The sequence below is a fragment of the Pseudomonas sp. P20 genome (genome assembly GCF_016463925.1).
GTDB classification, from domain to species: Bacteria; Pseudomonadota; Gammaproteobacteria; order Pseudomonadales; family Pseudomonadaceae; genus Pseudomonas; species Pseudomonas aeruginosa.
Map to the genome: position 1 here is coordinate 447915 of NZ_JAEMVM010000007.1, position 111652 is coordinate 559566.

Here is a 111652-nt window from a genome sequence, read left to right on the forward strand (position 1 = left end):
CGCAGAGGCTGCCGGGGCTCGGTCGTCCCTGAAAAACGGAGCACAATAACAATGAAAATCCGTCGTAAAACCGCAGTCCCGCGCAATGCAGGGGCGGTCCTGCCGATGCTCGCCTGTCTTGCCGCGCAAGCTGCCGAGGGCGGCTTCCTGGAGGATGCGAAGACCGACCTGGTCCTGCGCAACTATTACTTCAACCGCGATTTCCGCGACCACGATGCCGGCAAGAGCCTGGTGGACGAGTGGGCGCAGGGCTTCATCCTCAAGTTCAGTTCCGGCTATACCCCGGGCACGGTCGGCGTCGGCCTCGACGCCATCGGCCTGTTCGGCGTGAAGCTGAACAGCGGACGTGGGACCAGCAATTCCGAGCTTCTTCCGTTGCACGATGACGGTCGCGCGGCGGACGACTATGGGCGTGTCGGCGTGGCCGCCAAGCTGCGCGTTTCGGCCAGCGAATTGAAGATCGGCGAGATGCTCCCGGACATTCCGCTGTTGCGCTACGACGACGGACGCCTGCTGCCGCAGACGTTCCGCGGCTTCGCCGTGGTTTCCCGCGAGCTGCCGGGCCTGGCCCTGCAGGCCGGACGCTTCGACGCGGTGAGCCTGCGCAATTCGGCGGACATGCAGGACCTGTCGGCCTGGAGCGCGCCGACGCAGAAATCGGACGGTTTCAACTACGCCGGCGCCGAGTACCGCTTCAACCGCGAGCGCACCCAACTGGGCCTGTGGCACGGGCAACTGGAGGACGTCTACCGGCAGAACTACGCCAACCTGCTGCACAAGCAGCGTGTCGGCGACTGGACCCTGGGCGCCAACCTCGGCCTGTTCGTCGACCGCGACGACGGCGCCGCGCGCGCCGGCGAGATCGACAGCCACACAGTCTACGGCCTGTTTTCCGCCGGCATCGGCCTGCACACCTTCTACCTTGGCCTGCAGAAGGTCGGCGGCGACAGCGGCTGGCAGTCGGTCTACGGCAGCAGTGGGCGGAGCATGGGCAACGACATGTTCAACGGCAACTTCACCAACGCCGACGAACGCTCCTGGCAGGTTCGCTACGACTACGATTTCGTCGGCCTCGGCTGGCCCGGCCTGATCGGCATGGTCCGCTACGGCCATGGCTCGAACGCCACCACCAAGGTCGGTAGCGGCGGCAAGGAATGGGAGCGCGATGTCGAACTCGGCTACACCGTGCAGAGCGGTCCGCTGGCGCGGCTCAACGTGCGCCTCAACCACGCCAGCAACCGACGCAGCTTCAACAGCGACTTCGACCAGACGCGGCTGGTGGTGAGTTATCCGTTGTCGTGGTGACGGACGCTGTCTCGCCGCTCCTCCGGACAGTTCCGGAGGGACGGGGAGCGGGAGGCCCGGTGCTTCGGCGGATAACCGCTGGGCGGTTATCCGCCCTACCGGAGCGGCGCTCCGCCGACAACGCCTGGAGGGGGAGAGGGCGGCTCAGAACTTCGCCTGCATCCCCACCCGCAGGGTACGCCCGGGCGCGGGCATGAAACTCTGTGCCAGCGGGTCGAGGTAATAGCGGTCGGTGAGGTTCTGCAGCGAGGCATTCAGTTCGGTGTGCTCGAACAGCTTGTACTTGAGGAACAGGTCGAACAACTGCACCGAGCGGTACTCGATCTGCGGTGTGGTGGCACCGACCTGCCAGGGCTTGTCCGCCGTGGCGGTGGGGCCGGAGGTATAGGTCATGCGTCCGCCCAGGGTCAGGGCCTGGTCGAAGAAGCGCAGGCCGGCGGTCAGGTTGGTCGCCAGCCGCGGCGGGTTCTGCGTGTTGGTATAGGAGCCCATGAAGCTGCCCGGCGTGCAGTTCGGCGTGTTCTCGGTGCGCTGGTAGCGGTTGGCGCCGGCGCGCAGCCTGGCGGCGAAGGCGGCGTCGCAGGTCTCGGTCTTCAGGTAGTAGGTCGCCGACAGGTCGGCGAACACCCGCCCTGCGTCGTAGTGCGATTGCAATTCGAGACCGCTGGTGCGGTAGCTGTCGGTGTTGCTGAAGGTCATCAGGCCCATCTGGCCCGGATCGTAATAGCGGGTGATGTAGTTCTTGATGGTGTTGTTGAAGTAGGCCAGCTTGATCGCCGCCGAGTCGCCGTCGGCCAACAGGCTGTCGCGCAGCGCGCTGGCACCGATCTCCCAGCTGCGCGAACGCTCGGGCTTGAGGTCCTTGCCCGGCTCGACCTGGAGGGTGCCCTGGCTGGTCTCGAACAGCGACGGCAGGCGCAGGCCTTCGGTGTAGGAGGCGTAGACGAAGGTATCCGGGGCCAGCTCGAAATTGATCCCGAATGCCGGCGAGAAACCGCCGCCGCGGCTGCTGCCCTTCTTGCTGTAGTTGTAGCCGGTGACCACGTTGGTGACCCGCGAGGGATGGACCGTCACGTTGGCCGGGCCGAACTCGTCGAAGGGAATGCCTTCGAACGGATTGTTGGTGTTGTTGGTAACGATGCCGTTGTTGAGGCGCGGATCGGTGGCGTCGGTGTACTGGCCGTTCTGGTCGGGGAACCACATCATCGAGCCGTAGTAGCCGGGCCTGCTCACCGTGATGAAGCGCATGTCGCGATCCTCGCGCCGCGGCGAGGCGGAGATGCCGTTGTCCTTGCTGTTGAAGTGGCTGTAGCGGCCGCCGCCCCATAGCGTCAGGCGCTCGACCGGCTTGAACTCGAGCTTGCCGTTGAGGCCGTATTCCTGGCGGGTGGCGTCCCTCAGGGTACGGTTGGCGTTGATGTCGTGGAGGGTGGTGACCACGCTTTTCTGCGGCTGGATGTCTTCGACCTGGAACGAGCCGCCGAGGTCGAGCTTGAAATCGCCGAAGTCGGTTTCGAAGCGCGCCACGTTGTTCAGGTCGCCGCCGATGCGCCGGTTGTCCTGGCGCGTCCAGTTGCGGTCGGAGCGATAGGCCTGGGAGCGCGGTGCCAGCACCGAGGTCAGCATGTCGCTCTTCGCCTCGGTCATCCACAGGCCGGTGCTGAGGTCCACCAGCGGATTGTTCTCGGGCAGGTAACGGTAGCGTGCGGTGTAGGTGTCGATCTTCACTTCGCTCAATGGGTACTGGTAGATGCCGGCGGTGCCGAAACGGAAGATGTCCGACGGCATGATCTCCCCGGTGCGCCCGTCGTAGCGACGATAGCCGAGGTCCAGGGTGTGCTCGTCGGCGATGCGCCAGGTCGCCTTGAGCAGGTAGGACTCGGTCTCCGACGACGAGTTGAGCACTTCCTCTCCTGCGTTGTAGACCTTGGCTACGCTGCTTTCCTCGCGACCGTAGCGGTTGTAGACGCGATAGCGGTCCTGGCCTTTCTTGCCGGAAAAGTAGTTGCCCTGGTTGCGCTGCGCATAGGCGGCGACCAGGTCCAGATGCTCGTTGCGGTAGGCGAAGGCGGCGCTGCCGGACTTGGCCTGGGAGCCGAACAGGCTGCCGCGGTCATCGTGCGGCACGCTGCTGAGATTCTCGGTCTTCGAACTGGCGCTGCGGTGCTGCGGGGCGACGCCGTTGTTCCAGACGTTGCCGGTGAAGCGCACGCCGAGGTCCTTACCGTCCACCAGGATGTCCTTGACGCCGATGGTGCGCATTTCCACGCTGCCGCCGATCGCGCCCGAGCGGGTCGAGGGACCCTTGTCGACGGTCACGCTGCTGACCAGGTCGGGATCGATGTAGCTGCGCTGCTGGGTGCCGGCGTAGCCGCGGTAGACGTCCAGCGCCTGCTCCGCGCCGTCGACCCGCACCGCCACCCGGCTCTGCCCCTGGATGCCGCGGATGTTGACGTCCAGCGCGCCACCGTTGCGGCTGTCGCCGACCTGTACGCCCGGGATGCCCTGGAGCAGGTCACCCACGGAAACCCGGCCGAAGCGGTCGATCTCTTCGCTGGAGAGGTACACCGACGAGCGCGGCGCGGTATAGGTTTCCTTCTGCGGATCGGCCAGCTCGGCGGCCGAGACCACCACCGGCGACAGGTCGGCCGGGGCTTCGCCGGACATGCGCGGCTCGACCTGCAGGTAGGCGCCGGAGGTTCCCGCCGCGACCTGCAGGCCGGTGTTCGACAGCACTCGCTGCAAGCCTTCCAGTACGCTGTAGCGACCCTTGAGCGCCGGCGCGGTGCGACCGCGGGTCAGCTCGGGGTCGAAGGACAGCAGCAGGCCCGACTGGCTGGCGAAGGCGCCCAGGGAGGCGCCCAGCGACCCCGCCGGGATGTCGTAGCTGCGTGGCGTGGCGTCGTCCAGGCGGGTAGCCGCGCTGTGCTGGCCGACGCTCTGCGCGTGGGCCAGGCCGCCGCCGAGCAGGCCGGCGCCGACCGCCGACAGGCCGAGCAGGGCGCAGCGCAGGGCAAGGGTGAGCGGGGAGAGGCGCGACAAGGGACGCGCCAGGCTGGGGATAGGGCGTTGTAGGGACATGACTTCTTCGCTCGCAGGGTTGGCGCCCGTCATTGCGGGCTCTCATTCCCTCTGTCGCACGAGATCGGAAAAGGGATATTTCGGGTTCGGCGGGCCGGACGGAAAGGGTCGCCGGCATTGTGGTCAACGCAAAATTAGTGATAATAGTTTTCATTTGCGATTGAATCCAGCTGACTATTCCGATGAATGCGCCTCCGATGAATGCGCCGAGTTCCTGCCTGTCCGCGGACCGCGACGGCGTCGCCACGCTCTACCGTGAAAACCATGCCTGGCTGCGCAACTGGCTGGCCTACCGACTCCGCTCCTGGGGACGCGGCGTGGCCGACGACCTGGCCCATGACACCTTCCTGCGCATTCTCGCCAGCCGCGATGGCGGCCAGCGTGACGCGATCCGTCATCCGCGCGCCTACCTCACCCGCATCGCCAACTGCGTGCTGGTCAGCTGGCGCCGTCGCCAATCGCTGGAACTCGCCTGGCTGGAGGCCCTGGCCACGTTGCCCGAGCCGTTGCAGCCGTCGCCGGAACAACAGAGCGTGATCGTCGAGACCCTGCACGAGATCGACGCGCTGCTCGACACCCTGCGCCCGCGGGTGAAACAGGCATTCCTGATGGCGACGCTGGACGGCATGAAGCAGAAGGACATCGCCCAGGCGCTGGGCGTCGCGCTGCCGACGGTGAAGAAGTTCATCCACCAGGCCTACGTGACCTGCCTGAGCCTGATGCCCGATGAATGACCGCGCTTCCAGCCGGGCGCCGCAGGCGGGCGATTCGGAGCTTTCCGGGCCGCCGGCCGCCGAGGCGATCGCCCCGCAGGTGCTCAGGGAGACCGCCTCCTGGCTGCTGCTGATGCAGGAGGGGCCGCTGGCTCCGGCGCAGCAGGCCGAGCTGGAGTCCTGGCGCTCGCGCAGCCCCGAGCACCAGCGCGCCTGGCGGCGAGCCGAGCGTCTGCTGGCGAATATCGGTTCGCTGCCGCCGGCGCTGGCCCGGCGTGCGCTCGAGCGTCCGTCCGGCAGCGGCCGGCGCGCGGTCCTGCGCGGCCTCGCCCTGCTGCTCGGCGGCGCGCCGCTGGTCTGGTGGGGATGGCGCGCCCAGGTCTGGCGCGACGGCTTCGGCGCCGACTACCTCACTGCCGTCGGCGAGCGGCGCGACCTGGTGCTGGAGGACGGCAGCCAGGTCGAGATGAACACCGACAGCGCGCTGGACGTGCGCTACGACGCCGGCCAGCGCCTGCTGCGCCTGTATCGCGGAGAGATCTACCTCCGCACCGCGGCGGATCGGCGCGAGCCGCCGCGACCGTTCCTGGTGCGCACCGAACAGGGCCTGATGCGCGCGCTGGGTACCGCTTTCAGCGTCCGACGCGAGGGCGCAGAGACAGTGCTGGCGGTGTACGAAGGCGCGGTCCAGGTGCGTCCGGAGGGCGCCGCGAGCGCGGCGGATGGCCGGGTGATCGAGGCTGGCCAGCGGGTGCGCTTCGATCGCCAGCGGATCGGCCCCGTCGAGTCCGCCAGCGAGGCCGCGCTGGCCTGGCGCCAGGGCCTGCTGGTGGCCGACGACATGCCGCTGCGGCAGTGGGCGGGAGAACTGATGCGCTACGGCGGCGAGAGCATCGAGTGCGAGCCGTCGCTGGACCCGCTTCGGGTCTCCGGCACCTTTCCCGTCGACGACCTGCCGCTGGCCCTGGCGATGCTGGCGCAGACCCATGGCCTGCGCCTCGTGCACCAAGGCCGACGGGTGCTGATCAGGCGCTGAGGGGAGGCGCGGCGGCTCAGCCGGCCAGCAACCAGACCCCGGCGCCCGCCGAGGCCAGCCCGGCGAGACGTACCAGGGGCGCGGCCGCCTGCGGCAGGAAGCGCACCAGCGCGTAGCCGGCGGCGTGCAGCGCGGCGGTGGCGGCGACGAAACCGAGCGCGTACAGCCAGGGGCTGGAGAGGTCCGGCAGCTCCAGGCCGTGGGCGACCCCGTGGGCCAGGGCGAATAGTGCGGTGGCGGCCATCGCCAGCGCCAGCGGCGGGCGCACGGCGAGGGCCACGCAGAGGCCGAGGGCGAGCACCGAGGCGGCGATGCCGGTCTCCATGAACGGCAGTTGCAGGCCCTCGAAGCCGAGCAGCCCGCCGACCAGCATGGTGCCGACGAAGGTGCAGGGCAGGGCGAGGCGCGCGGCTCCCTGTTGCTGGGCGGCCCAGAGGCCGACGGCGAACATCGCCAGCAGGTGGTCGAGGCCGGTGAGCGGATGGGCGAGGCCGGCGACCAGGCCGTGTTCGCCGTGGCCGGGGTGGGCGAAGGCCAGCGCCGGCGCGGCGAGCAGGGCGAGGGCGGCGAGCAGCTTGGGCAGTTTCATTGGCGGTTCCTTGTCGTTGCGAGGTGGCGTCAGGCGGCGGTCAGCAGGCCCTGGCGCTCGATGAAGGCGATGATTTCGTCCAGCCCCTGGCCGGTCTTCTGGTTGCTGAACACGAACGGCTTGTCGCCGCGCATGCGCCGGGCGTCCCGGTCCATCACGTCGAGGGAGGCGCCGACCAGCGGCGCCAGGTCGATCTTGTTGATCACCAGCAGGTCCGACTTGCAGATGCCGGGGCCGCCCTTGCGCGGGATCTTGTCGCCGGCGGAAACGTCGATCACGTAGAGGGTCAGGTCGGACAGCTCGGGGCTGAAGGTGGCCGACAGGTTGTCGCCGCCGGATTCCACCAGGATCAGTTCGAGGCCGGGGAAGCGCCGGTTGAGCTGGTCCACCGCCTCCAGGTTGATCGAGGCGTCCTCGCGGATCGCCGTGTGCGGGCAGCCACCGGTTTCCACGCCGATGATCCGCTCGGGGGCGAGGGCCTCGTTGCGCACCAGGAACTCTGCGTCTTCCTGGGTATAGATGTCGTTGGTGACCACCGCGAGGTTGTAGCGCTCGCGCAGTTCGCGACACAGGGCCAGGGTCAGGGCGGTCTTGCCGGAGCCCACCGGACCGCCGATGCCGACACGCAGGGGTTGGGATGTCATGGGGTTTCTCCTAGGAACGGAACAGACGGCTGTACTGGGTTTCGTGGGTCATGCTGGCCAGCGCCAGGCCGAACGCGGCGCTGCCCTCGACGGCGGGCCGCCGCAGCGCCTCGGCGCAGGCGCGGTCGAGTTCCGGCAGTAGGCTGGAAGCAAGTTTCTGCGCGGCCAGTTGGCCGAGCGGCAGGGTTTTCATCAGCACCGCCAACTGGTTTTCCAGCCAGCTCCAGAACCAGGCACTCAGCGCCTCCTCGGCGTCCAGGCGCCAGGCGCGCGCGGCCATCGCCCAGGCGGCGGCGAGATTGGGCGGGTCCTGGCGCGCCAGCCAGGCGCGGCCGGGAGCGTCGAGTTCGGGCAGGGCTTCCAGCAATTGGTGCAGGGAAAAGCCCATCTGCCGGCTCTCCTGGGCCAGCTCGCGGGTCTCGCGGCTGGCCCTATGGCGTTCGCTGGCCGCATCGCAGGCGGCCCAGTCGCCGATCAACGCGGCGCGCAGCAGGCCGGCCAGCAGCGGCGCCTCGAAGCGCGCCAGGTTCAGTTGCAACTGGTCGACCAGCCAGGTCCGCGCACTCTCGGCGTCGCGCACCCAGCCATTGTCGAGGGCCGCCTCCAGGCCTTGGGAATAGCTGTATCCGCCGATCGGCAACTGCGAGCTGGCCAGGCGCAGGCGCGCCCAGATGCTGTTCACCGGCGCACGCCGAACTGGTGCAGGCGCGGCGCGTAGTTGAACTCCGCCTCGCCATGGTGCGAGTGGTGGTGGCCTCCGCCGTAGGCACCGTGCTCCGGCTGGAACGGCGCCTCGATGGCCTCCACCGTGGCGCCGAGCTGTTCGAGCATGGCTTTCAGCACGTAGTCGTCGAGCAGGCGCAGCCAGCCGTCGCCGACCTGCAGGGCGACGTGACGGTTGCCCAGGTGGTAGGCGGCTCGGGTCAGTTCCAGCGGGCTGGCGCAGGTGACGTGGAGCAGACGTTCGGAGCGGGCGACGACCCGCACCAGGCGACCGTCGCGGGCCTCCAGGCAGTCGCCGTCGGCCAGCGGCGGCTGGCCGCGCTCGAGGAACAGGCCGACCTCCTCGCCGCTCGCCGCGAAGCAGCGCAGGCGGCTCTTGCTGCGCGCCTCGTAGGTCAGGTGGAGTTCTTCGTCCCAGCGGGGCGAGCGGGCGGGCAGGCGTTGGTGGATGACCAGCATGGGCAGTTTCCGCAATGCGACAGGAAAGGGATCACAACAAGCACCAGCAAGGGCCTTGCCAGGTCGATGCGGGACGCCTGTACCGGGAAAACGGGGTCATAGGGATGTAACAAAATATTGCAGCGCGCCAGGTTGGTGCGCAACGACTTTTTTGCCGCACCGGAAAGGTGCGCGCGCGTCTAGTCCGCGGACGAACGCCGAGCCGGAGGTCCGCTGGGGAGGTGCGGGGTCAGCCGGGCAGGCCGTGCCAGTGCTTGCCGCCGATCATGATGAAACGCAGCTGGTGGGTGATCTTCGCGGCCGGCATCAGGTGCGGCGGCAGATCGGCGGCGGGTGGGTCGATCAGCTCCGGAAGGGTGGCGAAGACAGTCTTCACCACCAGGTCGGCGAACACGTCGAGGGCCGCGCCGTCGAGGTGCGGCATCTTGTTCAGCAGCGCCAGGTCGGCGGCCAGATCGTCGGTGATGCGCTGGCGCAGGCTGGCGATGGCCTGGCGGATCGGCAACGAGCCGCCGTATTGCTCGCGGGCGAGGAAGAGGAACTGCGAGCGGTTGGCGCCGACCGCGTCGAGGAAGATGCGCACCGAGGCGTCGATCAGCCCGCCCAGTTCGAACTCGTTGCGGCGCACCGCGCGCAGGGTGGCGCGGAAGGTCTCGTCGACTTCGGCGACCAGCGCCAGGCCGAGCTGGTCCATGTCGCTGAAGTGCCGGTAGAAGCCGGCCGGGACGATGCCGGCGGCGCGCGTCACTTCGCGCAGGCTGAGGCTGCCGAAGCCGCGCCCGCTTTCCATCAGGTGGCGCGCGGCGCTCATCAGCGCGTGGCGGGTCTGCTGTTTCTGTTCGGCGCGGGGTGAGGACATACGGCTTCCTTTGGCGGACCGGCGACTGTAGCAAAAGCCCTGCGACCCGGTCGAACCGGGGACGGCAGCGGTCGAAGGATACATCAGTGAACGCTTGTTGACTCGATTGCGCGGAACGGGCAAAGTTTTGTGAACGATCGTTCACTGAAATATTTTCCATGGCCTTGCTTCCCCTCGCGCTCCTGACCCCTTTGCTCGCACCCCTGCGCCGTCTCGCCGCCCGTGGCTGGCTGCGTGAGGCCGATGTCGACGGCCTGCTGCGCCACGCCCATCCGCTGGCGTCGTTGAACCGCCACTATGGGCGGGTCGAGGCACGCTACTGGGTGGCCGACGATATGCTCGCCCTGGCCCTGCGTACCGCCCCCGGCTGGCCGCCGGCGCGGCCGGGCCAGCACATCCAGCTGCTGGCGGAGCGCGACGGGGTGCGGGTCGGGCGCAGCTACAGCCTGACCCGGGTGGTCGGCGAGCGCCTGGAAATCGCCGTCAAGCGTCACCCGGACGGGCTGCTCTCGCCCTGGTTGTGCGAACACCTGGCGGTCGGCCAGCGTGTCGAGTTGCAACCCGCGCAAGGCGATCTGCGCTGGCCGATGCAGGCCGAGGCGGTCTGCCTGCTGGCCGCCGGCAGCGGCCTGACGCCCTTGCTCGGCCTGCTCCGCGAGGCGCTGGAGAACGGCTATCGCGGTCCCGTGCTGTGGCTGCACTACGTCCGTCATCCCGGCCAGCGCGCCTGGCTCGGCGAGCTGGAGGCGCTGGCGGCGCGCCACCCGAACCTGGAGTTGCGCTGGAGCCTGACCCGCGGGGCGCGGGCCGATGGCTGCCTGGAGGGGCATTTCCAGCCGCGCCACCTGGACGGCTGGGCAGCCGACCTGGCGCGCAGCCAGGCCCTGGCCTGCGGGCCGGCGGCTTTCGTCGAGGCGGTGGGCGAGCAACTGGGGGCACGCTTCGCCGGCTTGCAGACGGAATCCTTCAGCGTCCCGCGCTGGCGCAGCGGGGAGGCGCCGCGCGAAGTGCGCCTGCGCTTCGCCCGGTCGCAGCGGGAAGTCTCCGGCGACAGCGCCGCCAGCCTGCTGGAACAGGCCGAGGCCCACGGCTTGCGCCCGGCCCACGGTTGCCGCCAGGGCATCTGTGCCAGTTGCACCTGCGTCCTGCTCAGCGGCTGCGTGCGCGACCTGCGCAGCGGCGCGCTGTGCAGCGAGCCCGGCCAGCCTATCCGCCTCTGCGTCAGTGCCGCCCACGGCGACCTGGCGCTGGACCTGTGAACCGACCTGCGAGCCCTGCGATGCGCGACGACCGCGAACTGACCCCGGAACAACTGGCGGCCTTCGGCGCCGAACTCGACGCCCTGCGCCAGCGTACCCTGGCCGATCTCGGCGCGGACGACGCGCGCTACATCCGCCGGGTCCGCGCGGCGGTGCGCGTCTGCTGCTGGAGCGGCAGGGCGCTGCTGATGTTCGGCTGGCTGCCGCCGACCTGGCTGCTCGGCAGCCTGCTTCTCGGCCTGGGCAAGATCCTCGAGAACATGGAGCTGGGCCACAACGTCATGCACGGCCAGTACGACTGGATGAACGATCCGGAGTTCGCCGGCCGCGCCTACGAGTGGGACATCGCCGGGCCGTCCGACTTCTGGCGGCACACCCACAACCATATCCACCACACCTACACCAACGTGCTGGGCAAGGACGACGACGTCGGCTACGGGGTCGTGCGTCTGTTCCCGGAGCAGCGCTGGAAGCCGTTCTACCGCTGGCAACCGCTGTGGGTGACGCTGCAGGCGCTGCTGTTCCAGTACGCGGTGGCGATCCAGCATCTGCGCCTGGACAAGTACGCCAAGGGGCGCCTGGACAAGGCCGAACTCATGCCGCTGCTACGCCGCTTGCGTGCCAAGCTGGGTCGCCAGTGGACCAAGGACTACCTGCTGTTCCCGCTTCTCGGCCTGTTCGCCGGCGGCTTCGGCGCGGTGTTCGTCGGCAACCTGCTGGCCAACGTGCTGCGCAACCTGTGGACCTTCACGGTGATCTTCTGCGGCCACTTCACCGAGAAGGCGGTGGTCTTCCCGCCCTCGGTGCTGGAGGGGGAGACCCGTGGTCACTGGTACCTGCGCCAGTTGCGCGGCTCCAGCAACCTGGAGGGCGGGCCGCTGTTCCACATCCTGACCGGCAACCTCAGCCACCAGATCGAGCATCACCTCTACCCGGACCTGCCGGCGCGTCGCTACGCCGCGCTGTCCCGCGAGGTCCGCGAAATCGCCCGGCGCTACGGGCAGACTTACAACAGCGGACGCCTGGGACGGCAATTCCTCACTGTCTTGCGGCGCATCTGGGTATATCGGCTGCCGCCGCGCGAGCCGCTCCCGGCGGGGCGCGGCTGAGCCGACGGAACGCTCGCGGCGCCCGTGGCGGGGCCGCTCCGGAGCGGGGATAATGCCGCCCTGTGCGCCGCGACGTGGCTTCCGGCCGCCGCGCGGCGTCGGAGTCTCGCCGAACGCAGGACGGCCTGCGCCCGCGATCGGCCAGCAGCGTCGATCCTTCCCGAATCTAACAATGCTCGGCGGATGCCGGCCGTGGGGCCCGTCCGTCCAGGAACCGTCATGTTCAGCCCGCTCGTCACCTTTCCCGCGCTCTACACCGCCACCCTGCTCATGCTGGCCGGCTCCGGCCTGTTCACCACCTACATCGGCCTGCGCCTGACCCAGGAAGGCGCAGGCGACCTGTGGGTCGGCGGGCTGATGGCGTCCTACTATTTCGGCCTGGTCTGCGGTGGAAAATTCGGACACAAGCTGATCGCCAGCTTCGGCCATATCCGTTCCTACGTGGCTTGCGCCGGGATTGCCACCGTGACCGTGCTGCTGCATGCCCTGGTCGATCAGCTGGAAGTCTGGCTGCTGCTGCGCTTCATCACCGGCGCGGTGATGATGAACCAGTACATGGTGATCGAGAGCTGGCTCAACGAGCAGGCCGAGAGCCACCAGCGCGGCAAGGTGTTCGCCGGCTACATGGTCGCCGTCGACCTTGGCCTGGTGCTCGGCCAGGGCCTGCTGGCGCTGAGCCCGACCCTCGACTACAAGCCGCTGCTGCTGGTCGCCATCTGCTTCGCCTCGTGCCTGATCCCGCTGGCCATGACCCGCCGCGTGCACCCGGCCAAGCTGGTCGCCGCGCCGCTGGAAGTGCGTTTCTTCTGGCAGCGCGTGCCGCAGGCGCTGGGCACCATCTTCATCGCCGGCCTGATGGTCGGCGCCTTCTACGGCCTGGCGCCGGTCTACGCCAACCGCAACGGCCTGGATGCCTCGCAATCGAGTTTCTTCGTCGGCATGTGCATCGTCGCCGGCTTCTGTGCGCAGTGGCCGCTGGGCTGGCTGTCCGACCGCCTCGACCGCAGTTGGCTGATCCGCGGCAATGCGGTGCTGCTGTGCCTGGCCTCGATCCCGATGTGGGGGCTGGTGACGCTGCCGTACTGGTTGCTGCTGGCCAACGGGTTCGTTACCGGCATGCTGCTGTTCACCCTCTATCCGCTGGCGGTGGCGCTGGCCAACGACCACGTCGAGCAGCCGCGCCGGGTCGCGTTGTCGGCGATGCTCCTGACCACCTACGGGGTCGGCGCCTGTATCGGTCCGCTGGTGGCCGGCGCGCTGATGCGCCACTTCGGTCCGGGACTGTTCTACATGTTGGTGTCCGGCTACGCGGTGCTGCTGGTGTTCTGGGTGCAGCCCAAGCGCGTCACCGGCGAACACCGGGTCGACGAGGCGCCGCTGCAACACGTGGCGATGCCGGACACGGTCAGCCCGATGGCCGCCACCCTCGACCCGCGCGTCGAGGAAGTGCCGGAGGAGTTGGTGGTGGAGGCGCCGGCGAATATTGGCCGCTCCGACGGCGAGCCGGACGCCGGCGAGAAGCCCGCTCAGTCCTGAGCCGGGAACGCCAGCTCGAAGCGGATGCGTCCCGGAGCCGGGGCGCTCGCTTCGGCGCGGCCGCCGTGCAGGCGCATGATCGCCTGGACGATGGCCAGGCCGAGACCGCTGGACTGGGCGTCGCTGCGCGCGGCGTCGCCACGGTAGAAGCGGTCGAACAGGCGCGACAGCGGCTCGGCCGGCAGCCTGTCGCAGGCGTTCTCCACGCTCAGCAGGAATTCCCCCGATCGGCGCAGGCCGCGCACTTCGATCAGGCTGTCGGCGCTGGTGTAGCGGATGGCGTTGGCCAGCAGGTTGCTCAGCGCCCGGCGGAACAGTTGCGGATCGGCGCGTAGCTGGCCGCTGACCTGGACGTCGAGGCTCAGCCCACGTTCCTCGGCCAGCCCTTCGAAATACTCCGCCTGTCGCCGCAGCTCTTCGCCCAGGTCCAGGCGGCTGCGCTCCACCGCTGCCCGCACGTCGTCGGCGCGAGCGAGGAACAGGATGCTCTCGACCATCCGCGCGATGCGCTCCAACTCTTCCTGGTTGGAGGCGATCAGCGCCTGGTACTCCTCGTTGCTGCGCGGCTGGCGCAGGGCCACCTGGCCGTGGCCCATCAGCGAACCGATGGGCGTGCGGATCTCATGGGCGAGGTCGGCGGAGAACTGCTGCAGGCGCTGGTAGCCGTCGTCGAGGCGTTCGAGCATGGCGTTGAACGACTGTGCCACCTGCTGCAACTCGGCAGGCGCGGCGGCGACGTCGAGGCGGGTATCCAGGCTGGTCGGATGGATCTCCGCCGCCTTCGCCGCCAGCGTGCGCAGCGGGCGCAGGCCGTGGCGCAGGACCAGCCAGCCGAGCAGGGCGGTGCCGAGGAACGCCAGCAGCACGGCGGCGATGACCCGGTCGCGGTACTGGGCGAGCATCCGCGTCTCGCCCAGCAGCAGGTGCGCGGCGGTGATCTGCAACGGCTCGCGGCCGCCGACCAGGACCTCGGCGGCGAGCACGCGCATCGGGACGCCGTCGTGGGTCAGCGCGGCGTGCACGACGGACGGATTCAACGCCTGGCCGGCGGCGACCACCCGTAGCGACGGCAGGCGTTCGTGGCGCGGGTTGACCGCGACGATCGGCGCCTCGCCGGGCTGGCCGAGGAGCAGGATGTCCTGCTCGTTGCCGAGCATGTTCTCGAACAGACGCGGGCGCGCCTTCAGCTCGGCCAGGGTGAGGTTGTCGCGCAACAGGTTGCGGAAGTGCTCGACCCGGCCGGCGACCATCACGTCGCTGCGCCGCAGCATCGCCTCTTCCACCGAGCGGTACAGGTAGAAACCGACCGCGCTGACCACCAGCGCCGCCACCGCGGCGAACAGCAGCGCCGCGTAGAGGGTCAGGGAGCGGCGGGCGGGCACGGGCGCTCCTCGCAGACGTAACCGATGCCGCGCACGGTATGGATCAGCTTGTTCGGGAAGGGATTGTCGACCTTGGCGCGCAGGCGCTTGATCGCCACGTCGACGACGTTGGTGTCGCTGTCGAAGTTCATGTCCCAGACCTCCGAGGCGATCAGGGTGCGCGACAGTACCTCGCCCTCGCGGCGCATCAGCAGGTGCAGGAGGGCGAACTCCTTGTTGGTCAGGGCGATCACCTGCCCCTGGCGGCTGACCTTGCGCCGCAGCACGTCCAGCTGCAGATCGGCCAGTTGCACCTGCTCTGCCTCGCGGACCACGCCGCGGCGCAGCAGGGTACGGATACGCAGCAGCAACTCGGTGAAGGAGAAGGGTTTCACCAGGTAGTCGTCGGCACCCAGTTCGAGGCCGCGGATACGGTCTTGCAACTGGTCGCGGGCGGTGAGGAAGAGCACCGGCACATCGTGCTTCTTGCGCAGCACTTCCATGATCTGCCAACCGTCCAGGCCGGGCAGCATCACGTCGAGGACCACCAGGTCGTAGCGGTTCTCCAGCGCCAGGTAGAGACCGTCGGCGCCGTGCTGCGACCAGTCGACCGCATAGCCCGACTCGCCGAGGCCCTTCTTCAGGTACTCGCCGGTCTTCGTATCGTCTTCGATCACCAGGATGCGCATGTCTCGTTCCCCCTCGTTCGCCGCCATTCTAGCCAGCGCGCGGCGCGGATTCGGTGACATTTTTGTCATGCGAAAGTCATCTCCGGGTACCGCCGGCGGGGCGACCATCGAGGCTCAACCCCACCGAGGATCGACCGATGCTTCGACTCAAGGCTTCCCCCGCGCTGTTCTTCGGCCTGCTCCTGGCCAGTGCCGCCAGCTTCGCCGCGCAACCGCCTGCGGGCATGCTGCAGCCGCTGCGCGGCACCATCCAGCAGGCCGCCGACGACCACCTGCAACTGAAGGCCCGCAACGGCCAGCAACTGACGGTCAGGCTCACCGACAAGACCGCGATCCGCGCCGTGTCGCTGGCGAAGCCGGAGGACATCCAGCCCGACAGCTTCATCGGCACCGCCGCCGTGCCGCAGCCCGACGGCACCCTGAAGGCCCTCGAGGTGCATGTCTTCGCCCCCAGCCTGCGCGGCAGCGGCGAAGGCCACCGGCCCTGGGAGAACGCCGATGGCAGCGCCTCGACCATGACCAACGGTACGGTCGGCAACCTGGTGGTCAGCCAGGGCCGGCGCATGACCGTGAAATACGGCGATGGCGAGAAGACCGTGGTGGTGCCGGACGACGTGCCCATCGTCAGCCTGGAGCCGGGCGAGCGCAGCCTGCTCAAGCCTGGCGCCAAGGTCGTGCTGTTCCCGCAGAAGGGCACCGACGGCAGCCTCACCGCCCTGGCCATCTCGGTCGGCAAGGACGGCGTGACCCCGCCGATGTGAGGTTTCGCCGGGACGGCGCGTCCGTCCCGGCCGGGTTTCCTGGGAGAAAAGCCATGAACCGTGCGTTGCACGCCTGGCCGGTGAGACTCTGCCACTGGCTCAATGCCTATGCCATGGCCTGCCTGATCGGCAGCGGCTGGGGCATCTACAACGCTTCGCCGCTGCTGGATTTCCGTTTTCCCGCCTGGGCGACCCTCGGCGGCTGGCTCGGCGGTTCCATCGCCTGGCATCTCGCCGCCATGTGGCTGCTGCTCGGCAACGGCCTGTGCTACCTCGCCTACGGACTGTCCAGCGGGCATTTTCGTCGCGACTTCCTGCCTTTGAGCGCGGCCGGCGTCTGGCGCGACCTGCGCCTCGCCCTCGGCCTGCGCCTGGTCCATGAGCCGGGCCGCTACAACGCGGTGCAGCGCCTGCTGTACTGGCTGGTCCTGGCGCTCGGTGCGCTGCTGGTGCTGTCCGGGCTGGCGATCTGGAAACCGGTGCAACTGCACGGGCTGACCGCGCTGTTCGGTGGCTTCCAGGGGGCGCGCTGGGTGCATTTCCTGGCCATGGCCGGGGTCGTCGGGTTCGTCGTCGTGCACCTGCTGCTGGTGCTGTTGGTGCCGCGCACCCTGCTGCCGATGATCATCGGACGCGAGTGGCGGCGCGGACGGAGGAGCGAAGGATGAAGGGGCCGGAGAAGAAGCGCGCGAAGATCGCGGTCGACCCGTCCAGCGAGCGGCAGATGGTCGATTTGCAACGCCGCCTGCTGTTGCGCGGCGGCCTGTCCCTGGGCGCCCTGGCGATGCTCTCGGGGTGCCGGCTACAGGATGGCGATTCGGTCGACAAGGTACTCTGGGCCATGTCGCGCTGGAACGACCGGGTCCAGGCCTGGCTGTTCAGCCGTACGCGGCTGGCGCCGACCTTCGATCCGTCGCAGGTGGCCTCGCCGTTCCCCTTCAACGCGTTCTACCCGGCCTACAACGTGCCGGAGATCGACCTGCCGGAATACCGCCTGCAGGTTTCCGGGCGGGTCCGCGACAAGCGCCCCTGGAGCCTGGAGCAACTGCGCCGGCTGCCGCAGGCCAGCCAGGTCACGCAACTGATCTGCATCGAGGGCTGGAGCGCGATCGGCCAGTGGAGCGGAGTGCCGCTGCGCACCTTCCTGGAGCTGGTCGGCGCCGACACCTCGGCGAAGTACGTTGGCTTCAAGTGCGCCGACCGCTACTACTCCAGCCTCGACATGCCCAGCGCGCTGCATCCGCAGACCCTGCTGGCGCTGGAGATGTCCGGGCAGGCGCTGCCGGAGGAGAACGGCTATCCGCTGCGCCTGCGGATTCCCACCAAGCTCGGCTTCAAGAACGCCAAGCACGTGGTGGAGATCTTCGTCAGCAACAGCAATCCCGGAGGTTACTGGGAGGACCAGGGCTACAACTGGTTCAGCGGAGTCTGAGGCGGGAGAGTGCGGCTTGCCTCGGGCCATGCGCCCAGCGCGACAGGGATGGGAAAATAGGAAAGCCCGGCATCGAGCCGGGCTTTTCTCGCGCCTTGCGGCGTAGCGAGCGGTCAGGCGGTGCGCAGGTCGAAACGGCTCATGCTGCGATGCAGGCGGTCCACGGTCTGTTCGCTGCCGTTGTCGGCCAGGCGGGCTTCGGCCTTGGTCATGTCCTTGTGCAGGCGGTCGATGGTCTGCTCGCTGCCGTTGTCGGCGATGCGCAGTTCGACGCTGGACATGTCCTGGTGCAGCCGGTCGATGGTGCGGCTGGAGCCGTCGGCGGCGAAGGCGGCGTTGGCGGTCAGGGTGGCGAGGGCGAGGCCGAGGATCAGGGAAGCTTTCATGACGGTGACTCCGAGTGGGTTGTCGATTGCGTTGGAGTCATTTTTAGTTCGAATAAGTCGATTTAAAAACGAAGTGCGATGATAGTGTCTATCGATATGGGTGATTATGCGTTTTCTTATTATTTATCAGTAAGTTAGTTGATTATTTTTGTGATGTCGAAGATTTCGTAAAGGATAGTTAGCTTTTCTCTATTTAATCGATAAATTGGATAAATAAGGCGAAAAGAAAAGCCGGCGCTGCGGGCGCCGGCTCTCGGACGGGTCTTGCTCTGGAGTCAGGCGAGGTCGTCGAGGATGTCGGCCATGTCGTCCGCGTGTTCTTCTTCCTGGGCCAGGATTTCCTCGAAAATGCGTCGGGTGGTGGGGTCGTCGTTACCGAGGTAGGTGATGATCTCGCGATAGCTGTCGATGGCGATGCGCTCGGCGATCAGGTTCTCGGTGACCATGTCCTTCAGGGTCTTGCCTTCGACGTATTCGGCATGGGAGCGCTCCTCCAGGCCGCGCGGATTGAAGTCCGGCTCGCCGCCCAGTTGCATGATGCGCTCGGCCAACTGGTCGGCATGCTGCATTTCCTGGTTGGCGTGCTCGAGGAACTCGGCGGCGGCGATGCTCGCCTTAAGGCCGGTGGCCATGAAGTAGTGGCGCTTGTAGCGCAGGAAGCAGACCAACTCGGTGGCGAGCGCTTCGTTGAGCAGGCGCAGGACGGTCTGGCGATCGGCCGAATAGCCTTCGGTGACCGCGCCTTCCTGGATGTTCTTGCGGGCACGGTCGCGAAGGGTCTGGACGTCCGTCAGTTGAACGGTGGTCATCGGTTTTCTCCTTGAGGCTGATCCGGTGAAAAGGGCCGGCTCTGCGGCCGGCTTTTTCTGCTTACCTAAGGTGTGAGTCCCACGCGGTCGAAAAAGTTTTATCGACCCGCCGCCGAACTGGCCTTTTGCCTGAAATGCGTGGGACGGGGAGCAACGCCGGCGTTTCGCCGGTCCTAACGGAACGGGCCGGCGTATTCGCGCTGGCGAGTCCATGGGCCAGCCTGCACACTGACGGGCTGAGCGAGGCGCGCTGCCGCGCCTGCCCGACAACCGACGCGGCGAAAAGGAGTTGTGCATGACGCGCGGCCGAAAGATCCTGACCTGGAGCCTCGCCAGCCTGGTCCTGCTGCTGGCGGCGTTGGTGGTGTTCATCGCCACCTTCGACTGGAACCTGATCAAGCCCACCCTCAACGAAAAGGTCTCGGCGGCGCTGAACCGCCCGTTCGCCATCAACGGCAACCTCGCCGTGGCCTGGCGCCGCGAGGAGGGCGAGGAAGGCTGGCGCGCCTGGATCCCCTGGCCGCGCTTCAGCGCCGAGGACATCACCCTCGGCAACCCGGAGTGGGCGGCGGGCAAGACCAAGGCGAGCGAGTTCGCCAGCCTGGAACGCATCGAATTCCGCCTCGCGCCGTTGCCGTTGCTCTGGCAGACCATCCGCATTCCACAGATCAAGCTGACCCAGCCGCGCGCCGAGCTCCTGCGCCTGGCCGACGGCCGCGCCAATTGGGATTTCGACCTGCCTGCCAGCGACAGCGACGAGCCGTCCGCCTGGCAACTGGACATCCGCGAGATCGGTTTCGACAAGGGTAGCGTCAGCCTCGACGACCAGCGTTTGAAGACCCGTCTGGAAGTGCTGGTCGACCCGCTCGGCAAGCCGGTGCCGTTCGGTCAGTTGGCCGGCAAGGCGCTGGCCACGGGCGATGCGGCGAACGCCCAGGACTATGTGTTCGGCTGGAAGGTCAAGGGCACCTACAAGGGCCAGGCTCTGGCCGGCTCGGGCAAGGTCGGCGGGATGCTGGCGTTGCAGGATGCGAGCAAGCCCTTCCCGCTACAGGCCGAGGTCAGTGCCGGCAGCACCCGTGCCGCGGTGGTCGGCACCCTGACCGACCCGCTCAACCTCGGCGCCCTCGACCTGCGCCTGAAGCTGTCCGGGACCAGCATGGCCAATCTCTATCCGCTGACCGGCATCACCCTGCCGGACACTCCGGCCTACTCCACCGACGGACACCTGCTGGCGCGGCTCAAGGAGGAGGGCGGCGCACTGTTCCGCTACGAGAACTTCAACGGCAAGGTCGGCGCCAGCGACCTGCACGGCAGCCTGACCTTCGTCGCTCGCCAGCCTAGGCCGAAGCTGTCCGGCAAGCTGACCTCCGAGCAACTGCGCTTCGCCGACCTCGGCCCGCTGATCGGCGCCGACAGCAATGCCGAAAAACAGAAGCGCGGGCAGACCAGCCGCCAGCCGGGCGACAAGGTGCTGCCGGTGGAGGAATTCCGTACCGAGCGCTGGCGCGACATGGACGCCGACGTGGAATTCACCGGCAAGCGTATCGTGCACAGCGACCAGTTGCCGATCAGCGACCTCTATACCCATCTGGTGCTCAACGACGGCCTGCTGCGCCTGGAGCCCCTGCGCTTCGGCGTGGCCGGCGGCAAGCTGGAGTCGGACATCCGCCTGGACGGCGGCAAGCAGCCGATGCAGAGCCGAGTGAAGATGAGCGCGCGGGGCTTCAAGCTGAAGCAGTTGTTCCCCGGCTTCGCGCCGATGCAGACCAGCTTCGGCGAGCTGAACGGCGACGCCAGTCTCAGCGGCAGTGGCAATTCGGTGGCGAAGATCCTCGGCGGCGCCGATGGCGAATTGAAGATGCTGATCAACGACGGCGCGATCAGCAAGGGCCTGACCGAAATCGCCGGCCTCAATGTCGGAAACTACCTGGTGACCAAGCTGTTCGGCGACGACGAGGTGAAGATCAACTGCGCGGCCGCCGACTTCGGCCTGCAGAAGGGCCTGATGACCAGCCGGCTGTTCGTCTTCGACACCGAGAACGCGCTGGTCAACGTCGACGGCACGGTGAACTTCGCCAACGAGAAGCTCGATCTCGATGTCACCCCGCACAGCAAGGGCTTGCGGATCTTCTCGCTGCGCTCGCCGCTGTACGTGCGCGGCACCTTCGCCAAGCCCGACGCCGGGGTCCATGCCGGGCCGCTGGTGGCGCGCGGCGCGGGAATGATAGCCCTCGGCGTGACGGTGGGCCCGGCGGCCAGCCTGCTGGCGCTGGTGGCGCCGAGCAAAAGCGACGACAACCAGTGCACCGCGCTGCTGCAGCGCATGCGCTTGCCAGCCAAGGTGCCGGCCGGCAAGCGCTGATTCAGTAGATGGGGATATACAGGTCGACTTGCGAGTTCGGATCCAGCGGTCCGCGGAAACGCTGGTCGTAGTATTCGAAGTCGACCCCCGCCTTGGGCTCCAGGCCGCGTTCGGCGAGCAGGTGGCTGTAGATCGCCTGGAAGCTCTCGGCGATCTGCGGCGCCGTGCCCTTGTGGGTGAACACCGCGTACTTCTGCGCCGGCACCTGGAAGCGCACCATGCCCTCCGGCACCGGCCAGCCCTCCTGCACCTCGAAGCCGGCGACGTAGTGGAATTCGCCGTTGGGCTGCTGCGCGCAGATGCCATAGGAGACCTCGGGATCGTGCTTGCCGGCGATCTCGTGCTCGCGCGGGATGAAGCGTTCCCAGAGCTGGCCGATGGTGTCGCCGGGGGCGCTGCCGAAGTATTCCATGCCCACCACGCTGAAGGCGGGACGTTCGACGATTCGTGCATGCATGTTGCGGATCCTCCAGTGGGCGAGCGTCGCCAGGGTTCGGTCGAGTTCCGCCAGCAGGCGCTGGCGGGCGCTGATCTCTTCGCGCAGGGTGTGCTGGTGTCGTTGCAGGAAATGCCGCAGGCGTTGCGGGTCGTCCAGCGCGCCATCGCGTTTCAGGCGGTCGATGGCTTCCAGCGGAACGTCCAGCCGGCGCAGCGCGAGTATGCGCGAGAGCTGCTCGATCTGTTCCGGCTGGTAGTAGCGGTAGCCGTTGTCGCTACCGGTGCGCGCGGGGACGAACAGGCCGATGGCATCGTAGTGGCGAAGCGTCTTGGTGGAGATCTCGAAGATTCGCGCCAGTTGGCCGATGGTGAGCATTTCCGGTTCCTGCTGCGGGATACCGGCAGACTACGGATTGCCCCTGGGGCAAGGTCAAGGGGTTTGTGCCGGTGCGCACTTTCTCTGAACGTCCGTCGTCGCCTCCCGGTCCCAACAGTGAACCCATCGCAAAGGGAGATATCCCCATGCCCCGTGGCGACAAGAGCAAGTACAGCGACAAGCAGCAGCGCAAGGCCGAGCACATCGAGGAGAGCTACAAGGCCAAGGGTGTGAGCGAATCGGAAGCCGAGGCGCGCGCCTGGGCGACGGTGAACAAGCAGTCCGGCGGCGGCGAGCGCAAGGGCGGTTCCGGCCGCGCCAAGAGCGAGACGGCCAAGCGCGCCGACCGCAAGGACTCGGTCCATCGCGCCGCCCAGGCCCGCTCAGGGAGACCGGCCAACCGCGGCTCGGCGAGCCGTGGCAAACGTCAAGGCAGCACCTCGGTGAGCGAGATGACCCGCGAGGAATTGATGCAGCTGGCGCGCAAGCGCGACATCCGCGGTCGTTCGACGATGCGCAAGGCCGAACTGATCGAGGCCCTGTCCCGGGCCTGAACGCAGACGCCCCGCCTCCGTAAGGAAGCGGGGCGTCGAGCCGTCAGGGGCGGGCGTCGCGCTCGTGGCGGTCCAGCTCGGAGCAGCTCAGGAAGCCCGAGCCGTCGACCTTGCCGCTGCCGTCGAAACTGACGTAGAACGGCTGCTGCTGGCCGTCCTTGTTGAGGATGTAGCTGTTGCAGCTCCCCGGTTTCATCAGGCGCTTCTGGGTGCCGGAAGGCGTGCCGCCGATGCGCAGGACTTCCTGCTGGCTCATGCCTTTCTCGACATCCTTGACCAGCGGTTCGTTGCGGAAGGTGATGTAGTTGACCGGGTTCTGCACCTTGGTCGACGCGCAGCCGGCCAGGGTTGCCATCACGAACAGTGCCGCCAGTGACTGCTTGTACATGCTGTGACTCCTTGTGGTTGAGCGGTGCTTGCCAACATTGGAACGCAGGCCCTCGCGCAGAGTTCGCCCGGAATCGCGGCGGATTGCCTCAGACCTTCTCCAGGGCCCGGTGCGGCAAGGGGGGCAGCTGGATATCGATGGCGTCGCCGGGGCGAACCTCGCCGTCTTCCAGGACGATCGCCATCACCCCGGCCTTGCGAATCAGGTTGCCCTGTTCGTCGCGGCCGAGCACGGCGGCGGTCAGTCCGGGCTGGTAGTTGTCCAGCTGCGAGCAGGGATTGCGCAGGCCGGTCAGCTCGACCAGGGCGCTTTCCCCCAGGCGCAGGCGGGTGCCGGTGGGCAGGCCGAGCAGGTCGACGCCACGGGTGGTGATGTTCTCGCCCATGGTCCCCGGGCCGATGGCGAAGCCGCTGGCGCGTAGCTCGTCGTGCAGTTCCTCGTGGATCAGGTGGACCTGGCGCAGGTTCGGCTGGGTCGGGTCCTGCCGCACCCGCGAGCGGTGCTTCACGGTGACGCCGTGGTGGGCGTCGCCCTCGACGCCGAGGCCTTTCAGGAGGCGGATGGCGGGACGCACCTGCTTGCTGAACGCGTGGGTGGCGCAGAGGCTCACCGCGATGACCTGTTGCATGGAACTCCTCCTCGTGCGAGGCGTCAGTCTAGCCGCGAAACATGACGCTTGTCGCAAGCGCACAGGACGCGTTCCCAGCCCCTGCAAAGCCCGCCGCAGTCGCTAGACTTCAGCGCACCTGCATGCGAACGTGCAGCCCTTCAAGGAGAGTTCGATGAATATCCTGCGTATCCCGATGTTCGTATTGGCCATGGCCGTCTCGGCTCATGGTTTCGCTGCCACCGCGCAGCAGGAGAAGATGACCGCCTGCAACGCCGAGGCCACCACCAAGGCGCTCAAGGGCGACGAACGCAAGGCGTTCATGAGCGGCTGCCTGAAGGCCGGCGCGCCTGCCGGCGGCAAGGCCACCGCCCAGCAGGAGAAGATGAAGAGCTGCAACGCCGACGCCAGTGCCAAGTCGCTCAAGGGCGACGAACGCAAGGCGTTCATGAGCAGTTGCCTGAAGGCCGGCGGCAGCGCCAAGGCGGCGACCCAGCAGGAGAAGATGAAGACCTGCAACGCCGACGCCAGCGCCAAGGCGCTCAAGGGCGACGAACGCAAGGCGTTCATGAGCACCTGCCTGAAGAAGTGAGTCCCGCCCTAGTCGGGCTCGGTGTGGCGGCGGATAGCGCCTGTGGCGTTATCCGCCCTGCGGACGGGTGTGGCGTGGTCTTGGCGTAGGGCGAATAACCGCTCGCGGTTATCCGCCATGGCGGGCCCGGTGTGACCTTATCCCCCTATAGGGCAGGGGCGCGGCCAGGGCGGCTCAGCCGTAGCGCTTCTTCGCCTCGATGGCCAGGCCGCTGCCGATGCTGCCGAACAGGTTGCCCTCGACATGACGGGCGTTGGGCAGCATCGCCGAGACGCTCCGGCGCAGCGCCGGAATGCCGCTCGAACCGCCGGTGAAGAACACCGTGTCGACCCGGTCCGGGTCGACCCCGGCCGAGGCCAGCAGTTGCGCGACGCTGTTGCGCACGCGCTCCAGCAGTCCGTCGACGGCGTTCTCGAACAGCCCACGGGTCAGCTCCACGCCGAGCCCGGCCTCGATGCGCTCCAGCGAGAGGTGCAGGCGCTCGGTTTCGGTCAGGCGGATCTTGCTGTCTTCCACCTGCATCGCCAGCCAGTGCCCGGCGCGTTCCTCGATGAGCCTGAAGAGGCGGTCGATGCCGGTGCTGTCGACGATGTCGTAGCGCATGTTCTTCAGCGCCAATTGCGACTTCTGCGCGTACACCGCGTTGATGGTGTGCCAGGTGGCCAGGTTCAGGTGGTAGCTGGTGGGCATGAAGGCGTCGCTCTTCATCCGGCTGCCGTAGCCGAACAGCGGCATCACGCCTTCCAGGCTGAGCTGCTTGTCGAAGTCGGTACCGCCGATGTGCACGCCGCCGGTGGCCAGGATGTCGTCCTGGCGCTCGGCCAGGTTGCGCCGCTCCGGCGCCAGGCGCACCAGGGAGAAGTCCGAGGTGCCGCCGCCGATGTCGACGATCAGGACCAGTTCCTCGCGCTGGATGCAGCGCTCGTAGTCGAAGGCCGCGGCGATCGGTTCGTACTGGAAGGAAACCTCCTTGAAGCCGAGCTTGTTGGCCACCTGCACCAGGGTGTCCTGGGCCTCGCGGTCGGCCTCCGGGTCGTCGTCGACGAAGAACACCGGGCGACCCAGCACCACCGCGTCGAAGGCTTGCCCGGCGGCGGCCTCGCCGCGCGCCTTGAGCTGGCCGATGAACAGGCCGAGCAGGTCCTTGAACGGCAGGGCGCTGCCGAGCACGGTGGTCTCGCTCTTCAGCAGCTTGGAGCCCAGCAGGCTCTTCAGCGAGCGCATCAGCCGGCCCTCGTAGCCCTCCAGGTACTCGCCGAGCGCCTGGCGGCCGTAGACCGGGCGGCGCTCCTCGACGTTGAAGAACACCACCGAGGGCAGGGTGATCTTGCCGTCCTCCAGCTCGATCAGCGGTTCGACCTCCGGCCGCCACCAGCCGACGGTGGAGTTGGAGGTGCCAAAATCGATGCCCAGGGCGCGGGCGGCGGTGCTCGGGTTCATGGCGCGAAACGGTCCGGGAAAAAAACGGCCGCGCAGTGTATGCGAGAGCGTCGTAGATTTCACCGCCGGCGATCGGCAGGAAGCGTCCTGGGACGTCCGTGCGGGCCGCCCCGACCTTTGTATACGGATTTGCCAAGGGGCCTGCGCATGGTGCTATGTTGGCGCTGCTTTCCCACTCCGTCTTGCCGTGTTGTCCTGGATTTCGCCATGCATAGAGCCTCACACCATGAGTTGCGTGCGATGTTTCGCGCGCTGTTGGACTCCTCCCGTTGCTACCACACCGCTTCCGTGTTCGATCCCATGTCGGCGCGTATCGCCGCCGACCTCGGCTTCGAGTGCGGCATCCTCGGCGGTTCGGTGGCTTCCCTGCAGGTCCTGGCGGCGCCGGACTTCGCCCTGATCACCCTCAGCGAATTCGTCGAGCAGGCCGCCCGCATCGGCCGGGTGGCGCGCCTGCCGGTGATCGCCGACGCCGACCACGGCTACGGCAACGCGCTGAACGTGATGCGTACGGTGGTCGAACTGGAGCGCGCCGGAATCGCCGCGCTGACCATCGAGGACACCCTGCTGCCGGCGCAGTTCGGGCGCAAGTCCACCGACCTGATCTGCGTCGAGGAAGGCGTCGGCAAGATCCGCGCGGCCCTGGAGGCGAGGGTCGACCCGGCGTTGACCATCATTGCCCGGACCAACGCCGAACTGATCGACGTCGATGCGGTGATCCAGCGCACCCTGGCCTACCAGGAAGCCGGCGCCGATGGTATCTGCCTGGTCGGCGTGCGCGACTTCGCCCACCTCGAGGCGATCGCCGAGCACCTGCACATCCCGCTGATGCTGGTCACCTACGGTAATCCGCAACTGCGCGACGACGCCCGCCTGGCGCGGCTCGGCGTGCGTGTCGTGGTCAACGGCCACGCCGCCTATTTCGCCGCGATCAAGGCGACCTACGACTGCCTGCGCGAGGAGCGCGGTGCGGTGGCCTCGGACCTGACCGCCTCGGAGCTGTCGAAGAAGTACACCTTCCCCGAGGAATACCAGGCCTGGGCCCGCGACTACATGGAAGTCAAAGAGTAGGCGACCTCAGGCCAGGCCCATGTTGCGCTGCCGCGCCTGCAGGTCGGCGGCGCCCGCCAATGCGCAGAAGGTCGCAGGGCGACAGTCTGGTTCAGGATCGCCCGGAGCGCTCGCGTCGCTTGCGTTCGCGGTAGGCGGCCTGGTTGGCCAGGCGCCGCTGCGCCGAACCGGGGCGGTTGGCCGACTGGGCGCGGTACAGGCGCTGGGCGTAGACCAGTTCCATGTAGCGTTGCATCGCCCGGCTGTTGAACAGCAGCCAGGCACAGGCGCCGCCGCCGAGGGCCACCAGGCCCGACGTCTCGCCGCTGGCCAGGCGCAGCAGGAGCCCGGTGGCGACCAGCAGCAGGCTGGCGTCGCGGGCCAGGCGCGGGCCGAGGCTGGCGCCACGGGAGAGCAGGGCGATCAGCCACAGCCAGGCCGCCAGCAGCGGCAGGGCGGAGAGCCAGCCCAGCGGCCGCAAAGGAGCCTCCGGCAATGCCAGGCGCAGCGCGGCAAGACCCAGCGGCGCGGCACCGAGCAGCAGCGCCAGGCTGCCGAGCAGCGGTGCGTAGAGACCGGGATGACGGCGCGGATACAGGCCGTGCAGTTGCCGGACGCTATAGCGGTCCTCCGGCGCCGGCAGGGCGAACGGATCGCCGGCGAGCGCGGCGTCGAGCTGGCGGCCCTGGTCGATCAGGTGGGCGAGGCGGCGGAACGGTCCCATCATGCGGTGTACCTCCAGGCTTGGCTGGCGATTGTGCCACGCCAGGCCGATGGTCGCGCCGCCCTTGCAAAGCCGCGGGCGAACGCCCATATCTGGAGGTTCCAGGGTTTCAGCCAGAGGAGTCAGTCATGGCCAGCGGGTGGGCGAACGACGGTGCGGTGCAGGAACAGATCGACAGCACGATCGAGGATGCCATCGCTCGTGCGCGCAGCCAGTTGCCTCGTGGCGAGAGCCTGACCCATTGCGAAGAGTGCGACGCGACTATCCCCGAGGCGCGGCGCCGAGCGATTCCCGGCGTGCGCCTGTGCGTCAACTGCCAGGCCGAGCACGACAGGGAACAGGCGAAGTTCAGCGGCTACAACCGCCGCGGCAGCAAGGACAGCCAGTTGCGCTGAAGGCCTGCCTCAGTTTTCCCGATAGCGTTCCTTCACCCATTGCTCCACCGGCGACAGGGTGCGCATTCCCACGCCCAGCGGATCGTCCATGTCATGCTGGCTGGAGGCGGTCCAGCGCGGGTCGATGAAGGACCAGGCCAGGCCCGCCGGGCCCTGGTCGCGGTAGGTGCCGAAAACGTCGTTGAGGCCCAGCGGCTCCGCGTTGCGCAGCCATTGCCCGTTGAAGCTGTCGCCGTTGATGGTGCGGTCCGAGATCCAGCGACCGTCGTCGTAATGGAAAGCCATCACTCGCCAGCGATGCTCGCACCAGTGGCAGGCGTCGTCGTCGACGTAGAAGGCTTCGACGAAGATTTTCTTCCCGCCGATGTCGAGGAAGGTCGAGTAATCGTCGGTATGGCGCGGGGCCAGGGTCAGTCGGCTGCCGTCGCCGAGGTCGATGAAGCGATCGGGGGCGTAGGGCGAGCGCGGCGAAAGGCTCATCAGGACCCTGGCGTAGTCGTCCCGCTGCGGCGGGTCGGCGACCAGTGCCTGGCGCTCCGCGGCGGTCAGCGCGAAGCGCTCGCTGCCTCGGCCGACCACGTCTTCCAGCTGACGCTGGTCGCGTGGCAGGGTGCCGTCGAGGCCGGCGTACAGGTTGACCGCCTGGATGAACCGGGCGACGTCGATGTCGAGCATTTCCGGATAGCCGGAATGGGCGGTCAGCGCGCCGTCCTTCAGGTCGTAGATCACCGACCAGCGCGTCCCTCCCGAACCGCCGGCGTAGGACAGGTAGCCCAGGCGCAGTTCGTCGCGGCCGTCGCCGTCGTAGTCGGCGACTTCCAGTTGGCTGAGGCTGAACAGCTGGGGGAAGGCATAATCGGTTTCGAACTGCTCGCGCGGTTTCCGCTTCGCGTCCGGATCGAAGGGGACCAACTGGATCTTCCGGTATTCCCGGAGGCTCAGCTCGACCATGTTCTTCTGGATATCCAGGAACGGGGAGAGGTTGAGCAGCGAGGAGAGGAGGCCGGGTTCGGCGATGTAGAACACCTTCACCAGCGGCAGGTTGGTCCGTCCCTGGTTCCGCTCCAGGCGCTCGATGACCTGGTCGTCCATGGCGAAGGCCTTGCCGACGAAGCGCCGATTGCCGTAGGCGACCAGGAATTTCTCGCCGAAGCCGAGCAGGTCGGCGCCCTTGATTTCCACCTCGTAGTCCGCCGGAAAGCGCGCGAGGATGGCTTGGCGCAGCATCACGTCCTTCTTGCTGATGGGAATCTCGCCGTACTGGTAGAGCTGGTAGGTCCAGTAGAGGAAGTAGCTCACCACGACGATGGCCGTCGCCTGGAAGGCCTTGGCCAGATACGGGGTGGAAGCGTTGCGGGACGATTGGCGGGAGGACATGGACGGACTGCCGGCGGCTGCGGAGAGGCACCATTGTCGCCGCTAGCGCCGACAAGCCAAGCTGTCCGAACGGAGCGGTCGACGTCCCGGCGTGGCGCCGGGACCCGTCGCGTGGGAATCAGAACAGGAAATAGCGCTGCGCCATCGGCAGCACGTCCGCCGGTTCGCACCAGAGCAACTGGCCGTCGGCGCGTACCTGGTAGTTCTGTGCGTCGACCTCGATGGTCGGCAGGTAGCCGTTGTGGATCAGGTCGGTCTTCTGCACACCGCGACAGCCGCTGACCACGCCGATGGCCTTGCGCAGGCCGAGCTGCTGCGGTACGCCGGCGGCGAAGGCGGCCTGGCTGACGAAGGTCAGGCTGGTCGCGTGACGGCTGCCGGCGTAGCTGGCGAACATCGGTCGGTAGTGCACCGGCTGCGGCGTGGGGATCGAGCCGTTGATGTCGCCCATCAGGCTGGCGGCGATGGCCCCGCCCTTGAGGATCAGGCTCGGCTTGACGCCGAAGAAGGCCGGGCGCCAGAGCACCAGGTCGGCCCACTTGCCGGCTTCGACGGAGCCCACTTCATGGCTGATGCCGTGGGTGATCGCCGGGTTGATGGTGTACTTGGCGATGTAGCGCCTGGCGCGGAAGTTGTCGTTGCGCGCACCGTCGCCGTCGAGGCGGCCGCGCTGGCGCTTCATCTTGTCGGCGGTCTGCCAGGTGCGCGTGATCACTTCGCCGACCCGGCCCATGGCCTGGCTGTCGGAGCTGATCATGCTGAACGCGCCGAGGTCGTGGAGGATGTCCTCGGCGGCGATGGTCTCGCGGCGGATGCGCGACTCGGCGAAGGCCACGTCCTCGGCGATGGCCGGGTCGAGGTGGTGGCAGACCATCAGCATGTCCAGGTGCTCGTCGATGGTATTGCGGGTGAACGGCCGTGTCGGGTTGGTCGAGCTGGGCAGCACGTTGGCGAAGCCGCAGGCCTTGATGATGTCCGGTGCGTGGCCGCCGCCGGCGCCCTCGGTGTGGTAGGTGTGGATGGTGCGGCCCTTGAAGGCGCCGAGGGTGGTCTCGACGAAGCCGGATTCGTTGAGGGTGTCGGTGTGGATCGCCACCTGGATGTCGTGGCGCTCGGCCACCTCCAGGCAGTTGTCGATCGCCGCCGGGGTGCTGCCCCAGTCCTCGTGCAGCTTCAGGCCGATGGCGCCGGCGAGTACCTGCTCCTCCAGCGGCAGCGGCAGGCTGGCGTTGCCCTTGCCGGTGAAGCCGATGTTCATCGGGAAGGCGTCGGCGGCCTGGAGCATCCGCGCCATGTGCCAGGGACCGGAGGTGCAGGTGGTGGCGTTGGTCCCGGCGGCGGGGCCGGTGCCGCCGCCGATCATGGTGGTGACCCCGCTCATCAGCGCCTCTTCGATCTGCTGCGGGCAGATGAAGTGGATGTGCGTGTCGATGCCGCCGGCGGTGAGGATCATGCCCTCGCCGGCGATCACCTCGGTGCCGGCGCCGATGGCGATGTTCACCCCGGGCTGGATGTCCGGGTTGCCGGCCTTGCCGATGGCCTGGATGCGCCCGTCCTTGAGACCGACGTCGGCCTTGACCACGCCCCAGTGGTCGAGGATCAGCGCATTGGTGATCACCGTGTCGACCACCTGCGCCGCGCCCAGCTGGCTCTGGCCCATGCCGTCGCGGATGACCTTGCCGCCGCCGAACTTCACTTCCTCGCCATAGACGGTGAAGTCCCGTTCCACCTCGATCCACAGGTCGGTGTCGGCCAGGCGCACGCGGTCGCCGACGGTGGGGCCGAACATGTCGGCGTAGGCTTGTCTGCTGATTTTCATCGAACGCTCCTTTGGCGATCGTCGGTGTTCGCTGTCTTTGGTCGAACCTGGCCAGTGGGGCCCTAGAGGTCCCCCATCACCCGCCCGGCAAAGCCGTATACCCGCCGTCCGCCGCCGATTTCCACCAGCTCCACCTCGCGGCTCTGCCCCGGTTCGAAGCGCACCGCGGTGCCGGCGGCGATGTTCAGGCGCATGCCACGGGTGGCCGGACGGTCGAAGGCGAGGGCGTCGTTGACCTCGAAGAAGTGGTAGTGCGAGCCGACCTGGATCGGCCGGTCGCCGGTGTTCGCCACGCTCAGGGCGAGGGTGCGGCGGCCGGCGTTGAGTTCGATATCGCCGGGCTGGATGTCGTATTCACCGGGGATCATGGGGGCTCCTTGGGGCTCAGGGCGCGCTGCGCGTCGGGTCGAGGTTCAGTTGCATGAAGGTCAGGTCGAGCCAGCGGCCGAACTTCTGGCCCACCTGCGGCATCTGCCCGCTGATCTCGAAGCCGAGGCGCCGGTGCAGGCCGATCGAGGCGGCATTGCCGCTTTCGATGGCGGCCACCATGACGTGCAGGCCCTGGGCCCGCGCACGTTCGATCAGCGCCTGCAGCAGTTGCACGCCGAGGCCTTTGCCGCGCTGGTCGTCGCGCACGTAGACGGAGTGCTCGACGGTGCCGCGGAAGCCCTCGAAGGGTCGCCAGTCGCCGTAGGAGGCGTAGCCGAGCACTTCGCCGGCGGCGTCGCTCGCCACCAGGATCGGGTAGCCCTGGCGGGCGCGGGTGTCGAACCAGGCCTGGCGGTTGGCCAGGTCCACCGGGGTTTCGTTCCAGATCGCCGTGGTATTGCCCACGGCGTCGTTGTAGATGGCGAGGATGCCGGGCAGGTCGGCGACGCCGGCGTCGCGGATCGAAGCGCTCATGGCCGGCCTCAGGCGATGGGCTGGTGGACGGTCACCAGCTTGGTGCCGTCGGGGAAGGTGGCCTCCACCTGGATGTCCGGGATCATCTCCGGCACGCCCTCCATCACCTGCTCGCGGTTCAGCAGGGTGGTGCCGTAGTGCATCAGCTCGGCGACGCTGCGGCCGTCGCGCGCGCCCTCCAGCAGGGCGGCGGAGATCAGCGCCACCGCCTCCGGGTAGTTCAGCTTGAGACCGCGTGCCAGCCGGCGCTCGGCGAGCAGGCCGGCGGTGAAGATCAGCAGCTTGTCTTTCTCGCGGGGGGACAAGTCCATCTCAGGTACTCCAGATGCGTGGGGGAACGGCCTCGCGGCCGAGCAGCGCCGGCCGCAGCAGGCGCCAGAGTTCGATCAGCCAGGCTCGCGCGTGCAGCGCCTCGTCGGCCAGGCAGCGCGCCACCAGCAGGCCGCCGGGCAACTGGCTGAGGTTGCCGCGGCCGGCGCAGGGGAGCGCGCGGCAGCGTTGCAGCAGGTCGGTGTCGATCTCGCCGCTGGCGACCAGGGTCGCCAGCACCGGATGCCCGGCGAGGCCGATCGGCGAGTCGAGCAGGCGGTCGCCGCCGTCGATGCGCTGGCGCTCGTGCCAGAGCAGGCGGTCGTCGCGACGGATGTCCAGGGCCGCGACGAAGTGGCCGCTGGCGAAGCGCTCGCCGCTGGCCGGGCGGCCGAGCGCGACCATGTCCCAGTAGAACAGGCGGGCGTCGCCGCGCAGCTGGATACGGGTTTCCAGTTCGGCCTGGGCGCCGGCGAAGACGATGCTTTCCTGCGGCAGCCATTCCAGGGTGGCGCCGGGCTCCAGGTGGATCTCCAGGGTCTGCCGCGACGGGCAGGCGGCGCGGTACCACTTGGCTGCGCCGGGGCTGGTGAGCTGGGCCCAGGCGCGTTCGCCGAGGCGCACGTCGAAGGCCAGGCTGTCGCCGCCGGCGATGCCGCCGGGCGGATGCACGAGGATGTGCTGGCAGACTTCCGGGCCTTCGGCGTAGAGGTGCTTCTGCACCCGCAGCGGTCCGGAGTGGCGCCGCGTCACCGGGCGGGTGGCGTCGCCGGCGCGGGCGTAGGCCAGCTCCAGTTGGGCGTGCCAGGCGGGGTGGAAGCTCAGGTCGGGGAGGGCGGCGGTCATCGGTCGGGTCAGGCCAGGGCCTTGCGCATGAACACGCGGCGGAATCCCTCTTCCTGGCGGCGTTCGTATTCGAGGTAGCCGACCCTGGCGTAGAGCGCGATGTTTTCCGTCATCCGCTCATTGGTGTAGAGGTACAGCGAGCGGTAGCCGAGGCTCGTTGCGTCGCGCTCGGCACGCTCCAGCAGTTGTCGGCCGATGCCCTGGCCCTTGCATTCGGGAAGCACGGCGAGGTTGTCGACGAGGAAGCCGTCGGCGGTTTCCCGGGTCACCAGCAGGCCGACCGGCTGGCCGTCGTGCTCGGCGATGAGGACCCGGTCGCTGGCGATCACCTCGTGGTAGTCCTGGGTCATCGGCCAGGGCTTGCGGCCGATCACCGCGATCCACGGGGCATAGGCGGCGGCGACGCAGAGCGCGGCGAAGCCCGCGTCGGCCTGGACGGCCGGGCGCAGAGTGACGGTCATTTCGACCTCCTGCGGAAAGACGAGGGCATAGAGATTGCCAGCGCAGGCCCCGGTTGCGCCAGCGGCAGTGTGTCCCAGTCCGTTCAAATCGCCACCAGTCCGCGCACGCCCTCGCTCTCCATGTCGCGGCCGCGGCCCTGCTGGACGATCTCGCCGCGCGCCATCACCAGGTATTGGTCGGCCAGTTCGGCGGCGAAGTCGTAGAACTGCTCGACCAGCAGGATCGCCATGTCGCCGCGCGCCGCCAGGCTGCGGACGACCGTGCCGATCTCCTTGATCACCGAAGGCTGGATGCCTTCCGTGGGTTCGTCGAGGATCAGCAGTCGCGGCTGGCTGGCCAGGGCGCGGCCGATCGCCAGTTGCTGCTGCTGGCCGCCGGAGAGGTCGCCGCCGCGGCGCTGTTTCATTTCGTGCAGGACCGGGAACAGCTCGTAGATGAAGTCCGGCACCGCCCGGGCGTCCCTGGCGCTGAAACGGGACAGTCCCATCAGCAGGTTCTCTTCCACCGTCAGCCGGGGGAAGATTTCCCGTCCCTGCGGCACGTAGGCGATCCCGGCGCGGACCCGCTGGTGCGGCCTGAGTCCGGTGAGCGAACGGCCTTCCCAGGCGACCTGGCCCTCGCGGGCCGGGACCAGGCCCATCAGGCAGCGCAGCAGGGTGGTCTTGCCCACCCCGTTGCGACCGAGCAGGCAGGTCACCTCGCCCACCTTCGCCTCGAAGCTCAGGCCACGGAGGATATGGCTACCGCCGTAGTACTGGTGGAGCTTGTCGACTTGCAGCATGGTTCTCTTCCATTTGTCCCGTGATGGTTCTTCACTGCGATTCCCAACCTGGCTCGGCGGATAACCGCGAGCGGTCATTCGCCCTGCGCGACGGGCGCCACTTGGCAGGCGCTACCCGCCGAGCGGATGGCTGGCGTCAGCGACCGAGGTAGACCTCGATCACCTGTTCGTCGGCCTGTACCTCCGCCAGCGAGCCTTCGGCCAGCACGTGGCCCTGGTGCAGCACGGTGACATGGTCGGCGATGCTGCCGACGAAACCCATGTCGTGCTCCACCACCATCAGCGAGTGCTTGCGCGCCAGGGACTTGAACAGCTCGGCGGTGAATTCGGTCTCGGCATCGGTCATGCCCGCCACCGGCTCGTCGAGCAGCAGCAACTGCGGTTCCTGCACCAGCAGCATGCCGATCTCGAGGAACTGCTTCTGGCCGTGGGACAGCAAACCCGCCGGACGCTGCCGCGACTCCAGCAGGCGGATGGTGGCGAGCACCTCCTCGATGCGTTCCCTCTGCGTGCCGTCGAGCCGCGCGCGCAGGCTGGCCCACACCGACTTGTCGGCCCTCTGCGCCAGTTCGAGGTTCTCGAACACGCTCAGGGCCTCGAACACCGTGGGCTTCTGGAACTTGCGGCCGATCCCGGCCTGGGCGATCTGCACCTCGCTCATGCGGGTCAGGTCGAGGGTGTCGCCGAAATACGCGGTACCGCTCTGCGGGCGGGTCTTGCCGGTGATCACGTCCATCAGGGTGGTCTTGCCGGCGCCGTTGGGGCCGATGATGCAGCGCAATTCGCCGACGCCGATGTACAGGGTCAGGTCGCGCAGGGCCTTGAAGCCGTCGAAGCTGACGTTGATGTCTTCCAGGCTGAGGATGGTGCCGTGGCGCGCGTCCAGCCGGCCGCTGGTGGCGGCGCCCAGGCCGATGGCGTCGCGGCCGCTGCCGGCGGTATCGAGGCCGGGGTGGAAGGCCGGTTCGAGCATCAGGTGCGGGGTGGTCCTCATTGCTCCTTCTCCTTGCGCAGCAGGCCGAGCAGGCCGCGCGGCAGGTACAGGGTGACGACGATGAACAGCGCGCCGAGGAAGAACAGCCAGTATTCCGGGAAGGCCACGGTGAACCAGCTCTTCGCGCCGTTCACCACGCCGGCGCCGAGCAGCGGGCCGAGCAGGGTGCCGCGTCCGCCGAGGGCGACCCAGACGGCGGCCTCGATGGAGTTGGTCGGCGACATCTCGCTGGGGTTGATGATCCCCACCTGCGGCACGAACAGCGCGCCGGCGAGGCCGCAGAGCACCGCGCTCAGGGTCCAGACGAAGAGTTTGTAGCCGCGCGGGTCGTAGCCGCAGAACATCAGGCGGTTCTCGGCGTCGCGCAGCGCGGTGAGGACCCGGCCGAACTTGCTTCGCGCCAGGCGCCAGCCGAGCAGCAGGCTGGCCGCGAGCAGCGCGACGGTGGCGAGGAACAGGGCGGCGCGGGTGCCCGGCGCGGTGATCGGGAAGCCGAGGATGCTGCGGAAGTCGGTGAAGCCGTTGTTGCCGCCGAAACCGGTCTCGTTGCGGAAGAACAGCAGCATGCCGGCGAAGGTCAGGGCCTGGGTCATGATCGAGAAGTACACGCCGCGGATCCGCGAGCGGAAGGCGAAGTAGCCGAAGGCGAAGGCCAGCGCGCCGGGCAGCACCACCACCAGGCACAGCGCCCAGAGGAAGTGCTGGGTGCCGGCCCAGTACCAGGGCAGTTCGTTCCAGGAAAGGAAGGTCATGAACGCCGGCAGGCTGTCGCCGGAGGCCTGGCGCATCAGGTACATGCCCATGGCGTAGCCGCCGAGGGCGAAGAACAGCCCGTGGCCGAGGGACAGCAGGCCGGCGTAGCCCCAGACCAGGTCGAGGGCGAGGGCGACGATGGCGTAGCAGAGGATCTTGCCGGTCAGGGTCAGGCTGTAGGCCGAGAGGTGCAGCGCGCTGTCCGCCGGCAGCAGGTGCAGCAGCGGCATGACCAGCAGCGTGGCGAAGGCTGCGCCGAGCGCGATAGCGGTGACGCGGCCGCCGGCCCGGCGGGCGAGGGTGACGGTGAGTGGCTGGTTCAATCGATGACCCTCCCTTTCAGGGCGAACAGTCCCTGCGGGCGTTTCTGGATGAACAGGACGATCAGCGCGAGGATCAGGATCTTGCCCAGCACCGCGCCGATCTGCGGTTCGAGGATCTTGTTCGCCACGCCGAGGCCGAAGGCGGCGAGGACGCTGCCGGCGAGCTGGCCGACGCCGCCGAGCACCACCACCAGGAAGGAGTCGATGATGTAGCCCTGGCCGAGGTCCGGGCCGACGTTGCCGACCTGCGACAGGGCTACCCCGCCGAGCCCGGCGATGCCCGAGCCGAGACCGAAGGCGAGCATGTCCACGCGCCCTGTGGGCACCCCGCAGCAGGCCGCCATGTTGCGGTTCTGGGTCACCGCGCGGACGTTCAGGCCGAGCCGCGTGCGGTTCAGCAGCAGCCAGGTGAGGAGCAGCACGAACAGGGCGAAGCCGATGATGACGATGCGGTTCCACGGCAGCACCAGGTTCGGCAGCACCTGGATGCCGCCGGACAGCCAGGCCGGGTTGGCTACCTCGACGTTCTGCGCGCCGAACAGCATCCGCACCAGTTGGATCAGCACCAGGCTGATGCCCCAGGTGGCGAGCAGGGTTTCCAGCGGCCGGCCGTAGAGATGGCGGATCACCGTGCGCTCCAGGGCCATGCCGATGGCGGCGCTGACGCAGAACGCCACCGGTAGCGCCAGCAACGGGTAGAGCGCCAGCCATTCCGGCGCCAGGCGCTGGAACAGCAGTTGCACCACGTAGGTGGAGTAGGCGCCGAGCATGAGCATTTCGCCGTGGGCCATGTTGATCACCCCGAGCAGGCCGTAGGTGATCGCCAGGCCGAGCGCCGCGAGCAGCAGGATCGAGCCCAGCGACAGGCCACTGAAGGCCTGGCCGAGCAGGTCGCCGACCAGCAGCCGGCGCTTGACCTGGGCCAGGCTGGTGGCGGCGGCGATGCGCACGCCTTCCTCCGGTTCCACCGCCGGGTCGAGCAGGTTCTCCAGGCGGGTTCGCGCCAGCGGATCGCCGGACTCGCCGAGCAGGCGCACGGCGGAAAGGCGTAGCGCCGGGTCGGGATCGCCGAGTTGCAGGTTGGCCAGGGCCAGGCCGAGGGCTTCCTTCACGCCAGCGTCGCTCTCGATCCGCAGGCGCGCTTCGAGCAGCGGCCGTTGCGCGGCCTTGGCGGTTTTCTGCAACTGCTGCGCGGCGGCCTGCCGCAGCGGCACTTCGTTGGCCACCAACTGGTGGCTGGCCAGGGCGGTGTTGAGCAGGCCGCGCAGGCGATTGTTCAGGCGCAGCGGCTTCGGCTCGCCGTCCGGCAGGGCGTCGCCTTCGGCGGCCTGGAAACGCTGGTCGGCGCCGAGGATGAATGGCTGCTGGCGGCTGTCCAGCGCAATGCGGTTGTGGCGCAGCGCTTCGAGAAAGGCCAGGCGATCGGCGTCGGGCGTCGCCGCCCAGTGTTCGAGCAGGTGGGCGCGACCGCCGTTGTCGGCAGCGGCGAAGTCCTGCGCCGGTCCGGCGTAGGCCGTCACCGCGAGAAGGGCGGCCAGGACCAGGACACAGGCATGGAGCGGGCGGGTGAGGAGGGCAAGGGGCATGCTGGGGTTCCTGGGCGACGTGCGGTATGGCCGGTCCCCCGCCCTCTCCCTGAAGGACGAGGGGGCCGTTAGGCGCGCGACCGGGGCGTTCCCGTTCCGTTCAGGGGAACGCCTGGTCAGGGGGGCAGGGTTCTTCACGGCAGAACTCAGTTGCTCTTCAGCGCATGCTCCGGCTTCTTCTCGTTGCCCGGGATGAACGGGCTCCAGGGTTGCGCGCGAAGCGGCTCGGGGGTCTTCCAGACCACTTCGAACTGGCCGTCGTCCTGGATCTCGCCGATCATCACCGGCTTGTGCAGGTGGTGGTTGCTCTTGTCCATGACCAGCGTGTAGCCGGATGGCGCCTTGAAGCTTTGCCCGGCCATCGCCTCGCGAACCTTGTCGACCTCGGTGCTGCCGGCCTTTTCCACGGCCTGCGCCCACATGTGGATGCCGACGTAGGTGGCTTCCATGGGGTCGTTGGTCACCGCGGTGCCGTAGTTCGGCAGGTTCTTTGCCTTGGCGTAGGCTTTCCAGTCGGCGACGAACTTCTCGTTGACCGGATTGCTCACCGACTCGAAGTAGTTCCATGCCGCGAGGTTGCCGACCAGCGGCTTGGTGTCGATGCCGCGCAGTTCTTCCTCGCCTACGGAGAAGGCCACCACCGGCACCTCGGTGGCTTCCAGGCCCTGGTTGGCCAGTTCCTTGTAGAAGGGCACGTTGGAGTCGCCATTGACGGTGGAGACCACCGCGGTCTTGCCGCCTGCGGCGAACTTCTTGATGTCGGCGACGATGGTCTGGTAGTCGCTGTGGCCGAACGGCGTGTAGACCTCCTGGATGTCCTTGTCGTCCACGCCCTTGCTGTGCAGGAAGGCGCGCAGGATCTTGTTGGTGGTGCGCGGGTAGACATAGTCGGTGCCGAGCAGGAAGAAGCGCCTGGCGCCGCCGCCGTCCTCGCTCATCAGGTACTCCACCGCCGGGATCGCCTGCTGGTTCGGCGCCGCGCCGGTATAGAAGACGTTCGGCGAGAGTTCCTCGCCCTCGTACTGGACCGGGTAGAACAGCAATCCGTTGAGTTCCTCGAACACCGGCAACACCGATTTGCGCGACACCGAGGTCCAGCAACCGAAGACCACCGCGACCTTGTCCTGGGTCAGCAACTGGCGGGCCTTTTCCGCGAACAGCGGCCAGTTCGACGCGGGATCGACCACCACCGCCTCCAGCTTCCTGCCGTTGACCCCGCCCTTGGCGTTAATCTCGTCGATGGTCATCAGGGCCATGTCCTTCAGCGAGGTCTCGGAGATCGCCATGGTCCCGGACAGCGAGTGGAGGATGCCGACCTTGATGGTTTCGGCGGCCTGGATGGACCAGGACAGGCCCATGGAAGCGATGGACGCGGACAGCGTGAAGGCCTTGAGCAGACTGCGACGTTTCATTGGTGTTGTTCTCCATTCACCAGCGGTCGGGGCGGCAGTTTTCAGGAGGCGTCGTGCTTGTCGTCGGGCATCCGTCCGGTGGACGGCGGGGTGCGCACTGCGGCCTGGATCTCTTCGTCGAGGCTCCAGAGCAAAGGCTGTGCCTCTTCTTGGCGCTGGCCGGTATCGGTCGGCGAAAAGGCGCCGCGAGTCGCCGGGGAAGCATGCCGAGCAGGTCTGGCTATGCCGGGGAAGGCTGCGTTTTCAACGGGTTTTCGCCGGATATCGACGGAGAAGGCGCCGTGGGCTCCGGAAGGGGAGGCGTCGCGCTGACCTCCCTCCTTGCCGCCGGCGGCGCGTCCATGGGTACGCCGTCGCTCCGTCCTGGCACCACCGCGGTGCGTCAGGGCGCGGCATCCAGGGCGTCCGCCTCAGGCTGGTGCGCTCAGCCTGGGAACAGCGAACCCTTCAGGCCGGTGACGATGATCTGCGCCGCCAGTGCGCAGACGAACAGGCCCATCAGGCGACTGACGATCTGTAGCCCCTGGTCGCCAAGCAGGCGTTCGATGCGGTCGGAAAGATAGAGCGTGGTGCCGAGGGTCAGGCAGGCGAGGAAGATCGCCACCAGGGAGATCAGCTTGGCCTCCCAGCCCTGGCCGACGCCCATCACCAGCAGCGCGCCGATGGTGCCGGGGCCGACGGTGAGAGGAATGGTCAGCGGGACGATGGTCACGTCCTGCTGCACGTTGTCGCTCTGCACCGCCGCGCGGCCCTGGGCCATGCCCAGCGCGGAGATGAACAGCACGCTGCCGGCGCCGATGCGGAAGGCGTCGGCGGTGATACCGAAGAGGATGAAGATGTAGCGGCCGAACAGGTACAGCGCGACGCTGGCGATCAGCGCCGCCAGGGCCACCCGCCAGGCCATGCGCTTGCGGTCGCGCGGGCCGAAGCCGCGGCTGAGGCTGATGAAGCAGGACAGCACGAAGAAGGGGCTATAGAGCACCAGCATCTTCAGGTAGACGCTGAACAGCAAATGCATGGAGGCGCTTCCGGTCCGGGTGTGGGCATGAGCATAGCGTGCGACGGGCCGGTGCGATGTCCGGCGGGTTGGCAATATGCCGGTTCGCGTGGCATGTGACAACGAGGCCGGATGTCGGCGGATAACGCCGTTGGCGTCATGCGCCCTACGGGAGCCGGGACCACCGGGGCGTAGGGCGAATAGCCGCTTGCGGTTATCCGCCGTGGCGGAGGCCGGGTGCAGCCCCGGAGCACGTCGCTGCCCTCAGGAGGGCAGGGCGTCGCCCTGGCGGCGGCGATCGCGTTCGCCGACCCAGTAGGCGATCAGCTCACGCAATTGCGACAGCTCCACCGGCTTGGCCATGTGCCCGTCCATGCCGACCAGCCGCGCGCGTTCCTTGTGTTCGCTGAGGATGTGCGCGGTGAGCGCCACCACCGGGGTATGCGGGCGCTGTTCGTGGGCTTCCCAGGCGCGGAGCTGCTCGGTGGCGGAGAAGCCGTCCAGAACCGGCATCTCGCAGTCCATCAGCACCAGGTCGTACTGGGTCGCCTTCATCGCGCTGAGCGCCTCCTGGCCGTTGCTGGCGGTGTCCGGCTGGAGGTTGAGCTTGTTCAACATGCCGCGGATGACCTTGGTGGAGATGCTGTTGTCCTCGGCGACGAGGATCCGGAAATCGCTCGGCAGGCTCGGCGCCTGCGCTTCCTTGGCCGGTTGCAGGTAGTTGGTGACGCCGCTGACGCCGCGCTGGGCGAGTTCGTCGGCGAGGGTCGCCTTCAGCGTGTAGCCGGCCACCGGCTTGGCCAGGATGCGCTTGATCCCGGCGTTGCGGGCGATGATCTTGCTCGGCGCGTTGCTGATCCCGGTGAGCATGATCAGCAGGATGTCGTGGTTGAGGTTGGGGTCTTCCTTGATCTTCGCCGCCAGTTGCATGCCGGTCATGCCGGGCATGTCCTGGTCGAGCAGGACCACGTCGAAGTACTCGCGCAGGTGCGCCTTGGTGCGCAACTGGGCCAGCGCCTCCTTGCCGGACGACACCGCGCTGACGTTCAGGCCCCAGCCGCTGCACTGCTGCACCAGCACCTTGCGGCAGGTTTCGTTGTCGTCCACCACCAGCAGCCGGGCGCCCTGCAGCGGGCCGTCGAGGTCGGCGGTGGGGTTCTCCAGCTGCTGCGGGTCGAGCGGCAGGGTCAGCGACAGGGTGGTGCCCTGGCTGCTGCCGGACTGGATGCCGAACTCCCCGCCCATCAGCCGCACCAGTTGGCGGGCGATGATCAGGCCGAGGTGGCTGCCGAGCTTGCTGGCGGAAAGGAAGTCGCCGCTGTGCAGCTCGGCGGTGAGCAGCGCCTCGCGCTCCTTGGCGTCGAACGGGTGGCCGCTGTCCTGCACGGCGATGCGCAGGCGTGGCGTCTCGCCCTGGTCGTCGAGGGCCACCACCAGCAGGATCTCGCCTTCCTCGGTCTGCTTGAACGCGTTGTCCAGCAGGCTCAGGACCACCTGGCGCAGGCGCGTCGGATCGCCGCCGATGACCCGCGGCACCTGCGGCTGGGTGAAGCTGATCAGCTCGATGCGCTGCTGCTCGGCCTTGACCCGGAAGATATCCAGGCAGTCCTCGATCAACGCGTTGAGGTCGAACTGCACTTCGTCCAGCTCGATCTGCCCGGACTCCAGCTTGGAGATGTCGAGTATCTCGTTGATCAGCGTGAGCAGCTCGTTGCCGGCGCTGTGGATGGTCTGCACGTAGTCGCGCTGCTTCGCCGACAACGGGGTGCCGAGGAGCAGTTCGGTCATGCCCAGCACGCCGTTCATGGGCGTGCGGATCTCGTGGCTGATCTTGGCCAGGAACTCGGCCTTGGTCTGCAATTCCGCGGTGTGCGCCGCCTCGCTGGTGCGCTGTTGCAGGTTGAGCTGCTGGATCAGCCGCTGGCGTTCGGTGAGCGAGACGCTCAGGACCAGCCCGGCGAGGGTGGCGAAGCTGAACACGCCGAGCACCAGCCAGCCCGGATCGAGTTGCTTGGTGCCGAACAGTACCGGCAGGAACACCATGAAGCCGGCGTTGAACACGATCATCCCGGCAACGATCAGGCGCGCCGGCTGGTAGCCGCGATACCAGTGCCAGGCCGCGATCAGCGGGACGCTGAGCGAACTGAGGATCACCAGCAGGTAGATCAGCCAGCTGAACCAGAGTTGCTGGGTGAAGGCGATGATCGCGCCGACCGCCAGGATCAACAGCGCCTCGCCTTGCAGGAGGCGGTTCAGGCGGCTTTCCGCAGTGCCGCGGAAGAAGCTGCAGGCGAACCACAGCAGGCTCACCGCGGCGCCGAGGGCGCCGAGGTCGGCGGTCAGCGACTGGTTGAACTTGAGTCCCGGCAGCCAGAACGCCACCAGCCCCAGGTTCGCCGCGGCGCAGACCGCCAGCGCCGCGTGCACCGCCGCCAGCCACAGGCTGCTGGCGCTGCGCGAGTAGGCGAAGCGGATCAGGTTGTACATCAGCAGCAGGAGCATGCCGCCGAGCAGCATGCCGAAGGCGTAGGCGGGCTTCTCCAGGCCGACCAGGCCGGCTTCGTCGATCTGGTCGAACCAGGCCATCAGCGGATGGTTGGAGGTCATCCGCACGTACAGGGTCATCGGCTTGCCGTCGACCGGCAGCGAGAACAGGTAGGAGCGCGAGGGCAGCGGGCGCTCCTGGAACGGTCGCGACTCGCCGGTGTGCTGGTCCCGCACCAGTTGGCCGTCCTGCACCAGGTAGTAGTCCAGGTACTGCACCCGCGGGGCGAAGATCCACAGCCAGCTCGGCACCTTCTGCGCGGGAAGCTGGACCTGCAGCCAGACCGCCTGGGGGCTAGCGGGGAAGATGAAGGAGCGCTTGGCCAGCGGGCGGAACTGCTCCTTGCGCTGGAGGACGTCGGCGATCCGCAGTTGCGCGCTCTCGTCGCGCAGCAGGCGCCAGTTCTGGTTGACGCTGGGGGTGGTGGCGGTGGTTTGCAGGGGAACGCTGGAAACGCCGGCGTCGTCCGCGACCGCCGGCGACATCGGACCGAGCAGAAGCAGCAGGAAGCTGACGAGTAGTCCTATGGCGATCCGAAGCCGTACCACGGCGAAGTCCCTTCGAAGGTGAATGGCCGGATTATAGCCAAGTGGCCGTGGCAACGGCATAGGCCGCGGAAGCGCCGTGCGGCGCCCGCGGCTTCGGGCCCGGTCAGGACTCGCCGCGCTCGCGGGCGATGGCACGGTAGCCGATGTCCTTGCGGTAGAAGCAGCCGTTCCAGCGGATCTTCTCGGCCAGGCGATAGGCCTGTTGCTGGGCGGCGGACACGCTCTCGCCGATGGCGGTGGCACAGAGCACGCGGCCGCCGGAGGTGACCACCTGGCCATCCTTCAGCGCGGTGCCGGCGTGGAACACCTTGCCGTCCAGCGCGGCGGCCTCGGCCAGGCCTTCGATGACCTCGCCCTTGGCGTAGTCGCCCGGATAGCCGCCGGCGGCCAGTACCACGCCCACGGTCGGACGCGGGTCCCAGGTCGCCTCGACCTTGTCCAGCGCCTTGGCCAGGGCGGCCTCGACCAGCAGGACCAGGGAGGACTCCAGGCGGACCATGATCGGCTGGGTTTCCGGATCGCCGAAGCGGCAGTTGAATTCGATGACCTTGGGCGCGCCGCTCTTGTCGATCATCAGGCCGGCATAGAGGAAGCCGGTATAGACGTTGCCTTCCTCGGCCATGCCGCGCACGGTCGGGTAGATCACTTCGTCCAGCACCCGCTGGTGGACCTCGGCGGTGACCACCGGGGCCGGCGAGTAGGCGCCCATGCCGCCGGTGTTCGGCCCGCTGTCGCCATCGCCGACGCGCTTGTGGTCCTGGCTGGTGGCCATCGGCAGCACGTTCTGGCCGTCGACCATGACGATGAAGCTGGCCTCCTCGCCATCGAGGAACTCCTCGATCACCACGCGCGAGCCGGCGTCGCCGAAGGCATTGCCGGCGAGCATGTCGCGCACGGCGGCTTCGGCTTCGTCCAGGTTCATGGCGACGATCACGCCCTTGCCCGCGGCCAGGCCATCGGCCTTGATGACGATGGGCGCGCCCTGCTCGTGCAGGTAGGCCAGGGCCGGCTCGACCTCGGTGAAGTTGCGATAGGCGGCGGTGGGGATCCGGTGGCGGGCGAGGAAGTCCTTGGTGAAGGCCTTCGAGCCTTCCAGCTGGGCGGCGCCGGCGGTCGGGCCGAAGATATCCAGGCCGCGCTCGCGGAACAGGTCGACCACGCCTGCCACCAGCGGCGCCTCGGGACCGACGATGGTCAACTGGACGTTCTTCGCGGCGAAGTCGGCCAGTTGCTCCAGGGCCAGCACGTCGATGGCGACGTTCTCGCACTTGGCTTCGGTGGCGGTGCCGGCGTTGCCCGGGGCGACGAAGACCTTCGCCACGCGCGGGTCCTGGGCGACTTTCCAGGCCAGGGCATGTTCACGACCGCCGCTGCCGATGATGAGTACGTTCATGGGGTTCTCCTGGCGCAACGGCGGGTAACGCGCCGCGTTATCCGCCCTGCGTGAAATTCGTGGGTAGGGCGGCTGACCGCATCGCGCTCAGCCGCCGTGATACTCAATGGCGGAAATGGCGCATGCCAGTGAACACCATCGCGATATCCGCCTCGTCGGCCGCCGCGATCACTTCGTTGTCGCGCATCGAGCCGCCCGGCTGGATCACCGCGGTGATGCCGGCCTTGGCCGCGTTGTCGATGCCGTCGCGGAACGGGAAGAAGGCGTCGGAAGCCATCACCGCGCCTTTCACTTCCAGGCCGGCGTGCTCGGCCTTGATCGCGGCGATCCGTGCGGAGTTGACCCGGCTCATCTGGCCGGCGCCGACGCCGACGGTCTGGCGGTTCCTGGCGTAGACGATGGCGTTGGACTTGACGAACTTGGCCACCTTCCAGGCGAAGATCAGGTCGTGGATCTCCTGCTCGGTGGGCGCGCGGCGAGTGACGATCTTCAGGTCCTCGGCCTTGATCATGCCGATGTCGCGGCTCTGTACCAGCAGGCCGCCGTTGACCCGCTTGAAGTCCCAGCCCGGGGCGCGCTCGGCTGGCCATTCGCCGCATTCGAGCAGGCGTACGTTGGCCTTGGCGGCGACCACCTCGCGGGCGGCGGCGGAAATCTTCGGCGCGATGATCACCTCGACGAACTGGCGCTCGACGATGGCCTTGGCGGTTTCGCCGTCCAGCTCGCGGTTGAAGGCGATGATGCCGCCGAACGCCGATTCGCTATCGGTGGCGTAGGCCAGGTCGTAGGCCTTGCGGATGCCGCCTTCGTCTTCCGGCACCACGGCGACGCCGCAGGGGTTGGCATGCTTGACGATCACGCAGGCCGGCTTGAGGAAGCTCTTCACGCATTCCAGGGCGGCGTCGGTGTCGGCGACGTTGTTGAACGACAGTTCCTTGCCCTGCAACTGGATGGCGGTGGAGACGCTGGCCTCGCCCTTCTTCGCCTCGACGTAGAACGCCGCGCTCTGGTGCGGGTTCTCGCCGTAGCGCATTTCCTGGGCCTTGACGAACTGACTGTTGAAGGTGCGCGGGAAGGCGCCGCGGTCGGCGGTGCCTAGGGTATCGCGGTTCTGGTCGATGGTACCCAGGTAGTTGGCGATCATGCCGTCGTAGGCGGAGGTGTGCTCGAACGCCTTGAGGGCCAGGTCGAAACGCTGGGCGTAGGTCAGGCCGCCGGCCTTGAGGGATTCGATCACGGCGGCGTAGTCGCCGGCATTGACCACGATGGCGACATCCTTGTGGTTCTTCGCCGCCGAACGGACCATGGTCGGCCCGCCGATATCGATGTTCTCGATGGCGGTAGGCAGGTCGCAGTCGGGCCTGGCCACCGTGGCCTCGAAGGGATACAGGTTGACCGCCACCAGGTCGATCGGCTTGATGCCGTGCTGCTCCATGACCGCGCCGTCCAGGTCGCGGCGACCGAGGATACCGCCATGCACCTTCGGGTGCAGGGTCTTCACCCGACCGTCCATCATTTCCGGGAAGCCGGTGTAGTCGGCCACTTCCACGGCAGAGATGCCGTTGTCCCGGAGCAGCTTGTAGGTGCCGCCGGTGGAAAGGATTTCCACGCCGAGGGCGACCAGCTCACGGGCGAAGTCGACGACGCCGGTCTTGTCGGAAACGCTGATCAGCGCGCGGCGGATGGGCAGGCGGGTGGTTTGGTCGGTCATTGCAAGGGTCCTGAGGGCTGGCTTCCGGCCGCGGGTGCCGGCCGGGACGCGCGCCCTTGGCCGGAGCCCGCCGCCGCTCTTAAAGAAGATCGTATTGCTTGAGTTTCTTGCGCAGGGTCCCGCGGTTCAGGCCGAGTAGCTCGGAGGCCTTGGTCTGGTTCCCCTTGACGTGGTTCATGACGGTTTCCAGCAGCGGCGCTTCGACTTCGCAGAGCACCATGTTGTAAACGTCCGTGACCGGCTGCCCTTCGAGGTGGGCGAAGTAGTTGTGCAATGCCTTCTCCACGCTGTCGCGCAGGGTCTGCCCTTCTTGCGTCGGCGTGGTGAGGTGCTGTTTCAGGTTGGCGTTGTCGCTCACGGGCGTTGTTCCACTCACTAAAGTCTCGGTCGTCATCGTTGTCATGCGGCCACCCCTGTTCCGTTGTTCTGGCGCTCGGCGAAGAACTGCCTGACGCTGGCGCACTGCGCATCCGTGTCCTGCAAACGATTGAACTGGGCGCGGAATTCCCTTGCGCCCGGCAGAGTCGCGAGATACCACCCCACATGCTTGCGGGCGATCCGCACACCCATTTCTTCCCCATAAAAAAGGTGCAGCTCCGCGAGGTGTTCGAGCAGGATGCTCTGCACTTCGGGAAGCGGCGCCGCCGGCAGGTGCTCGCCGGTCCGCAGGTAATGGTCGATCTCGCGGAAAATCCACGGTCTTCCCTGGGCGGCCCGACCGATCAGCAGGGCATCCACCCCGGTCTGCTCGATGACTTTCCTGGCCTTTTCCGGCGAATCGATGTCGCCATTGGCGAACACCGGTATCGACACGGCCTGCTTGATCGCCGCGATGGTCTCGTACTCCGCCTCCCCGGTGTACAGGTCGGCGCGGGTCCGGCCATGCACCGCAAGAGCCTGGATCCCCGCCTGTTCGGCGAGCTTCGCGACGGTGACGCCGTTACGGTTGTCCCGGTCCCAGCCGGTCCGGATCTTCAGGGTGACCGGTACGTCGACCGCCCTGACCACGGCATCGAGGATCTCGGCGACCAGCGCCTCGTCCCGCAGCAGGGCGGACCCCGCTGCCTTGTTGCATACCTTCTTCGCCGGGCAGCCCATGTTGATGTCGATGATCTGCGCACCGAGTTCCACATTGCGCTGCGCGGCCTCGGCCAGCATGGCCGGATCGCCGCCGGCGATCTGCACCGAGCGCGGCTCGTCCTCGCCATCGTGGATCAGGCGCAGGCGCGACTTGCGGCTGTTCCACAGGCGGACGTCGCTGGTCACCATCTCCGATACCACCATCCCGGCGCCAAGGCGACGGCAAAGCTGACGGAACGGACGATCGGTCACCCCGGCCATCGGCGCGAGGATCAGTCTGTTGGGCAGTGTATATGGGCCGATGCGTACCACCGACATGGGGCTTCCCTGTCTTGCGGTGCTGCGAAAAAAGGGAGGGCATGATACCCGCTCTGGATGACCGGATAAAGGCTGTTTTGGATAAATTCTGAACAGCCGATTCCTTAGTTCTTACAGTTGGAAGACGAGCGGCACTTGCGCCTGGCGCTCCGCGCGAGCGGTTGGGCGTAGCGGCCCGGCGGCGACCGGCGAGGTCTTTCCGGTCACTCCGGGGAATGGAAGCTCAGGCTGTAGTTCACCGCCTTCGGACCCGGGTCGAGGATGTCCAGCGACACGTGGATCGGTACCTGCGGTGGCATTTCCGTTCGTCCGGCCAGCTCGCCGCCGAGGTACTCGCCGGGCTTGAAGCGGCGATTGGCGATGAGGTGGCCGTTGAGGTCGGCGAAGCGCAGTTCCAGCAGCGGGAACGGCTGCGAGAAGCTGGCGCGATTGTAGATGATCGCGTCGACCACCAGCGCGCCGCTGAATTCGGGATGGCTGCGGACCACCAGGTTGCTGCTCCTGATCTGCTCCACGTCGACCTTGGAGGGAAGGGTGCAGCCGATTTCCGGGCAGAGCTGGGCGAACCAGGGGCGATAGGCGTCCTGGCGCGCCAGTTCGTCGAAATGGTAGGCGATGTACTGAGCGGCGAGACCGCCCAGCGCCAGCAGGATCAGCAGCAGCCAGCCGAGACGCCGCGGCCATTGGCGCCGGGGCTTCTCCCAGGCCAGTTGCAGCGGCTCGTCGCGCAACTGGTCGAGACTCTCGACCGGCGCCTCGTCCGGTTTGCGGGCGCTGCCCAGGGGCGCGACGGACTGTTCCTCGGCGCTTTCCTCGTCGTCTTCATCCAGGGCGCTCAGGCCGTGGCGGCGCTTGCCGAGGCTGGGCTCGTCGTCATCGTCGTCATCGAGGCTGAGGCGAAGTTCCGGCGGATCCTCGGCGCGGCGCAGCGGCACGAAGGATACCCGCTCTTCCGCCAGCGGTTCGCCGAGGCTCGGTTCCTGGCGCGGGTTGCCGCGCGCCGGCTGGGCCGGTTCGGCATCGGCGATCAGCGCCTCGGCCCAGCGTTCGTCGTGTGGATCGCGTTCGTCGTCGCGGCGCGCCAGCAGGCTCTCCGCCGGTCGCGGGGCCTTCTCGATGCTGGAGAACTCCTGGTTCAGCTCGAATTCGTCGAGCTTGGCCAGTTCCTCGTCGAGGTTGAGGCTGTCCAGGTCGAGGTCGTCATGGATCCACAGGGTTTCGTCGCGCGGGCGCGCTGCCGGGGGCGCGCCCGCGACGCTGGGCGCGGGTGGCGGAGCGGCGACCGGCTTCGCTTCGGCTGCCGAAGGAGCGTTCGCGCGCGGCGCGCCACCGACCTGGTGTTGCAGGGCGTTGAAGACTTTCAGGCAGGTGCCGCAGCGGACCGCGCCATTGGCGGCGCCCAGTTGCGCGTCGTTGACGCGGAAACTGGTGCTGCAATGGGGACATTGGGTGATGACGCTTTCGCTCATGCGGCGATCCGTAGGGAAAATCCGGCGGCTAGTCTACCCCAAGCTTCTTGCACGAAGGCAGTGGGGCGGGATCAGTGGTGGCTGGCGGCGCGCCATCAATCGGCGCGGCGGCGGCCGCTGATGCGGATCCAGCCTTCGCGCTCGGCGGTCGGGTCGAGATCGAAGTGTGCGGAGTAGGCCGCGCGGACCTCCTCGGCCTGCTCGGCGAGGATGCCGGACAACGCCAGCAGGCCGCCGGGACGTACCAGGCCGGTCAGTTGCGGGGCGAGGGAAACCAGCGGGCCGGCGAGGATATTGGCGACCAGCACGTCGGCCTGTCGCTGCGGCAGGTCCGCCGGCAGGTAGACAGGGAACCGCGCGGGCTCGATACCGTTGCGCGAGGCATTGTCGCGCGAGGCTTCCAGGGCCTGTGGATCGATGTCGGTGCCGACCGCCCGTTCGGCGCCGAGCAGCAGCGCGGCGATGGCGAGGATTCCCGAGCCGCAGCCGAAGTCGAGCACCTGCCGGCCGGCCAGTTCCTGGCCGTCGAGCCATTCCAGGCACAGCGCGGTGGTCGGGTGGGTGCCGGTGCCGAAGGCCAGGCCCGGATCGAGCAGCAGGTTGACCGCGTCCGGCTCGGGGGCGGCGTGCCAGCTCGGCACGATCCACAGGCGGCGGCCGAAACGCATCGGCTGGAAGTTGTCCATCCAGCTGCGTTCCCAATCCTGGTCGGCGATTTCCTCGACATGGTGCTCGGGCAGGTCGCCGCCGGTAAGCAAGGCGAGGTGGGCGAGCAGGGCGGTCTCATCGGTGTCCGCTTCGAACAGCGCCAGCAGGTGGGTGCGCGACCACAGCGGGGTGGTGCCGAGGTCCGGCTCGAAGATCGGCTGGTCTTCGGCGTCCATGAAGGTCACGGAGACGGCGCCGACTTCGAGCAGGGCGTCTTCGTAGGTTTCGGCCTGTTCCGGGGTGATGGCCAGGCGAACTTGTAACCAGGGCATGGGGCGACCTCTGTTGCGGCTGTAAACGAAACGGGCCGCCCAGGGGCGACCCGTTTTCCACCGCGCAAGCTTACTTGAGGCTAGCCGGCGCTGCCACTCTCTGCCGTGGCCTCGCCGCGCAGTTGCGCCAGGCCGCGATTGGCCAGGTGGCAGGTACCGCCGCCGAGCACCGCCGGCAGCAGCAGGTTGAGCAGCGGCACCAGCGCCAGGAGCAGTATCAGCAGGCCGAACAGCAACAGGCTGCCGCGGCGAGCACGAAGCACGGCGAGCTGCTCGCCGGCATCGGCCAGCCCGGCCAGCGTGGCGGGCAGCAGGAAGCGGATGTTCAGGTAGGCCAGCGCCAGCAGCAGGAGTACACCGTTGTAGAGCGGAACCAGCAGGCCGACCAGGATCGATCCGGAAACGCCCAGCCAGGGTGCCAGGCGGAAGCCGGCGGCACGCCACAGCGAGATCCTTTCGCCGGAGGCAGGTGCCAATCGCGGGTAGCGTTGGCGGACCTGTTCCTTCAGTTGTCCGAGCAGGCCGATGCGCAGGCCCAGGCGGATGCCGAAGACGATGCTGGCGGCGTACAGGGCGACGAAGAACAGCGCGGCATAGCCGACGAAATAGAACGCCAGTTGCGCCAGTCCCGCCAGGCCGTTGAAGGCCGCCAGCGGATCGAAGTACGGGCCACCGCTGCCGGCCTCGATCAGCGAGCCGCTGGGGATCAGGGCGAAGTTGGCCACGCTGAATGCCGTGTACAGCGCGGCCCAGCCGCAGAGGCGGATGATCGGTTCGAAGAAATGCACGAACAGCCAGGTGCACAGCACGCTGACGAGAATGCACAGGCTCGCGGAGCGGAAGAGTGCGGCGGGTTGCAGGCTTTCCCTGAAACCCAAGGCGAAGCAGGTCGCGGCCTCGGTCGCGGCGGCCAGCGATTGGCGGTACCAGCGGCGGATGCGTTCCATGCAGGAGTCCGGTGGTGGAGGGGCGACGAGGATAGCACCGTTGGGGCGGCCGGCAGGCGGAAACGACAAGGGCCGCCCGGAGGCAGCCCTTGTGCGCAGCGACTGACGGATCAGTGCTTGTCCATACCCAGTTTCTTCTCCAGGTAATGGATGTTCACCCCGCCCTTGCAGAAGGCGGCGTCGCGCACCAGGTCCTTGTGCAGTTCGGTATTGGTCTTGATACCGTCGACGATCAACTCGTCCAGGGCATTGCGCATCCGCGCCAGCGCCTCGTCGCGGTCGGCACCGTAGGTGATGACCTTGCCGACCAGCGAGTCGTAGTTCGGCGGCACGCTGTAGCCGCTGTAGAGGTGCGAGTCGACGCGCACGCCGTTGCCGCCGGGGGCGTGGAAGTGCTTGACCTTGCCCGGGCTGGGCATGAAGGTCTTCGGGTCTTCGGCGTTGATCCGGCATTCCAGCGCATGGCCGCGGATGACCACGTCCTCCTGGCGGATCGAGAGCTTCTCGCCGGAGGCGATGCGCAGCATCTCCTTGACGATGTCGACACCGGTGACCATCTCAGATACCGGGTGCTCCACCTGCACGCGAGTGTTCATCTCGATGAAGTAGAAGCGGCCGTTCTCGTAGAGGAACTCGAAGGTGCCGGCGCCGCGGTAGCCGATCTCGATGCAGGCCTGGACGCAGCGGGCGAAGACTTCCTGGCGAGCCTTCTCGTCGATGCCGGTGGCCGGCGCCTCTTCGATCACCTTCTGGTGGCGGCGCTGCAGGGAGCAGTCGCGGTCGCCGAGGTGGATGGCGTTGCCCTGGCCGTCGGAAAGCACCTGGACTTCCACGTGGCGCGGGTTGGTCAGGAACTTCTCCAGGTAGACCATCGGGTTGCCGAACGCCGCGCCGGCCTCGGTGCGGGTCAGCTTGGCCGACTTGATCAGCTCGGACTCGTCGTAGACCACGCGCATGCCGCGCCCACCGCCGCCGCCGGCGGCCTTGATGATCACCGGGTAGCCGACCTCGCGGGCGATCGCCAGGGCGGTCTCTTCATCTTCCGGCAGCGGGCCGTCGGAGCCCGGCACGGTGGGGACGCCGGCGCGCTTCATGGCGTCCTTGGCCGAAACCTTGTCGCCCATCAGGCGGATCACCTCGGCGGTCGGGCCGACGAAGGTGAAGCCGGAGCGTTCGATCTGCTCGGCGAAGTCGGCGTTCTCGGCGAGGAAGCCGTAGCCGGGGTGGATCGCGGTGGCGCCGGTGACCTCGGCCGCGGCGATGATCGCCGGGATCTGCAGGTACGACTGGGTGGCCGGGGCCGGACCGATGCACACCGATTCGTCGGCGAGCGACAGGTGCATCAACTCGCGGTCGGCGGTGGAGTGTACCGCCACCGTCTTGATCCCCAGCTCCTTGCATGCGCGAAGGATGCGCAAGGCGATTTCGCCGCGGTTGGCGATCAGCACTTTTTCCAACATCGCAGGTTCCCCGCGGCTTAGACGATGGTGAACAGCGGCTGGTCGAACTCAACCGGCTGGCCGTTCTCCACCAGGATCGACTCGATGGTGCCGCTAACTTCGGCTTCGATGTGGTTCATCATCTTCATGGCTTCGACGATGCACAGGATGTCGCCTTTCTTCACGCTCTGGCCGACTTCGACGAAGTTGGCCGAGGTCGGCGAGGCGGCGCGGTAGAAGGTGCCGACCATCGGCGAGCGAACCACGTTGCCGTTCAGCTTCGGAGCGGCCGGGGCGCTTTCCGCGGCAGCGGCGGCCGGAGCGGCGGCTGCCGGCGCCGGCGCGGCGACCGGAGCGGCGAAGGCCGGAGCCTGTGCGTACACCGGCTGGGCGGCGGTCTTGCTGTGGCGGCTGATGCGTACCGACTCTTCGCCTTCGCGGATTTCCAGCTCGTCGATACCGGACTCTTCCAGCAGCTCGATCAGTTTCTTGACTTTACGAATGTCCATTAGCGCTAGCACTCCCAGTGAGGTCAGGGGCGTTGAAGTTGTTCAAGGGCGGATTCCAGGGCCAGGCGGTAGCCTGTGGCGCCGAGACCGCAGATCACCCCTACCGCCACGTCGGAGAAGTAGGAGTGATGCCGGAAAGGTTCACGTTTGTGCACGTTCGACAGGTGCACTTCGATGAATGGGATGCTCACCGCAAGCAGCGCGTCACGTAACGCGACGCTGGTATGGGTGAATGCCGCCGGATTGATGATGATGAAGTCCACGCCTTCGTCGCGCGCGGCATGGATCCGGTCGATCAGTTCGTATTCGGCGTTGCTCTGCAGATGCAGCAGGTGGTGGCCGGCTTCGCGGGCGCGGCGCTCGAGGTCCTGGTTGATCTGCCCGAGGGTGGTCGAACCGTAGGTGCCGGGCTCGCGGGTGCCCAGCAGGTTCAGATTCGGCCCGTGCAATACGAGGAGGGTCGCCATTGTCTTGTTGATTGTCCTGTACAGGCTGCAAACGGCAAGCGGGCACTATGCCGGAATTTCCGTATGACTGTCCAGTCACTGTTAGATTGCAGTAGATCGCCGCATGTTGACCGGCAATTGCGGCAGAAGTATGTCAGCGCATGTCACTGCCGGGTAGCGGCCCGGCGCAGTCGTTCGGCGAGCCCGGCGGCGTCGATCTCTCCGATGACGCGCAAGTCGCTCCATTCGTCACCGCCCGGGGCGAAGAACAGGATCGCCGGCGGACCGAACAGGTTGTAGCGGTCCAGCAGGCCGCGCTGGGCCGGGTTGCTTTCGGTGATGTCGAAGCGCAGCAGGCGGTAGGCCGGCAGTCGTGCCTGCACCGTGGGATCGGTGAGAACCTGGCGCTCGATGACCTTGCAACTGATGCACCAGTCCGCATACCAGTCCAGCAGCACCGGCTTGCCGGCCTGACGTGCCTCGGCCAGGGCGGCGTCCAACTGCGCCGGGGTGGTCAGGTTCTGCCATTCGCCGGGCGTGCTCGGCGGCCCGGCATGGATCGACGGCACCGAGCGGCCCAGCGGATGGATCGGGTCCGACTCGCCCTGCAGGGCGCCGATCCAGGCGGCCACCGCGTAGGTCAGGAACATCAGGCCAAGCAGTTGCAGCAGGCGGCGTGCGGCGCTCTTCGGGGTGAATTCGAGGGCGCCCAGGGCCAGGCCGGCGCCGCCGGCGAGCATGCCCCAGAGCATCAGCGCCACCGGGCCGGACACCACCCGCTCCAGCAGCCACACGGCGACCGCCAGCAACAGCACGCCGAAGGCGTTGCGCACGCCGTTCATCCAGGCTCCGCTCTTGGGCAGCAGGGCGCCGCCGCCGGCGCCGAACACCACCAGCGGCGTACCCATGCCCAGGCCGAGGGCGAACAGTTGCAGGCCGCCCCCCCAGGCATCGCCGCTGGCGCTGATATAGAGCAGCGAGGCGGCCAGCGGGGCGGAGACGCAGGGCGAGACCAGCAGGCTGGAAAGCACGCCGAGGGTGGCCGCGCCGAGGATCGAGCCGCCGCGCGCATCGCCGGCCAGGCGGTCGAGCGGTTCGCGGATGAAGCCGGGCAGGCGCAGCTCGAAGAAGCCGAACATGGCCACGGCGAACAGCGCGAAGAACGCCGCGAATGGCACCAGTACCCAGGGCGACTGCAATTGCGCCTGGAGATTGAGGCTGGCGCCGAACATGCCCATCAGCGCGCCGAGCAGGGCGAAGCAGAGCGCCATCGGCAGCACGTAGGCGAGCGACAGGACGAAGCCGCGACCACCGCCCGGCCGGCCGCGCAGGACCACTCCGGAGAGGATCGGCAGCATCGGCAGCACGCAGGGGGTGAAGGTCAGGGTCAGGCCGGCGAGGAAGAAGAACAGCAGGCTGCGCTTGCCCTTGTGCTCGAGCGGGCCCTTGCCGGCCGCGTCGCTCGCGGCTGGCGTCGCGGCACCGCCGTCGATGTCGAAGCGCCTGGTTTCCGGGGGGTAGCAGAGGCCCTTGTCGGCGCAGCCCTGGTACGTCACCACGAGGGTATAGGGCTGCCGTGCCGGGTTGTTCAGGGGAATCTCCAGGTCGACGATGTTGTAGTAGACCTCGGTATCGCCGAAGTACTCGTCGTGGTGCTGCTTGCCCGCCGGCAGCTGCACCTGGCCGAGGCTGACCTGGGCTGGCTCGACCTTGAACTGGAAGCGGTGGCGGTAGAGGTAGTAGCCCTCGGCGTTGACGAAGCGCAGCAGCACGTGCTGCGCGTCGCTGCGCTCGACGCTGGGCTTGAACGCCTGGTCGACCTTGAGGAAGTCGCCGCCATCGAGGCCGCCGCCGAGGGAGGCGCCGGGACGGCTGTCGAACAGGCCCGCGCCGGCGGGCAGGGCGACCAGCAGGAGGATCAGGGTCAGCAGGCGGCGCATGGATATCTCGTCGGATCAAAAGCCGGAATGATAGCGGAAAGCCGGGCCCGATCGAGCCCCGTGCGGCTGATCAGGTCCTGCCCCGGTTCCGCTGAGCGGTATCCGACCGGTCCGAAGCCAGACGGTTCCTCTGGCGCCTTGCGGCACGTCGCCGCAGGGTCACAGGCGGAAGGCCTGCACCGTGGTGCGTAGGTCGCCGCCCAGTTGCCGCAGTTGCTCGCCCTGTTCGCGGCTATGGCCGATCAGCCGCAGGTTTTCCCCGCCCAGGGCGTGGATGCGTTCGCTGTGCGAGCGAATCTCGCCGACCGCCTGGCTCTGCTGGGTCGAGCCTTCGGCGATGCGTTCGGCCATCACGCCGATGGTATGGATCGCGGCGACCACTTCGTCCAGCGCGCCCTCCGCCGCGCCGGCCTGTTCGGCGGTGCGTTCGGCATGCTCGACCTGGCTGCGCATGGCCTCCACCGATTGCCGCGCGGCCTGTTGCAGGCGGCCGATGAGCTGCTGGATCTCCTCGGTGGCCCCGGCGGTGCGCTGGGCCAGCGAGCGGACTTCCTCGGCGACCACGGCGAAGCCGCGGCCCTGGTCGCCGGCGCGGGCGGCCTCGATGGCGGCATTGAGGGCGAGCAGGTTGGTCTGTTCGGCGATCGAGCGGATCACCGTCAGCACGCTGCCGATGGTCGCCGACTCCTCGGCCAGGCGCTCGATCGACTGGGCGTTGCCTTGCACCTCGTCGACCAGCTCGCGCAGGCCGCCCAGGCTCTCGCCGATCACCCGCTGGCCATGCTCCACTGCCTGGCCTGCGCTGCGACTGGCGTCGGCGGTCTGGCTGGCGTCTCCGGCGACCTGCTGGATCGCCGCTTCCATGTCGCCGAGGGCGTCGCGGATCTGCCCGGTATCGCCGGCCTGGTGCTCGACCCCGGCGTGCAGGCCGCTGCTGACCTCGGCCAGGGTCTGGCTGCTGCCGGCGACCTGTTCGGCGCGGCGGTGGATCGCGCCGACCAGCTCGGCGAGGAAGCTGCGCAGGCGGTTCAGCGAATCTTCCAGGTTGCGCAGGTCCTCGGTGCGGGTATGCAGGGATATGGGGCGCGAGAAGTCGCCGTCGGCCCAGGCCGAGAGCGCCGGCACCAGTTGCCCGAGGACCCGCGCCAGGCGTCTTTGCAGGCTGTCGATGGCGAGGGCGATGAGCAGGATCAGGGCGATCATCCCACCCTGGATCAGGCGTACCTGGCCTTGCAGGCGCTGGCGTTCGCCGCGCACCTGCGGTTCCAGGGTGGCCAGGGCCTGGCGCACCGCGTCCAGTCTGGCGCCGGTGTCGGCGGACAGTTGCTGGCGACGCTCGATCAGGTCGCGGGTGCGGCGTAACTCGTCCGGATAGCGTTGCAGCAGGCTGGCGAGTTCGCGCCGCAGCGCCACGCCGCGGTCTTCGGCATTGCCGGCGCCAGCCTCGGCGTCGCCGGCCAGCCCCATCATGGCGGCGAAGTCGTCGCTGGCCGAGCGTTGCTCGTCGAGCACGCCGAGCAGCGGCAAGGCCTCGATCCGCCCGGCCTGCTCGCGCAGGTTGGCCAATTCGCGCTCGACGTCGCCGGCCAGGGCCGGGTTGGCGCTTTCCACCAGCTTGGCGCGGGCCAGGCTGAGGCGGGTCAGGTGCAGGCTGGCGAGCAGCAGCGGGGTGCGGTAGGCGCCGGCCTGGGGCTGCCCCGCCGCGGCGTCCAGGTAGGCGGACCATTGTTCCAGGTTGCCGGTGAGGTCGCGCTCGGCCTGTAGCAGCAGGCCCTGCGGGTCGCCGGCGAGCTTGCCGGCGGCGAGCAGGTCGCCGGCGCTGAATTCGCGCAACTCCGCGAGGCTTGGCGCGAGGGTCCGGGCGAGGTCCGGCGGTAGCTCCGGCAAGGCCTCGGCGAGGCTTTCCAGGGCTTGCAGCGCGGCCTGCTGGCGCACGGCGTCGCCGCTGCCGAGGTACTGGCGGATGTTGCGCGCGACCTGTTCGTCGAAGCGCTGTGACAGCTCCAGGTACTGGTCGAGCAACTGGAAGGGCCGCTCCATGGCGCGTTGCGACCACCACAGGGTGATTCCCAGGGCGAGGCAGACGGTGAGCAGGAGCAGGGTGTTGAGGTTGGTGAGTTGCTTGAGGCGCATGGCGAGTCTCGTCCGACTACGGAACGGCGAGATCGCAGGTTATTTCCGTTCGGTTACCGGCTGATGACAAAAGGCCATTATCGAGCGTCGGGACGATATACTTCGATCCGGTTGCGCCCGCCGTGCTTGGCCCGGTACAGCGCTTCGTCGGCCTGCTTGGCCATGCTCTTGATATCGAGGTCCGGGGTCAGCTCGGCGATGCCGCAACTGAAGGTGCAGCGCAGGTCGGTCGGTTGCGCCGGGTAGTGGATCTCGGCGAAGCGCTGGCGAATCTCGTCGAGCACCAGGCGCGCGGCGTCCAGGTCGGTGTCCGGAAGGACCACGGCGAACTCTTCGCCGCCATAGCGGCCGATGTGGTCGGTCTTGCGCAGGCGTTGCTTGAGGAACAGCGCCAGGCCCTTGATCACCCGGTCGCCCATGGGGTGGCCGAAACGGTCGTTGACCTGCTTGAAGTGGTCGATGTCGAGCATCGCGAAGCTCAGCGGACGGCCATCGCGACGTGCGCGCAGACGGGCGTCCTCGAGCAGTTGCAGGGTATGGGTGTGGTTGTACAGGCCGGTCAGGCTGTCGCGCACCATCCGCGCCTTCAGGCTGCGCGCGCGGCTGGCGCGGGTGCGCACGGTGGCGATCAGGTGGCGCGGGCGGATCGGCTTGGTGAGGAAGTCGTCGCCGCCTTCGCTCATGGCGTCCAGCTGCTTGTCCAGGTCGTCCTCGGCGGACAGGTAGATGATCGGCACGCTGACGTGGCGCTCGTGCTGGCGGATCACCTTGGCCAATTCGGTGCCCAGGCATTCGGGCATGTACATGTCGAGGATGATCAGGTCGGGCTGGAAGTCGCTCAGCTCGGCCATCACCGACAGTGGCTCGGTGAGTGCGCGGGTGATGATCCCGGCGCTGTTGAGGACCATCTCGGTGTGCAGCGCCTGGGCCCGGGAGTCGTCGACGATCAGTACCCGGTAGGGCTCGTAGAAGCTCAGGCGGCTGAGGGTCTCGATCTTTTCCAGCACGCTGGAGGCGTCCAGGGTGCCGGTGAAGAATTCCTGGCCGCCGGCGCGGGCCGCGGCCAGGCGGGTCGGTGTGTCGGTTTCGCTGTCGCTGAAGAACAGCACCGGCAGCTTGTGTTCGAGGCCGGCCTGGGCCTCGCTGGCCAGTCGCAGGCCCATGTCGGGGCCGGCGAAGTCGACTTCCATGACGATCGCCGCCGGGTAGCGTTCGCGCATGCTGGCGCGGAAGGCGTCGGCGGTCTCGCAGCTCAGCGCCTGCAGACCGAAGAACTCCAGTTGCTGGGCCAGGCGCTCGGCGCGTTCGCGGTCCTTCAGTGCCAGGTAGACCGGTTTGCGCAACGGCGGCAGGACGGTGTGCTCGAGCTGGTCGCCATGCCGCAGGCCGGTGCGCGACAGGCGCTGCATCAACTGGTTGAGTTCGCTGATCGACTCGCTGGAAAGCCGGCCGCGGTTGGCCTCGACGACGTCCAGGGTACGGTCGATGGCACCGGCCAACTGGGCATGCTCGGCTTGCTCGAAGCGTTCGGCGTAGCGCTGCAGGCGCAGGGTGGCGTCGGCCAGTTCTTCCATGCCGTCGCTGTTCCACTCCGCGCGGGTCAGGCGTTGCCAGACCTCCAGAACCTGGCGCGCCTGGTTGATCACTCGCTGGGCGAAGTGGTGCTTCAGGCGGTCCAGGGTCGGGTCATCGTGCTCGGTCATCATGACGCGCTTCTTTCGTGGTCTTCGCGGCAGAGCGTCGCTGCGAATGATGGCTCTATGCTATCACCTATCGCCATGAAAGCCAGCGGCCGTTGGGCGGCTGACGAGAGGAGCCTTTTCTTTTCCAAATGTCATCCCCACCTGTTGGTGGGTGCCTTTGTGCGACGGACTACGGCATGCTTATGCCTGTTTCGGAAAATTCTCACTGAGCATTCCGGCACAAAACCGGCTTCCACTACGCTGAAAGCCGACGATGCCGAGGTTTTCGGCGTCCTGGAAGGGTTGGCGCTTGGCACGGAACGCGTTCGCCATGGTCCAATCCCCCATCTATCGAGCTGTTTTAAGGACCCTTGCCATGCTGGACTGGAAGAAGCGTCGTGGGACCATGCGCGATCGCGTGGACAATTCCGTGGATGATGTGCGTACCTACTTCGGCGGCCCCTGGCTGGTGCGCGTGGTGGGAGGCCTGCTGGGCATCTACCTGCTGGTGGCGATGCTGGTCGGCTGGTACTGGAGCCAGGAACCCGACCTGTTCCCCGTGCAGCAGGGCGCCCAGGCCGCCGCCGAGCGCGCCGGGCGGCAGATGGTCACCGGCTACACCACGGTGGAAACCCTCAAGGAAGTAGTCGATACCCTGCTGACCAAGCCGGGCGGCTACATCTCCAACGACATCTTCCCGCCGGGCATCTGGATGGACAACATGCCCAGCTGGGAGTATGGCGTGCTGGTCCAGGTGCGCGACATCAGCCGGGCGCTGCGCAAGGATTTCGCCCGTTCGCAGTCGCAGTCCACCGAGGACGCCGACCTGGCTCGCGCCGAGCCGCGTTTCAACTTCGACAACAAGAGCTGGGCGCTGCCGGCGTCCGAGTCGGAGTACCAGGAAGGCATCAAGTCGCTGGACCGCTACCTGGCTCGCCTGTCCGACCCGAACCAGCCCAACGCGCAGTTCTATGCCCGTGCCGACAACCTGAACAACTGGCTGGGCGACGTCGCCACCCGCCTGGGCTCGCTGTCCCAGCGCCTGTCGGCGAGCGTCGGCCGGGTCAAGCTGAACACCAACATCAAGAACCCCGAAGAGGTACAGCCGGGCGAGGCGCCCAAGGTCGAGGAAGTGGTCCAGGAAACCCCCTGGCTGCAGATCGACAACGTCTTCTACGAGGCCCGGGGCCAGGCCTGGGCGCTGTCGCACCTGCTGCGCGCCATCGAGGTCGACTTCGCCGACGTGCTGGCGAAGAAGAACGCCACGGTCAGCGTGCGGCAGATCATCCGCGAACTGGAGGCCGCGCAGGAGCCGTTGTGGAGCCCGATGGTGCTGAACGGCAGCGGCTACGGCATCCTGGCCAACCACTCGCTGGTGATGGCCAACTACATTTCCCGCGCCAACGCCGCGGTGATCGACCTGCGCCAGCTGCTTTCCCAGGGCTGACCCATGGCCGCGCCGATCAGCGCCGAAGAGGTGGCCCACCGGGCCGCCTCCGACGCCGAACTCATCGCCTGGGTCGACGAGCAGGACCGCCCGCTCGGTAGCCTGCCGCGCGCGGAGCTGCGCGAGCGCGGGCTGATCGGTCGCGGCACCTTCATCCTGCTGTTCAACTCCGCCGGCGAGCTGTGCGTGCAGCGCCGGACCCTGAGCAAGGCGGTCTATCCCGGGTACTGGGACCTCGCCGCCGGCGGCATGGTCCAGGCCGGCGAGCCCTACGCCGACTCCGCCGCCCGCGAACTGGAGGAAGAGCTGGGAATCCGCGACGCGGTCCTGCGCGAACATGGTCGCTTCTTCTTCGACGAACCGGGCAACCGGCTCTGGTGCGCGGTGTTTTCCGCCGTCTCCGATGCGCCCTTGCGCCTGCAGGCGGAGGAAATCTCCGAGGCCCGCTTCATCCGTCCCGAACTGGCGCTGGAGGAGGCTCGCAGCTTGCCGTACTGCCCCGATTCCCTGCAGGCGTTGCGCCTGTACCTGGACGCCTGAGCCGCGGATGTCGCCATTTCACCGATCAATGGCGCATTTTCGCTCTTAGCATTTGCTCGCAATGCTGCTAAATTGCGCGACCTTTTCGGGCGGTCCCCATGCCGCCCCTGCGCAGCCCCTGCCTGAGTGGGGCGTCGCGGTCGGCTCCCGCCGGCCATCGTTGTTGACCTGGCCCGTCGAGGCCATTCTGGGGGAAACGCCCGGTGGTCAAAAAAGCTTCGTCCCTGTCCGCCCTCGGCGGGCTGGTGTATTCCACGGATGGCGGCCGGCATTGCCCGGACTGCCAGCAACCCAAAGACGCCTGCATCTGCGGGCAGGCCGTAGCGCCTGTCGGCGACGGGATCGCGCGCGTGCGCCGCGAGACCAAGGGCCGCGGCGGCAAGACGGTGACCACCATCAGTGGCCTGCCGCTCGCCGGCGATGCGCTCAAGGAGCTGGCCAGCGCGCTGAAGCGGCGCTGCGGCACCGGCGGCAGTCTCAAGGACGGCGTGGTGGAGATCCAGGGCGAGCATGTCGAACTGCTGATCGACGAACTCCTCAAGCGCGGTTTCAAGGCGAAGAAGTCCGGCGGCTGACCGCGTTCTCCCCTGCAGAGAGCGGGCAGGTCCGGCACCGCGAAGGCCGCACCAGCCCTTTCCCTAGATGGGAGACTGCGGATACCCGCATGAGCGGATTTCCTCGGCTTTCCTAAACTACCGCCCAGTGTGGCGGTCAACACGGCAACGTCACATCCTCCGGCTAGCCTCCACCACAGGCGTGCCGGCCCAGGGCCATCCGGAGATCCCGGCGCCCGCCCGACCCCGAACATTGAGGAGATCACCGCGCATGGCCGCTCGACGGACTCGCAAAGACGATGGCAGCAACTGGACCGTGGCCGACAGCCGCGGCGTATACGGCATCCGCCACTGGGGTGCGGGTTATTTCGCCATCAACGATGGCGGCAATGTCGAAGTGCGTCCGCAGGGTGCCGACTCGACGCCCATCGATCTCTACGAGCTGGTCGGCCAGCTGCGCGAGGCGGGCCTGAGCCTGCCGCTGCTGGTGCGCTTCCCGGATATTTTGCAGGACCGCGTGCGCAAGCTCACCGGCGCCTTCGACGCGAACATCGAGCGCCTCGAATACCAGAGCCGCTATACCGCGCTGTATCCGATCAAGGTCAACCAGCAGGAAGCGGTGGTGGAGAACATCATCGCCACCGAGAACGTCTCCATCGGCCTGGAGGCAGGCTCCAAGCCGGAACTCATGGCGGTGCTGGCGCTGGCCCCGAAGGGCGGCACCATCGTCTGCAACGGCTACAAGGACCGCGAGTTCATCAAGCTGGCGCTGATGGGGCAGAAGCTCGGGCACAACGTGTTCATCGTGATCGAGAAGGAATCCGAGGTGCAGCTGGTGATCGAGGAGGCCGCCAACGTCGGCGTGCAGCCCCAGGTCGGCCTGCGCGTGCGGCTGTCCTCGCTGGCTTCGTCGAAGTGGGCAGACACCGGTGGCGAGAAGGCCAAGTTCGGCCTTTCCGCCGCCCAGCTGCTGTCGGTGGTCGAGCGCTTCCGCCAGGCCGGTCTCGACCAGGGCGTGCGCCTGCTGCATTTCCACATGGGCTCGCAGATCGCCAACCTGGCCGACTACCAGCACGGCTTCAAGGAAGCCATCCGCTACTACGGCGAGCTGCGCGCGCTCGGCCTGCCGGTGGATCACATCGACGTTGGCGGCGGCCTCGGCGTCGACTACGACGGCACCCATTCGCGCAACGCCAGCTCGATCAACTACGACATCGATGACTATGCCGGCGTGGTGGTCGGCATGCTCAAGGAGTTCTGCGACGCCCAGGGCCTGCCGCATCCGCACATCTTCTCGGAGAGCGGCCGGGCGCTGACCGCGCACCATGCGGTGCTGATCACCCAGGTCACCGACGTCGAGCGGCACAACGACGACGTGCCGAAGATCGTCGATCTCGACGAGCAGCCGGAGATCGTCCGCTGGCTGGCCGAACTGCTCGGCCCGACCGATGCCGAGATGGTCACCGAGACCTACTGGCGCGCCACCCACTACATCGGCGACGCCGCCGCGCAGTATGCCGACGGCAAGATCAGCCTGGCGCAGAAAGCCCTCGCCGAGCAGTGCTACTTCGCTATCTGCCGGCGCCTGCACAACCAGCTCAAGGCCCGCCAGCGCTCCCACCGGCAGGTCCTCGACGAACTCAACGACAAGCTCGCCGACAAGTACATCTGCAACTTCTCGGTGTTCCAGAGCCTGCCGGATACCTGGGCCATCGGCCAGGTGCTGCCGATCCTGCCGCTGCACCGCCTGGGCGAGGAGCCGGATCGGCGCGCGGTACTGCAGGACCTGACCTGCGACTCCGACGGCAAGATCACCCAGTACGTCGACGAGCAGAGCATCGAGACCAGCCTGCCGGTGCACGAGGTGAAGGAGGGCGAGGACTACCTGATCGGGGTATTCCTGGTCGGCGCCTACCAGGAGATCCTCGGCGACATGCACAACCTGTTCGGCGACACCGACTCGGTGAACGTCTACCAGCGCGCAGACGGCGGCATCTATCACGCCGGCATCGAGACCCACGACACCATCGAGGACATGCTGCGCTACGTGCACCTGTCGCCGGAGGAACTGATGACCCTCTACCGCGACAAGGTCGCCGGGGCCAAGCTCACCGCCCGCGAGCGCAACCAGTACCTGGATGCGCTGCGCCTGGGGCTGACCCGCTCGGCGTACCTGTCCTGACTGGCTAGCCCGTCGGCGACGGGAAGCGAACCAGGCAATGGCCGGCGGGCGCGAGGCGCCCGCCGGCCGTTTCGTTTCCGTTGTCTGGGAGTTCCGCGCAACCCTTCATTTCTACTTCCCTGCCGGCGGTGGACGTCGGCGTGGTTGCCTGCTGTGTCCGGCGGATAACGCTTCGCAGCATTCGTCCTACCCGTGGGGGGGAAGGGCTGGACGTTTCCAGCGGCTCCTGGATGCTCCGCGCCTCAGAAGTATTTCAACCAGGCGATATCCCGCCGCCGCGCCTTGAAACCGGCGAACCAGTGCACCGCCGGGTACAGCGTCACGGCCAGCAGGATGCTGCACAGCCATAGCGCCGGCACCGAGGAGAAACCGAAGTAGTCGCCCCGGTTGGCGCCCCAGATCGCCAGCGCCAGCAGGTACAGCAGCTTCAGTAGGTAGAGATGCAGCAGGTAGAAGAACATCGGCGCTCCGCCGAACGCCACCAGGGCCTTGCCGCGACCGCTCCAGTCCAGGCGTTCGAACCAGGCCAGGAGCAGCAGGCCGATTCCCAGGGTGAGGGCGAGGAACAGCAGCGACGGCGGATACTTGGTGACGTTGAAGAAGCCCATCAGGGTGATCGCCGGCGTCTCGCCGAAGGCCCAGGGTTTCTCGCCATAGCCGTTGAGCAGGCGCAGCAGGATGAAGCCGAGCAACAGCCCGCCACCGCCCGCCAGGAGGTAGCGTCGGCGCGTGGTTGCCGGCGTGGCGCCGCTGAACCAGTTGCCTGCGGCATAGCCCAGGGCGATCACACCGATCCACGGCAGCAGGGGGTAGGAGGTGCGCAGGCGCAGGGCGTCGCCCGCTTCGATCCAGCCGCGGTCGTGGAGCACCGCCCACGGCAGGTGCCAGGCCGAGCCGGGAGCGAAATGCAGCGGATCGAGCAGGTTGTGGCCGGCCACCAGCAGCACGCCGAGCGCCGCGAGCAGAGGGCGCGGCAACCAGAGCAGGGCGGCCAGGGCGAGCATGCTCAGGCCGATCGCCCAGATCACCTGGAGGTAGATCACCGTCGGCGGCAACTGGAAGGTCCAGGCGAAGTTCACCAGGGTCAGTTCCAGCGCCACCAGGAACAACCCGCGCTTGAACAGGAACGCCGAGACCGCCCGGCGTCCCTGGTGCTTCTCGCCGTAGAGGAATGCCGACAGGCCGGTGAGGAAGACGAACACCGGCGCGCACAGGTGCGCCAGGGTGCGGCTGAGGAACAGCGCCGGCTCGGTGCTGGCGACGTCCATCGGGTCGCCGACCTGGCGGTGCAGGAAAAAGGTCTCGCGGACATGGTCGAGCAGCATGAACAGCATCACCAGGCCGCGCAGGGCGTCGATGCTGTGCAGGCGGGAGGAATTGGAGACGGAGTTGGGCATGGCTGGGCTGGTCGTCGGAAAAGAGGGATGAGTATCACAGCCTGGCGGCGAGAAGCGAGATAGAGCCGGGCATTGTATTGCGAGGCCGGAATCGAACTGGTAGCGTTATAGTATATCATTTCTTTTCTGGTGCGATTTCCCATGAGAGTCAGTGTGTCGCTTGTCCTCGGTGTCGGCCTCGGTTGCAGCAGTCCGGCGCTCTGGGCGGAAACGGAAAGTCCCGCGGAGCTGGAGGTCCTCACTGTCACCGCCGAAGCGGAGCGCGCGGAGGGCCCGGTGCAGGGCTACCGGGCCAATCGGACGGCCAGCGCGACGCGCACCGACACCCGTATCGAGGACATCCCGCAAGCCATCAGCGTGGTGCCGCGCCAGGTGCTCGACGACCTTGACAGCGCTCGTATCGAACGGGCGCTGGACTTCGCCGGCGGGGTCTCGCGGCAGAACAACTTCGGCGGCCTGACGATGTTCGAGTACAACGTCCGTGGCTTCACCACTTCGGAGTTCTACCGCGACGGCTTCAGCGCCAACCGCGGCTATATGAACGCCCCGGACAGCGCCACCATCGAGCGCGTGGAAATCCTCAAGGGACCGGCCTCCAGCCTGTACGGGCGCGGCGATCCCGGCGGCACGGTGAACCTGGTGACCAAGAAGCCCCAGGCCGAGCGCTTCGCCCGCCTGCATGCCAGCGCCGGCAGTTGGGACCGCTACCGCTCGACCCTGGACCTGAACACGCCGCTGGACGAAGAGGGCGACCTGCTCTACCGGATGAACCTGGCGGTGGAGGACAGCAAGGGCTTCCGCGACTACGCCGACGGCCAGCGCCTGCTGGTGGCGCCATCGTTCAGCTGGCAACTGGACCCGGACACCTCGTTGCTGGTGGAAGCCGAGGTGGTGCGCAACCGCCAGGTCTTCGACCGCGGCACCGTGGCGCCGCACAACCACCTGGGCAGCCTGCCGCGCTCGCGGTTCTTCGGCGAACCGGACGACGGCAAGATCGACAACAACAACGAAACCCTCCAGGCCACCCTGCGCCATCACTTCAACGAGCAGTGGAGCCTGCGCCTGGCCAGCCACTACAAGCATGGCCACCTGGACGGCTACGCCTCGGAGAACTCCAGCCTCGCCGCCGACGGCTACAGCCTGCGCCGGGAGTACCGCTACCGCGACTTCGAGTGGCACGACAGCATCACCCAGCTCGACCTGCTCGGCGACCTCCATACCGGCTCGATCCGCCACCAGTTGCTGATGGGCCTCGAGTACGAGCGCTACCACAACGACGAACTGATCCTGCGTAGCATCCCGTCGCGCAACCCCTATGCCATCGACATCCGCCGGCCGGTCTACGGCCAGCCGAAACCACCCTTCGGACGCGACGACCGCAACCACGAGGAAGTCGACGCGATGGCCCTCAACCTGCAGGACCAGATCGAGTTCAGCGAGAAATGGCGCGGCCTGCTCGGCGTGCGCTTCGACCGCTACCGCCAGGACATGAACGCCACGCGCCTGAACAATGGCCGCTTCCGCGACACCAGCTCGCAGCAGACCCAGCGTGCCGCCACCCCGCGCATCGGCGTGCTGTACCAGGCGACCCCGGAGGTCGGCCTGTTCGCCAACGCCTCGAAATCCTTCAAGCCCAATGGCGGTACCGACATGGCCGGCAAGGCCTTCGACCCGGAGGAGGGGCGCGGCTACGAGGCGGGGGTGAAGCTCGACCTGCTCGATGGCCGGCTGGGCATGACCCTCGCCGCGTTCCACCTGAAAAAGAAGAACGTGCTCACCGCCGACCCGAGCAATCCCGGTTACCAGCAGACCGCCGGCGAGGCGCGCAGCCAGGGCTTCGACCTGCAGTTCAGCGGCCAGCTCACCGAGCAGTTGCGGCTGATCGGCGCCTACGCCTATATCGACGCCGAAGTGACCAAGGATGAGAACATCGCTCGCGGCAGCCGCCTGCTCAACGTGCCGAAGCACAGCGGCAGCCTGATGGGCGTCTACGAGTTCCGCGAAGGCTGGCTGCACGGCGCCGATGCCGGCGCGGCGGTCAACTATGTCGGCGAGCGCGCCGGCGACAGCAGCGACAGCGGCTTCGAACTGCCGGCCTACACCACCGTCGACCTGCTCGCGCGCTATCCGCTGGCGAGCAATGCCACCCTCGGGGTGAACGTCAACAACCTCTTCGATCGTCGCTACTACGAGCGTTCCTATAACAACGTCTGGGTCGCCCCCGGCGAGCCGCGCAACCTGACCATGAGCCTGACCCTGAACTACTGAGCCCTCTACCGCCGCCAGGAAGCCATGCCATGCAAGGACGCACACCGCTGCTGGAAACCCTCCGCGAACTGGAATGCGAGATTCGCCTGCTCACCGTCTATGCCCGCGAGTGTTGCGGCTGCTACGAGATCCTCAGGCGCAAGCTCGACCGTCTGAGCGGACTGATCGGGGAGGATTGCAGCCGGGCGCAGTGGCAGGCCGATTCGGACGACCCTGCGTTGCAGGCGCTCGGCCTGCGCCTGCGCGACGCGGCGGTGCAGGCCCTCTGCGAACTGGAGAAGCACCTTTGCCAGGGCGTGCTGCATGAGCCCGGCGAGATGGGCCGCTACCTGGGTAGCCTGCTGGAATCCATCCGCGGCGAACTCGACAGCGCCGGGATAGATGCCGATGCACGGGTCCTGTTCGTCGGCTCCGGTGCCCTGCCGACCTCGGCCCTGGTGCTGGCGCGGGAGGTCGGCGCACATTTGTGCTGCCTGGACATCGACGAGGAGGCCCTGGGCTGTGCCCGCGAGATCGCCCGCTGCCAGGGGCTGGAGGCGCGCATGCAGTTTTCCTCGCTGCCGCCGGCGGAACTGGCGTTTTCCCGCGATGCCACGCATTTCCTGATCGCTTCGCTGGTGCAGCAGAAAAGCGCGGTGCTGGCGCAGATCCGCCAGGTCATGCGCGCCGACGCCAAGGTCCTGCTGCGTCACGGCAGCGGCATCAAGGGACTGTTCAACTACCCGGTGGAGCCGGCCGAACTGGATGGCTGGCGGGTTTGCGCGGAGCGGGTCAGCCAGCCGCTGTACGACACCCTGATCCTGGAGAAGGCCGGTCGATGAATGCCGCTGATGAGAGCCTGGGCAACGTCCTGCTGGTCGGTCTGGGCGCGGTGGCGATCCAGGTCGCGCTGGACCTGCGCCGCCACGGTGCCGGTCGCCTCGGCGCGCTGAACCATCCCGGCCGGCGCAGCCAGCGGATCGCCGAGGCCCTGGCGCGCGGCGCCTGCCTGCAGCTGGAAGGGCAGGGGCAGCATCGCTGGCTGTCCGGCAACGCCGCGCTGGACGTCTTCCACCAGGACCCCGCTGAGCTTCGCGACGATTGGCAGACCCTGGTGCTCTGCGTGCCGGCCGACAGTTACCTGGACGTGGTCCGCGGGTTGCCCTGGGAGCGACTCGGCGGGGTGCGCACGCTGCTGCTGGTGTCCGCCTTCATCGGCGCCAACCTGCTGGTGCGCAGCGCCCTGCCGGCGGGGTGCCAGGCGACCGTGCTGAGCCTGTCCAGCTACTACGCGGCGACCAAGGTGATCGACGAGACACAACCGCTGCGGGCCCTGACCAAGGCGGTCAAGCGCAGGGTCTACCTGGGTTCCAGCCGGCCGGACTGCCCGGCGCGGGAGACCTGGCGGCGAGTCCTGGCCGGCAGCGGGGTGGAGGTGGTACCCCTGGCGACGCCGGAAGCGGCGGAGGGCCGCAACGTCACCACCTACGTGCACAGTCCGTTCTTTCTCGGCGAGTTCGCCCTCGCCCGGATACTTTCCGAGCAGGGGCCGCCCGGTTTCATGTACAAGCTCTACCCGGAGGGACCTATCACCCCCGGGGCCATTGGCGCCATGCGGCGGCTGTGGTGCGAGCTGAGCGAACTGTTGCGGCGGATGGGCGCCGAGCCGTTGAACCTGCTGCGGTTCCTCAACGACGACAACTACCCGGTGCACGAGACGATGCTGCCGCGCGCGGCCATCGACGGCTTCGCCGAGGCGGGCGCCGAGCGCCAGGAATACCTGCTGTTCGTGCGCTATGCGGCGTTGCTGGTCGATCCGTTCTCTCCGGCCGACGAGCAGGGTCGCCACTTCGACTTTTCCGCCGTGCCGTTCCGCCGCGTCAGTCGCGACGAAGACGGACTCTGGCGGCTCCCGCGGGTGCCGCTGGAGGACTATCGCAAGCTGGCGCTGATCGTCGCGCTGGCCGCCCACTTCGACCTGGCCATGCCGCAGGCGCGCAGCCTGTTGGCGAGCTACGAGAACGCCGTGTCCCGATTCATCGATTGCCAAGGAGCGAGCCAGTGCCATCCAAGCCTGTATCCGATCGACAGCCGTCCGGCGGCGGACGCCATCTATCGCCAATGGTGCTCGACCTGCTGAAGAGCGGGGTGCTGCTGGCGGTGCTGGCGTCCTTCACCTTCAGCGTGATGAACGCCCTGGTCAAGGAAGCCAGCGCCACCCTGCCGGCTGCCGAGATCGTGTTCTTCCGCAGCGCCATCGGTACCCTGCTGATCTATCTGCTGATGCGCCAGGCCGGTGTCGCCCTGTCGCGCCAGGGCGTGCCGATGCTGCTGGTGCGCGGGGTGATGGGGGCGCTGTACCTGGTCTGCTATTTCTACGCCATCGCCCATATCCCGCTGGCGGACGCGAGCATCCTGGCGCACATGTCGCCGTTCTTCGTCATCCTCTTCTCCGCGCTGTTCCTCGGCGAGCGGATTCCCCGGGCGGTCTATTGGCTGTTGCTGGTGGTGGTGCTCGGCGCGCTGATGATCGTCAAGCCGTTCAGCTATTCCAGCTACTCGGTATACGCCGTGGTCGGCCTGCTCAGTGCGGTGTTCGCCGCCGGTGCCTCGGTGGCGATCCGCCAACTGAGCGCGCGGCACCATACCTACGAGATCGTCTTCTACTTCCTGGCGGTGGCCACCCTGGTGGCCATCCCGCTGATGTGGAACGACTTCGTGGTGCCGGCGACGCTGCGCGAGTGGGGGCTGCTGCTGGCCATCGGGGTGGTATCGCTACTCGGCCAGGTGTTCCTAACCCGCGCCTTCAGTCACGAGAGCGCGACCATCGTTGCGGTGACCCGCTATATCGGCATCGTCTTCAACGCCGGCTGGGGCTGGCTGTTCTGGAGCGAGGTGCCGGACGCGCTGACCATCGCCGGCGGCGTGCTGATCGTGGTGGCGTGCATCGCGCTGTCGCGGACGAAGAAGGGCTGAGCCTCCGGCGCGACCAGCTCCCGCTGCTTCGCGCCGGACCGCGCCTAGAGTACGTAGCGCCAGATCGCCACGAAGTGGAGGAGGCTGCCGGCGATCACGAACAGGTGCCAGATGCCATGCCAGTGGCGGAAGCGGTGGTCATAGGCATAGAAGACGATCCCTACGGTATAGAGCACGCCGCCGGCCGCCAGCCAGGTGAAGCCGGCGCTGCCGAGGGCGGCGAGCAGCGGTTTCACCGCGATCAGCACGATCCAGCCCATCACCGCGTAGATCACCACCGACAGCACTCGCGCCTCGGAGCGTGGCTTGATCTCCTGGAGCATGCCGAGTACCGCCAGGCCCCAGACGATGCCGAACAGCGTCCAGCCCCAGGGACCGCGCAGCGTGACCAGGCAGAAAGGCGTGTAGCTGCCGGCGATCAGCAGGTAGATGGACAGGTGGTCGAGCTTGCGCATCACCACCTTCGCTCGCCCGCGCACGCTGTGGTAGGCGGTCGAGATGCTGTAGAGCAGCGTCAGGGTGACGCCGTAGACGCCGACCCCGACGATCTTCCACGGACTGCCGTTGAGGCTCGCCTGGACCGTCAGCCATACGGCGCCGGTACAGGCGGCGACCGCACCGATCAGGTGGGTCCAGGCATTGAGTCTTTCACCGTGATACATGACGCATGATCCTCCCGCGATGGACAACGCCATGGTAGGGCATGTCGGGGTGGTGTGGGTCCTGACCTTTTATTGGCGTTTTCCGTGACGGTTGCATGAAGGTTTTCCTCATCCCTCCCTGCTCGTTGGAACGGATAAAGGCTTGACGGTTTTAATTATGGTCATAATATTAAGTGTGTAATATAAACAGCCGCTGTCAGCGGTCAGGCTTTTTTCCAGCGAGAACCCACATGAACGAACAGATTGGCAATGGCGTCGCCCTGGTCACCGGCGCCTCTTCCGGAATCGGCGCGACCTACGCCGAGCACTTGGCCCGCCGTGGCCACGACCTGTTGCTGGTGGCGCGCGACCGGCAACGCCTGGAAGCCCTGGCGGATCGACTTCGCCAAGCCCACGGGGTCAGGGTGGAGATCCTGCGCGCCGACCTGTCCGAGCGCGACGATAGGTTGCGGGTCGAGCGACGGTTGCGCGACGACGCCTCGATCGCGTTGCTGGTGAACAACGCCGGCGTGGCGATGAACGGTCCGCTGGCCGATGCCGACATGGACCGGGCGGAGCGGATGATCGCCCTCAACGTAGTGGCCCTGACCCGCCTGGCTGCCGGCGCGGCGGAGGGGTTCCGCCGGCGTGGCGGCGGCGCCATCGTCAACCTTGGTTCGGTGGTGGCGCTGGCGCCGGAGTTGTTCAATGCCGTCTATAGCGCGACCAAGGCCTACGTGCTGAGCCTGAGCCAGTCGCTGCAGCACGAGCTGGCCGGCAGCGGCGTTTACGTCCAGGCGGTGTTGCCCGGCGTCACCCGTACCGAGATCTGGGAGCGCAGCGGCACCGGAATCGCCGGGATTCCCGCGGAGATGGTGATGGAGGTCGAGGACCTGGTGGAGGCGGCGCTGGTCGGTTTCGATCGGCGTGAAGCGGTGACCATCCCGTCGTTGCCGGATGCGGCCGATTGGCAGGCGCTGATGACGGCGCGGGCCAGGCTCGCGCCCAATCTGTCGCGGCAGCGGCCGGCCGAGCGCTACCTCGGCTGAGGCCCTAGCGCTCCATCTGCTCCAGCAGCTTCTTGCGCGTCGCTTCCAGTATCCGTTGCGACAGCGCCTCATCCTGCACGCTGCGCGACAGTTGCAGCGCGCCGACCAGCGAAGCGAGCAGCAGCACGGCGCGCTCGCCTGCGTCCTCGCCCTCCAGGGACGCTTCGATCATCGCCAGGCGCTTGCGCACGATGCTGTCGGTGGTTGGGCTCGGCGTGCCGCGCTGGCCGAGTTCCGCCGACAGGGTCGGCAACGGGCAGCCGGCGCCGGGGTTATCGCGGTGACGCGGCGACAGGTACTGCTCTATCAGCAGCGCCAGCGGTCGTTCCGCCTCCGCCAGGGGCGCGGTGATTTCGTCGAGTTGCGCCGCGGCATGCCGCAACGCGGTTTCCACCAGGTCGTCCTTGGACTTGAAGTGCGCGTAGAAGCCGCCATGGGTCAGGCCCAGGGCCTTCATCAGCGGTTGCAGCCCGGTGGCGCCGACGCCGTCCTGGCGGAACAGCCGGGCAGCCTCCTCGACGATACGCCGGCGGGTCTTCTGCTTGTGGTCTTCGGGATAACGCATGGCTTCGATACCTTGGAATGCAGGTCGTCATCTTAACGCCTGGCGGCCTTCCCTGGCGAAGCCGCGTTCATCCGGCCATGTGCAGGACCAGGCAGGTGGTCGAGCCGACGGCGTAGAGACGGTCGTCGACATCGTACAACCGGCCCTCGGCGACCGCCGTCGAGCGGCCGAGGTGCACAACCCGGCCTTCGGCGCGCACCGGGCCGACCTTGTCGGTCAGCGCGCGCAGGTAGCTGATCCGCAGGTCGGTGGTGGTATAGCCCTGGCCGGCCTGGAGCCGGGTATGGATCGCGCAGCCCATGCAGGAGTCCAGCAGCGACGCGGCGTAGCCGCCGTGCACGCTACCCAGCGGATTGTAGTGGCGGCGGTCCGGGGTGCCCTGGAACAGGAAGCGCCCTTCGGACCACTCGATGGGAACGAAGTCGACCAGTTCGCCGTAGGGCGGACAGGGCAGTTGGCCGCTGCCGATGCGGTCGAAGAACTCCTGCGGGGAGAGCGCGGCGACTTGCGCCAGCTCCAGGGTTCCGCTGGCGCCGAGGCGGGCGCGGGCGGCCCGCTCGGTGGCGATCCAGGCGTTCAGGCGATCTTCGCGGCCGGGCTGTTCCATGGTAGTGCTCCTGTCGTGGTGGGAAAGGGTTGCAGTAAAATTACGGTCATCATATAAGCTTTGCATGACGAGCGAAATACAATCGCTTTCGGTCCCTCTACGCGGCGTTTCCTCTATTTGCGCCGGCGTCGCCTACGCTGAGGGGGCCGTGGCGGGACAACCGAGGAGCAGGATGATGGAAAGCTATGACGTGATCGTGATCGGCGCCGGTCCGGGGGGCTACAACGCTGCCATTCGCGCCGGCCAGCTGGGCCTGAAGGTGGCCTGCGTGGAGGGTCGCGAAACCCTCGGCGGGACTTGCCTGAACGTCGGCTGCATGCCGTCCAAGGCCCTGTTGCACGCCTCGGAGCTATACGCCGCGGCGAGCGGCGGCGAGTTCGCCCGGCTCGGCATCCGGGTCAGCCCGGAACTGGACCTGGCGCAGATGATGAAGCAGAAGGACGAGAGCGTCGCCGCCCTGACCCGTGGCGTCGAATTCCTCTTCCGCAAGCACAAGGTGCAGTGGATCAAGGGCTGGGCGCGCTTGCAAGGCGAGGGCCGGGTCGGCGTGGCCCTTGCCGACGGCGGCCACGCGCAACTGGAGGCGCGCGACATCGTTATCGCCACCGGTTCGGAACCGGCGCCGCTGCCCGGCGTGCCTGTGGACAACCAGCGCATCCTCGACTCCACCGGCGCCCTGGAGTTGGTCGAAGTGCCTCGCCACCTGGTGGTGATCGGCGCCGGCGTGATCGGCCTGGAGCTTGGTTCGGTCTGGCGCCGGCTGGGCGCACAGGTCACGGTGCTGGAGTACCTCGAGCGGATCTGCCCGGGGCTGGATGGGGAAACCGCAAGGACCCTGCAGCGCGCCCTGACCCGCCAGGGCATGCGGTTTCGCCTCGGCACCCGCGTGGTCGCCGCGCGCAGTGGCGAGCAGGGCGTCGAACTCGACCTGCAACCGGCCGCCGGCGGCGCTACGGAATCGCTGCAGGCGGACTACGTGCTGGTGGCCATCGGCCGGCGCCCCTATACCGAAGGACTGGGGCTGGAGACGGTCGGCCTGGCCAGCGATCGTCGCGGCATGCTGGAGAACCAGGGACAGCGCAGCGCGGCGCCGGGCGTCTGGGTGATCGGCGACGTGACCTCGGGACCGATGCTGGCGCACAAGGCCGAGGAAGAGGCGATCGTCTGCATCGAGCGGATCGCCGGGCATGCGGCGGAGATGAACGCCGAGGTGATTCCGTCGGTCATCTACACCCAGCCGGAAGTGGCCAGCGTCGGCCTCGGCGAGGAGCAGCTGCAGGCGGCGAGGCGCGAGTACAAGGTCGGACGCTTCCCGTTCAGCGCCAACAGCCGGGCGAAGATCAACCACGAGAGCGAAGGCTTCATCAAGATCCTCTCCGATGCCCGCAGCGACCAGGTGCTCGGCGTGCACATGATCGGGCCGGGCGTCAGCGAGATGATCGGCGAAGCCTGCGTGGCCATGGAGTTCAGCGCTTCGGCGGAGGACCTCGCGCTGACCTGCCATCCGCATCCGACCCGCTCCGAGGCGCTGCGCCAGGCGGCGATGGACGTGCATGGCCGGGCCATGCAGAACTGAGGGCTCAGCCGCGCATGCCGAAGCCGCGCGCCATCAGCGTAGCCAGCAACGGAATGACCAGCAGCAGGAGCAGTTGCAGGCGCACCGCCATGACCACCCGCCGGCCCCGGGCCGGCGTCACCGCCGGCACTTCGCCGGCCTTGAGGGCGCCGCGCCAGCCAAGGAAGGTAACGGTCGGCAACAGCGAGACCAGGGCAGCGAGGACGAATAGCCCGACCTTGGCGTGGAACAGGCCATTGTGCAGGTAATAGTCGAGGCCCTTGCCGTACCACAGCACCCGCGCCAGCCCGCTGGCCAGTACCGCCAGGGCGCAGAGGCCGTAGCCGCGGTCGATCGCCGCCAGGCTGCGGGCGCGCTCCAGGTCCAGCGGCAGGCGCAGCAGGCGGTGCTGCAACACCAGCAGGGCGAACAGCAGGAAGATCGACAGGTAGTGCAGGTAGGCGACGATTGCCTGGGCCATGGCGGCGCTCCTCGGGGTGGGATGGGCACAGTCAAGCAGACCCCGGGCCAATGTGCCTGACGGCGCTTCCGGTATTCCCCGAGAATGCGTCTAGAATCGAGCTGGCCATTTTCCGGAGCCCGCCATGACCCCGCTGACGCCCGAGCAGACCCATGCCTACCTGCACCATATCGGCATCGACGATCCCGGTCCGCCGAGTCTGGCGAATCTCGACCGACTGATCGACGCGCATCTGCGCCGGGTCGCCTTCGAGAACCTCGACGTGCTGCTCGACCGTCCCATCGAGATCGACGCCGACAAGGTTTTCGCCAAGGTCGTCGAGGGCAGCCGCGGCGGTTATTGCTTCGAACTCAACTCGCTGTTCGCCCGCCTGCTGCTGGCCCTCGGCTACGAGCTGGAACTGCTGGTGGCACGGGTACGCTGGGGACTCCCGGACGACGCGCCGCTGACCCAGCAATCGCATCTGATGCTGCGTCTGTACCTGGCGGAGGGCGAGTTCCTGGTGGATGTCGGCTTCGGCTCGGCCAATCCGCCGCGAGCACTGCCTTTGCCGGGCGACGAGGCGGACGCCGGACAGGTGCATTGCGTGCGCCTGGTCGACCCGCACGCCGGTCTCTACGAAAGCGCCGTGCGCGGTCGCAGCGGCTGGCTGCCGCTGTACCGCTTCGACCTGCGCCCGCAGTTGTGGATCGATTACATCCCGCGCAACTGGTACACCTCGACCCACCCGCACAGCGTATTCCGCCAGGGCCTGAAGGCCGCCATAACCGAGGGCGACCTGCGCCTGACCCTGGCCGACGGGCTGTTCGGCCAGCGCGCCGGCAACGGCGAGACGCTGCAGCGCCAACTGCGCGACGTCGAGGAACTGCTGGACATCCTGCAGACCCGTTTTCGCCTGCGCCTCGACCCGGCCTCCGAAGTGCCGGCGCTGGCGCGACGGCTGGCGGGACTGATCTCCGCCTGAGCGCTTTTGGCCGGTGTCTTTTCGCCGGACTCCTGCGGGAATTTTCCGATGTTCCATAGAAGCCTGAACGAAACGGCTTTTTCGGTTGACCTCGTCTGGCAAGAGGTCTATAAAACCCCCGCCCGCAGAGCCGGGCACTTTCTTTCCCCCTACGAAGAGAGCCATGGACAGTATTCCCAGTAGTCGTCGCCCGGCCCAGCAGATGCCGGCTGGTGCGATGACCCAAACCAACGCACGACGGAACCCGCAACGGGTCGGTCGGTTGAGCGGCATCCTGGGCTGACCCACTGCTTCTCACCCGTGTCCGGCACGCCGGGTACAGGTGAGTCATGAACTTCGAGAATTCGGTATCCCCCGGCGTATCCGCCTTCGTGGCGAAGATGCGCGTGCGCGCCGCGCAGTCCCCCGGCGCGATCCTTCCCGGCCACGGCCATCCTGCGAGCCTCGCCTGGCGTGTCGACCCGGCCGGCGGTCGCCTGGAGTATCGCCGCCTGGAGACGCAGGTCGAAGAGAACCCTGAGAGCGGTCGCCGCCCGATGCGCGGCTGACCCTTTCTCCTGCCCAACCCTTCGCACAAGGAGCCTGCCATGGACGAACCACCAAGTCGGCCTGCTGCGTGCCGCCTGAGCGGCCGCGCGCAGTGGGCCTCACCCGGACAAGCCGAACATTCTTCCCACCGATCGCGAACATCGCGACCCGGCACGCCTTTGCCTGTCACCTGACCGGCAACCGACTCGTGTCGCCGTCGCGCAGCTCGCGACAGGAGACCGAGTCATGAGCGTAGCGACCCAACGCAATACCCAGCTCGATACCGAGCGCCGCAACGACCGACTGTCCATGCGCGCCGCCCGCGAAGCGCAGAACAGCCTGGAAACCACCCTCACCAACGTCCGCGGTCGCCAGGATGGCCTCGACCAGGCCGAGGCCGCCGCCCGGCTGCACGCCGACGGCCCCAACGAAGTGGCCCACGACCGTCCGCCACACGTCCTGGTGCAATTGCTGCAGGCGTTCAACAACCCCTTCATCTACGTGCTGATGACGCTCTCTGCGATCAGCTTCTTCACCGACTTCTGGCTGCCCCTGCAGGACGGTGAGGAAACCGATCTCACCGGCGTCATCATCGTCCTCTGCATGGTCCTGGTCAGCGGCCTGATGCGCTTCTGGCAGGAATACCGTTCGGGCAAGGCCGCCGAGGCGCTCAAGGCCATGGTGCGGAACACCGCCACCGTGCTGCGCCGCGACGAGCGCGGGATGCGCGGCGAGCTGCGGGAAATCCCCATGGGCGAACTGGTGGTCGGCGACATCGTGCGCCTGTCCGCCGGCGACATGATCCCCGCCGACATCCGCCTGATCGAATCGCGCGACCTGTTCATCAGCCAGGCCGTACTCACCGGCGAGGCGCTGCCGGTGGAGAAATACGACACCCTCGGCGCGGTCCGCGAGAAGTCCGCCAAGCGGATCGCCGCCGACCAGCAGGACCTGCTCGAACTGCCGAACATCTGCTTCATGGGCACCAACGTGGTCAGCGGCACGGCCACCGCGGTGGTGGTCGCCACCGGTGCGCGCACCTATTTCGGTTCGCTGGCCCGTTCCATCGTCGGTTCGCGGGCGCAGACCGCCTTCGACCGTGGGGTGAACAGCGTCAGTTGGCTGCTGATCCGCTTCATGCTGGTGATGGTGCCGATCGTGCTGCTGATCAACGGTTTCACCAAGGGCGACTGGACCGAGGCGTTCATGTTCGCTCTCGCCGTGGCGGTCGGCCTGACCCCGGAAATGCTGCCGATGATCGTCAGCGCCAACCTGGCCAAGGGCGCGGTGGCGATGTCGCGGCGCAAGGTGGTGGTCAAGCGCCTCAACGCGATCCAGAACTTCGGCGCCATGGACGTGCTCTGCACCGACAAGACCGGCACCCTGACCCAGGACCGGATCATCCTCGAGCATCACGTCGACGTTGCCGGCCGGCGCTGCGACCGGGTCCTGCAAATGGCCTGGCTGAACAGCTTCCACCAGTCCGGGATGAAGAACCTGATGGACCGCGCGGTGGTCGCCTTCGTCGAACAGAACCCGCGCATCACGCCGTCGGATGCCTGGCGCAAGGTCGACGAACTGCCCTTCGATTTCGTCCGTCGGCGTCTCTCGGTGATCCTCGAGGGCAAGGACGGCGAACACCTGCTGGTGTGCAAGGGCGCGGTCGAGGAAATGCTCGAGATCGCCACCCGCGTGCACCAGGACGGTGTCGACCTGCCGCTCGACGAGGAACGCCGCCGGGCCCTGCTGGCGCTGGCCGAGCAATACAACCGCGACGGCTTCCGCGTGCTCCTGCTCGGCACCCGCAGCCTCTCGCGCACGGAGTCCCAGGCCCAGTACGGCGCCAGCGACGAGCGCGACCTGGTGATCGCCGGCCTGCTGACCTTCCTCGATCCACCGAAGGAAACCGCCGGCCCGGCCATCGCCGCGTTGCGCGAGAACGGCGTGGCGGTGAAGGTGCTCACCGGCGACAACCCGGTGGTCAGCGCGAAGATCTGCCGCGAGGTCGGCCTGGACGTCGGCGAGCCGCTGCTCGGTCGCGACATCGACCTGATGGACGATGCCACCCTGCAACGCCTGGCCGAGGAGCGCACGGTGTTCGCCAAGCTGACGCCGCTGCAGAAGTCGCGGGTGCTCAAGGCCCTGCAGGGCAACGGACACACCGTTGGCTTCCTCGGCGACGGCATCAACGACGCCCCCGCGCTGCGAGATGCCGATGTCGGCATCTCGGTGGACAGCGGCACCGACATCGCCAAGGAATCGGCCGACATCATCCTCCTGGAAAAAAGCCTGATGGTCCTGGAGGAGGGCGTTATCAAGGGCCGCGAGACCTTCGGCAACATCATGAAGTACCTGAACATGACTGCCAGCTCCAACTTCGGCAACGTGTTCTCGGTACTGGTGGCCAGCGCCTTCATCCCCTTCCTGCCGATGCTGGCGATCCACCTGCTGCTGCAGAACCTGATGTACGACATCTCCCAGCTGTCGCTGCCGTGGGACAAGATGGACAAGGAGTTCCTCGCCAAGCCGCGCAAGTGGGACTCGAAGAACATCGGCCGCTTCATGGTCTGGATCGGCCCGACCTCGTCGATCTTCGACATCACCACCTACGCGCTGATGTGGTTCGTGTTCGCCGCCAACAGCCCGGAAATGCAGTCGCTGTTCCAGTCCGGCTGGTTCATCGAGGGCCTGCTCTCGCAGACCCTGGTGGTGCACATGCTGCGTACCCAGAAGATTCCCTTCATCCAGAGCACCGCGGCGCTGCCGGTGATGCTGATGACCGGGCTGGTGATGGCGCTGGGCATCTACGTGCCGTTCTCGCCGCTGGGGGCGATGGTCGGCCTGCAGCCGCTGCCGTGGGAGTACTTCCCCTGGCTGGTGGGCACGCTGCTCTGCTACTGCGTCACCGCGCAGACCATGAAGACCCTCTACATCCGCCGCTTCGGCCAGTGGTTCTGAGCGATCGGCCGGGCTTCGTCCCGGCCTTTCCCGGCGCGTCGGCAAGCCTCGCCGCGCCGCGCAACGCACACCGGACCCACGCATGGAGAGACGCATCATGACCCTGCACGACCGGCGCCCGCGGGCGCCCCTTTTCCAACCGCTGCCGGCCGCGCTGCGACGCGCCCTGTCCTGGCGCCTGGGCTTCGTCGCCGCCGCGCTCGCCTGCGTCCTGCTGCTGGCGCTGCTGTCCGAGGCTCGCGCCGCGGGCGGCGCCTACCGGGTCGACGACGGCGAGATCGACCCCGTCGGCGAATGCAACCTGGACGCCTGGCACCAGCGCGAACGCCACCACGGCAACCGCTACCAGTCGGTGCTGTCGCCAGCCTGCACCTTCTCCGCCCTACCATCGGTGCAGCTCGGCGCGGCGCTGGTGCGCGAGGGCGACGCAGGCGATCGGCACAGCCGCCTCAGCCCCGAGCTGAAGACACCGCTGCTGGCCCGCGACGACCTCGGCCTGGCGTTGGCCTTCGCGCTCTCGGCGGATCTCTACCTGGACCGCCGGCACGCCTTCGAAGGCGCCGGCTTCAACCTGCCGCTGAGCTACCAGCCGTTCGAGGCCCTGCGCCTGAACGCCGGGGTCGGCCTGGGGCATGCCTACGCCGAGGGCGAGCGCCGGCATCGCTGGAACTGGGGCGTGGGCATGGAATACCGGGTCGGCCAGCCGTTGACCCTGATCGCCGAACGCTTCGGCGAGTCGGCCGGCGACAGCGGCTGGCAGGCCGGACCGCGGCTGCACCTGGGCGAACGGCTGGACCTCGATCTGCTGGTCGGCGGCCACCTGCGCGGCGAGCGCGAGCGATGGCTGGTCTCGGGAGCGACCTTGCGTTTCTGAGCCCAAGGGCGTGCCGCGCTGCGGCGCGCTCCTCCACCGAGGAAGCAGCCATGAACGTCGTACGCAAATGCCTGGGCGCGTCTCGCCGCGCGCTCTGTGGCCTGGCAGCACGGCTGCTGGCGAAGGCCGCGCACCTGCTGATGGTGGTCAGCGTGCGCGCATACGCCAGCGGCCGCCTGAGCCAGGTCGAAGTGAAATACCTGCTGGACTGCTCGAGCGCGCTCAACCGTGCCTCGCTCAGGCTGGCCATGGGTCAATGAGCCCGTTCCCTTCACGATCCATTCCGAACCGGGAGTTCCGCCATGCTGGGAACCATCCTCCTGATCAACCTGGCCGGTGCCGTGGCCCTCCTGTTGTGGGGCACGCACATGGTCTCCAGCGGCGTGCTGCGCGGTTTCGGCACTGTGCTGCGCAACTGGCTCGGCCGCCACCTGGGCAACCGCTGGCTGGCCCTGCTCGCCGGGCTCGGCATCACCGGCCTGCTGCAGAGCAGCACCGCCACCAGCCTGATGGCAGCGTCCTTCACTGCCAGTGGCACCCTGGGCCTGGCGCCGGCGCTGGCAGTGATGCTCGGCGCCAACGTCGGCACCACCCTGGTGGTGCAACTGCTCAGCTTCGACACCTCGTTGCTGGCGCCGCTGGCCCTGCTGTCCGGCCTGCTGCTGTTCCGCCTGGGCGACGGTCCACGCCTGGAGAGCCTTGGCCAGTGCCTGATCGGACTCGGCCTGATGCTTCTGGCGCTGGCGTTGCTCGGCCATTCCCTGCAGCAGATCGAGGCCTCGCCAGCCTTTGTCGCGGTGATCCACGGCCTCGAAGGCGATCCGCTGATCGCCCTGCTGCTCGCCGCGCTGCTGACCTGGGCCTGCCATTCCAGTGTCGCGGTGGTACTGCTGGTGGCGTCCCTGGCCCAGGCCGGACTGGTCTCGCTGCCCATCGCCCTGGCCCTGGTGCTCGGTGCCAACCTCGGCGGCGCCTTGCCGGCGCTGGGGGTGGCCGGTAGCCGGGTGGCGCGGCGCCTGCCGTTGGGCAACCTGCTGGTGCGCCTGCTCGGTTGCCTGCTGGTGCTGCCCTGGCTGACGGCGCTGGCGCAACCGGCCAACGCACTCGGCGGTGCGGCGGCGGTCTGGTTCCACAGTGCTTTCAACCTGGCCCTGGCACTGCTGGCGATCGGCTTCACCGGACCCCTTGCGGCGCTGCTCGCGCGCCTGTTGCCGGAAGAGGCACAGTCCGACGAGCCGGGCATGCCGCGCTACCTCGACGAAGCCGGGCTGGAGGTGGCCAACATCGGCCTGGCCAACGCTACTCGCGAAGTCCTGCGGCTGGCCGACATGGCCAGTCTGATGCTGCGCGCCACCAGCGGCCTGTTGCAGCGACCGGAGGCGAAGGTGGCGGCGGAAATCCGTCGCCAGGACCAGGCCCTCGACCAGTTGAGTGCGGCGATCCGCGCCTACCTGGCAGACCTCGGCCAGGACGGCCTCGGCGACAGCGACGCCGATCGTGCCCAGGAAATCCTTCTGTTCGCCATCAACATCGAGCACATCGGCGATCTCGTCGCCAACAGCCTGCTGCCCCTGGCGATGCGCTGGGCCGGGCGCAGCCGCGCCGGCAGCGAGTTCGAGCTGGGCCGCATGCTGCCGTTGCAGGCGGCGATCGAGGAGAGCCTGCACCTGGCGATCAGCGCGTTCCTTCGCGAAGACCTGGACGCCGCGCTGCGCCTGGTGGCGCGCAAGAAGTTGCTGCAGCGACTGGAGGCCGATGCCAGTCGCGAGCGCTTCCGTCGCCTGCGCGACGATCGTGGTGCCTGGGTGGAGTCCGGTGACGTGTTCCAGCGCATTCTCCGCGACTACCGACGCATCCACCATCATGTCACCGCCCTGGCCTATCCGCTGCTCGAACGCAGCGGCATCGATCCGATGGCGAAGCGGCCGGACGAGCCAGGGCAAGGGGAGGGATCGGCATGCGCCTCCTGATCTGCGCCGGACGCCATTTCAAGGACGCCGAACGCCTGCGCCTGGCGCTCGATCAGTGCCACGGCCTGCAACCGGTGGCGCTGCTCGGCCACCTGCTGCATGCCGGCAGCGGCCTGCCGGACGAGGCCGAGCGCTGGTGCCGCGAGCGTGGCGCGGATTCGCGCGCCTACGATTATCCGGAGCGCAGTGGCAGCGACAACGCCCTGCGCGAGTATGGCGAGGGCGTCCTCGGCGAGGCCGCGCCGGACCTGGTGCTGGTGTTTCCCGGTGGGCGCCTGGCCAGCGAACTGGTACAGGTCGCGCACGCTGCCGACGTCCCGCTGATGCTCGCCTATCGTCCGCTGTCGGCGCCCTGAGCGGCGAACCAGCCATCGCGGCGGGTCAGGCGCCAGCCGTAGGCGGCCAGGACCAGCCCGCGCAGCAGCATGAAGGCGAGGAACGCCAGCCATAGCCCGTGGTTGCCCAGCCCCTGCAACAGCCAGCCGAGGGGCAGGCTGGCGGCCACCGCGAGGAGCATCGCGTTACGCATCTCGCGGGCGCGGGTGGCGCCGATGAACAGGCCGTCGAGCAGATAGCTCCACATCCCCAGCAGCGGCAGGCAGGCCAGGTACGGCAGATAGGCGTAGGCGACTTCGCGGACGCCGGCGATGTCGCTCTGCAGGTCGATGAACAGGTGGCCGAACAAGGCGAACAGCGCGGCGAACGCCAGGCTTGCCAGCAGCGACCAACCACCGGCTACCACCAGCGCGCGGCGCAGGGCGGCTCGGTCGCGGGCGCCGATGGCGTGGCCGCAGAGCGCCTCCACCGCGTGGGCGAGACCGTCGAGGGCGTAGGACGTCAGGAGCAGGCCGTTGAGCAGCAGGGCGTTGGCGGCTACCGTGGCGTCGCCGAGGCGGGTGCCCTGTACGGTGAGCAGGAAAAACACCAGTTGCAGGGCCAGGCTGCGGATGAAGATATCCCGGTTGACCATCAGCAGCGGCAGCCAGGACAGCCAGTGGCGCAGGCGTTGCCACTGCGCCCGCCCGGGGCGCCGGGCCAGGTCGCGGCGGGTCAGGGCCAGGCCGAGCAGGGCGCCGCTCCATTCCGCCAGCACCGAGGCGCGGGCCGCGCCTTGCACGCCCCAGTCGAGGCCGTGGACGAACCAGAGCACCAGGGCGATGTTGCTCAGGTTGGTGGTCAACAGGATCGCCAATGGCGCCCGTGCGTTCTGCGTGCCGAGGAACCAGCCGACCAGTGCGTAGCTGGCCAGGGCCGCCGGCAGGCCGAGCAGGCGGGTATGGAAGAAGGCGCGGGCCTCGCCGGTCAGTTCCGCCGAAGGTTGCATCAGTTGCAGGGCCCAGCCGCTCAGGGGCAGGGCCAGCGCGCCGAGCAGCAGGGCCAGGAGCAGCGCCATGCCCAGGCCCGGGGCGAGGATCAGGCGCAGCGCGCCGCCATCGTCGCGGCCGGCGGCCTGGGCGGCGAAGCCGGTGGTGCCCATGCGCAGGAAGCCGAGCACGCCGACCATCAGGGTGTACAGGCTGCCGCCCACGGCTACCGCGCCGAGCTGGTAGGCGTGCGGCAGGTGGCCGACCACCGTGCTGTCCACCAGGTGCACCAGGGGAACGGAAACGTTCGACAGAATCATCGGCCCGGCCAGCGCCCAGACCCTGTGGTGGGTCGGGGCGTGGCGCCAGGCATCGCGCAACAGGCTCATGGGGTCCTCCGGATCGGCCGGGCAGTATAGCGACGGCGGCGAGGCCTGCGGAAAACCCGTTTTTCATATCCGGTAACAGACCTCTGCCTGCCGTGTATTCCTTGTCCGACGCGGCTTCCAGGCCTGCCGCGGGGAACCCTGCGAAAACCTGTCAGGAAGCTTGCGCAGCGCTAACCGCGGGGCTTTGCGCACCTTCCTAGAATGCCGGCGTCGGTTGTTTCCAGAGGAAGCCATGCATGCTCCTGGGGCGTTTCGTCTCGGTCGGCGCCGGTGCCACCGCCGTTCATTACCTGGTGCTGACCCTCCTGGTCGAGGGCTTCGCCGTCGGCGCCGCCGTGGCCGCCGCGACGGGAGCAGGCTGCGGGGCTCTGGCTGCCTACCTGGGGCATCGCTGGAAGACTTTCCGCCACCGTGGCCCGGTGTCCCGTTCGCTGCCGCGCTTCTTCGCCGTCAGCCTGCTTTGCGTACTCGGCAACGCCGTCCTGGTGTTGCTGCTCGGCGACCTCGCCGGACTCGACTACCGCCTGGCCCAGCTCGCCGCGACCGGCGCACTGCTGTTGGCGACCTATCACCTTCATCGACTCTGGACCTTCTCATGATGATCGAACCTTCCCTGGCGTCGAAGCTCGAGGCCCCCTGCCTGCTCAGCGTGGTAGTGCCGGTGTTCAACGAGGAGGCGGTGCTGCCGGCCTTCCACCAGCGCCTGGGCGCCGTGCTCGGCGACCTTGGCGACGATTGCGAGGTGCTCTATGTCGACGACGGCAGCACCGACCGCAGCGCGGCGATCCTCGCCCAGCTACAGGCCGCCGACCGCCGGGTGGGCGTGGCCCGCTTCACCCGCAACTTCGGCAAGGAACAGGCGATGAGCGCCGGGCTCAAGCTGTCGCGCGGCGCCGCGGTGATCGTCATCGATGCCGACCTGCAGGATCCCCCGGAACTGATCCCGCAGATGCTCGACGCCTGGATCGGCGGCGCCGAAATGGTCAACATGCGCCGCCGCAGCCGGGCCGGCGAAAGCTGGCTGAAGCGCGCCTCGGCGAGCGCCTTCTACCGGCTGATCAACCGCCTCAGCGAGGTGCCGATCCCGCGCGACGTCGGCGACTTCCGCCTGCTCGACCGGCGGGTGGTCGATGCCCTTTGCGAGCTGCCGGAAGGCAATCGCTTCATGAAGGGGCTTTTCGCCTGGGTCGGTTTCCGCCAGGTCGATATCGCCTATAGCCGCGCCGCCCGCGTCGCCGGCCACAGCAAGTGGCGCTACTGGCGGCTGTGGAACTTCGCCCTGGAAGGCATCACCGGGTTTTCCACCGCGCCGCTGAAGGTCGCCGGCTACCTCGGCCTGCTCAGCCTGTTGGCGGCCCTGGCGACCCTGCTCGCCGGGATCTTCGGCCAGCAGGAGATCCACGAACACTGGCCGGTGATCGCCGCGCTGTTCCTGATCGGCGGCCTGCAACTGCTGGCCATCGGCGTGTGCAGCGAATACCTCGGGCGGATGACCATGGAAGCGCGGCGCCGCCCGCTCTACCTGATCGACCGCTACCTGCCGGCGCAGGTCGGCGGGGCCAATCCGTGAGGGCGCTGCGCGGCTGGCCGCTGGCCTGGTTCCTGCTCGCCCTGGCCTTCGCCATCCGCCTGCTGAGCCTGGGCAGCTATCCGCTGATGGACACCACCGAGGCCCGCTATGGCGAGGTGGCGCGGAAGATGGCCGAACTGGGCGACTGGATCACGCCCTGGTACGACGTCGGCGTGCCGTTCTGGGGCAAGCCGCCGCTGGCCTTCTGGCTCAGCGCCGGCGGCCAGCTTCTGCTCGGCGCCAACGAGTTCGCCAGCCGCCTGCCGCACTGGTTGCTGGGCGTGCTGGTGCTGTGGCTGGTATGGGACTGGCAGGCTCGCGAAGATCGTCGGCAGGCGCGGATCGCCTGCGTCCTGCTGGGCAGTTCGGCGCTGTTCTTCGTCGCCTCCGGGGCGGTAATGACCGACATGGCCCTGGCCCTGGCGCTGGTCCTGGCCATGCGCGGCTTCTGGCTGGGCCTGCATGGCGCGGAGGGAATCCGGCGCCGCGAGGGCTGGCTGATGTTCCTCGGCCTCGGCCTCGGGCTGCTGGCGAAGGGGCCGCTGACGCTGATCCTCGCCGGACTGCCGATCGGCCTGTGGACCTTGCTGGAGTGGCGCTGGCGCGCGCTCTGGCGGGGCCTGCCATGGATCCGCGGAAGCCTGCTGATGCTCCTGGTGGCCGCGCCCTGGTACCTGCTGGCGGAGTTGAAGACGCCGGGCTTCCTCGAGTACTTCCTGCTCGGCGAGCATTGGCAGCGCTTCGTCACCGCCGGCTGGGACGGCGACCGTTACGGCAATGCCCACGCCTATCCCTACGGCAGCGTCTGGCTGTTCCTGCTGGCCGCCGCGTTTCCCTGGAGCCTCTGGCTGCCGCTGCTGCTCTGGCTGGGCTGGCGCCAGCGCGGGGAGGTGGTCGATGGCGTCGCCTCGCGCAGGCGCTACTGGCTGTTCTGGGGACTGGCGCCGTGCCTGTTCTTCACCTTCGCCGGCAACGTCCTCTGGACCTACGTGCTGCCCGGCCTGCCGGCCCTGGCGTTGCTCGCCGCCGACCTGCTGCGCGCGCCGCTGGCGCGCAGCGCCTGGCTGCGGCGTGGCGGGTTGGCTTGCCTGGCACTGACCCCATTGCTGTTCGCGCTGTTCCTCGGCTCCCTGCTGCTGGGCTCGCGCGCCGAGCAGAAGTCCACCGCCGCGCTGCTGGCCAGCGACGCCGGCTGGCGCGAGCGGCCGCTGGTGTTCTGGCCGAAGCGGCCGTACTCGGCAGTGTTCTACAGCGGCGGGCGGGCGCAACGGGCGGAGGACAGCGAGCTGGCCGGCTGGTTGCGTCGCGACGCCCTGCTGGCGATCCGCTCGCGTTCGTTCGGCGCCTTGCCCGACGAGGTGCGCCAGCGCTTGCGCTGCCGGCCGCCGGTGGGACAGTACCAGTTATGCCAGGGCGTGGCGCCGCCTGGCTGAGACTACCTCGGCCGGTAGGCGCAGTAGCCGGGACGCGGGCCGATGCGCGGGTGGTTGCGGCAGGTGTCCGGGCGGCGGGCATAGATGGTGCACAGGCGGGTCTTGCGGTCGAGGTACAGGCAGTCGCCGTTGGCCATGCGGGTGAGGGTGAAGATCTCGCGCTTGTGGTTGAAGTGCTCGATCACGCCATCCTTTTCCAGTCGCTTGGCGATTCGCTTGGCCGGCTCCTCGCGCTCGAACTCGTCGACCAGTCGCATGCGGATCAGGTCGTCGATGCGCACTTCCACCGGCAGCGTGCAGCAGGTCGCGTTGCACTCGCCGCACAGGCCTTCGCGGTATTTCACCCAGGTATCCAGGCGGTCGGGGTCGGCGGCGGCGAGCGGGATTTTCTTCATCGGCGGGCGGGTGCGGGGAAAACGGGCGCGCAATGATAGTGGCTGCGCGCCCGTTGCGCTCGTCCGGGCGATGAGCGTCAGTGCCGTGGGTCCTCCCGCCATACCGGCCGGTCCTGCTCGTCCAGCGCCCAGTGCGCGGTGCCGGCGCGCAGGCATACGCCGCCGACCCAGCGTTCGGGGGCGCCGAGGTCGAGGCGGTAGCGCCGCCCGGCCAGGACCTCGCGGCCCGCAGCGGTCAGGGCCAGCGGCTGGCGTTCCCAGGGCAGTTCCGGCGCCGGCGTGCGCAGCAGCGCGCCGGGCTCTTCCAGCAGCGCGCGGAGCAGGACGCGGAACATCAGGTCGCCGAGATAGGGCAGCGGCTCGCGCCGTGCGGTCAGCTCGGCGAAGACCTGGCCGGCGCTCGGCCGCTCGCCGTCGCGGACGATCTCCAGGGTCAGCCGTTCGCTCAGCGACAGGCCGTCGCGCAGGGCCGGCAGTTCATGCAGTTGCCGACGCAGCGCCGGCCCCAGCAACGGTAGCGCCGGGGTCGGCGCGGCGGCCAGTTGCGCCCAGCGCAGTGGCGCCGGATCGCGGTAGGCGTCCCAGGCCGCGCGGGCCAGCGCCAGGGCTTCGGCGTCCAGCGGGCGACGCTGGGTCCATAGCCAGGCGAGCAGCTCAGGCGCCAGTTGGCCGATGCCGACGAAGCGCTCGACGCCTGGCACGCGGTCGATCTCGATCAGTTCCAGGTGCTCCGGCGGCGTCTGCATTCCTGCCAGCACCCGGACCAGGAACAACTGGTCGTAGGCATCCGCCTCGCACCAGAGCGCCACCCGCGAGTATTCGCCGAGCCGCTCGAGCCCGGCGTATTCCTGGCGCTGGCGGGCCTGGGCGTCGGCCGGGTCGAGGTCGAAGGCGCGGCTCAGGTAGTCGCTGCGCAGGGCGAGGAACTCGGGCAACGGCAGGTTCGGCACCGGTCCCATGGTCAGCGGGTCGGCGAACATCCGGAAGTCGCCGCGAAAGCCGGCGAGCTTCAGGCCGTGGGCGATGTCGTTGCCGCAGCGCAGGTGCAGGGTCGCGGCCTCATCGCCGCCGACCAGATCGGGGTGGCGGCTGGCGAAGGCGATGGCGTCGACATGCGCCTTGAGTCGCGGCCAACTGGCGAAGCCCAGTTCGCGCGCCACCTGCCACTGGGCGTCGGCCAGGCGCGGCTCCTGCCCCGGAAGCCCTGTAAGGCTGGCCGGGTCGCGGCGCCACTGGCGCAACAGCTCCTTGGCGCGCTTGCGTTGCTGTTCGAGATTGATCCGGCCGTCGCCGAGAGTGCGGGAAAAGGACATACGATCTCCTCTGCAGCCTTGTCCGCCATCAGGCCTGGAGTCGCATGCGCGATGCTTGGGGTGGATCGCCTGGGCGCTGCCCTTTCCGCGGACGGGAGGCGTGGAGAACGCCGAGGCCGACTATAGGCCGGCCGACGCGTCCGCGGCAAGACGCACTCAGCCCTTGCGGATCATCCAGATGCCGGCGCCGATCAGTGCCAACCCGCCCAGCTTCAGCGCGCTGATCGGTGCCTCGCGGAAGCCGGCCCAACCGAAGTGGTCGAGGCTCATGGCCATGCCCAGCTGGCCGGCAAGCACCAGCACCATGAACATCAGCGCGCCGATGCGCGGTGCGGCGAAGGCGGCGATGAAGATGAAGAACATGCCGAGGAAACCGCCGCACCAGTGCCACCAGCTCAGCCCGCGCAATGCCGCCAGGCCGGGAAACTCGCGCTGCGAGAGGGTCAGGGCGAGCAACCCGAGGGTGCCGACGAAGAACGAGATCAGTGCCGCGGCGAGGACGCTGGACACCTGCTTGGCCAACTGGCCGTTGATCCCCGCCTGCAGCGGCAGGCAGGCGCCGGCGAGCAGGGGCAGGACGAACAGCCACCAGGGTGGAGTGGGCATGCAAGACTCCTGGAACGATGACGGCGAGCGCGCCCCGCGCATGGCGAGGGACGGGCCGGAGTGGTACGGGGAGTCGCACAGTATGCACCAGGCGGGGGCGGAGGAGGAAAACGCGAGACCCCATCGCACGCCCTCGGATTCCGCCCGGCGGGTAACCGCGAGCGGTTGTTCGCCCTACGGCAGCCATACCGCCAGCGGCGTTATCCCCCTACAAGCGCGCCGCCAGCATGGCCCCCTCGCGAATCGCCCGCTTGGCATCCAGTTCCCCTGCCACCCGCGCCCCACCGATCAGGTGGAAGCGCAGGCTTTCCGCCGCCTGGCTGATCTGCAACTCGCGCAGCGGCTCCTGGCCGGCGCAGATCACCACGTTGTCCACCTCCAGCCAGCGTTCCTCGCCGTCGACGCGGATCAACAGGCCGCGTTCGTCGATCTTCAGGTACTCCACCCCGCCGAGCATGCGTACGGCGTTGTGCCTGAGGTGTGCGCGGTGTACCCAGCCGCTGGTCTTGCCGAGCTGCGCGCCGGGAGCGCCGGGCTTGCGCTGGAGCAGCCAGACCTGGCGCGCCGGCCGCGTCGGAGCGGGTTCGCGGAGGCCGCCGGGCTGGCTGTTGTCGAGGTCCACGCCCCATTCCGCGAGCCATTCGCCGAGCGCCCGCGGCTGGCCGTCGCTGGGCGCGGCGACGAGGAAGGCGGCGACGTCGAAGCCGATGCCGCCGGCGCCGACGATGGCGACCCGCGCGCCCACCGGCGCGCCGCGCAGCACGTCCACGTAGCTGAGTACGGTCGGTCCGCCGATGCCGTCGATCCTTGGCCGGCGTGGCTGGATGCCGGTGGCCACCACCACGTCGTCGAACTGACCGTCCAGCTCGCCCTGGCGCACCCGGTGGCCGAGGCGCAGGTCGACGCCGAGGCGTTCCAGACGCACGCGGAAGTAGCGCAGGGTTTCGCGGAACTCCTCCTTGCCGGGAATCCGCTTGGCCAGGTTGAACTGCCCGCCGATTTCCCCGCTCGCCTCGAACAGGCTGACCCGATGCCCGCGCTCGGCGGCCACGCAGGCGGCGGAGAGCCCGGCGGGGCCGGCGCCGATCACCGCGATGCGCTTCTGCGTGCGCGCCTTGCGGTAGCGCAATTCGGTCTCGAAGGCCGCCCGCGGGTTGACCAGGCAGGTGGCGCGGCGGTTGGCGAAGGCATGATCGAGGCAGGCCTGGTTGCAGGCGATGCAGGTGTTGATCTCCTCGGCCCGGCCGGCGCCGGCCTTGGCCACGAACTGCGGGTCGGCCAGCAGCGGCCGGGCCATCGACACCAGGTCGGCCTTGTCGGTGGCGAGCAGGGATTCGGCGACCTCGGGGGTGTTGATCCGGTTACTGGCGATCACCGGCACCTTCAGCTCGTGGCGCAGCCGTGCGCTGACCTCGGCGAAGGCCGCGCGCGGCACCGAGGTGACGATGGTCGGCACGCGCGACTCGTGCCAGCCGATGCCGGTGTTGAGCAGGGTGATTCCGGCTTCCTCCAGGGCCAGGGCGATGCGCCGCACCTCGTCCCAGGTATTGCCGCCCTCGACCAGGTCGAGCAGCGACAGGCGATAGCAGAGGATGAAGCGTTGGCCGACGATCCGCCGGATGCCGCGGACGATCTCCAGCGCCAGGCGCATGCGGTTTTCCAGCGGGCCGCCCCACTGGTCGTCGCGGCGATTGGTGCGCGGGCAGAGGAACTGGTTGAGCAGGTAGCCTTCGCTGCCCATCACCTCCACGCCGTCGTAGGCGGCGGCCTTGGCCAGCCGCGCGCAACGGACGAAGGCGCGGATGGTCTTGCGGATGCCGCGCTCGGAGAGCTCGCGCGGGGTGAACCAACTGATCGGCGACTTCAACGGCGAGGCGGACACCGCCATCGGGTGGTAGCCATAGCGCCCGGCGTGGAGGATCTGCAGCAGGATCTTGCCGCCCTCGGCATGCACCGCCTGGGTCAGGCGACGATGGGCGGGCACCTCCAGGGCGCTGGTGAGGCTGCTGCCGAAGGGCAGCAGCCAACCTTCGCGGCAGGGCGCGAAGCCGCCGGTGACGATCAGCCCGACGCCGCCCCGGGCACGCTCGCGGTAGTAGGCAGCGAGCTTGCCGAAGTCCCACAGACGATCCTCCAGCCCGGTGTGCATCGAACCCATCACCACGCGGTTGCGCAGACGGGTGAAGCCCAGGTCCAGCGGGGCCAGCAGGTGCGGATAGGGAGCGGCGGCGAGCGGCGGGTAGGGGTTGCGCATGGCGCGGTTCCGGTAGCCAGGGACGCTTCACCATAGGAAGTTGCGCCGCCGCCGAATGCGGCCCGCTTGCCGGAACCGCCAGGCATTTCGGTCAAGCCGGCGGACTGGCTGATCGGATAGGTGCTCGCTGCGCTGCACCGCTGTGGCCCCGGGTGACAGGCGTCGAAAGCTCTCCGACAGCACTTGCGGCGCGGCGGGCGGAATGGGAACGGCGGCGCTGTTACCCGGGGTAATGGCGTGCGCCGGGAGCCCAACTTAAGCACGGCTCGACGCCTTTGGCGGCGCTGTCAGGCTGGGGTTCCGGCCCGCCCAGCACGTGCCTTGCCAACTGCCTGTCCAATCCGAACGGAGTCTCGACGATGAACAAGAACAAGACGTTCCTCGCGGCGGCGCTGGTAGCGCTGGCCGCCAGCCTTCCCGTGCACGCTGCGACCGACTACACCCGCACGCGCTATCCCATCGTGCTGTCCCACGGTCTGTTCGGCTTCAAGAGCGTCGGCCCGGTGGACTACTGGCACGCTATCGTGCCGGCCCTGGAGAAGGACGGCGCGAAGGTCTTCGCCACCTCGCAGTCGCCGGTGAACAGCAACGAGGTGCGCGGCGAACAGCTACTGGCGCAGGTGGAGGAAGTCCTGGCCCTGACCGGCGCGGAGAAAGTCAACCTGATCGGCCACAGCCAGGGCGGCATGACCGTGCGCTACGTCGCCGGGGTGGCGCCGCAACTGGTGGCCTCGGTCACCACCATGGGCACGCCGCACAAGGGCACGCCGGTAGCCGACGCGGTGACCGGCTTCAGCGAGTTCCTCGGGCCGATCGGCACCGAGGTGATCGCCTCGGCGGTGGAGGCGCTGTTCTCGGTGGTCGACATCGTCGACGGCGGCGAGTGGGTCAAGGGCGACGCGCTGGCTGCCCTGAACAGTCTCAACACTCCCGGCACCGCGCGGTTCAACCAGCGCTTCCCGCAGGCGATCCCGGCCAGCGCCTGTGGCCAGGGCGCGGAGACGGTAGCCGGGGTGCGCTACTACTCGATGAGCGGCACCGGCTCCCTGACCAATGCGCTCGACCCGAGCTCCGCCGGCCTGGCGGTGACCGGGCTGCTGTTCGGCGAGGCCAACGACGGTCTGGTCGGCCAATGCTCCAGCCACCTGGGCAGCGTGGTGAAGGACAACTACCGGATGGACCATCTGGACGAAGTCAACCAGTTGCTCGGCCTGGTCAGCCTGTTCGAGAGCGACCCGACCCAGGTCTATCGGCAGCATGCCAATCGCCTCAGGAACGTCGGACTCTGATCCGCTCGCCGGGTCGCCGCAGCCCTAGGCGACCCGGCATTAGTCTTTGGTCTAATGGCACCTGGATATCACCTCCTGTTCGCGCGCCTCGCGGCGTTCGGACCTGTCCCGATTCCGCGCACCTTGCTGGACAAGGTTTGCGCCGCCGTGTAATGACTCCGGTCAAGGCAGAAAAACCCAGCGTTCGTGTAGGGTTCGCTGCCCCGTAGCCATGCCCGGCTGGCGTACCTCGCCAGGCTGGCTATCTTTTAACCAGAGACATCCGGCCATGTCCCGGGTGTCCTTTGCCTGATGCAGGAGATGCACGATGGATATGAACCGTCGGCAATTCTTCAAGGTCTGCGGTATAGGCCTTGGAGGATCGAGCCTTGCGGCGCTCGGGATGGCCCCCACGGAGGCCTTCGCCGACCAGGTCCGCCACTTCAAGCTGGCGCACACGGTCGAGACCCGCAACACCTGTACCTACTGTTCGGTCGGTTGCGGCCTGATCATGTACAGCCAGGGCGACGGCGCCAAGAACGTCGCGCAGAACATCATCCATATCGAGGGCGACGCCGACCATCCGGTCAACCGCGGCACCCTCTGCCCGAAAGGCGCCGGCCTGCTGGACTACATCCACAGCCCGAACCGCCTGAAGTATCCGGAAGTGCGCGAGGCCGGCTCCAGCGAGTGGAAGCGCATCGAGTGGGACGAAGCCCTCGAGCGCATCGCCAAGCTGATGAAGGAAGACCGCGACGCCAACTTCGTCGAGAAGAACGAGCAGGGCCAGACCGTCAACCGCTGGTTGACCACCGGCTTCCTCGCCGCGTCCGCCTCGTCCAACGAGGCCGGCTACATCACCCACAAGGTGATGCGCTCCCTCGGCATCCTGGGATTCGACAACCAGGCGCGTGTCTGACACGGCCCGACGGTGGCAAGTCTTGCCCCGACGTTTGGCCGTGGAGCCATGACCAACCACTGGACCGACATCAAGAATGCCGATCTGGTGCTGATCATGGGCGGCAACGCCGCCGAAGCCCACCCGTGCGGATTCAAATGGGTCACCGAAGCCAAGGCGCACAACAAGGCGCGGCTGCTGGTGGTCGATCCGCGTTTCACCCGTTCCGCCTCGGTCGCCGACTACTACGCGCCGATCCGGACCGGCACCGACATCGCCTTCCTCGGCGGCCTGATCAACTACCTGCTGGAAAACGACAAGATCCAGCACGAATACGTGCGCAACTACACCGATGTCTCGTTCATCGTGAAGGAAGGCTTCAGCTTCGAGGACGGCCTGTTCAACGGCTACGACGCCGAGAAGCGGACCTACCCGGACAAGTCCTCCTGGGGCTACGAGATCGGTGAGGACGGCTATGCCAAGGTCGACCCGACCCTGACCCACCCGCGCTGCGTGTTCAACCTGCTCAAGCAGCACTACAGCCGCTACACCCCGGACGTGGTGAGCAACATCTGCGGTACGCCGAAGGACATGATGCTCAAGATCTGGGCGGAAATCGCCGAGACCTCCAAGCCGGGCAAGGTCATGACCATCATGTACGCCCTGGGCTGGACCCAGCACTCGGTAGGCGCGCAGATGATCCGCACCGGCGCGATGGTCCAGCTGCTGCTGGGCAACATCGGCATGCCCGGCGGCGGCATGAACGCCCTGCGCGGCCACTCCAACATCCAGGGCCTGACTGACCTCGGCCTGCTGTCCAACTCGCTGCCGGGCTACCTGACCCTGGCGATGGACGCCGAGCAGGACTACGACGCCTACATCGCCAAGCGCACGGCCAAGCCGCTGCGCCCGGGACAGCTGTCCTACTGGCAGAACTACGGCAAGTTCCACGTCAGCCTGATGAAGGCCTGGTTCGGCAAGTCGGCGACCAAGGAAAACAACTGGTGCTACGACTGGCTGCCCAAGCTCGACATGCCGGGCGCCGGCTACGACGTGCTGCGCTACTTCGACATGATGTACCAGGGCAAGGTCAACGGTTACTTCTGCCAGGGCTTCAACCCCATCGCCTCGTTCCCCAACAAGGCCAAGGTCGGCGCCGCGCTGGCGCGCCTGAAGTGGATGGTGGTGATGGACCCGCTGGTGACCGAGACCTCGGAGTTCTGGCGCAACGTCGGCGAGTACAACGACGTCGACACCGCCAGCATCAAGACCACGGTGTTCCGCCTGCCCACCTCCTGCTTCGCCGAGGAAGACGGCTCGATCGTCAACAGCGGCCGCTGGTTGCAGTGGCACTGGAAGGGCGCCGAGCCGCCGGGCCAGGCGCGTCCGGACATCGCCATCATGGCCGGGCTGTTCCACCGCCTGCGCGAGATGTACCGCAAGGACGGCGGGGCCTTCCCCGACCCGATCCTCGGCCTCGACTGGTCCTACCTCAAGCCCGACGAACCGGGCCCGGACGAACTGGCCCGGGAGTTCAACGGCAAGGCCCTGAGCGACCTGGTCGACCCGGCCAACGGCATGATCCTGGCCAAGGCCGGCGAGCAGTTGCCGGGTTTCGCCCTGCTGCGCGACGACGGCAGCACGGCGAGCGGCTGCTGGATCTTCGCCGGCTCCTGGACCCAGCAGGGCAACCAGATGGGCCGCCGCGACAACAGCGACCCCTACGGCATGGGCCAGACCCTCGGCTGGGCCTGGGCCTGGCCGGCGAACCGGCGGATTCTCTACAACCGCGCCTCGGCCGACGTCAGCGGCAAGCCGTGGGACCCGGAGAAGAAGCGCCTGGTGTGGTGGAACGGCAAGTCCTGGGGCGGCACCGACGTGCCCGACTACAAGGCCGACGTACCGCCGGAAGCCGGGATGAACCCGTTCATCATGAACCCCGAAGGGGTGGCTCGCCTGTTCGCCGTCGACAAGATGGCCGAAGGCCCGTTCCCCGAGCACTACGAGCCGTTCGAGACGCCGATCGGGGTGAACCCCTTGCACCGCGACAACCGCAAGGCGATCAGCAACCCGGCGGCACGGGTGTTCAAGAACGACATGGAACTGTTCGGCACGGCCGACGAGTTCCCCTACGCGGCGACCACCTACCGGCTCACCGAGCACTTCCACTACTGGACCAAGCACTGCCGGCTGAATGCGATCACCCAGCCCGAGCAGTTCGTCGAGATCGGCGAGGCGCTGGCCAAGGAGCTGGGCATCAATGCCGGCGACAAGGTCAAGGTCTCCTCCAACCGCGGCTACATCAAGGCGGTGGCGGTGGTGACCAAGCGCATCCGCCCGCTGCAGGTGGACGGCAAGACCGTGCACCACGTCGGCATCCCGATCCACTGGGGCTTCGCCGGCATGGCGCGCAACGGCTTCCTGGCCAATACCCTGACCCCCTTCGTGGGCGACGGGAATACCCAGACGCCGGAGTTCAAGTCGTTCCTGGTCAACGTGGAAAAGGCGTGAGGTGAAACATGAGTAGTCAGGACATCCACGCCCGCTCCGCGACCACCACGCCGATGCCCTCGGTGCGGAACCAGGAGGAAGTGGCGAAACTGATCGACGTGTCCAAGTGCATCGGTTGCAAGGCCTGCCAGGTCGCCTGCTCGGAATGGAACGAGCTGCGCGACGAGGTCGGCCACAACCATGGCACCTACGACAACCCCATGGACCTGACGGCCGACTCGTGGACGGTGATGCGTTTCACCGAGCACGAGAACGAGGCCGGCAACCTCGAGTGGCTGATCCGCAAGGATGGCTGCATGCACTGCGCCGAGCCGGGCTGCCTGAAGGCCTGCCCGAGCCCGGGAGCGATCGTGAAGTACGCCAACGGCATCGTCGACTTCAACCAGGACAAGTGCATCGGTTGCGGCTACTGCATCACCGGTTGCCCGTTCGACATCCCACGGATCTCGCAGAAGGACCACAAGGCCTACAAGTGCAGCCTGTGTTCCGACCGCGTCTCGGTGGGCATGGAGCCGGCCTGCGTGAAGACCTGCCCGACCGGCGCCATCGTCTTCGGCAGCAAGGAGGACATGAAGGAACACGCCGCCGAACGCATCGTCGACCTGAAGAGCCGCGGTTACGAGAACGCCGGCCTGTACGACCCCGAAGGGGTGGGCGGCACCCACGTGATGTACGTGCTGCACCACGCCGACAAGCCGTCGCTCTATGCCGGCCTGGCCGACCAGCCGAGCGTCAGCCCGCTGGTCAGCCTGTGGAAGGGCGTGACCAAGCCGCTGGCGCTGCTGGCCATGGGCGCCACGGTGCTCGCCGGGTTCTTCCACTATGTGCGCGTCGGTCCCAACCGCGCGGACGACGAGGAAGACCACGGGCAAGCCGAGGCACCGGTGCACCAGGTCGATCCGTCGGTACACACCTTTGACCCGCACGAGCGTCGTTGAGCCTGCGCGCGGGCGTTGCCGCCGGTCCTCCGCGACCCGGCGGCAGCGGCGGCGCTCTCGAGGAGTCGGAAATGAAAAATGAAATCCAGCGCTACAACGCCAACGAGCGCAGCAACCACTGGGCCGTGGCGATCCTGTTCTTCATGGCCGGGTTGTCCGGGCTGGCGCTGTTCCACCCGGCGCTGTTCTGGCTGACCAACCTGTTCGGCGGCGGTCCCTGGACGCGTATCCTGCACCCCTTCCTGGGGCTGGCGATGTTCGTCTTCTTCCTCGGCCTGGTGGTGCGCTTCGCCCACCACAACCGGGTGCAGAAGAGCGATATCCAGTGGCTCAAGCAGTGGCGCGACGTGGTCAGCAACCGCGAGGAGAACCTCCCGGAAGTCGGCCGCTACAACGCCGGGCAGAAGCTGTTGTTCTGGGTGCTGCTGCTGAGCATGCTGACCCTGCTGGTCACCGGCATCGTGATCTGGCGCCAGTACTTCAGCGCCTGGTTCGGCATCGAGGCGATCCGCCTGTCGGCGCTCCTGCACGCCTTCGCCGCCTTCGTCCTGATCGCCAGCATCATCGTGCATATCTACGCCGGCATCTGGGTCAAGGGCTCGATGGGCGCGATGCTCTACGGCAAGGTCAGCCGCGCCTGGGCGCGCAAGCACCATAACGGCTGGCTGAAGGAAGTCGGCAAGGGCGAGGAGCACTGACGCGTATAGTGTCGCCATCGCCCGACCGGAGGCCCCAGCGATGGGGCCTTTGCATTCATTCCGCGCCCCACCGGGCGCCCGATCGTTGCGGCGCGGCCCACCGGCCCGCCGGCGCAGACCCGAGGAGTTCCCGTGTCACGCACCATTCTTCAGCCGGGGCAGATCGAAGCCGCCGCCAACATTCCCCCGCACCTGCACCAGCCGTCGCGCGACCTGTTCGCCCGCCGCGGCGAGCGTCTGCTGCAACTGGCCGAGGGGCACCCGATGGGCGACTACCTGCGGCTGGTCGCCGGTCTCTGCCGGCTCCAGCAGGCGCTGCTGGACAACCCGCCGGCCCTGGCCCCGCTCGACCCCGAGCGCCTGCGCAAGAGCCGCGAGCACGGCATGCCGCCGCTGGCCTACGACCTGCTGGTGCGCGAAGGCGCCTGGCTGCCCTGGCTGGATGCCCTGCTCGCGGGCTACCCGGCACCGGCCAACGCCGCCGTCGGCGCGGCACTCGAACAATTGCGCGAAGCCGATGAAGGCCAGCGCAAGGCCTGGGCCATCGCCTTGCTCAGCGGTCAGTTCGACCTCCTGCCGGCGGCCCTGGTGCCGTTCCTCGGCGCCGCCCTGCAGGTAGCCTGGAGCCATTGGCTGCTGGGACTGGAGGAGGGCGCGGTGGTCGAGACCGAGAGCCGGACCCTGTGCCCCGCCTGCGGCTCGCCGCCGATGGCCGGGATGATCCGCCAGGGCGGCAAGGAAACCGGTCTGCGCTACCTGAGCTGCTCGCTGTGCGCCTGCGAATGGCACTACGTGCGGATCAAGTGCAGCCACTGCGAGGAAAGCAAGCACCTGGCCTACCTGTCCCTGGAGCATGACGGGCAGCCGGCGGAAAAAGCCGTGCTGCGCGCCGAGACCTGCCCCAGTTGCCAGGGCTACCTGAAGCAGTTCTACCTGGAGTTCGACCGCCACGCCGATGCCCTTGCCGACGACCTGGCCAGCCTGGCGCTGGACATGCGCCTGGCCGAGGACGGCTACCTGCGGCGTTCGCCGAACCTGTTGCTGGCCCCCGGCGGCGAATAGCCGAAGACGCTGCGGGCATGCGCCGACGCGTCTATGATGGGCGTGTCGGTGACCCTACCCTGTGGATAAGGTTTCTCCATGAGTTCCGTTCGCTTGCCTTCGGTCGACCGCCTGCTGCGCAGCGCGGCGGCCGCTCCCCTGCACCAGCGCTACGGCCGCGAGGCGTTGCTGGCGACCCTCCGCGACCTGCTCGACGAACTGCGCGAGCCGGCCCGACGCGGTGCCCTCGCCGAGATCGAACTGAGCGAGGCGGTGCTCGCCGGGCGCGCCGGCGAACGCCTCGCCGCGCAGCATGCCAGCCGCGTGCGGCGGGTGTTCAACCTGACCGGCACGGTGTTGCATACCAACCTCGGCCGCGCCCTGCTGCCGGACGAGGCCGTCGAGGCGATCACCCTGGCCGCGCGCTACCCGCTGAACCTGGAGTTCGACCTGGCCAGCGGCAAGCGCGGCGACCGCGACGACCTGATCGCCGGGCTGATCCGCGAACTCACCGGCGCCGAGGCAGTCACCGTGGTCAACAACAACGCGGCGGCGGTGCTGCTGGCGCTGAACAGCCTGGGGGCGCGCAAGGAAGGGATCATCTCGCGCGGCGAGCTGATCGAGATCGGCGGTGCCTTCCGCATTCCCGACATCATGGCCCGCGCCGGCGTGCGCTTGCACGAGGTGGGCACCACCAACCGCACCCACGCCAGGGACTACGAAGCCGCCATCGGCCCGCGCAGCGGCCTGCTGATGCGCGTGCATACCAGCAACTACAGCGTCCAGGGCTTCACCGCCAGCGTGCCCACCGCGCAACTGGCGGCCATCGCCCATGGCCATGGCCTGCCGCTGCTGGAAGACCTCGGCAGCGGCACCCTGGTGGACCTGACCCGCTGGGGCTTGCCCAAGGAACCGACGGTGCAGGAAGCCCTGGCCGACGGCGCCGACATCGTTACCTTCAGCGGCGACAAATTGCTCGGCGGGCCCCAGGCCGGGCTGATCCTCGGCAACCGAGAACTGATCGGGCGGATCAAGAAGAACCCGCTCAAGCGCGCCCTGCGCGTCGACAAGCTGACCCTCGCCGCCCTCGAGGCGGTGCTCGGCCTGTACCGCGATCCGGACCGCCTCGCCGAACGCCTGACCACCCTGCGCCTGCTCAGCCGCCCGGCGGCGGAGATCCGCGCCCAGGCCGAGCGTCTGGCGCCGGCGCTGGGCGAGGCGCTCGGCGAGGGCTGGGAGGTCGCTGTGGTCGACGCCCTGGGCATGATCGGCAGCGGCGCGCAGCCGGTGGCGCGGCTGGCCAGCGCCGCGCTGTGCCTGCGTCCGCGGCAGCCCAGGCGCCTGCGCGGACGCGCCCTGCGCAACCTCGAGGAAGCCCTGCGCGGGCTGCCGCTGCCGGTGATCGGTCGGCTCGACGACGACGCCCTCTGGCTCGATCTGCGCCAGCTCGACGACGAGCCGGCGTTCCTCGCCCAGTTGCCGCGACTGCGGAGCGAGCTGTCGTGATCGTCGGCACCGCCGGGCACATCGACCACGGCAAGACCTCGCTGCTGCGCGCCCTCACCGGCATCGAGGGCGACCGCCGCCCGGCCGAGCGCCAACGCGGGATCACCATCGACCTGGGCTATCTCTACGCCGACCTTGGCGACGGCAGCCCCACCGGCTTCATCGACGTGCCCGGCCACGAGCGCTTCGTCCACAACATGCTGGCCGGCGCCAGCGGCATCGATTGCGTGCTGCTGGTGGTGGCCGCCGACGACGGCTTGATGCCGCAGACCCGCGAGCACCTGGCGATCGTCGAACTGCTCGGTATCCGCCGGGCGCTGGTGGCGCTGACCAAGATCGACCGGGTCGAGCCGCAGCGGGTGCAGCAGGTGCGGACCCAGGTCGAACACCTGCTGGCCTCCGGCCCGCTGGCGCGCTCGCCGATCTTCCCGCTCTCCAGCAGCACCGGGGAGGGCGTCGAGGCGTTGCGCGAAGCACTCGGCGGGCTCGCCGGCGAAGTCCGCGAGCGTAGCCGCGAGGGATACTTCCGCCTGGCGGTGGACCGGGCCTTCAGCGTCGCCGGCAGCGGCATCGTGGTCACCGGTACGGCCTTCTCCGGACAGGTCGCGGTGGGCGACGAACTGCTCCTCGGCAACGCCGGGCGGCCGGTGCGGGTGCGCGGCCTGCACGCGCAGAACCGGCCCGCGCAACAGGCCTGGGCCGGCCAGCGCGTGGCCCTGAACATCGCCGGCGAGCGCCTCGCGCTGGAACAGATCCAGCGCGGCGACTGGCTGCTGCAGGCCGCGCTGCACGCGCCGACCACGCGGGTCGACATCGACTTCCGCCTGTTGCCCGACGAACTCCGCGACTTCACCCACTGGACCCCGGTGCACCTGCACCTGGGCACCCAGGACGTCACCGGGCGCCTGGCCCTGCTCGAAGGCGAACAACTGGAGCCTGGCCACCGCGCCTTCGCCCAACTGGTGCTGAACGCGCCGATCCAGGCCCTGCATGGCGACCGCCTGGTGCTGCGCGACCAGTCGGCGCAGCGCACCCTTGGCGGCGGGCGGGTGCTCGACGGCGCCGCGCCGGCGCGCAACCGACGAACGCCGGCACGTCTGGCACAGCTTCAGGCGCTGCGCCAGGAAAGCCTGGAGGAGGCGCTGCCGACCTTGCTCGGCGCGGCCGAGAACGGCCTCGACCCGCAACGCCTGGTGCAATCCTTCAACCGCCCGCGCGAGCACTGGCGGCTGCCGGAAGAGGTGGTCGAGGTGCAGACCCGCCTCGGCCCCCGGTTGTTCGCCGGGGAGCGCTGGTTCGCCCTGGTCGAGCAACTGCTCGCCGGCCTGCGGCGCTTCCACGAAGAGCTACCGGACGAACTCGGTCCCGACCGCGACCGCCTGCGTCGCTACGCCCTGCCGCAGCTGGAGCGGCCGGTGTTCATCGCCCTGCTCGACGCCGCCCTGGCCGGCGGCGATGTGCACAGCAGCGGGCCCTGGCTGCACCTGCCCGGCCACGAAGTGCGCCTGAGCGATAGCGAGGAGCAACTGCGCGCGCGCCTCTGGCCGCTGCTCGAAGCCGGCCGTTACGACCCGCCCTGGGTCCGCGACCTGGCCCGCGAGCTGCGCCAGGATGAAGCCGTCATGCGCAACCTGCTGCGCAAGCTGGCACGCCTGGGCCAGTTGCAGCAGGTGGTGCGCGACCTGTTCTACCCGGAAGCCACCCTGCGTCAATTGGCCGAGATCGCCGTGCAGGTGCGCGACCCCGCCGGGCTGATCCGCCCGGCGGAATTCCGCGACCGCCTGGGCATCGGCCGCAAGCGCAGCATCCAGATCCTCGAGCACTTCGACCGCATCGGCCTGACCCGCCGCATCGGCAACGACCGTCGCCTGCGCGAGGGTTCGGCGCTGGCCGAACAGTTGCTCGGCGGCGTCTCGCCCTGAGTCTCAGGGGCCGACGCGCTGCCCCTGGCTCAGGCACTCGATGAACAGCGCGAACAGTTCCGACTGCGAGCCGACTTCCAGCTTGGTGTAGAGATTCTTCCGGTGCATGCGCACGGTCTCCGGGGAGATGTCCATCAGCCGCGCGCTGGATTTCGCCGAGTGGCCGCTGAGCAGCAGGTGGCAGGCCTCGCGTTCGCGGTCGGTGAGCACGTCGCGACCGAAGCCGCGCAGCACTTCCTGAAGGCGCGGGGCGAGGTCGGCCTGCGGGTTCGGCGAGAGGTCGGCGCGCCCGGCGCAGAACTGCCGGGTCAGCTCCAGCACCGGCGGCGCCAGGCCGGCGAGGGCGGCGACCTGGGCGTCGCTGTAGCGGCTCGCCGAAAGGCCGTTGTAGAGACAGATCGAGAGCTTCTCGGTAGGGCCGAGGTCGAGGATGTAGTAGACGTCCTCCACCGCTCCGGCGCCGAGGTAGTAGGTCTGGTAGTAGGCGCTCTGGAAGAAGTCGTCGGGGGCGATCTCGCCGAGGGTGTAGAAGCCTTCCGGAAGGCCTTCCTCCACCGCCAGGCAGAAAGGGTCGAGCAGGTAGCCGCGGGAGAAGTAGCGGCGGATGATCGCCTCGCGGAAGCGCTCGGCGATGCCGCGCTCGTAGAGCAGGGTGGGCGCGTGGCCCTTGCGTTCCAGGCTGATCATGCTCGACTCGATCGGCACCAGTTGGTGGATGGCGTCGACCAGCGCGGCGAGGAAGTCGGGTTGGCGCAGGCGCCGGATCGCCAGCGCCAGGTGTTCGTGCCAGCGGTCGAGCGCGTTCGGGGCGATGGCCTGCATGGACGGTACGGCTCGTTCTTGTCGTTGTCGCCGCAGGATAGCAAGCCGCGTCGGCCGCACCCAGCGCTTACCCCAAAATGGGGTATGGCCCGCCGCGCGGTGCTCTTGCACCCTCGGAGCATCCATCCGAGAAGAGCGACAGCCCGATGAACGCAAGACTGCACGCCACGTCCCCCCTCGGCGACGCCGACCTGGTCCGTGCCGACCAGGCCCACTACATGCACGGCTACCACGTGTTCGACGACCACCGCGTCAACGGCTCGCTGAACATCGCCGCCGGCGACGGCGCCTATATCTACGACACCGCCGGCAACCGCTACCTCGACGCGGTGGGCGGCATGTGGTGCACCAACATCGGCCTGGGGCGCGAGGAAATGGCTCGCACCGTGGCCGAGCAGACCCGCCTGCTGGCCTATTCCAATCCCTTTTGCGACATGGCCAACCCGCGTGCCATCGAACTCTGCCGCAAGCTCGCCGAGCTGGCCCCCGGCGACCTCGACCACGTGTTCCTCACCACCGGCGGTTCCACCGCCGTGGACACCGCGATCCGCCTCATGCACTACTACCAGAACTGCCGCGGCAAGCGCGCCAAGAAGCACGTCATCACGCGGATCAACGCCTACCACGGCTCGACCTTCCTCGGCATGTCGCTGGGCGGCAAGAGCGCCGACCGGCCGGCCGAGTTCGACTTCCTCGACGAGCGCATCCACCACCTCGCCTGTCCCTATTACTACCGCGCTCCGGAAGGAGTGGGCGAAGCCGAGTTCCTCGATGGCCTGGTGGACGAGTTCGAACGCAAGATCCTCGAACTGGGCGCCGACCGGGTGGGGGCGTTCATCTCCGAGCCGGTGTTCGGCTCCGGCGGCGTGATCGTCCCGCCCGCGGGCTACCACCGGCGGATGTGGGAGCTGTGCCAGCGCTACGACGTGCTGTACATCTCCGACGAAGTGGTGACCTCCTTCGGCCGCCTCGGCCACTTCTTCGCCAGCCAGGCGGTGTTCGGCGTACAGCCGGACATCATCCTCACCGCCAAGGGCCTCACCTCCGGCTACCAGCCGCTGGGCGCGTGCATCTTCTCCCGGCGCATCTGGGAGGTGATCGCCGAGCCGGACAAGGGCCGCTGCTTCAGCCATGGTTTCACCTACTCCGGCCACCCGGTGGCCTGCGCGGCGGCGCTGAAGAACATCGAGATCATCGAGCGCGAGGGCTTGCTCGCCCACGCCGACGAGGTCGGCCGCTACTTCGAGGAGCGCCTGCAAAGTCTCCGCGACCTGCCCATCGTCGGCGACGTGCGCGGGATGCGCTTCATGGCCTGTGTCGAGTTCGTCGCCGACAAGGCGAGCAAGGCGCTGTTTCCGGAAAGCCTGAACATCGGCGAGTGGGTCCACCTGCGGGCGCAGAAGCGCGGCCTGCTGGTTCGTCCGATCGTCCACCTGAACGTGATGTCGCCGCCGCTGATCCTCACCCGCGAACAGGTCGATACCGTGGTCCGGGTGCTGCGCGAGAGCATCGAGGAAACCGTGGAGGATCTTGTCCGCGCCGGTCACCGGTAAGCGCCGGGGCGCCGCCGGCGCCCCACCCGAACATTCAGGAGAACCCCAATGGACGACAACAAGAACAAGGTCCTGCGGTTGCGCGATGTGGTGCTCTACACGGTCTCGGCGATGCTCTTCATGGACCAGATCGCCCTGGCTTCCTCCCTCGGTCCGTCGAGCCTGTTCTGGTGGCTCTACGTGCTGGTCCTGCTGTTCCTGCCGATGGCCATGATGACCTCCGAGCTGGGCACCGCCTTCCCCGCCAACGGCGGCGTCTACCACTGGGTGCGCAGCGCCTTCGGCTTCCGCTGGGGGGCCCGGGTGTCATGGATGTACTGGGTCAACAACGCACTGTGGATGCCTTCGGTCTACACCCTGTTCGGCAGCATGCTCGGCGCCTTCTATTTCCCCGAGCTGAGCCTCTGGGGCAAGATCGCCATCGGCATAGCCCTGGCGCTGCTCACCGCGGCGTTCAACGTGGTCGCGCTGCGCCTGGGCAAGTGGCTGCCGAACCTCGGCGCGCTGCTCAAGCTGCTCGCGGTGCTCGCCCTGGGCGTCGGCGGCCTGCACTTCGGCTGGAACCATGGCTTCGCCAACGACTTCAGCCTGGACTCCATCGTCCCGTCCTCGCCGGGCCAGATGGCCGCGCTGGGAGTGATGGTCTATGGCATCATGGGGACCGAGCTGGCCTGTTGCAGCGCCGCGGAGATGCGCAACGCGCGCCGCGACATCCCGCGCGCGGTGCTGATCTCCGGGCTGATCGTCGGCGCCTTCAACATCTTCGGCACCCTCGGCGTGCTGGCCGCGGTACCGGCCGAGGAAACCGACGTCACCCGGATCTTCGCCCATACCCTCTACAACATCTACGGCCACGACGGCGCCGGCGGGATGCTCGCCGACCTGGTCGGCGCCTTCGTCCTGTTCACCCTCTTCACCAACATGGTCACCTGGAGCATGGGCACCAACCGTGCCGCGGTGGAAGCGGCCAAGGCCGGCGAGCTGCCGGCGCTGTTCGGCGTGGTCCATTCGCGCCACGGCACGCCGATCGGCTCGGCGGTGCTGGCCTCGGCGGTGAGCATCGTCCTGCTGCTGCTCTACGGCCTGGTGGCGCACACTGTCGAGGAACTGTTCTGGACCCTGCTGTCGATCTTCGCCATGGTTTTCATGATGCCCTATGTGCTGATGTGCCTGGCCTTCGTCCGCCTGCGCCGCGCCGACCCGCGTCCACGGCCCTACCGGATGCCGCTGGGCGACCGCCTGGCCAGTCTCTGGGCGCTGTTCGTCGCGCTGCATGTGCTGGCCGGCATCTGCCTGTTCGTCGTCACCCCCGGCGCGCCGATGGACTGGGCCTACGCCGGCAAGATCGTCGGCGGCGTGGCGCTGGCCCTGGCCGTGGGCGAACTGCTGATCCGCCAGGCGGCGCGAAGGCGCGGCGTGATGTCGCTGCGCGGTGCCTACGGTTGAGGAGCGGCCCTGTCGCAACACCGCCTATGGCGTTAATGTGCCGTTAACGCCCTTGGTGGGTAATGGGTCGCAGCGCAACACGGAGAAGGTCGTCATGTCCGAACGAGAGCACTGGCAACGGGTATACGAGAGCAAGCCGTCCGACGCGGTGAGCTGGTTCCAGGCCGAGGCCACGCTGTCCCTCGACCTGATCCGACGCATCGGCGCGCCCCGCGAGGCGGCGATCATCGATGTCGGCGGCGGCGCCTCGACCCTGGTCGACGGCCTGCTCGCCGAAGGCTTCGGCGACCTGACGGTGCTCGACCTTTCCGACGCCGCCCTGCGCGTCGCCCGCAACCGCCTCGGCGCGCGCGGCGAAGAGGTGCGCTGGATCGCCGGCGACATTACCGGCGTCGACCTGCCGGAAGCCACCTATGATGTCTGGCACGACCGCGCCGTGTTCCACTTCCTTACCACTGCCGAAGCCCGCCGCGCCTACGTGCGCCAGGTGATGAAGGCGGTCCGCCACGGCGGCCACGTGATCGTCGCCACCTTCGCCGCCGACGGCCCGACCGAATGCAGCGGCCTGCCAGTCATGCGCTACGACGCCGACGAACTGCACGCCGAGTTCGGCTCCGCCTTCCAGCTCACCGAGCACCGCGACGAACACCACGTCACTCCCGCCGGCCGGGTCCAGCACTTCGTCTACTGCCATTGCCTGAAACGCCTGTGAAGTGCTCCGAGGCTGGGCTACGCTCTGCTCGCCCGGCCATGCGAACGACTTTCCATGACATCCGGCATTTCTTCTTCGGACCCCGGCCTGATAAGCTCCCGTCTCGAGGAAAACCTCTTGCAAATCAAAGAGGAAGGCAATCACGCCCGGTGGCGTGGCCGGACTTCAAATCCGGTGGGGGACGGCAGCCGTTCCTGGGTGGGTTCGACTCCCACTGCCTTCCGCCATATCCCCCTTCCACAGCCCTTGCCGCTCTAGGCTTCCAGCGTCTCCGCCGGTGTCGAAAAATCCGTCGTGTCGAAGAAGTGTCGAAAGTCTTTCAGCGGGCCGAGTCTGATCACGTCTTGCAGGAAGTCCGGGGCGAGGTGTGCATACCGCATGGTCATGGTCAGCGACGAGTGCCCGAGAATCTTTTGCAGAGTCAGGATATTGCCGCCGTTCATCATGAAGTGCGAGGCGAACGTGTGGCGGAGCACGTGCGATTTCTGCCCACGGGGGAGGGCGACACCGGACATTTTCACGGCGAAGTCGAAGCTGTCGCGGCAGTTGGAGAACTTGCCGTAGCGGCGCAGGTGCGAGTGCAGGCGTTGTTCCAGTTCTGGAGGTATCGGGACCGAGCGGCGACGCTTTGACTTCGTGTTAACGAACTGCACCGCTCCATCCCGGACCCGATCCAGGGTCAGCCCTTGAGCTTCACCCCAGCGGCAACCGGTAGCCAGACAGACCAGGGCGACGGGTTCCACATGAGGCGTCTTGCAATGTTCCCGAAGGGCACGGAACAGCGTTTCTATCTGCTGGCGGGTCAGGTAGGTCAACTCACGATCTTGCAGCTTGATCGCCTTCACCTTGGCCAGCGGGTCTGGATAGTCGATTTCACCCAACTGGTGCAGTTCGTTGAACAGCGACCGCAGGTAGCCCAGTTCGTTGTTCAAGGTCTTGCCGCTGATGCCTGACGCAAGGCGTCTGGCCCGATACTCGGTGAAGATGTTCCCGGTTACCACCGAGCCTATGGGGTCGCCCATGCGTTCCGCCATCTTGCGCAGCACCAGGGAACGACGGTCAGCGTCCGTCAGGGCGTGGCCGTGGAGTAACGTCCAACGGGTCACCAACTCAGACAGGCGTCGACGATCCTTCGGTCTTGGTGTCCAGGCCGGGTTTTCAATGGTCCTTTGCCGCACGGTGGCTTCGAACCGCTGGGCTTCGCCCTTGGTCTTGAAACGCTTCCTGAAGCGCTTACCCTTGATCGGTTCAACGTCGGCCAGCCAGCGGCCATCCTCAAGCTTGGTGATCGCCATCAGATCGCGTATCCCCGCCGTAGATACCGATCACACATCAGCTTGTGTATATGCCTTTCCAGATCGCGACGAGTCCAACCCTTGGCGAGATAGTGGTCTTCGATAACGTGCCAGAACTCCAGTTTGCGGGCGGACTCAATAGCCTTTTTTGCAGGAATGCGCTCCCGCGCAATCAGGCTGATGAACTGGCCGAGGAACATCTCGCAGTTACGCCCACTGAAGCCCTTGGCGGTCTTGTAATAGCGCCGGTACTCGGTGCGCTCGATCAGCGGATCGCACTCGACTTGGACGCGGGCGTCCTGGCTGATCAGGCTCCAGAACGGATCGTAGACCGCCGTCCGACTCAGCAGCTTGAAGCTTTCGCAGGCGTAGTTCCACAGCCCTTGTAGGTGCGGGCAGAGGCCCTCATAGGTGCGGCAGCCAATGACCTCCCCGGAGGCCATACGCGAGCCTTCGGAGAACTGCTGGACGATGGAGTGGTGGAAACGGAATTCGAGCCGCCAGACCGTTTCCAGGGGGTTATAGGCCGGGTCGCCATCGCCGAACGGATCCCCGTTCAGGGTTGCCCACACGCTTTCCCAATAGTCGAGCTTGTCGGTGGCCCGAGCCTGGAGGGTCTTGTTATAGATCGACAGTTGCAGGCCGTTGGCCGAGCCAAACATGTACGTCTCGCCACGCCCGTAGACCGAGGCGTTGCCGTCGAATTCGATCCGCTCGATCCCGCTGATTTGCCGCACCCGACGCGAGCGGCAATGCATGCGATCCACCAGATCGCGAGGCGGTTTCCAGCCTTGTACGTCCAGGGCGATATGCACAGCGGCTTGGTTGGTCTCGCAGTGGCTCAGCACGGCAGCGGCCAAGTCATCCAGCACGCCCTGGAGGATATGCGGGTCGGCACCGTCGAGGGCATGGGGCGACACCTCAATCTTGAGGTGCGAGCCAAGGGTGTCGACCTTGATGTTGTGGTTCTTGATCAGCAGGATCAGCCCCAGTTCTGCGTTCTGCAGACGGTACTGATAGCCGGAGTCGCGACCGATGCGGCCCTTGGACCATTCGTAGCCGGCGAACTCGACCACATCCACCGAGAGGTCAAACAGCGCCATCACTTCCGGGCGCAACTTGCCGTTGTACAACTGCCGCACCGTGTCCACGCCGCAACGCAGGATGCGCACGCCTGACAGGTCGGTGAACGCCCCCGTCATGGAATCAACGAAGAGCCGTCCCTTGGGGGAGTCCAGCAGTTGTCCGTCGGGTTGCAGCAGGAGGCGGTTTTGATGGGTCACTTTCTTCATGGTTTCACCTAACAATGTCCATTAATGTCCAAATCGCGGGGTGCTTATCTGACGTGTTACAGGGGCGTCAGCCGGCCCCGCCGTGGCGCTTGCTCACTCCGAGACGAGCCGTTCGCGCGCGCCCCGGCCAGGCCGGCTACAGCGGCCATACCGGCCCCGTCGGCGTCACCGCCACCGCGAAGAAAAAGCCCGCCAGATAGGCCAGGAACGCCAGCCCCAGGGCGGCGAAATAGCTTGTCCAGTTCATCGGCTCCCCCTCAGTTGATCGAGCGCGGCAAGCGGCTGGTGTCAGGAACCACCGTCACCCGCACGGCGGCGCCGTTCGCGGCGGCGGGCGGTACGTTCGGCGCGGCGGTCTGAGCCGGCGGCACATTGCCCAAGGCGCTACGCCCGGCGCAGGCGGCATAGCCGGACCAACCGCCCTTGAAGCTCAGTTCCGCGGCGCAGTTGCCCCGCGGCACCACGGCATAGCCGGTGTCGGTCAGGTCGCGATCGGTGAGAGTGAATTCGCTGCCGTCCTGGCCCCGGACGGCGAACAGATAGGTGCGGCGCCCGGAGGCGGACAGCAGGGTTGCCTTGACGATGAAGTCGCGGCCGGCGAAGGGATGGCCTACAGGAGCAGCGCCCGGAACGCCTGCGTGCCCAGGTACATCATCAGCAGCATCAGGACCAGCCGCACCAGTAACACGCGCAGTACCCACAGCAGGACCGGCTTGAGCAGGCGCAGCAGTTCCAGCAGCAGGCGGCAATACAGGGTCGCCCATGAGCAAACGAGGTCCGCCGTCATAAACCACAGACCCAATAGCAAGGGCCGGAATTGCCATGAATAGAAGAATCTTAGGTTGTCTAAAAAGGCTCTTGCCGGCGATGGTGTCGGTGACGGAGCCGGTGGCTGTCGATTCATAGAGGGCGAAGGTCTCCTTGCGGATTTTCTTGATCTCGACGATCACGTCGCGGGCCGGCGGTTTGTTGTCCTGCGCCGAGTGCTGGCTTTCCTTGTAGCGGCCCCGAATGCCGATGACGGCGAGGTTGGAGTGCAGATAGGCCTTTTCCGCCGTCATGCGGATGTCGTCGCGGATATAGGCGATGTTCGGCGTGGTAAGGATGATGTCCCAGTTGAAATGCCGGTGCCGGGTCCAGGCATCCAGCCAGCCCATGGGCCGCCCGGCTGCCTTGGCCGCTTCCGGGCCGTCCGGGAAGTCGAAGCGCTTGAGGTCGGCTTCGCGCCAGGACTTCAGAAAGATCAGCTGGGTTTCGTCGAAGATGATGAACGCGCCACGCGGCGCCCACATGAACCAGGTGCGCATCTTTTCCATGTCATCCAGGTCCTCGAGGTCGAGGTTGATGACGTCGCAGCTGGAGGGCGTCTCCGGCATCACTTGGAAGATCCGTTCGCGGGTCAGGCCGCGCACGTTGGTGATGATGACGCGGCCTTTCTTGATCGCGGGGATCAGGTCATCTTGGATCGCGCCGGAGGTCTTGTAGGAGCCGTTCGGGCCGTGATGAATCTTGATCGCCATGTCACTTACCTATGAATGGGATGAAGGACATGGAGAAGCGCGTGCCGAT

The 111652-nt window shown here is 67.8% G+C and carries 101 protein-coding genes and 1 tRNA gene (1 of these 102 running past the window's edge); 45 read left to right on the forward strand and 57 right to left on the reverse strand.

Annotated elements, in window-relative coordinates; translation table 11 throughout:
* Positions 1-51 precede the first annotated feature (51 nt).
* Positions 52-1305 (forward strand): OprD family porin, encoded by a 1254-nt coding sequence (locus JHD77_RS09430; RefSeq protein WP_031756961.1) that lies wholly within the window; start codon positions 52-54, stop codon positions 1303-1305.
* A 144-nt stretch (positions 1306-1449) separates the two neighbouring features.
* Here the strand turns inward: JHD77_RS09430 and JHD77_RS09435 are convergent, their stop codons facing one another.
* On the reverse strand, positions 1450-4386 hold the full coding sequence (locus JHD77_RS09435) for a TonB-dependent receptor (protein WP_277882987.1): 2937 nt from the start codon (positions 4384-4386) through the stop codon (positions 1450-1452).
* A 197-nt stretch (positions 4387-4583) separates the two neighbouring features.
* On the opposite strand from JHD77_RS09435, the gene JHD77_RS09440 reads away from it, so the two are divergent.
* Entirely contained in the window at positions 4584-5120 is a 537-nt protein-coding gene (locus JHD77_RS09440) for a sigma-70 family RNA polymerase sigma factor (RefSeq protein WP_031756958.1), read from the forward strand.
* Entirely contained in the window at positions 5113-6135 is a 1023-nt protein-coding gene (locus JHD77_RS09445) for a FecR family protein (protein ID WP_023115624.1), read from the forward strand. The genes JHD77_RS09440 and JHD77_RS09445 overlap by 8 nt, the downstream gene beginning before the upstream one ends.
* Positions 6136-6151: 16 nt before the next feature.
* Here JHD77_RS09445 and JHD77_RS09450 read toward each other — a convergent pair whose 3' ends face one another.
* From JHD77_RS09450 to desT, 5 genes are all read right to left on the reverse strand, one after another.
* Complete coding sequence (locus tag JHD77_RS09450; RefSeq protein ID WP_003135459.1) at positions 6152-6724, reverse strand: HupE/UreJ family protein; 573 nt, start codon at positions 6722-6724, stop codon at positions 6152-6154.
* Between the two features lie 29 nt (positions 6725-6753).
* The gene (gene ureG / locus JHD77_RS09455; RefSeq protein ID WP_003095530.1) at positions 6754-7368 is read right to left on the reverse strand and encodes an urease accessory protein UreG; all 615 of its coding nucleotides are present in this window, start codon (positions 7366-7368) and stop codon (positions 6754-6756) included.
* Positions 7369-7378: 10 nt separating this feature from the next.
* Complete coding sequence (locus tag JHD77_RS09460) at positions 7379-8050, reverse strand: urease accessory protein UreF (protein WP_003095528.1); 672 nt, start codon at positions 8048-8050, stop codon at positions 7379-7381.
* Positions 8047-8550, reverse strand: coding sequence for an urease accessory protein UreE (gene ureE / locus JHD77_RS09465; RefSeq protein ID WP_003095526.1), 504 nt, complete (start codon positions 8548-8550; stop codon positions 8047-8049). The genes JHD77_RS09460 and ureE overlap by 4 nt, the downstream gene beginning before the upstream one ends.
* A 229-nt stretch (positions 8551-8779) precedes the next feature.
* Complete coding sequence (gene desT / locus JHD77_RS09470) at positions 8780-9409, reverse strand: TetR family transcriptional regulator DesT (protein ID WP_003107570.1); 630 nt, start codon at positions 9407-9409, stop codon at positions 8780-8782.
* Between the two features lie 158 nt (positions 9410-9567).
* Here desT and JHD77_RS09475 point away from each other — a divergent pair, with 158 nt between their 5' ends.
* From JHD77_RS09475 to JHD77_RS09485, 3 genes are all read left to right on the forward strand, one after another.
* Complete coding sequence (locus JHD77_RS09475; protein WP_031756957.1) at positions 9568-10668, forward strand: ferredoxin reductase; 1101 nt, start codon at positions 9568-9570, stop codon at positions 10666-10668.
* Positions 10665-11777 (forward strand): fatty acid desaturase DesB, encoded by a 1113-nt coding sequence (gene desB / locus JHD77_RS09480; RefSeq protein WP_016852187.1) that lies wholly within the window; start codon positions 10665-10667, stop codon positions 11775-11777. Before JHD77_RS09475 ends, desB begins: the two co-directional genes overlap by 4 nt.
* Before the next feature lie 219 nt (positions 11778-11996).
* Positions 11997-13313 (forward strand): MFS transporter, encoded by a 1317-nt coding sequence (locus JHD77_RS09485; RefSeq protein WP_003095519.1) that lies wholly within the window; start codon positions 11997-11999, stop codon positions 13311-13313.
* On the opposite strand, the gene JHD77_RS09490 is transcribed toward JHD77_RS09485, so the two are convergent.
* The gene (locus JHD77_RS09490) at positions 13304-14695 is read right to left on the reverse strand and encodes a heavy metal sensor histidine kinase (RefSeq protein WP_031756955.1); all 1392 of its coding nucleotides are present in this window, start codon (positions 14693-14695) and stop codon (positions 13304-13306) included. The genes JHD77_RS09485 and JHD77_RS09490 overlap by 10 nt on opposite strands.
* On the reverse strand, positions 14674-15363 hold the full coding sequence (locus tag JHD77_RS09495; RefSeq protein WP_003095515.1) for a heavy metal response regulator transcription factor: 690 nt from the start codon (positions 15361-15363) through the stop codon (positions 14674-14676). Before JHD77_RS09495 ends, JHD77_RS09490 begins: the two co-directional genes overlap by 22 nt.
* 137 nt (positions 15364-15500) lie before the next feature.
* On the opposite strand from JHD77_RS09495, the gene JHD77_RS09500 reads away from it, so the two are divergent.
* The 3 genes from JHD77_RS09500 to JHD77_RS09510 are packed head-to-tail and all read left to right on the forward strand — an operon-like array spanning position 15501 to position 17556.
* On the forward strand, positions 15501-16124 hold the full coding sequence (locus JHD77_RS09500) for a hypothetical protein (protein WP_003161883.1): 624 nt from the start codon (positions 15501-15503) through the stop codon (positions 16122-16124).
* Between the two features lie 53 nt (positions 16125-16177).
* Entirely contained in the window at positions 16178-16792 is a 615-nt protein-coding gene (locus tag JHD77_RS09505; protein ID WP_003095511.1) for a cytochrome b/b6 domain-containing protein, read from the forward strand.
* Entirely contained in the window at positions 16789-17556 is a 768-nt protein-coding gene (locus JHD77_RS09510; protein ID WP_003099511.1) for a molybdopterin-binding protein, read from the forward strand. Before JHD77_RS09505 ends, JHD77_RS09510 begins: the two co-directional genes overlap by 4 nt.
* Before the next feature lie 113 nt (positions 17557-17669).
* On the opposite strand, the gene JHD77_RS09515 is transcribed toward JHD77_RS09510, so the two are convergent.
* Positions 17670-17942, reverse strand: coding sequence for a hypothetical protein (locus JHD77_RS09515; protein WP_009877165.1), 273 nt, complete (start codon positions 17940-17942; stop codon positions 17670-17672).
* Between the two features lie 275 nt (positions 17943-18217).
* A complete protein-coding gene (locus JHD77_RS09520) occupies positions 18218-18751 on the reverse strand; it encodes a ferritin-like domain-containing protein (protein WP_003095503.1) in 534 nt (177 codons plus the stop codon).
* 295 nt (positions 18752-19046) lie between these two features.
* Here JHD77_RS09520 and JHD77_RS09525 point away from each other — a divergent pair, with 295 nt between their 5' ends.
* On the forward strand, positions 19047-21116 hold the full coding sequence (locus JHD77_RS09525; RefSeq protein WP_012614601.1) for an AsmA family protein: 2070 nt from the start codon (positions 19047-19049) through the stop codon (positions 21114-21116).
* Between the two features lies 1 nt (position 21117).
* Here the strand turns inward: JHD77_RS09525 and brlR are convergent, their stop codons facing one another.
* Complete coding sequence (brlR, locus tag JHD77_RS09530; protein ID WP_003095496.1) at positions 21118-21930, reverse strand: c-di-GMP-binding multidrug transporter transcriptional regulator BrlR; 813 nt, start codon at positions 21928-21930, stop codon at positions 21118-21120.
* Between the two features lie 146 nt (positions 21931-22076).
* On the opposite strand from brlR, the gene JHD77_RS09535 reads away from it, so the two are divergent.
* Positions 22077-22484 carry a Rho termination factor N-terminal domain-containing protein gene (locus JHD77_RS09535; protein ID WP_023110456.1) on the forward strand — a complete coding sequence of 136 codons (408 nt, stop codon included), beginning with the start codon at positions 22077-22079 and terminating at the stop codon, positions 22482-22484.
* Between the two features lie 43 nt (positions 22485-22527).
* On the opposite strand, the gene osmE is transcribed toward JHD77_RS09535, so the two are convergent.
* A complete protein-coding gene (gene osmE, locus JHD77_RS09540; protein WP_003095488.1) occupies positions 22528-22872 on the reverse strand; it encodes an osmotically-inducible lipoprotein OsmE in 345 nt (114 codons plus the stop codon).
* A gap of 88 nt (positions 22873-22960) precedes the next feature.
* Positions 22961-23500: an MOSC domain-containing protein gene (locus tag JHD77_RS09545; protein WP_003095483.1), complete on the reverse strand. Its 540-nt coding sequence runs from the start codon at positions 23498-23500 to the stop codon at positions 22961-22963.
* Positions 23501-23654: 154 nt separating this feature from the next.
* Here JHD77_RS09545 and JHD77_RS09550 point away from each other — a divergent pair, with 154 nt between their 5' ends.
* Entirely contained in the window at positions 23655-24071 is a 417-nt protein-coding gene (locus JHD77_RS09550; protein WP_003099505.1) for a PsiF family protein, read from the forward strand.
* Positions 24072-24245: 174 nt separating this feature from the next.
* On the opposite strand, the gene JHD77_RS09555 is transcribed toward JHD77_RS09550, so the two are convergent.
* Complete coding sequence (locus tag JHD77_RS09555; RefSeq protein WP_003099398.1) at positions 24246-25511, reverse strand: Hsp70 family protein; 1266 nt, start codon at positions 25509-25511, stop codon at positions 24246-24248.
* A 207-nt stretch (positions 25512-25718) separates the two neighbouring features.
* Between JHD77_RS09555 and JHD77_RS09560 the strand changes: the two genes are divergently transcribed.
* The gene (locus tag JHD77_RS09560; RefSeq protein WP_019681409.1) at positions 25719-26582 is read left to right on the forward strand and encodes an isocitrate lyase/PEP mutase family protein; all 864 of its coding nucleotides are present in this window, start codon (positions 25719-25721) and stop codon (positions 26580-26582) included.
* 91 nt (positions 26583-26673) lie between these two features.
* Here JHD77_RS09560 and JHD77_RS09565 read toward each other — a convergent pair whose 3' ends face one another.
* Positions 26674-27288 carry a hypothetical protein gene (locus JHD77_RS09565; RefSeq protein WP_003121124.1) on the reverse strand — a complete coding sequence of 205 codons (615 nt, stop codon included), beginning with the start codon at positions 27286-27288 and terminating at the stop codon, positions 26674-26676.
* Between the two features lie 125 nt (positions 27289-27413).
* On the opposite strand from JHD77_RS09565, the gene JHD77_RS09570 reads away from it, so the two are divergent.
* On the forward strand, positions 27414-27680 hold the full coding sequence (locus JHD77_RS09570) for a DksA/TraR family C4-type zinc finger protein (RefSeq protein ID WP_003099395.1): 267 nt from the start codon (positions 27414-27416) through the stop codon (positions 27678-27680).
* A 9-nt stretch (positions 27681-27689) separates the two neighbouring features.
* Here the strand turns inward: JHD77_RS09570 and JHD77_RS09575 are convergent, their stop codons facing one another.
* The 27 genes from JHD77_RS09575 to gcbA all read right to left on the reverse strand — a co-directional run bounded on the left by JHD77_RS09575 (position 27690) and on the right by gcbA (position 59406).
* The gene (locus tag JHD77_RS09575) at positions 27690-29057 is read right to left on the reverse strand and encodes a hypothetical protein (protein ID WP_003099394.1); all 1368 of its coding nucleotides are present in this window, start codon (positions 29055-29057) and stop codon (positions 27690-27692) included.
* 118 nt (positions 29058-29175) lie between these two features.
* Positions 29176-30876, reverse strand: a complete 1701-nt coding sequence (gene ureC, locus JHD77_RS09580) for an urease subunit alpha (protein ID WP_003099392.1) — start codon at positions 30874-30876, stop codon at positions 29176-29178.
* 62 nt (positions 30877-30938) lie between these two features.
* Positions 30939-31244 (reverse strand): urease subunit beta, encoded by a 306-nt coding sequence (locus JHD77_RS09585; RefSeq protein WP_003095450.1) that lies wholly within the window; start codon positions 31242-31244, stop codon positions 30939-30941.
* Between the two features lie 16 nt (positions 31245-31260).
* On the reverse strand, positions 31261-31779 hold the full coding sequence (locus JHD77_RS09590; protein WP_003099390.1) for an L-methionine sulfoximine N-acetyltransferase: 519 nt from the start codon (positions 31777-31779) through the stop codon (positions 31261-31263).
* Positions 31780-31787: 8 nt separating this feature from the next.
* Positions 31788-32090 (reverse strand): urease subunit gamma, encoded by a 303-nt coding sequence (locus JHD77_RS09595; RefSeq protein ID WP_003099389.1) that lies wholly within the window; start codon positions 32088-32090, stop codon positions 31788-31790.
* Between the two features lies 1 nt (position 32091).
* Complete coding sequence (locus JHD77_RS09600; protein ID WP_003123539.1) at positions 32092-32934, reverse strand: urease accessory protein UreD; 843 nt, start codon at positions 32932-32934, stop codon at positions 32092-32094.
* 8 nt (positions 32935-32942) lie between these two features.
* The gene (locus JHD77_RS09605; protein ID WP_003095437.1) at positions 32943-33395 is read right to left on the reverse strand and encodes a GNAT family N-acetyltransferase; all 453 of its coding nucleotides are present in this window, start codon (positions 33393-33395) and stop codon (positions 32943-32945) included.
* Positions 33396-33478: 83 nt separating this feature from the next.
* Positions 33479-34177, reverse strand: coding sequence for an urea ABC transporter ATP-binding subunit UrtE (urtE, locus tag JHD77_RS09610; protein WP_031690020.1), 699 nt, complete (start codon positions 34175-34177; stop codon positions 33479-33481).
* Between the two features lie 136 nt (positions 34178-34313).
* A complete protein-coding gene (gene urtD / locus JHD77_RS09615; RefSeq protein WP_003105136.1) occupies positions 34314-35171 on the reverse strand; it encodes an urea ABC transporter ATP-binding protein UrtD in 858 nt (285 codons plus the stop codon).
* On the reverse strand, positions 35168-36247 hold the full coding sequence (gene urtC / locus JHD77_RS09620) for an urea ABC transporter permease subunit UrtC (RefSeq protein WP_191519351.1): 1080 nt from the start codon (positions 36245-36247) through the stop codon (positions 35168-35170). The genes urtD and urtC overlap by 4 nt, the downstream gene beginning before the upstream one ends.
* Positions 36244-37833 carry an urea ABC transporter permease subunit UrtB gene (gene urtB / locus JHD77_RS09625; RefSeq protein WP_003105141.1) on the reverse strand — a complete coding sequence of 530 codons (1590 nt, stop codon included), beginning with the start codon at positions 37831-37833 and terminating at the stop codon, positions 36244-36246. Before urtB ends, urtC begins: the two co-directional genes overlap by 4 nt.
* A gap of 146 nt (positions 37834-37979) precedes the next feature.
* Positions 37980-39245 carry an urea ABC transporter substrate-binding protein gene (gene urtA / locus JHD77_RS09630; RefSeq protein WP_003105144.1) on the reverse strand — a complete coding sequence of 422 codons (1266 nt, stop codon included), beginning with the start codon at positions 39243-39245 and terminating at the stop codon, positions 37980-37982.
* 424 nt (positions 39246-39669) lie between these two features.
* Positions 39670-40263 carry a MarC family protein gene (locus JHD77_RS09635; RefSeq protein ID WP_003095417.1) on the reverse strand — a complete coding sequence of 198 codons (594 nt, stop codon included), beginning with the start codon at positions 40261-40263 and terminating at the stop codon, positions 39670-39672.
* Positions 40264-40506: 243 nt separating this feature from the next.
* Complete coding sequence (retS, locus tag JHD77_RS09640; RefSeq protein WP_003095412.1) at positions 40507-43335, reverse strand: hybrid sensor histidine kinase/response regulator RetS; 2829 nt, start codon at positions 43333-43335, stop codon at positions 40507-40509.
* 103 nt (positions 43336-43438) lie between these two features.
* Positions 43439-44728 (reverse strand): phosphoribosylamine--glycine ligase, encoded by a 1290-nt coding sequence (purD, locus tag JHD77_RS09645; protein ID WP_003105150.1) that lies wholly within the window; start codon positions 44726-44728, stop codon positions 43439-43441.
* A gap of 103 nt (positions 44729-44831) precedes the next feature.
* The gene (purH, locus tag JHD77_RS09650; RefSeq protein ID WP_023090900.1) at positions 44832-46439 is read right to left on the reverse strand and encodes a bifunctional phosphoribosylaminoimidazolecarboxamide formyltransferase/IMP cyclohydrolase; all 1608 of its coding nucleotides are present in this window, start codon (positions 46437-46439) and stop codon (positions 44832-44834) included.
* Positions 46440-46518: 79 nt separating this feature from the next.
* The gene (gene fis / locus JHD77_RS09655; RefSeq protein WP_003121116.1) at positions 46519-46842 is read right to left on the reverse strand and encodes a DNA-binding transcriptional regulator Fis; all 324 of its coding nucleotides are present in this window, start codon (positions 46840-46842) and stop codon (positions 46519-46521) included.
* Entirely contained in the window at positions 46839-47837 is a 999-nt protein-coding gene (gene dusB / locus JHD77_RS09660; RefSeq protein ID WP_003095402.1) for a tRNA dihydrouridine synthase DusB, read from the reverse strand. The genes fis and dusB overlap by 4 nt, the downstream gene beginning before the upstream one ends.
* A 203-nt stretch (positions 47838-48040) precedes the next feature.
* Entirely contained in the window at positions 48041-49306 is a 1266-nt protein-coding gene (locus JHD77_RS09665) for a DUF3426 domain-containing protein (RefSeq protein ID WP_031756950.1), read from the reverse strand.
* Positions 49307-49401: 95 nt separating this feature from the next.
* The gene (prmA, locus tag JHD77_RS09670) at positions 49402-50286 is read right to left on the reverse strand and encodes a 50S ribosomal protein L11 methyltransferase (RefSeq protein ID WP_003112237.1); all 885 of its coding nucleotides are present in this window, start codon (positions 50284-50286) and stop codon (positions 49402-49404) included.
* A gap of 80 nt (positions 50287-50366) precedes the next feature.
* The gene (locus JHD77_RS09675) at positions 50367-51233 is read right to left on the reverse strand and encodes an EI24 domain-containing protein (protein WP_003112326.1); all 867 of its coding nucleotides are present in this window, start codon (positions 51231-51233) and stop codon (positions 50367-50369) included.
* Positions 51234-51343: 110 nt separating this feature from the next.
* Positions 51344-52693 (reverse strand): acetyl-CoA carboxylase biotin carboxylase subunit, encoded by a 1350-nt coding sequence (accC, locus tag JHD77_RS09680; RefSeq protein WP_191519350.1) that lies wholly within the window; start codon positions 52691-52693, stop codon positions 51344-51346.
* Between the two features lie 17 nt (positions 52694-52710).
* Positions 52711-53181, reverse strand: coding sequence for an acetyl-CoA carboxylase biotin carboxyl carrier protein (accB, locus tag JHD77_RS09685; RefSeq protein WP_003110495.1), 471 nt, complete (start codon positions 53179-53181; stop codon positions 52711-52713).
* A 23-nt stretch (positions 53182-53204) separates the two neighbouring features.
* Positions 53205-53648, reverse strand: a complete 444-nt coding sequence (gene aroQ / locus JHD77_RS09690) for a type II 3-dehydroquinate dehydratase (RefSeq protein ID WP_003095385.1) — start codon at positions 53646-53648, stop codon at positions 53205-53207.
* Between the two features lie 143 nt (positions 53649-53791).
* Positions 53792-55567: a protein-disulfide reductase DsbD gene (locus JHD77_RS09695; protein ID WP_023092661.1), complete on the reverse strand. Its 1776-nt coding sequence runs from the start codon at positions 55565-55567 to the stop codon at positions 53792-53794.
* Positions 55568-55726: 159 nt separating this feature from the next.
* A complete protein-coding gene (gene ctpL / locus JHD77_RS09700) occupies positions 55727-57700 on the reverse strand; it encodes a methyl-accepting chemotaxis protein CtpL (RefSeq protein WP_031756948.1) in 1974 nt (657 codons plus the stop codon).
* A 77-nt stretch (positions 57701-57777) separates the two neighbouring features.
* Positions 57778-59406 (reverse strand): diguanylate cyclase GcbA, encoded by a 1629-nt coding sequence (gcbA, locus tag JHD77_RS09705; protein WP_003106227.1) that lies wholly within the window; start codon positions 59404-59406, stop codon positions 57778-57780.
* 352 nt (positions 59407-59758) lie between these two features.
* Here gcbA and JHD77_RS09710 point away from each other — a divergent pair, with 352 nt between their 5' ends.
* The 4 genes from JHD77_RS09710 to speA all read left to right on the forward strand — a co-directional run bounded on the left by JHD77_RS09710 (position 59759) and on the right by speA (position 64105).
* Positions 59759-60829 carry a DUF2333 family protein gene (locus JHD77_RS09710; protein ID WP_009877155.1) on the forward strand — a complete coding sequence of 357 codons (1071 nt, stop codon included), beginning with the start codon at positions 59759-59761 and terminating at the stop codon, positions 60827-60829.
* A 3-nt stretch (positions 60830-60832) separates the two neighbouring features.
* Positions 60833-61369, forward strand: a complete 537-nt coding sequence (locus tag JHD77_RS09715; RefSeq protein WP_003095369.1) for an NUDIX hydrolase — start codon at positions 60833-60835, stop codon at positions 61367-61369.
* Between the two features lie 203 nt (positions 61370-61572).
* Positions 61573-61944: a translation initiation factor Sui1 gene (locus tag JHD77_RS09720; RefSeq protein WP_003106225.1), complete on the forward strand. Its 372-nt coding sequence runs from the start codon at positions 61573-61575 to the stop codon at positions 61942-61944.
* Positions 61945-62194: 250 nt separating this feature from the next.
* Complete coding sequence (speA, locus tag JHD77_RS09725) at positions 62195-64105, forward strand: arginine decarboxylase (RefSeq protein ID WP_003095365.1); 1911 nt, start codon at positions 62195-62197, stop codon at positions 64103-64105.
* Between the two features lie 242 nt (positions 64106-64347).
* On the opposite strand, the gene JHD77_RS09730 is transcribed toward speA, so the two are convergent.
* The gene (locus tag JHD77_RS09730) at positions 64348-65502 is read right to left on the reverse strand and encodes a DUF1624 domain-containing protein (RefSeq protein WP_009877154.1); all 1155 of its coding nucleotides are present in this window, start codon (positions 65500-65502) and stop codon (positions 64348-64350) included.
* A gap of 141 nt (positions 65503-65643) precedes the next feature.
* Between JHD77_RS09730 and cntO the strand changes: the two genes are divergently transcribed.
* The 4 genes from cntO to cntI are packed head-to-tail and all read left to right on the forward strand — an operon-like array spanning position 65644 to position 70725.
* Positions 65644-67770, forward strand: coding sequence for a pseudopaline transport outer membrane protein CntO (gene cntO, locus JHD77_RS09735; protein WP_004347776.1), 2127 nt, complete (start codon positions 65644-65646; stop codon positions 67768-67770).
* 29 nt (positions 67771-67799) lie between these two features.
* Complete coding sequence (gene cntL / locus JHD77_RS09740; RefSeq protein ID WP_003112332.1) at positions 67800-68591, forward strand: pseudopaline biosynthesis protein CntL; 792 nt, start codon at positions 67800-67802, stop codon at positions 68589-68591.
* Positions 68588-69889, forward strand: coding sequence for a pseudopaline biosynthesis dehydrogenase CntM (gene cntM, locus JHD77_RS09745; protein ID WP_003095356.1), 1302 nt, complete (start codon positions 68588-68590; stop codon positions 69887-69889). Before cntL ends, cntM begins: the two co-directional genes overlap by 4 nt.
* Entirely contained in the window at positions 69871-70725 is an 855-nt protein-coding gene (gene cntI, locus JHD77_RS09750; protein ID WP_003104336.1) for a pseudopaline transport inner membrane protein CntI, read from the forward strand. Before cntM ends, cntI begins: the two co-directional genes overlap by 19 nt.
* 44 nt (positions 70726-70769) lie before the next feature.
* Here the strand turns inward: cntI and trhA are convergent, their stop codons facing one another.
* On the reverse strand, positions 70770-71387 hold the full coding sequence (gene trhA / locus JHD77_RS09755) for a PAQR family membrane homeostasis protein TrhA (protein ID WP_003095352.1): 618 nt from the start codon (positions 71385-71387) through the stop codon (positions 70770-70772).
* A gap of 230 nt (positions 71388-71617) precedes the next feature.
* Between trhA and JHD77_RS09760 the strand changes: the two genes are divergently transcribed.
* Positions 71618-72415 (forward strand): SDR family NAD(P)-dependent oxidoreductase, encoded by a 798-nt coding sequence (locus JHD77_RS09760; protein ID WP_003095350.1) that lies wholly within the window; start codon positions 71618-71620, stop codon positions 72413-72415.
* 4 nt (positions 72416-72419) lie between these two features.
* Here the strand turns inward: JHD77_RS09760 and JHD77_RS09765 are convergent, their stop codons facing one another.
* Both JHD77_RS09765 and JHD77_RS09770 read right to left on the reverse strand, forming a co-directional pair.
* Positions 72420-72980 carry a TetR/AcrR family transcriptional regulator gene (locus JHD77_RS09765; protein WP_003095348.1) on the reverse strand — a complete coding sequence of 187 codons (561 nt, stop codon included), beginning with the start codon at positions 72978-72980 and terminating at the stop codon, positions 72420-72422.
* Between the two features lie 67 nt (positions 72981-73047).
* Complete coding sequence (locus tag JHD77_RS09770; protein WP_003095346.1) at positions 73048-73587, reverse strand: PaaI family thioesterase; 540 nt, start codon at positions 73585-73587, stop codon at positions 73048-73050.
* Positions 73588-73759: 172 nt separating this feature from the next.
* On the opposite strand from JHD77_RS09770, the gene lpdA reads away from it, so the two are divergent.
* Positions 73760-75163, forward strand: a complete 1404-nt coding sequence (gene lpdA / locus JHD77_RS09775; protein ID WP_003095344.1) for a dihydrolipoyl dehydrogenase — start codon at positions 73760-73762, stop codon at positions 75161-75163.
* A 4-nt stretch (positions 75164-75167) separates the two neighbouring features.
* On the opposite strand, the gene JHD77_RS09780 is transcribed toward lpdA, so the two are convergent.
* Positions 75168-75623, reverse strand: a complete 456-nt coding sequence (locus JHD77_RS09780; RefSeq protein WP_014603340.1) for a DUF2214 family protein — start codon at positions 75621-75623, stop codon at positions 75168-75170.
* Between the two features lie 124 nt (positions 75624-75747).
* On the opposite strand from JHD77_RS09780, the gene JHD77_RS09785 reads away from it, so the two are divergent.
* From JHD77_RS09785 to JHD77_RS09815, 7 genes are all read left to right on the forward strand, one after another.
* Positions 75748-76587, forward strand: a complete 840-nt coding sequence (locus tag JHD77_RS09785) for an arylamine N-acetyltransferase family protein (protein ID WP_003112337.1) — start codon at positions 75748-75750, stop codon at positions 76585-76587.
* A gap of 329 nt (positions 76588-76916) precedes the next feature.
* The gene (locus tag JHD77_RS09790) at positions 76917-77135 is read left to right on the forward strand and encodes a hypothetical protein (RefSeq protein WP_003095337.1); all 219 of its coding nucleotides are present in this window, start codon (positions 76917-76919) and stop codon (positions 77133-77135) included.
* Between the two features lie 226 nt (positions 77136-77361).
* Positions 77362-80073 carry a magnesium-translocating P-type ATPase gene (mgtA, locus tag JHD77_RS09795; protein WP_003095335.1) on the forward strand — a complete coding sequence of 904 codons (2712 nt, stop codon included), beginning with the start codon at positions 77362-77364 and terminating at the stop codon, positions 80071-80073.
* Between the two features lie 97 nt (positions 80074-80170).
* Positions 80171-80947, forward strand: coding sequence for a hypothetical protein (locus JHD77_RS09800; RefSeq protein WP_003095332.1), 777 nt, complete (start codon positions 80171-80173; stop codon positions 80945-80947).
* 50 nt (positions 80948-80997) lie between these two features.
* Entirely contained in the window at positions 80998-81207 is a 210-nt protein-coding gene (locus tag JHD77_RS09805) for a hypothetical protein (protein ID WP_003104324.1), read from the forward strand.
* Between the two features lie 42 nt (positions 81208-81249).
* Complete coding sequence (locus tag JHD77_RS09810; RefSeq protein ID WP_003104322.1) at positions 81250-82917, forward strand: Na/Pi cotransporter family protein; 1668 nt, start codon at positions 81250-81252, stop codon at positions 82915-82917.
* Positions 82905-83273 (forward strand): SLOG family protein, encoded by a 369-nt coding sequence (locus tag JHD77_RS09815; RefSeq protein WP_003104321.1) that lies wholly within the window; start codon positions 82905-82907, stop codon positions 83271-83273. Before JHD77_RS09810 ends, JHD77_RS09815 begins: the two co-directional genes overlap by 13 nt.
* Here the strand turns inward: JHD77_RS09815 and JHD77_RS09820 are convergent.
* Positions 83249-84610 (reverse strand): MATE family efflux transporter, encoded by a 1362-nt coding sequence (locus JHD77_RS09820; protein ID WP_191519348.1) that lies wholly within the window; start codon positions 84608-84610, stop codon positions 83249-83251. The genes JHD77_RS09815 and JHD77_RS09820 overlap by 25 nt on opposite strands.
* A 236-nt stretch (positions 84611-84846) precedes the next feature.
* Between JHD77_RS09820 and JHD77_RS09825 the strand changes: the two genes are divergently transcribed.
* Genes JHD77_RS09825 through JHD77_RS09835 form a run of 3 tightly spaced genes read left to right on the forward strand, consistent with a single transcriptional unit; the run spans position 84847 to position 87613 of the window.
* Positions 84847-85209 (forward strand): GtrA family protein, encoded by a 363-nt coding sequence (locus JHD77_RS09825; protein WP_031756946.1) that lies wholly within the window; start codon positions 84847-84849, stop codon positions 85207-85209.
* Positions 85206-86180: a glycosyltransferase family 2 protein gene (locus JHD77_RS09830; RefSeq protein ID WP_003116094.1), complete on the forward strand. Its 975-nt coding sequence runs from the start codon at positions 85206-85208 to the stop codon at positions 86178-86180. The genes JHD77_RS09825 and JHD77_RS09830 overlap by 4 nt, the downstream gene beginning before the upstream one ends.
* On the forward strand, positions 86177-87613 hold the full coding sequence (locus JHD77_RS09835; protein WP_003162670.1) for an ArnT family glycosyltransferase: 1437 nt from the start codon (positions 86177-86179) through the stop codon (positions 87611-87613). Before JHD77_RS09830 ends, JHD77_RS09835 begins: the two co-directional genes overlap by 4 nt.
* Before the next feature lie 2 nt (positions 87614-87615).
* Here the strand turns inward: JHD77_RS09835 and JHD77_RS09840 are convergent, their stop codons facing one another.
* The 4 genes from JHD77_RS09840 to JHD77_RS09855 all read right to left on the reverse strand — a co-directional run bounded on the left by JHD77_RS09840 (position 87616) and on the right by JHD77_RS09855 (position 92181).
* Positions 87616-88110, reverse strand: coding sequence for a YkgJ family cysteine cluster protein (locus JHD77_RS09840; protein WP_016852173.1), 495 nt, complete (start codon positions 88108-88110; stop codon positions 87616-87618).
* Positions 88086-89321 (reverse strand): DUF1835 domain-containing protein, encoded by a 1236-nt coding sequence (locus JHD77_RS09845; protein ID WP_031756944.1) that lies wholly within the window; start codon positions 89319-89321, stop codon positions 88086-88088. Before JHD77_RS09845 ends, JHD77_RS09840 begins: the two co-directional genes overlap by 25 nt.
* Positions 89322-89477: 156 nt before the next feature.
* Positions 89478-89927: a DMT family transporter gene (locus tag JHD77_RS09850; RefSeq protein WP_003095321.1), complete on the reverse strand. Its 450-nt coding sequence runs from the start codon at positions 89925-89927 to the stop codon at positions 89478-89480.
* Positions 89928-90135: 208 nt separating this feature from the next.
* Positions 90136-92181: an NADPH-dependent 2,4-dienoyl-CoA reductase gene (locus JHD77_RS09855; protein ID WP_003116092.1), complete on the reverse strand. Its 2046-nt coding sequence runs from the start codon at positions 92179-92181 to the stop codon at positions 90136-90138.
* Between the two features lie 359 nt (positions 92182-92540).
* Between JHD77_RS09855 and lipC the strand changes: the two genes are divergently transcribed.
* The 7 genes from lipC (at position 92541) to selB (ending at position 102963) form a co-directional block, all read left to right on the forward strand.
* On the forward strand, positions 92541-93470 hold the full coding sequence (gene lipC, locus JHD77_RS09860; RefSeq protein WP_003095318.1) for a lipase LipC: 930 nt from the start codon (positions 92541-92543) through the stop codon (positions 93468-93470).
* A 307-nt stretch (positions 93471-93777) separates the two neighbouring features.
* Positions 93778-96858 (forward strand): formate dehydrogenase-N subunit alpha, encoded by a 3081-nt coding sequence (gene fdnG / locus JHD77_RS09865; RefSeq protein ID WP_077446919.1) that lies wholly within the window; start codon positions 93778-93780, stop codon positions 96856-96858.
* A gap of 8 nt (positions 96859-96866) precedes the next feature.
* Positions 96867-97796, forward strand: coding sequence for a formate dehydrogenase subunit beta (gene fdxH / locus JHD77_RS09870; RefSeq protein ID WP_003106793.1), 930 nt, complete (start codon positions 96867-96869; stop codon positions 97794-97796).
* A gap of 71 nt (positions 97797-97867) precedes the next feature.
* Positions 97868-98494 (forward strand): formate dehydrogenase subunit gamma, encoded by a 627-nt coding sequence (locus tag JHD77_RS09875; protein WP_003095316.1) that lies wholly within the window; start codon positions 97868-97870, stop codon positions 98492-98494.
* A gap of 132 nt (positions 98495-98626) precedes the next feature.
* Entirely contained in the window at positions 98627-99556 is a 930-nt protein-coding gene (fdhE, locus tag JHD77_RS09880) for a formate dehydrogenase accessory protein FdhE (RefSeq protein ID WP_003116089.1), read from the forward strand.
* Between the two features lie 78 nt (positions 99557-99634).
* Positions 99635-101041 (forward strand): L-seryl-tRNA(Sec) selenium transferase, encoded by a 1407-nt coding sequence (gene selA, locus JHD77_RS09885; RefSeq protein ID WP_010793731.1) that lies wholly within the window; start codon positions 99635-99637, stop codon positions 101039-101041.
* Positions 101038-102963, forward strand: coding sequence for a selenocysteine-specific translation elongation factor (selB, locus tag JHD77_RS09890; protein WP_003102294.1), 1926 nt, complete (start codon positions 101038-101040; stop codon positions 102961-102963). The genes selA and selB overlap by 4 nt, the downstream gene beginning before the upstream one ends.
* A 3-nt stretch (positions 102964-102966) precedes the next feature.
* Here the strand turns inward: selB and JHD77_RS09895 are convergent, their stop codons facing one another.
* Positions 102967-103650, reverse strand: a complete 684-nt coding sequence (locus tag JHD77_RS09895; protein ID WP_191519466.1) for a helix-turn-helix transcriptional regulator — start codon at positions 103648-103650, stop codon at positions 102967-102969.
* A gap of 281 nt (positions 103651-103931) precedes the next feature.
* Here JHD77_RS09895 and JHD77_RS09900 point away from each other — a divergent pair, with 281 nt between their 5' ends.
* The 4 genes from JHD77_RS09900 (at position 103932) to JHD77_RS09915 (ending at position 107723) form a co-directional block, all read left to right on the forward strand.
* Positions 103932-105338, forward strand: a complete 1407-nt coding sequence (locus tag JHD77_RS09900) for an aminotransferase (RefSeq protein ID WP_023122829.1) — start codon at positions 103932-103934, stop codon at positions 105336-105338.
* Between the two features lie 48 nt (positions 105339-105386).
* The gene (locus tag JHD77_RS09905; RefSeq protein ID WP_003123515.1) at positions 105387-106784 is read left to right on the forward strand and encodes an APC family permease; all 1398 of its coding nucleotides are present in this window, start codon (positions 105387-105389) and stop codon (positions 106782-106784) included.
* 94 nt (positions 106785-106878) lie between these two features.
* Positions 106879-107496, forward strand: a complete 618-nt coding sequence (locus JHD77_RS09910) for a class I SAM-dependent methyltransferase (protein WP_003095305.1) — start codon at positions 106879-106881, stop codon at positions 107494-107496.
* Between the two features lie 131 nt (positions 107497-107627).
* Positions 107628-107723, forward strand: a tRNA-Sec gene (locus JHD77_RS09915).
* A 27-nt stretch (positions 107724-107750) separates the two neighbouring features.
* Here JHD77_RS09915 and JHD77_RS09920 read toward each other — a convergent pair.
* From JHD77_RS09920 to JHD77_RS09935, 4 genes are all read right to left on the reverse strand, one after another.
* Entirely contained in the window at positions 107751-108791 is a 1041-nt protein-coding gene (locus JHD77_RS09920; RefSeq protein WP_016264131.1) for a phage integrase, read from the reverse strand.
* A complete protein-coding gene (locus tag JHD77_RS09925) occupies positions 108791-110083 on the reverse strand; it encodes a hypothetical protein (RefSeq protein WP_012614376.1) in 1293 nt (430 codons plus the stop codon). The genes JHD77_RS09920 and JHD77_RS09925 overlap by 1 nt, the downstream gene beginning before the upstream one ends.
* 257 nt (positions 110084-110340) lie before the next feature.
* Positions 110341-111603: a zonular occludens toxin domain-containing protein gene (locus JHD77_RS09930; protein WP_160440022.1), complete on the reverse strand. Its 1263-nt coding sequence runs from the start codon at positions 111601-111603 to the stop codon at positions 110341-110343.
* Position 111604: 1 nt separating this feature from the next.
* Positions 111605-111652 carry the 3' end of a DUF2523 family protein gene (locus JHD77_RS09935; protein WP_003159569.1) on the reverse strand. 303 nt of this gene lie beyond the right edge of the window, so 48 of the gene's 351 nt are visible here — the last part of the coding sequence; its start codon lies off the right edge, out of view; the stop codon is at positions 111605-111607.

Bases quoted from the DNA above. Each gene is read 5' to 3' on its own strand.
- JHD77_RS09895 (WP_191519466.1), bottom strand. From the start codon at position 103,650: ATGATCAGCCTGGAACGCAAGGGCCACGCGCCCACCCTGCTCTACGAG.
- lpdA (WP_003095344.1), top strand. From the start codon at position 73,760: ATGATGGAAAGCTATGACGTGATCGTGATCGGCGCCGGTCCGGGGGGC.
- JHD77_RS09715 (WP_003095369.1), top strand. From the start codon at position 60,833: ATGGCCGCGCCGATCAGCGCCGAAGAGGTGGCCCACCGGGCCGCCTCC.
- osmE (WP_003095488.1), bottom strand. From the start codon at position 22,872: ATGTACAAGCAGTCACTGGCGGCACTGTTCGTGATGGCAACCCTGGCC.
- JHD77_RS09855 (WP_003116092.1), bottom strand. From the start codon at position 92,181: ATGCGCAACCCCTACCCGCCGCTCGCCGCCGCTCCCTATCCGCACCTG.
- JHD77_RS09905 (WP_003123515.1), top strand. From the start codon at position 105,387: ATGGACGACAACAAGAACAAGGTCCTGCGGTTGCGCGATGTGGTGCTC.
- accC (WP_191519350.1), bottom strand. From the start codon at position 52,693: ATGTTGGAAAAAGTGCTGATCGCCAACCGCGGCGAAATCGCCTTGCGC.
- JHD77_RS09445 (WP_023115624.1), top strand. From the start codon at position 5,113: ATGAATGACCGCGCTTCCAGCCGGGCGCCGCAGGCGGGCGATTCGGAG.
- fdxH (WP_003106793.1), top strand. From the start codon at position 96,867: ATGAGTAGTCAGGACATCCACGCCCGCTCCGCGACCACCACGCCGATG.
- urtE (WP_031690020.1), bottom strand. From the start codon at position 34,177: ATGCTGCAAGTCGACAAGCTCCACCAGTACTACGGCGGTAGCCATATC.
- JHD77_RS09545 (WP_003095483.1), bottom strand. From the start codon at position 23,500: ATGCAACAGGTCATCGCGGTGAGCCTCTGCGCCACCCACGCGTTCAGC.
- JHD77_RS09520 (WP_003095503.1), bottom strand. From the start codon at position 18,751: ATGACCACCGTTCAACTGACGGACGTCCAGACCCTTCGCGACCGTGCC.
- JHD77_RS09845 (WP_031756944.1), bottom strand. From the start codon at position 89,321: ATGTCCTTTTCCCGCACTCTCGGCGACGGCCGGATCAATCTCGAACAG.
- JHD77_RS09840 (WP_016852173.1), bottom strand. From the start codon at position 88,110: ATGGCGGGAGGACCCACGGCACTGACGCTCATCGCCCGGACGAGCGCA.
- mgtA (WP_003095335.1), top strand. From the start codon at position 77,362: ATGAGCGTAGCGACCCAACGCAATACCCAGCTCGATACCGAGCGCCGC.
- JHD77_RS09600 (WP_003123539.1), bottom strand. From the start codon at position 32,934: ATGACCGCCGCCCTCCCCGACCTGAGCTTCCACCCCGCCTGGCACGCC.
- lipC (WP_003095318.1), top strand. From the start codon at position 92,541: ATGAACAAGAACAAGACGTTCCTCGCGGCGGCGCTGGTAGCGCTGGCC.
- gcbA (WP_003106227.1), bottom strand. From the start codon at position 59,406: ATGATGACCGAGCACGATGACCCGACCCTGGACCGCCTGAAGCACCAC.
- JHD77_RS09830 (WP_003116094.1), top strand. From the start codon at position 85,206: ATGATGATCGAACCTTCCCTGGCGTCGAAGCTCGAGGCCCCCTGCCTG.
- JHD77_RS09560 (WP_019681409.1), top strand. From the start codon at position 25,719: ATGCATAGAGCCTCACACCATGAGTTGCGTGCGATGTTTCGCGCGCTG.
- JHD77_RS09760 (WP_003095350.1), top strand. From the start codon at position 71,618: ATGAACGAACAGATTGGCAATGGCGTCGCCCTGGTCACCGGCGCCTCT.
- JHD77_RS09585 (WP_003095450.1), bottom strand. From the start codon at position 31,244: ATGATCCCCGGTGAATACGACATCCAGCCCGGCGATATCGAACTCAAC.
- JHD77_RS09595 (WP_003099389.1), bottom strand. From the start codon at position 32,090: ATGGACTTGTCCCCCCGCGAGAAAGACAAGCTGCTGATCTTCACCGCC.
- JHD77_RS09730 (WP_009877154.1), bottom strand. From the start codon at position 65,502: ATGCCCAACTCCGTCTCCAATTCCTCCCGCCTGCACAGCATCGACGCC.
- JHD77_RS09510 (WP_003099511.1), top strand. From the start codon at position 16,789: ATGAAGGGGCCGGAGAAGAAGCGCGCGAAGATCGCGGTCGACCCGTCC.
- speA (WP_003095365.1), top strand. From the start codon at position 62,195: ATGGCCGCTCGACGGACTCGCAAAGACGATGGCAGCAACTGGACCGTG.
- JHD77_RS09710 (WP_009877155.1), top strand. From the start codon at position 59,759: ATGCTGGACTGGAAGAAGCGTCGTGGGACCATGCGCGATCGCGTGGAC.
- JHD77_RS09815 (WP_003104321.1), top strand. From the start codon at position 82,905: ATGCGCCTCCTGATCTGCGCCGGACGCCATTTCAAGGACGCCGAACGC.
- JHD77_RS09570 (WP_003099395.1), top strand. From the start codon at position 27,414: ATGGCCAGCGGGTGGGCGAACGACGGTGCGGTGCAGGAACAGATCGAC.
- trhA (WP_003095352.1), bottom strand. From the start codon at position 71,387: ATGTATCACGGTGAAAGACTCAATGCCTGGACCCACCTGATCGGTGCG.
- ureC (WP_003099392.1), bottom strand. From the start codon at position 30,876: ATGAAAATCAGCAGACAAGCCTACGCCGACATGTTCGGCCCCACCGTC.
- JHD77_RS09780 (WP_014603340.1), bottom strand. From the start codon at position 75,623: ATGGCCCAGGCAATCGTCGCCTACCTGCACTACCTGTCGATCTTCCTG.
- JHD77_RS09900 (WP_023122829.1), top strand. From the start codon at position 103,932: ATGAACGCAAGACTGCACGCCACGTCCCCCCTCGGCGACGCCGACCTG.
- JHD77_RS09565 (WP_003121124.1), bottom strand. From the start codon at position 27,288: ATGATGGGACCGTTCCGCCGCCTCGCCCACCTGATCGACCAGGGCCGC.
- ureE (WP_003095526.1), bottom strand. From the start codon at position 8,550: ATGCTGGTCATCCACCAACGCCTGCCCGCCCGCTCGCCCCGCTGGGAC.
- JHD77_RS09820 (WP_191519348.1), bottom strand. From the start codon at position 84,610: ATGAGCCTGTTGCGCGATGCCTGGCGCCACGCCCCGACCCACCACAGG.
- JHD77_RS09605 (WP_003095437.1), bottom strand. From the start codon at position 33,395: ATGACCGTCACTCTGCGCCCGGCCGTCCAGGCCGACGCGGGCTTCGCC.
- JHD77_RS09475 (WP_031756957.1), top strand. From the start codon at position 9,568: ATGGCCTTGCTTCCCCTCGCGCTCCTGACCCCTTTGCTCGCACCCCTG.
- JHD77_RS09555 (WP_003099398.1), bottom strand. From the start codon at position 25,511: ATGAACCCGAGCACCGCCGCCCGCGCCCTGGGCATCGATTTTGGCACC.
- ctpL (WP_031756948.1), bottom strand. From the start codon at position 57,700: ATGCGCCTCAAGCAACTCACCAACCTCAACACCCTGCTCCTGCTCACC.
- aroQ (WP_003095385.1), bottom strand. From the start codon at position 53,648: ATGGCGACCCTCCTCGTATTGCACGGGCCGAATCTGAACCTGCTGGGC.
- JHD77_RS09525 (WP_012614601.1), top strand. From the start codon at position 19,047: ATGACGCGCGGCCGAAAGATCCTGACCTGGAGCCTCGCCAGCCTGGTC.
- JHD77_RS09665 (WP_031756950.1), bottom strand. From the start codon at position 49,306: ATGAGCGAAAGCGTCATCACCCAATGTCCCCATTGCAGCACCAGTTTC.
- ureG (WP_003095530.1), bottom strand. From the start codon at position 7,368: ATGACATCCCAACCCCTGCGTGTCGGCATCGGCGGTCCGGTGGGCTCC.
- JHD77_RS09435 (WP_277882987.1), bottom strand. From the start codon at position 4,386: ATGTCCCTACAACGCCCTATCCCCAGCCTGGCGCGTCCCTTGTCGCGC.
- urtA (WP_003105144.1), bottom strand. From the start codon at position 39,245: ATGAAACGTCGCAGTCTGCTCAAGGCCTTCACGCTGTCCGCGTCCATC.
- JHD77_RS09925 (WP_012614376.1), bottom strand. From the start codon at position 110,083: ATGAAGAAAGTGACCCATCAAAACCGCCTCCTGCTGCAACCCGACGGA.
- JHD77_RS09495 (WP_003095515.1), bottom strand. From the start codon at position 15,363: ATGCGCATCCTGGTGATCGAAGACGATACGAAGACCGGCGAGTACCTG.
- cntI (WP_003104336.1), top strand. From the start codon at position 69,871: ATGGTGCTCGACCTGCTGAAGAGCGGGGTGCTGCTGGCGGTGCTGGCG.
- JHD77_RS09500 (WP_003161883.1), top strand. From the start codon at position 15,501: ATGCTTCGACTCAAGGCTTCCCCCGCGCTGTTCTTCGGCCTGCTCCTG.
- JHD77_RS09805 (WP_003104324.1), top strand. From the start codon at position 80,998: ATGAACGTCGTACGCAAATGCCTGGGCGCGTCTCGCCGCGCGCTCTGT.
- JHD77_RS09825 (WP_031756946.1), top strand. From the start codon at position 84,847: ATGCTCCTGGGGCGTTTCGTCTCGGTCGGCGCCGGTGCCACCGCCGTT.
- JHD77_RS09920 (WP_016264131.1), bottom strand. From the start codon at position 108,791: ATGGCGATCACCAAGCTTGAGGATGGCCGCTGGCTGGCCGACGTTGAA.
- JHD77_RS09550 (WP_003099505.1), top strand. From the start codon at position 23,655: ATGAATATCCTGCGTATCCCGATGTTCGTATTGGCCATGGCCGTCTCG.
- JHD77_RS09810 (WP_003104322.1), top strand. From the start codon at position 81,250: ATGCTGGGAACCATCCTCCTGATCAACCTGGCCGGTGCCGTGGCCCTC.
- desT (WP_003107570.1), bottom strand. From the start codon at position 9,409: ATGTCCTCACCCCGCGCCGAACAGAAACAGCAGACCCGCCACGCGCTG.
- JHD77_RS09440 (WP_031756958.1), top strand. From the start codon at position 4,584: ATGAATGCGCCGAGTTCCTGCCTGTCCGCGGACCGCGACGGCGTCGCC.
- JHD77_RS09515 (WP_009877165.1), bottom strand. From the start codon at position 17,942: ATGAAAGCTTCCCTGATCCTCGGCCTCGCCCTCGCCACCCTGACCGCC.
- dusB (WP_003095402.1), bottom strand. From the start codon at position 47,837: ATGTCGGTGGTACGCATCGGCCCATATACACTGCCCAACAGACTGATC.
- prmA (WP_003112237.1), bottom strand. From the start codon at position 50,286: ATGCCCTGGTTACAAGTTCGCCTGGCCATCACCCCGGAACAGGCCGAA.
- urtB (WP_003105141.1), bottom strand. From the start codon at position 37,833: ATGCCCCTTGCCCTCCTCACCCGCCCGCTCCATGCCTGTGTCCTGGTC.
- brlR (WP_003095496.1), bottom strand. From the start codon at position 21,930: ATGCTCACCATCGGCCAACTGGCGCGAATCTTCGAGATCTCCACCAAG.
- selA (WP_010793731.1), top strand. From the start codon at position 99,635: ATGAGTTCCGTTCGCTTGCCTTCGGTCGACCGCCTGCTGCGCAGCGCG.
- urtD (WP_003105136.1), bottom strand. From the start codon at position 35,171: ATGAGGACCACCCCGCACCTGATGCTCGAACCGGCCTTCCACCCCGGC.
- JHD77_RS09535 (WP_023110456.1), top strand. From the start codon at position 22,077: ATGCCCCGTGGCGACAAGAGCAAGTACAGCGACAAGCAGCAGCGCAAG.
- JHD77_RS09785 (WP_003112337.1), top strand. From the start codon at position 75,748: ATGACCCCGCTGACGCCCGAGCAGACCCATGCCTACCTGCACCATATC.
- JHD77_RS09850 (WP_003095321.1), bottom strand. From the start codon at position 89,927: ATGCCCACTCCACCCTGGTGGCTGTTCGTCCTGCCCCTGCTCGCCGGC.
- JHD77_RS09765 (WP_003095348.1), bottom strand. From the start codon at position 72,980: ATGCGTTATCCCGAAGACCACAAGCAGAAGACCCGCCGGCGTATCGTC.
- JHD77_RS09450 (WP_003135459.1), bottom strand. From the start codon at position 6,724: ATGAAACTGCCCAAGCTGCTCGCCGCCCTCGCCCTGCTCGCCGCGCCG.
- JHD77_RS09930 (WP_160440022.1), bottom strand. From the start codon at position 111,603: ATGGCGATCAAGATTCATCACGGCCCGAACGGCTCCTACAAGACCTCC.
- JHD77_RS09590 (WP_003099390.1), bottom strand. From the start codon at position 31,779: ATGAGCGCTTCGATCCGCGACGCCGGCGTCGCCGACCTGCCCGGCATC.
- cntL (WP_003112332.1), top strand. From the start codon at position 67,800: ATGCAAGGACGCACACCGCTGCTGGAAACCCTCCGCGAACTGGAATGC.
- purH (WP_023090900.1), bottom strand. From the start codon at position 46,439: ATGACCGACCAAACCACCCGCCTGCCCATCCGCCGCGCGCTGATCAGC.
- cntO (WP_004347776.1), top strand. From the start codon at position 65,644: ATGAGAGTCAGTGTGTCGCTTGTCCTCGGTGTCGGCCTCGGTTGCAGC.
- fis (WP_003121116.1), bottom strand. From the start codon at position 46,842: ATGACAACGATGACGACCGAGACTTTAGTGAGTGGAACAACGCCCGTG.
- JHD77_RS09485 (WP_003095519.1), top strand. From the start codon at position 11,997: ATGTTCAGCCCGCTCGTCACCTTTCCCGCGCTCTACACCGCCACCCTG.
- JHD77_RS09675 (WP_003112326.1), bottom strand. From the start codon at position 51,233: ATGGAACGCATCCGCCGCTGGTACCGCCAATCGCTGGCCGCCGCGACC.
- JHD77_RS09505 (WP_003095511.1), top strand. From the start codon at position 16,178: ATGAACCGTGCGTTGCACGCCTGGCCGGTGAGACTCTGCCACTGGCTC.
- purD (WP_003105150.1), bottom strand. From the start codon at position 44,728: ATGAACGTACTCATCATCGGCAGCGGCGGTCGTGAACATGCCCTGGCC.
- JHD77_RS09430 (WP_031756961.1), top strand. From the start codon at position 52: ATGAAAATCCGTCGTAAAACCGCAGTCCCGCGCAATGCAGGGGCGGTC.
- JHD77_RS09790 (WP_003095337.1), top strand. From the start codon at position 76,917: ATGAACTTCGAGAATTCGGTATCCCCCGGCGTATCCGCCTTCGTGGCG.
- accB (WP_003110495.1), bottom strand. From the start codon at position 53,181: ATGGACATTCGTAAAGTCAAGAAACTGATCGAGCTGCTGGAAGAGTCC.
- JHD77_RS09575 (WP_003099394.1), bottom strand. From the start codon at position 29,057: ATGTCCTCCCGCCAATCGTCCCGCAACGCTTCCACCCCGTATCTGGCC.
- JHD77_RS09875 (WP_003095316.1), top strand. From the start codon at position 97,868: ATGAAAAATGAAATCCAGCGCTACAACGCCAACGAGCGCAGCAACCAC.
- cntM (WP_003095356.1), top strand. From the start codon at position 68,588: ATGAATGCCGCTGATGAGAGCCTGGGCAACGTCCTGCTGGTCGGTCTG.
- JHD77_RS09910 (WP_003095305.1), top strand. From the start codon at position 106,879: ATGTCCGAACGAGAGCACTGGCAACGGGTATACGAGAGCAAGCCGTCC.
- JHD77_RS09635 (WP_003095417.1), bottom strand. From the start codon at position 40,263: ATGCATTTGCTGTTCAGCGTCTACCTGAAGATGCTGGTGCTCTATAGC.
- JHD77_RS09770 (WP_003095346.1), bottom strand. From the start codon at position 73,587: ATGGAACAGCCCGGCCGCGAAGATCGCCTGAACGCCTGGATCGCCACC.
- JHD77_RS09800 (WP_003095332.1), top strand. From the start codon at position 80,171: ATGACCCTGCACGACCGGCGCCCGCGGGCGCCCCTTTTCCAACCGCTG.
- JHD77_RS09695 (WP_023092661.1), bottom strand. From the start codon at position 55,567: ATGCGCCGCCTGCTGACCCTGATCCTCCTGCTGGTCGCCCTGCCCGCC.